This window comes from Devosia sp. P1_H9 (assembly GCF_056405135.1).
The window spans coordinates 55,450-169,072 of sequence record NZ_JBFUCQ010000004.1 but is presented as its reverse complement, the minus strand read 5'-3'; the positions used below and the strand labels follow the sequence as shown (position 1 = coordinate 169,072).

Here is a 113,623-nt window from a genome sequence, read left to right as displayed (position 1 = left end):
AACGTGAAGGAAGGCAAGGCCATCCTCAATTCGTCCGGCCTCAACGTGATCTCGGCCGACGATCTCGACGATGCCGCGCAGAAGATCGTCGCGGCAGTCAAGGGCTGAGCATCGCCATGAGCGCTTCCACGGCTTCCCTTGCCACCGGCAACGAGCGTCTCCAGGCGCTGGTTGGTGCATGGCAGGGCGAGGAGGAGATGTCTGCAACGCAGTGGGCACCGGCCGGCCTCGCGACCGCCGAGTTGGTGACCGAGCCGGATTGCGGCGGCCTCTACGTCGTGCAGCGCTATCGCCAGGCGCGCGACGGCAAGCCGTCGTTCGCGTCCCACAACGTCTTCGCCTTCGACCGGACGGACGGGTCCTACAAGCTCTACCAGTTCGACTCGATGGGCTTCATGCCGGTGCCGGCCTCCGGTGCGTGGACGGGTGACGAACTCGTCATGGTGCGCACTTCCGAGCGCGGCTCGGCGCGCGTCAGCTACTTCTTTGACAGCCAGGACAGCTACCGCACGCGGCTGGAGTTCCGACCCGCTGGCGCCGCGGACTGGCAAGACATGGCGAAAGGCACGTTCCGGCGTGTTTCGCCTTCCTCTCTAACCATCTCGTAAAGGGCCGCAATGTCCATTCTCGTCAACAAAGACACCCGCGTTCTGGTGCAGGGGCTGACCGGCAAGACCGGGACGTTCCATACCGAGCAGGCGCTGGCCTATTACGGCACCAAGATGGTGGGGGGCGTGAACCCCAAGAAGGCCGGTGAGGTGTGGACCAGCGGGCTCGACGGCTCGGCGACACTGCCGGTGTTCGCGACCGTTGCCGAAGGCAAGGAGCGCACCGGGGCTACCGCATCGGTAGTTTATGTGCCGCCTCCGGGGGCAGCCGACGCCATCATCGAGGCGATCGACGCCGAGATCCCGCTGATCGTCTGCATTACCGAGGGCATCCCGGTGCTCGACATGGTGCGGGTGAAAGCGCGGCTCGACAAGTCGAAGTCGCGGCTGCTCGGGCCGAACTGCCCCGGCGTTCTGACGCCGGAAGAATGCAAGATCGGCATCATGCCGGGCTCGATCTTTTCGAAGGGCTCGGTGGGCATTGTTTCGCGCTCGGGTACGCTTACCTATGAGGCGGTGTTCCAGACCACCAATGCCGGGCTCGGCCAGACCACCGCGGTCGGCATCGGCGGTGATCCGGTCAAGGGCACCGAATTCATCGATATGCTCGAGATGTTCCTCGCCGACGAAGAGACCAAGTCCATCATCATGATCGGCGAAATCGGCGGTTCGGCCGAGGAAGACGCCGCGCAGTTCCTGATCGACGAAGCCAAGCGCGGCCGCAAGAAGCCGATGGCCGGGTTCATCGCCGGTCGTACTGCTCCGGCGGGCCGGACCATGGGCCATGCCGGCGCCGTGATCTCCGGCGGCAAGGGCGGCGCCGAGGACAAGATCTCGGCAATGGAACGTGCGGGCATAAAGGTGTCGCAGTCGCCTGCGAGGATTGGCCAAACCCTCGCGGAAGTTCTAAAAGGCTAACCCGAGGGCGACAAACCGATGATTGGGCGCGGGCAAAACCCCGCGCCTTAACGTCAAACAAAGGACTACACGGGCATCTAGGCCCGTGCTCGCGAGCCCGGTCGAGACCTCCCGGGCATTTGAGAAGGATGGCGGGGTCAAACGCCCCGCGACGCTGGACATGACCCGACAAGAAAAGAACGAACAGTTCTTGCTCTCTTCTTTCCTTTATGGCGGTAACGCCGACTACATCGAAGGGCTGTACGCCCGCTATAAGGCCGATCCGGCCTCGATCGATCCGACCTGGGCGTCGTATTTCGATCGGCTCGAGGATGCTCCCGCCGACATCGACAAGAATGCCGAAGGCCCGAGCTGGCAGCGCCGCGACTGGCCGCAGGCAGCGAACGGCGAGCTGGTCTCGGCACTCGACGGCAACTGGGGTGAGATCCAGGTCAAGGTGCAGAAGGCATTGGTCGAGAAGGCCAAGGTCGAAGCGGCGCCGGCACCGACTCCGGTCGATGTGCTGCAGGCGACGCGCGACTCGATCCGCGCCATCATGATGATCCGCGCCTACCGCATGCGTGGGCACCTGCACGCCGATCTCGACCCGCTGAAGCTGAAGACCGACGATCCGGCGCCGGAACTGGAGCCCGCCGCATACGGGTTCAACCCGCACGACTATGCCCGCAAGATCTTCATCGACAACTATCTGGGGCTCGAATACGCGACCGTGCCGCAGATGCTGGAGATCCTCCGGCGGACCTATTGCTCGACCGTCGGCGTCGAGTTCATGCACATCTCCGATCCCGAAGCCAAGCAGTGGATCCAGGAGCGCATGGAAGGGCCGGACAAGGAGATCAAGTTCACGCCCGAGGGCAAGAAGGCGATCCTCAACAAGCTGGTCGAAGCCGAGGGTTTCGAGAAGTTCCTCGACGTCAAGTTCACCGGCACCAAGCGGTTCGGCCTCGATGGCTCGGAGGCGCTGATCCCGGCGCTCGAGCAGATCATCAAGCGCGGCGGCTCGCTCGGCGTGAAGGACATCGTGCTCGGCATGGCGCATCGCGGCCGGCTGAACGTCCTGACCCAGGTGCTGGCAAAGCCCCACCGGGCGCTGTTCCACGAGTTCAAGGGCGGGGCGTTCTACCCCGAGGAAGTCGAAGGCTCGGGTGACGTGAAGTACCACCTCGGTGCTTCGGCCGACCGTGAGTTCGACGGCAACAATGTGCACCTGTCGCTGACCGCCAATCCGTCGCACCTCGAGATCGTCGATCCGGTGGTGCTGGGCAAGGCGCGCGCCAAGCAGGACCAGCGTTCGGCGGTCGACGGGCGGTTCATCGCCGATACGCGCCAGACCGATCGCTCGGTGGTGCTGCCGCTGCTGCTGCATGGTGACGCCGCGTTTGCCGGCCAGGGCGTGATCGCCGAGTGCCTGGGGCTTTCCGGCCTCAAGGGGCACCGGACCGGCGGTTCGATCCACGTAGTGATCAACAACCAGATCGGCTTCACTACGGCGCCGATGTACTCGCGTTCTTCGCCGTATCCCACCGACGTCGCCAAGATGATCGAGGCGCCGGTGTTCCATGTGAATGGCGACGACCCGGAAGCAGTGGTCTATGTCGCCAAGGTCGCGACCGAGTTCCGGCAGCGCTTCGGCCGCCCGGTGGTCATCGACATCTTCTGCTATCGCCGCTTCGGCCATAACGAGGGCGACGAGCCGAGCTTCACACAGCCGCTGATGTACTCGAAGATCCGCAGCCACGAGACGACGCTCGACATCTATTCCAAGCGTCTCGTCGGCGAGGGCGTGCTCTCGGGCGACGAAGTCGACAAGATGAAGGCGGACTGGCGCGCGCATCTCGAGCACGAGTTCGAGGCCGGGCAGGATTTCCGTCCGAACAAGACCGACTGGCTCGACGGCGTGTGGAAGGACCTGAAGCGCGCCGACGTAGAAGGCCCGCGCCGCGGCGACACCGGGGTGGATGTCCCCGACCTGGTCAAGCTGGGCCAGAAGCTGTCGACAGTTCCGGCCGGCTTCAACGCCCACAAGACGGTGAAGCGGTTCATGGACAACCGGCTCGCTTCGATCGAGTCGGGCGAAGGCATCGACTGGGCGACCGGCGAAGCGCTGGCGTTCGCGAGCCTGCTCGAGGAGGGCCACCCGGTCCGCCTGTCGGGCCAGGACGTCGAGCGCGGCACCTTCAGCCAGCGGCACTCGGTGTTGTACGACCAGGAGAAGGAAGAGACCTACACTCCGCTCAACAACATCGCGGAACTGCAGGCGCGCTACGAGGTCATCAACTCGATGCTCTCGGAAGAAGCGGTGCTGGGCTTCGAGTACGGCTACTCGCTGGCCGAGCCGAAGACGCTGACGTTGTGGGAAGCGCAGTTCGGCGATTTCGCCAACGGCGCACAGGTGGTGGTCGACCAGTTCATCTCGTCGGGCGAGCGCAAGTGGTTCCGCATGAGCGGTCTCGTGATGCTGCTGCCGCACGGCTATGAGGGCCAGGGGCCGGAGCACTCGTCGGCCCGCCTCGAGCGCTATCTGCAGAGCTGCGCCGAAGACAATATGCAGGTCGCTAACTGCACGACGCCGGCGAACTACTTCCACATCCTGCGCCGGCAGATGAAGCGCGATTTCCGCAAGCCCTTAGTGCTGATGACGCCGAAGTCGCTGCTGCGCCACAAGAAGGCGGTGTCGGGGCTGGTCGAGTTCGGGCCGGAATCGACGTTCCATCGCCTGCTGTGGGACGACGCGGAAGCGCCGGGCGTGCCGAAGACCACGATCAAGCTGAAGCCGGATGCGGAAATCCGCCGTGTCGTCCTCTGCACGGGCAAGGTCTACTACGACCTGCTCGAGGACCGCGAGAAGCGCGGCATCGACGATGTGTACCTGCTGCGGCTGGAGCAGCTTTATCCGTTCCCGGCCAAGGCGCTGCTCGACGAGCTCAACCGCTTCCCGAACGCCGAGATTTTCTGGTGCCAGGAAGAGCCCAAGAACATGGGTGCGTGGGCATTCGTGCAGCCGTATATCGACTGGGTGATGGACCAGATGGGGCGTCCGGGCGACCGGCCGCACTATGTCGGCCGCGCCGCTTCGGCGGCAACGGCGACCGGGCTGATGCGCACGCATCTGCAGCAGCTGCAAGCCTTCCTCGAAGAAGCATTCGCCAAGTAGACTCGGCAAGCAAACTCGCCAGACAAGCGGCAAAGAAAACTGAAGGACCAAACTGATGGCGACTGACATCCGGGTGCCCACGCTGGGCGAGAGCGTCACCGAGGCGACGATCGGCCAGTGGTTCAAGAAGGTCGGCGACACCGTCGCGGCCGATGAACCGGTGGTGGAGCTCGAGACCGATAAGGTTACAATCGAAGTGCCGGCCCCGGCGGCCGGCGTGCTCGAGGCGATTACCGCCAACCCGGGCGACACGGTCAATGTCGGGGCGCTGATTGGCGCCATCGGCGCGGCTGGTGCGGCCGCCGCTGCGGCTCCGGCCGCTGCTGCCAAGCCCGCCGAAGTGCCGCAGCCGGCGGCGGTTGCCGCCGAGCCGGCACTGAAGGCCGGCAACGGCAGTGGTTCGATGGCCCCGGCCCCGAGCGCGCAGAAGCTGATGGCCGAAAGCGGCCTGTCGGAAGCCGATGTCAGCGGCTCGGGCAAGCGCGGCCAGATCCTCAAGGAAGACGTGCTGGCGGCGATCGCCAAGCCCGCTGCTGCGGGTGCGACGGCGAGCGTCATCGCGATGCCGACGGCGGTCAGCGGTTCGGCGGCAGCGCCGATCCCGGCAGCGAAGCCCGCGCCGGCCCCGGTGGCTGCTCCGGCACCTGCCCCGGTTGCCAAGGCGGCTGAGCCGGCTCCGGCCCAGGTCCGTGGCCCGGTCAACGCCAATGACGACGTGCGCGAGGAGCGGGTGAAGATGACCCGCCTGCGCCAGACGATCGCCCGGCGCCTGAAGGAAGCGCAGAACACTGCCGCCATGCTCACCACCTTCAACGAGGTGGACATGAAGCCGGTGATGGACCTGCGCAATTCCTACAAGGAGCTGTTCGAGAAGAAGCACGGCGTGAAGCTCGGCTTCATGGGCTTTTTCACCAAGGCGGTGACGCACGCGCTGAAGGAAATCCCGGCGGTCAATGCCGAGATCGACGGCGAGGAGCTGATCTACAAGAACTACGCCCATATCGGCGTGGCCGTGGGGACCGAGAAGGGCCTCGTGGTGCCGGTGGTGCGCGATGCGGACCAGATGTCGATCGCCGAGATCGAGAAGGACATCGCCCGGCTGGGCAAGCTTGCCCGTGACGGGCAGCTGTCGATGGCCGACATGCAGGGCGGCACCTTCACGATCTCGAATGGCGGCGTCTATGGCTCGCTGATGTCGACGCCGATCCTCAATGCGCCGCAGTCGGGTATTCTGGGCATGCACAAGATCCAGGAGCGGCCGGTGGTGATCGGCGGCGAGATCGTCATCCGCCCGATGATGTACCTGGCGCTGAGCTACGACCACCGCATCGTCGACGGCAAAGAAGCCGTGACATTCCTGGTGCGGGTGAAGGAAAGCCTCGAGGCGCCGGAGCGGCTGGTGCTCGATCTCTGATCCGGCGGCACTGCGTGAAAGTTCAAGGGCTCGCTTCGGCGGGCCCTTTGCTTTTGCGGGGTGGGGCCAGGGCGCTGAGGAGCGGGGTGCGGCGCAGGGCGAAGTAGGTGATGAGGTAGGCGCGGATAATGCTGAGAAGCCCACCGGCGCAGAACATCCACCAAAGGCCGGCATAACTCCGTCCGAGCGCATCTTCGGAGGTGCTAGCGCGAGCAAACATTACGGCGCAGATGGCGAAGGTGATGGCGGCGATCAGGATGGTGCCATCGAGTATTGGTCGGTTGCGGCCGCGCCAGGCGGCAAGAACAAGCAACAGACAGGTGGGGGCGGTGACGACCGAGATGCTCTGGGCGTGCCACACCGAATACGTTGGCAGCGCGTGCCAGCCGTCACGCCATACGAGGCCGAAAAATAGGCCGGTGTAGATCACCGTCGCGAGCAGCGTCACGGTGACGAACAGCACCAGTCCGGAGCGCAGCAGGGCCATCACTTCCTCCATCAATGATGGTTCGACCTATACACTGTTCAATTTATTATGAACAGTGTTTTTTATCTGCGCTGGTTTCACGTTCCCACCACGTGGCATAGGGTTTGGCAAACGGGAGAAGAACTATGGCCGACAAAGTACTTGTGGTGACTGGCGGCAGCCGGGGGATTGGGGCTGCGGTTTGCCGGTTGGCGGCGGCACGGGGCTATGGCGTGGTGGTGAACTATGTCGGCAATGTCGCGGCGGCCGAGGCGGTGTGCGCCGATATCCATGCGATGGGCGGCGAGGCCGTGGCGGTCCGCGGCGATGTCAGTAGCGCGGAGGATGTGGAGCACATCTTTCTGGCTGCGGACCGGATGGGGCGGCTTGCGGGGCTGGTCAACAATGCCGGGACGATTGCGACGTCTGCCCGTGTCGACGCGATGGATGCGGAGCGGATCAACCGGATCTTTGCGATCAACGTGACGGGCTCGATGCTCTGCGCCGGGGCGGCGGTGCGGCGGATGTCGACGAAGCATGGTGGCGCCGGCGGCGGCATCGTCAATGTGAGCTCGGCGGCGGCGAAGCTTGGGGCGCCGGGGGTGTATGTCGACTATGCGGCGAGCAAGGGGGCGATCGATACGTTCACCGTCGGGCTGGCGCTGGAAGTGGCGGCCGAGGGCATCCGGGTCAACGGGGTGCGGCCGGGGGTGATCGACACCGAGTTCCATGCGACCGGTGGGGTGCCGGACCGGGCGCACCAGCTGGCGCCGAGCGTGCCGCTGGCGAGGGTGGGCACGGCCGAGGAGGTGGCGAGCGCCATCATGTGGCTGCTGTCGGACGATGCGGGGTATGTGACGGGGACGACGCTGGCGGTGACGGGGGGACGGGCGGCCTTTGCCTGAGGCGAGAGTGCAGTTTCGCCCGCATCGATTCATGCGCATTTCGCATAGGTCGGTCGTGTCGGGGGTTCCCTCCCCAACGCGGGTAGTTTAACCCGTTTGTCAGTCCTATATCGGCAGCGCGGGCGCCACTCCCTCAGGCGCCGCTTGAGCCTCTCGGAGACATCATGGCGGACACTTTCGACCTCACCGTAATCGGTTCCGGCCCGGGCGGGTACGTGGCGGCAATTCGGGCGGCGCAGCTCGGGATGAAGGTCGCGGTGGTGGAGAAGTGGCCGACCTTCGGCGGCACCTGCCTCAATATCGGCTGCATCCCCTCCAAGGCGCTGCTCCATGCGTCGGAGCTGTTCGAGGAAGCGGGACACCAGTTCCGCCAGTTCGGCATCGATGTGACGCCGCAGCTGAATTTGAAGCAGATGCTGGTGCACAAGGACGATACCGTCACTGCCAACGTCTCGGGCATCGAGTTCCTGTTCAAGAAGAACAAGATCACCACCTTCCGCGGCACCGGCTCGATCCCCGCCGAGGGCAAGGTGCTGGTGACGCCGGAAAGCGGTGCGCCGCAGACCATTGAAACCAAGAACATCCTGATCGCCACCGGCTCGGTGCCGATCAGCCTACCGGGCATCACCATCGACGAGAACAAGGTGGTGTCGTCGACCGGTGCGCTGACCCTTCAGGAAGTGCCCAAGCGTCTGCTGGTGATCGGTGGCGGCATTATCGGGCTGGAACTGGGTTCGGTGTGGGGCCGGTTGGGTTCCAAGGTGCAGGTGGTCGAGTTCCTCGACCGGATACTGCCTGGGCTCGACAGCGAGGCGGCGCGGCAGACGCAGCGGAACCTGCAGAAGCAGGGCATGGAGTTCAAGCTTTCGACCAAGGTGACGGCGATCGAAAAGCAGGGCGACGGCTCGCTCCGCGCCCGGCTGGAGCCGGCGGCCGGTGGCGAGGCGACCTTCGCCGAGGCCGACGCGGTGCTGGTGGCAGTGGGGCGGAAGCCGTTCACCGAAGGGCTGGGGCTCGAGGGCGCCGGCGTGGCGCTCGACGAGCGCGGCCGGGTGCGCACCGACGCGCAGTTCAAGACCAATGTGCCGGGCATTTATGCGATCGGCGACGTGGTGGCCGGCGCCATGCTGGCGCACAAGGCGATGGACGAGGGCCATGCGGTGGCAGAGATCATCGCCGGGCAGCACCCGCATGTGAACTACGGCACCATCCCCTCGGTAATGTACACCAGCCCGGAAGTTGCGTGGGTCGGCAAGTCCGAGGACGAACTGAAGGCGGCTGGCATCGAGTACAAGGCGGGGAAGTTCCCCTTCACCGCCAATGGTCGCGCCAAGGCGATGCTGGCGACGCAGGGCTATGTGAAGATCCTCGCCGACGTGAACACCGACCGGGTGCTCGGCGCGCAGATCATTGCCAAGAACGCCGGCGAGATGATCCACGAAATCGTGGTGCTGATGGAGTTCTCGGGCAGCGCCGAGGACCTGGGGCGCACGACGCACGCGCACCCGACGCTATCGGAGGCGGTGAAGGAAGCGGCGCTGATGTGCGGGGACGGCGCCATCCATATTTAGGCCTCACGCGCCATGCCGCTACGGGCTGGCCCGGTGGGCCAGTCCTCGCTGGCGCTCCGGCGGGGCGGCCGACGGCCGGGGTCCTCGCTTCGCTCGTCCATTGATCTCGCGCGCCGTGCCGCTACGGGGTGGCCTGTAGGCCACTCCTCGCTGGCGCTCCGATGGGGCGCGCGACGCGCGGCGTCCTCGCAACGCTCGTCCGGTGCCAGTGTGTCGGTGAGTGCCTTCTCCCCTTGGGGGAGAAGGCAGGCCGGAGAGATTGGGGCCTAGCCTCAGGCCGTATTCTCCTCCAGCACCTTTACCCTCGGCTTTTCCTTCCTCGTAAACAGGAACACGCCGCCCAGTACCAGGGCGGTGCCGATGGCGTGGTAGAGGGTGAAGGCTTCGCCGAGGACCGAGATGGCGAGGCCGACCGTCACCACGGGCGACACGTTGCCGATGATGGCAGTGCGTTCAGGGCCGATGAGGCCGATGGCGCCCGAGATGCAGTAAGCCGGCAGCACTGTGGAGACGGTGCCGATGGCGAGCATCAGGAGGAAGCCGTTTCCGGTCACCGCCAGGTCGCCCACCGGGTGGGTGAAGAGGAAGTGCAGGATCACCGCCGGACCGGCGCCGCTCATGGCGATCGAGGTGAAGAGCTGAGGGCCGAGCTTGTCGATCAAGGGCTTGGCCATGATCTGGTAGGCCGCGTAGGCGATGGCCGAGCCAAAGACCAGCGCCGCGCCGAGCAGCACGTTGTCGCCTTCGATCCTGAGGTCATGCCAGAAGATGACGCCGATGCCGAGGTAGGAAACGAGCAGCGCGACGACCATCGGCAGGGTGATTTTGCGCTTGAAGAAGATGGCGCCGAACAGCACGACGAAGAACGGATAGGTGAGGAGGATCAGCCGGTCGAACTGGGCGGTGATGTACTCGAGCGCCGAGAAATCGAGGAAGCTCGCGACATAATAGCCGATGACGCCGACGCCGAGGGTCTGCGCCAGCACCGGCCAGGTCAGCACCGGCGGTGCGCCGGCCGGAGTGGCCGCGAGTGTCTTGCGATAGGTGATGATACCGACGGTCAAAAAGATCGGCACGGCGACGATCATGCGCCAGGTAAGCGTGGTGACCGAGTCGATGCCTTCGAGCAGCGCCAGCTTGATGACGATGCCCTTGGTGGCGAAAAAGGCGGCGCCGGCCAGCGCCAGCACGATGCCGGCCCAGGCCATCTGCTTGAAGGCAGGGCGCGGGGCAATGGATGGGTTAGGCGCAGTGTCGGAAGACATTTGGCGGGTCCAGTTCTGGCCCTGCCATCAGATCACCGGAGAACCCGCGCCTGATGGCGGGGCCGGTGAGCATCGAGGGTCAAACAGCCGTCGCGTCCCGGTCCCCGGAGGGGATGAGGCAGGTTTTGCCAATAATTAGGATGCAAGCGGTCATGGGCGGATAGGTACGCGCTGGGCGTGGGGCTGTAAAGTGGGCGGTTGGGTGAACGGTGCGTTCGACGTGCTCTGCTGCTCCGCCGGTGGCTGTGGACCCCCACCCCTGTCCCCTCCCCGCAAGGGGAGGAAGACCCTCTCACTGGGAGCGAGGCTATCGTCTCCCTCCCCCTGCTGAGGGGGGCAGGGGTGGGGGTCGGCTAGCGCCGGGTAAGGAATCAAGCCCGCGGATGGGCCGCTCGGTAGCTCTCCAGCAGGCGCTCCGTATCCACCGCCGTGTAGATCTGCGTGGTCGAGAGCGAGGCGTGGCCCAATAGTTCCTGGATGGCGCGGAGGTCGCCGCCGCGGCCGAGGAGGTGGGTGGCGAAGCTGTGGCGGAGGGCGTGGGGGGTGGCCGAGGGCGGGAGGCCGAGCGCGCCGCGCAGTTGCTGCATGCGCAGCTGGATGAGGCGGGGGGAGAGCGGGCCGCCTTTCTTGCCGCGGAAGACCGGTTCGTTCGGGCCGGGGTGAAACGGGGTGAGGCGGAGATAGGTGTCGATGACCTGGCGCACGGGGGCGATGAGCGGGACGAGGCGGGTCTTGCCGCCCTTGCCGGTGACGCGCAGCGCGCTCGATTCGAGATCGGCGCGGGTGAGGCCGAGGGCTTCGGAAATGCGGAGGCCGGCGCCGTAGCAGAGCGAGATCACGGCCATGTCGCGGGCCGCGACCCACGGGGTGTCCTCGAGCTCGTCGGTGGTGGTGATGGTGGCTTTCGCTTCGAGCACAGTAAGTGCCTTGGGCAGCGATCGCGGTTGCTTGGGGGTGCGGATGGTGTTGAGGGCTTCGGTCGCGAGGACGCCTTCGCGCTCGAGGAAGCCGAAGAAGCTCTTGATGGCAGACAGGGCGCGGGCGAGGGAGCGCGAGCCGAGGCTGTCGTTGCGGCGGGCGGCGAGGAAGGCGCGGATGTCGGGGGCGCGGAGATCGCGGAGCGTGGCGAGGGTCACCTCACCGCCGGTGTGGGCGGCGAGGAAGGTGACGAACTGGCCGAGGTCGCGGAGATAGGCTTCGAGGGTGAGCGGGGCGAGGCGGCGGACGGCGCCGAGGTCGCGTTGCCAGTTGGTGATGTGGGTAGCGAGGGCGGCATCGGTGAGGAGGGCGTGGGACATTGCCGAACTCTGTGCCGAAGCGGTTAGGATTCAGCAAACGTCTTCGGCGTTAGTACTGCATTAAGTATAATTTGTCAGGTTGGCGCGGGTTCGACAGTAGATCGAATCTCGGGGCAATTAACGCATTTCACCTCCGACTTCGTGGGTCGGGTTTTTGGATTTTCAGGGGGCATTTCAAATGAATACTCGCAATGGATTGCGGGGGCTGGCGCTTGCGCTATCGCTGGGCGTGGCGCTGCCCGTCTTGGCGGCGGATCTCGGTGCCGAGGAGACGCTGATCGTCGACGAGCAGGGCATCGTGACGCTGTCGGGCGGTATTGGCATCGTATCGCTCGAAGCGAACGAATATGTCTACGCCGGACCTACTACCGACGTCCGGCTGAGTCACCTGATCTGGCAGAGTACCGCTCCGATGCTAACGGCGGGACTCGACGTGGCGTTACCGGAGGGCTGGACCTTCTCTGCGCAGGCGCAGGTTGCCATGGGCGGTGACAGCTACATGGAAGACTACGATTGGATCTTCCCCTGGGCGACCGGTACTGGCGACGACGACTGGTCGGATCGCTCGCAGCATGATGCGACTGACCTCGAGTGGTACTTCAATGGCTCGGTCCTGCTTGGCCACGACTTCGCCGTCAGCGACAATGTCATCGTCAATGTCAATGGCGGCCTTAAGTATACCGATGTCCAATGGTCCGCCTATGGCGGCGACTTTGTCTACAGCAGCGGTGGCTTCCGAAATGACATCTTCAGCGAAGCCGACAGCACGAAGATGATTACATATCGCCAGACTTTCCCGGCGTTGGTGGCCGGCATCGACGCTGAGGTGGTGGAGGGGGCCTGGACGTTGGGAGCGTCAGCCCACGCCGGACTCACGTTCTACAGCAAGGCTGACGACCAGCACTACCAGACCCTCGTTCCCACGCAGTTCATTGACCATCTTGGGTCGGCACCCTTGGTGTCGGTCGGTGCTTCGGCCACATATCAAATCGCCGATGGTCTCAACGTCTTCGTCTCCGGAACAGCTGAGAAGATCTTCACCGGGCGCGGCAATGAGTATGTCTACGATATGACTGACGGCAGCCTGGATCTGATCGCCCCAGACATGGGCGGTGGCGATCTGTTCGCCGCCACCCTGTCGGCAGGCCTCAAGGGCACGTTCTGATCTGACCAACCCCATGGTGCAGGTCGACTGTTGCCGATCTGCACCACCACATCCTCGAACCCGCCCGTGCCCAACACACGGGCGTGAGGTGCCCTTTGCGTGCCGTATTTGCGGGGCTATCCGGACGGCATGCATCGGTTCACGGCCTTTTTGACGCTCTGCGTCGCGCTGCTCGCGCTGTTGAGCCCCAGCTTTGCCGCCGGGGACTGCATCGCCAATGGCGGGCTGCCGTCGGTGAGCACCAGCCATGATGGCGGGCCGACGCAGTTGCCGAACCCGTGCGAGATGCAGGGCGGCAAGCGGGTGATGCCGGTGCAGCCGGATTTCGGCAGTCACGCGCAGGTCGAAGTGCCGCGCGCGACGTCGGCGCAATGGGCCCTGGGTCTCGCCGACCAGCCGATGCGGCAGGGGCGGGCGACGCTGGCGGAACTGCCGCCGCCGCGACTGGGCTAAGCCCCTCCGACACCGTCACCTCCCTTTATGCCAACGCGGCCCCTCTCCGGCCGCCAACGAGATTTTGCCATGACTGAACTGATTATCGGCCGCCGGGCGCTGCTCGCCGGGGCGGCGAGCTTTGCGGCTCTTGCTCTGGCTGGCTATGCCACCTCCGGCAGCCCGCGGCTCGAAGCCGAAACCACGCAGGTTCCAGCCGACGTGCTGGCAACCTATGCGGCGCTGCCGAACGAGCGCTTCCCCATCCCGGCGGCGCGGATCGACCTGGTCGATCCGCAATACTGGCGGCAGGTGGTGGACGATCCGACCGGCGAACGGCCGGGCACCATCGTCGTCGATACCTCGACGCGCTTCCTCTACCTGGTGCTTGAGGGGGGCAAGGCGATGCGCTATGGCGTCGGTATCGGTCGCGACGGCTTTGCGTGGTCGGGGCGCGCCTATGTCGGCTACAAGCGCGAATGGCCGACCTGGACGCCGCCATCCGAGATGATCGCGCGGCAGCCGGAGCTCGAGCAGTATCGGCACGGCATGGCGCCGGGGTTCGAGAACCCGCTCGGGGCGCGGGCGCTGTATATCTTCCAAGGCGGCAAGGACACGATCTATCGGCTGCACGGCAACCCGGATGCGACCTCGATCGGCAAGGCGGTGTCGTCGGGATGTGTGCGGCTGCTCAACCAGGACGTGATTGACCTCTATGAGCGGGCGCCGTCGGGATCGCCGATTTTGGTGATCTGAGGCGGGGTGACGCCGGTGGGCTGGGCGAGAAGGTGCGGGACCGGTAGGTCCCGCACACCTCAATGCTTCAGCGCTTCGACCAACGAGTGCTGGACGTAGTTCATCGGCTCGGACCAGCGCGGGTCGCTCCAGCGCTCCTGCATCTCTGTCTCCGAGACCTCTTCGACGCGCTGCTGCAGCCACCAGATGTTGCCGAGGGGGTCGCGGACGCGGGCGACGCGGTCGCCGAAGGCCAGAAGCGTCGGCTTCGTGACCTCGGTGGCGCCGGCTTCGAGGGCCTTGGCAAAGCCCTTCCGCGCATCGTCGACGAAGAGGCGGATGAAAGCGGGCATCGGGTCGATGCCGGCGGGGGCGTCGAAGGCCATCACCACCGCGTCGCCGATGCGAATCTCGGCGTGGCCGATGCTGCCATCCTCGTTCGGCACTCGCGCCAGTTCGGTGCCATCGAAGGCGGCGACAAGGAAATCGATCAGTTGCGGGGTGTCGGCAGAAATGATCCACGGCGTGACGGTGGTGTAGCCTTCGGGAATCGTGCTGGGCATGGGACGCTCCTCATGTGGTTGGGCACGTATCGTATGAACCGAGACTGCTGACAGAACGCGGCAGGAGCCAAAGAGTTGGGGAATGGTCTTGCAATTCCCATCTCAGCCGTGAACAAAGCAGGCACAGATGGAAAAGTCCCCCGACATCGTGGCGGTGATGGTGAGCGTGTCGGTCGACGGACCGTACAGCTATCGCGTGCCGTATGGGATGGAGGTGCAGCGCGGCTCGATCGTGGCGGTGCCGCTGGTCGGGCGGTTGACGCTGGGGGTGGTCTGGGGGGCGCCCAAGGACAATTATGCGCACAACCGGCTGAAGGACATCGCGCAGGTCTACGACACGCCGCCGCTTTCGGAAGAGCTGCTGAAGACGGTCGACTGGGTGTCGAAATATACGCTGGCGGCACCGGGGCTGGTGCTACGGAGCGTGCTGCGCTCGACCGAGGCGCTGGAGCCGGAGCGGCAGATCACGGCGTTCCGGCTGACCGGGGTGGAGCCGGACATGCTGACCAAATCGCGCGAGAAGGTGCTCGACCTGCTGATGGACGGGCAGGCCTGGGCCAAGGTGGCGATTACCGGGGCGGCGGGCGTTTCGGCTTCGGTGGTCGAGGGGCTGGAGAAGGCCGGGGCGCTGGAGCGGATCGAGATGCCGCCTCCGCCGATCGCACTGCCGCCCGATCCGGATGCCGATCCGCCGGTGCTCAGCGAGGAGCAGGCGGCGGCGCTCAAGCAGATCCGTGAGATCGATGCCGGCGAGTTCGGGGTGGCGCTGCTCGATGGGGTGACCGGCGGCGGCAAGACCGAAGTGTTCTTCGAGGCGGTGGCCGATACACTTAGGGCGGGGCGGCAGGCGCTGGTGCTGTTGCCCGAGATTGCGCTGACCAACACGTTCGTCGAGCGCTTCACCAAGCGGTTCGGCACGCGGCCGGCCGAGTGGCACTCGGACATGACGCCGGCGCAGCGGGCGCGGACATGGCGCAGCGTGCTCAGCGGCGACGTGCGGGTGGTGCTGGGGGCGCGCTCGGCGCTGTTTCTGCCGTTCCGCGAACTCGGGCTGGTGGTGCTCGACGAGGAGCATGACGGGGCGTTCAAGCAATATGACGGGGTGAACTACCACGCCCGCGACATGGCGGTGGTGCGGGCGCGGCTGGCCGATGCGCGGGTGATCCTCAGTTCGGCAACGCCGTCGGTGGAGAGCCGGAACAATGCCAATCTGGGGCGCTACAAGCATGTGCTGCTGACCTCGCGTTTCGCCGAGGCGGTGCTGCCGGACATCGTACCGATCGATATGCGCGAGGACCCGCCGGAGAAGGGGCAGTGGATCGCGCCGCAGCTGGCACGCGAAGTGTTCGCGACGCTCGACCGGGGCGAGCAGGCGCTGCTGTTCCTCAATCGGCGGGGCTACGCGCCGCTGACGCTGTGCAAGGCGTGCGGGCATCAGTACCAGTGCCCGGATTGCTCGGCCTGGCTGGTCGAGCATCGGTTCCGCGGCGTCTTGATGTGCCATCATTGCGGACACGAGCAGCGGGTGCCGAAGAGCTGCGGTGCCTGCGGGGCGGTCGATTCGCTAACGCCGATCGGGCCGGGGATCGAGCGGGTGGCCGAGGAAGCGGCGGAACGCTTTCCGGGCGCGCGGATGGTGATCCTCTCGTCCGACATGGGCTCGAACGCGCAGCTCAAGGAGCGGTTCGCCGAGATCGAGCGCGGCGAGTACGACCTGGTGGTGGGCACGCAGCTGGTGGCCAAGGGGCACCATTTCGAGAAGCTGACACTGGTGGGCGTGCTCGACGCCGATCTTGGGCTCGATCGCGGTGATCCGCGGGCGGCGGAGCGGACGTTCCAGATTTTGACGCAGGTGACGGGGCGGGCGGGGCGGGCCAACCGGGCGGGGAAGGCGTTCCTCCAGACCTATCATCCGGATCATCCTGTGATGAAGGCGATGGTCAGGGGTGACCGCGAAGCGTTCTACAAGCACGAGCTGCTGGCGCGCGAGGCGGGCGGGTTGCCGCCGTTCGGGCGGCTGGCGGCATTGATCGTTTCGGCCAACGAGCACGACCCGGCTTTCGCCTATGCCAAGCAACTGCTCAGCGTGGCGCCGCTGGCCGAGGGGCTGAAGCTGTTCGGGCCGGCCGATGCGCCGATCTCGATGATCCGCGGCCGGCATCGGGTGCGGCTGCTGGTGCAATCGGGCAAGGATTTCGACCTCTCGGGCTACGTGCGGTTCTGGCTGGAGCAGGGGCCCAAGACGACGGGGAACCTCAGGGTGCAGGTGGATATCGATCCGCAGAGCTTTCTCTAGGCCATCCCGTTGCGGCTTCTACTGATCAGGTGAAGCCCTGATTGTGTTGCCGTTCCGACCGGCTTCCTAGTCATCGTCCCGGATCGGGCGATCCGGAAGTGATTGGGGGATATCGGCATGGACTGGCTGAGCGGAAGCGCGCCTTTCGTGATGTGGGGCGCAATCATCGTATTCAACATCGCAATCATCCAACTGCTGCGGACGTGCCTGGTCGGCATCGATATCCAGGCGGCACTGAGCGAAAAGGGGCCGGTGGCGGTCGTCCAGACCAGCATGACGAAGCAGACCGTGCCAACCGATGCCGGTGGCCAGCTGCAGACTGAGGAAAAGAAGGAGAAGCAATCGACGCCCGGGCCGAGTGGCGAGACGAGCTACAGCCGCGTTTCGGGCATGGTTGGGGCTGTGGTTCTGGCCTGCTTCATCTGGGCGTTGGGGAACGTCGTGCTGTTCAAGGCCTTCACCGCGCCCGCCGAGGTCGGCACGATGCTGCAGGGATTGAGTGGTTTCTTCCTCGCCGGAGCGTCGCTGTTCGCACCCTATGCGTTCAACCAGTTGAGCGCCGCTTTCAAGCCTAACTAGCCCAAAGCGACGAGCCCTCGGACAAGGCGCACGCCGACCGCAATCGCAGCGGCCGGCGCTCGTGCTTTTCCCCTGCGACAAAACTCCCCGAAAGACTCGTGTCCCGGTGCCTTGCGATGCCCAAGATCGCATGTTAGAGGGGGCGCGAAATCCGGGGGGCTATCCGCTTTTCCCTGGCGAACAATCATAAGCGACAGCAGCCTCCGGCGCCTCTACTGGCCGGGTCCGGGTTGCGCAGCACGAGGGTGTCGGGGCATTGGCAGCGCAGAATTCAGTGCTTACCCAGATCGCGCGGCCGTATGCGTCGGCGCTCTACGATCTCGCCGCAGCCGACGGTTCCGTCGCAGCGGTTGAGCAAGGGCTGGTGAACCTGCTGGCACTGGCCGAGGAAAGCCCTGATTTTTCCAGGTTCCTCCGCTCGCCGGTGATCAATACCGAGGAAAAGGCGCAGGCGATCCACGCTGTGCTGGAGCGCGCCAAGGCGCACAGCACGGTGGGCAATTTCGTCAAGGTCGTGGCCCGCAACGGCCGGCTGTTTGCGCTGCCCGAGATCATCAAGGCTTTCCGCGAGCGCGCTGCTGATGCGCGCGGCGAAGTGACTGCAGATGTGACTTCGGCGACGGCGCTCAGCGCTGCGCAGATCAAGACGCTGGCCGATACGCTCAAGGCGAAGATCGGCAAGTCCGTCACGCTCAACCAACATGTCGATCCCAGCCTGATCGGTGGCCTCGTGGTCAAGGTCGGTAGCCAGATGATCGACAGCTCACTCAAAACCAAGCTCACGGCGATGAAGATCGCGATGAAAGAGGTCGGATAATGGATATCAAAGCCGCGGAAATCTCTGCGATCCTCAAGGAGCAGATTCAGAATTTCGGCCAGGAAGCGGAAGTTTCCGAAGTTGGTCAGGTTCTGTCGGTTGGCGACGGTATCGCCCGTGTCTATGGCCTCGACAACGTGCAGGCCGGTGAGCTCGTCGAGTTCCCGGGCGGCATCAAGGGCATGGCGCTGAACCTCGAAACCGACAATGTCGGCGTCGTGCTGTTCGGCAATGACCGCGGCATCAAGGAAGGCGACGTCGCAAAGCGTACCGGCGCCATCGTTGACACCCCGGTGGGCAAGGAGCTGCTCGGCCGCGTGGTCGACGCGCTCGGCAACCCGATCGACGGCAAGGGGCCGCTGAAGGCCAAGGAACGCCGCCGCGTTGACGTGAAGGCCCCGGGCATCCTGCCGCGGAAGTCCGTGCATGAGCCGATGTCGACCGGCCTCAAGGCCATCGACGCGCTGATCCCGATCGGCCGTGGCCAGCGCGAGCTGATCATTGGCGACCGCCAGACCGGCAAGACCGCCGTTATTCTCGACACCTTCCTGAACCAGAAGCCGGCGCACGCTTCCAACGCTCCCGAGAGCGAGAAGCTGTACTGCATCTACGTCGCCGTCGGTCAGAAGCGCTCGACCGTGGCGCAGTTCGTCAAGGTGCTGGAAGATGCCGGCGCGCTGGAATACTCGATCGTCATCGCGGCGACCGCTTCCGATCCGGCCCCGATGCAGTTCCTCGCGCCGATGACCGGCGCCGCCATCGGCGAATATTTCCGCGACAACGGCATGCACGCTGTGATCGCCTATGACGATCTGACCAAGCAGGCCGTCGCCTACCGCCAGATGTCACTGCTGCTGCGCCGTCCGCCGGGCCGCGAAGCCTATCCGGGCGACGTGTTCTACCTGCACTCGCGCCTGCTCGAGCGCGCCGCCAAGCTCAACGAAGAGCATGGCTCGGGTTCGCTCACCGCGCTGCCGGTTATCGAAACCCAGGCGAACGACGTGTCGGCCTACATTCCGACCAACGTGATTTCGATCACCGACGGCCAGATCTTCCTCGAGACGAACCTGTTCTTCCAGGGCATCCGCCCGGCGGTGAACGTCGGTATCTCGGTGTCGCGTGTGGGTGGTAACGCCCAGATCAAGGCGATGAAGCAGGTTGCCGGCTCGCTCAAGGGTGAGCTCAGCCAGTATCGCGAAATGGCCGCGTTCGCGCAGTTCGGTTCCGATCTCGACGCTGCCACGCAGCGCCTGCTGAACCGCGGTGCCCGCCTGACGGAACTGCTGAAGCAGCCGCAGTTCTCGCCGCTGAAGCCGGAAGAAGAAGTCGCGGTGATCTTTGCCGGTGGCCAGGGCTACCTGGACGACCTGCCGGTCTCGGCGGTCGGTGCGTTCGAAGCGGGCCTCCTCGGTGCGCTCCGTTCGAAGCATGCCGACGTGCTGACGGCGATCGCCAAGGAGAAGGCGCTGTCGGATGACCTCCGCGCCAAGCTCAAGTCGGCGATCGACGGCTTCAAGAAGACGTTCCAGGCCTAAGGCCAATACTGGCGCGCGACCGTTCCGGTCGCGCATGGGGAGTAAAGTGGCCCGATGGCTTCGCTAAAGGACCTCAAGAACCGGATCGCCTCGGTCAAGTCGACCCAGAAGATCACCAAGGCCATGCAGATGGTGGCAGCGGCGAAGCTTCGGCGCGCACAGGAAGCCGCCGAGGCGGCGCGTCCCTATGCCGAGCGCATGGGGAACGTGCTGGCGGCGCTCGGCGCAGCCTATGCCGGCCGCGAGGACGCTCCGGCGCTGCTCGCCGGGACCGGCAAGGACCAGGTGCACCTGCTGGTCGTGGCGACGGGCGAGCGTGGTCTGGCCGGTGGTTTCAACTCGTCGATTGCGCGCCTGGCGCGTGAAACGGCGCAGAAGCTGCTCGGTGAAGGCAAGGCGGTGAAGATCCTCACCGTCGGCCGCAAGGGCAACGACATCCTGAAGCGGACGCTCGGCGACAAGATCGTCGAGGCGGTCTCGTTCCGCGAAGTGCGGACGCTCGGCTATGCCAACGCTGCGACGGTCGGCGAGAAGGTCCTCGCCATGTATGCGGCGGGCGAGTTCGACGTGGCGACGCTGTTCTACGCGCGCTTCAAGTCGGTGATCGCGCAGATCCCGACTGCGCACCAGCTGATCCCGGCGAAGTTCGAGGCTCCGGCCGAGGGTGCCGCCGAGACGCTGAGCTACGAGTACGAGCCGGACGAGGAAGCGATCCTCGAGGACCTGCTGCCGCGCAACATCTCGGTGCAGATCTTCCGGGCGCTGCTCGAAAACAACGCATCGTTCTTTGGGGCGCAGATGAGCGCCATGGACAACGCGACGCGCAATGCCGGCGACATGATCAAGCGGCTGACACTGGTCTACAACCGGCAGCGCCAGGCCCAGATCACCAAAGAACTCATCGAAATCATTTCGGGCGCGGAAGCGCTCTAGCAGGAACGAGGTAAATCATGGCCCGCGCAGCGACTGCAGCAAAAGCCCCGGCGACCGACAAGGCTCCCGCCGCCAAGAAAGCCCCGGCCCGCAAGGCCGCTTCGACCACCGTGGTCTCGACCTCCGGCAAGCCGGTGGGCAAAGTCTCGCAGGTGATCGGCGCCGTGGTGGACGTGACCTTCGAGGGTCACCTGCCGGCGATCCTGAACGCGCTGGAAGTCGACAATAACGGCAGCCGGCTGGTGCTCGAAGTTGCGCAGCACCTCGGCGAAAACGCCGTGCGCACCATCGCGATGGATACGACCGAAGGTCTGGTTCGCGGCGCGCCCGTGGCCGATACCGGCGAGCCGATCTCGGTGCCGGTGGGCGACGAGACGCTGGGCCGCATCATGAACGTCATCGGCGAACCGGTGGACGAAGCCGGCCCGGTGGTCACCAAGGCCCGTCGCGCCATCCACCAGGAAGCGCCGAGCTTCGTCGAGCAGGCTTCGGAAGCGCAGATCCTCGTCACCGGCATCAAGGTGGTGGACCTCCTGGCCCCGTACGCACGCGGCGGCAAGATCGGCCTGTTCGGCGGCGCCGGCGTGGGCAAGACTGTGCTGATCCAGGAACTGATCAACAACGTCGCCAAGGCGCACGGTGGTTATTCGGTGTTCGCCGGCGTGGGTGAGCGTACCCGCGAGGGCAACGACCTCTACCACGAAATGATCGAGTCCGGCGTGAACAAGGACCCGCACGAGAACAACGGCTCGACCGCCGGTTCGAAGTGCGCCCTGGTGTTCGGCCAGATGAACGAGCCGCCGGGCGCCCGTGCCCGCGTCGCGCTTTCGGGCCTGACCGTCGCCGAGCACTTCCGCGACCAGGGCCAGGACGTGCTGTTCTTCATCGACAACATCTTCCGCTTCACCCAGGCAGGCTCGGAAATGTCGGCTCTGCTCGGCCGTATTCCTTCCGCCGTGGGTTATCAGCCGACGCTCGCCACCGACATGGGCGCGCTGCAGGAACGCATCACCACGACCAACAAGGGCTCGATCACTTCGGTGCAGGCGATTTACGTGCCGGCCGACGACTTGACCGACCCGGCGCCGGCGACCTCGTTCGCGCACCTTGACGCGCAGACCGTGCTGAACCGCGCGATCTCCGAAAAGGGCATCTACCCGGCCGTGGATCCGCTCGACTCCAACTCGCGCATGCTCTCGGCCAACATCGTCGGCGAGGAGCACTACAACGTCGCCCGCCGCGTGCAGGAAATCCTCCAGCGCTACAAGTCGCTGCAGGACATCATCGCGATCCTGGGCATGGACGAGCTTTCCGAAGAGGACAAGCTGACCGTGGCGCGCGCCCGCAAGATCGAGCGCTTCATGAGCCAGCCGTTCTTCGTGGCCGAGGCGTTCACCGGTACGCCGGGCATCTTCGTGGCGCTCGAAGACACCATCAAGGGCTTCAAGGGCCTCGTCGATGGCCAGTACGACCACCTCCCGGAAGCCGCCTTCTACATGGTCGGCACCATCGAGGACGCGGTCAAGAAGGCCCAGAAGCTGGCTGCCGCAGCCTAAGCTTCACTGACGTACTCGGGTTCGCCTTCGGGCGGACCCTGATCATCGCAAAGGCAGGACCATGGCCGAAGGCACCAAACTCGAAATCGTCTCGCCCGAGCGGCTGCTGCTCTCGGAGACCGTGAAGTCGGTGACCGTGCCGGGCGCCGACGGCTATTTCACCGTGCTGGGCGACCACGCGCCGCTGATGACGACGCTGAAGCCGGGCTTCGTGACGGTGGTCCGCAATGACGGGATCAGCCACGTCTACTACGTGCGCGGCGGCTTCGCGGACGTCTCGCCGGAAGGGCTGACCATTCTCGCCGAAGAGGCGCAGGACATTGCCGAATTCGACCGCGCCAAGATCGAAGGGCTGATCGCCGCCGGGCTAACCGCCCAGCAGGCCGCGACCACCGCCGAAGACGAGATGCGGCTGCAGGCGGAAATCGATGGCTGGCGGAACCTCCTGCTCGACGCCTCGGTCGGGACCAGCACCGCGCACTGAGCGGACGGCAGATACCGAATTCAAACGGGCGTCCCCAGGGGCGCCCGTTTTGCTTTGCGGGCGGCCGCGACGACACCTCCGAGGAGGGGGCGCCCTCCAAATATGACTTCCCCTGTCCTAAATGCGCGTTCGGAATCTATTCACCAACCCTTAAGGCAAACTGCGTAATTGTCGGCATCGGGAATGCAGCAAGACTAACCGCGCCGGGGCCAGGACAGCCACGGCTAATAGTGGAGCCGCGCCCAATTGATCACCAGTCCTAAGCCGTTCAGCGGAAGCGATTCCGAACGCGCTCAGTCGTGCCCCGTCGTCGTCCACTCCAGAATCAGAGCGAGCGCAGCAGAATGAAGATCCGGACCCGCCTTTTCCTTATCGTCGCCGTCATGGGCCTGGTTGTTTCAGTCATCGGCGGGCTCGCCCTGTTCGTGACGACGTCGTTCACCGAGCGCACGCAGCAGCTCGAGGCGGCGTCGCAGCGGGCGTTCAACGGCGAGCATCTCAATCGGCTGGTGACGGCCGTGGTGATGGACGCGCGCGGCATCTATGCATCGCCCAACGTCGAGAAGGCGGCGCCGTTCGCCGAGGGGCTGCTGAAGTCGCTCGACAAGATCGACGCGCACCTCGCCGAGTGGCAGCCGCTGGTGCCGGCGGCCGACCGGGCGGCGTTCGACCAGGTGGTGGCCCGCACGGCGGAGTTCCGCCAGTTCCGTGCCGAAACCGCGCGCCTTGCGACGATCGATCCGGCGCAGGCCAACGCGCAGGGCAACAACGACGCCAACCGCGCCAACCGCAAGGCCTACCAGGGCGAGATTGACGCCGTGGTGGAGAATGACCAGGCGCAGTTCGACGCGATCAAAGCCGATATCGGCAGCTTCGAGGCGCTGATCCTGCCGGTGGTGGCTGGCGCAACGATCCTCGGGCTACTCGCCGGTGTGGGCGCAGCGATCTATGTCGGCACGCGCTATGTGTCGCGGCCGCTGACGCGGGTTACCGAGACGATGGCACGGCTGGCCGGCGGTGACCTCAGCGTAGACGTGCCCTATGCCGGCGAGAAGAACGAGATCGGCCAGATGGCGGCCGCGGTGCAGGTGTTCAAGGAGAACGGCATCCGCGTTGCCGAATTGAACGAGGACGAGCGGACGCGGCATGAGAAGGCGGCCGAGCGCGCCGCGATGATGATGAGCTTCCAGAACGCGTTCGACGGGGTGGTGGCGGCGACGCTGAAGGGCGACCTGAAGCACCGCATCGACGCGCACTTCGCCGATGCCGACATCGAACGCATCGCCAAGAACTTCAATGGGCTGATGGACACCGTGGCGAGCGGTCTCAACGAGGCGGGTGACGTGCTCGAAGCGCTGGCCGACGCCGACCTGACCCGGCGCATGGACGGCAATTACGAAGGCGAGTTCGCGCGGCTGAAGCACAACACCAACACGGTGGCGGAGAAGCTGACCGATATCGTGACGCAGCTGAAAAAGACCTCGTTCGACCTGAAGACCGCGACCGGCGAGATCCTGTCAGGCGCCAACGACCTCAGCGAGCGCACCACCAAGCAGGCGGCGACGATCGAGGAGACCTCGGCGGCTATGGAGCAGTTGGCGACGACGGTGCTGGCCAATGCGCAGCGGGCGGCCGGAGCGTCGGAGAATGCCGGGCAGGTGACGACGACGGCGGAAGCCGGCGGGGCGGTGATGCTCAGCGCCAATGCGGCGATGGGGCGGATCACCGAGAGCTCGGCGAAGATTTCGAACATCATCGGGCTGATCGACGACATCGCGTTCCAGACCAACCTCCTGGCGCTCAACGCTTCGGTGGAAGCGGCGCGGGCCGGTGATGCGGGCAAGGGCTTCGCGGTCGTGGCGGTGGAAGTGCGCCGGCTGGCGCAATCGGCGGCCAGTGCCTCGAGCGAGGTGAAGGCGCTGATCGAGCAATCGGCCAATGAAGTGCAGGGCGGCTCGCGGCTCGTGGCCGAGGCAGCGGCCAAGCTCGAGCAGATGCTGGTGGCGGTGCGCGGCAATCGCGAACTGCTCGAGGGCATCGCACAGGACAGCCGCGAGCAGGCTTCGGCGATCGAGGAGGTCAATACCGCGGTCCGCCAGATGGACGAGATGACCCAGCACAACGCGGCGCTTGTCGAAGAAACGAACGCCGCGATCGAGCAGACCGAGGCGCAGGCCAGCGAGCTCGACCGGATCGTTGCGGTGTTCACCGTGGACGCCCAGGCCGAGGCGGTGGCACCAGTGGTGGAACTGCAGCCGGCCCGCGGCGTCAAGGCGCTGGAGCAGCGCGTGAAGGCGGCGGCGAAGACCTATCTCAGCCGCGGCAACACCGCGATCAAGACCGACGACTGGGCAGAATTTTAGCCCCCGCCGGGGATTTCAACTACGCATTAACCGCTAGAGCGCACCTTTCGTTAACGACGGGACGCGCGCCGGCCGCGTGCGTTTTCCGGGCCGCCAGAAGGCGGGGGCGTCGGCCGACGGAACTTCAGAATGAAGAACAAGGATACTGCCGGCGCGGAGACGACGGCGCCGGAATACGGCGCGCCGACAAAGCCGGCAAACGGGGTCCGGCTCAGGACCCTGGTGTTCGGCCTGTCGGCTACGCTGATGCTGATCGGTGTCGTGGTGGCCGGAGCGAGCTTCTACGTCTCCTCCGAATTCAAGCAATCGGGGAAGACCTCCGAGACGATGATGACGTCGATGCGGGCGCACATGACCGCGGACATGCTGCATGACAGCATGCGCGGCATCGTGTTCCGCGGGCTCTATGCCGGCGTTAGCGGCGACGTTGAAATGGCCAGGGACGCTTACAGCGAGGTGATGAGCTATGGCGCTTCGTTCCGACAGGCGATCGACTCGCAGAACGCACTGGATCTGCCCGAGAGCATCAAGAACGCGCTCGATGAGGTGAAGGCGCCGCTCGATGCGTACATCAACGCGGCCACCGCACTGGTCGGCAAGGTCAACAAGCTCGACGTAGCCGGCGCCACGGCCGATCTCGCGGCGTTCGATGGGAGCTTCGAGACCTTGGAAGGCCAGATGTCGGCAATCTCGGATGCGATCGAGGCGGCCAATATCGCGCAGTTGCGCGCCGCGGAGCGCAATGCGCTGTTCTCGGACGTCGCCACCTGGGGCGGCCTGGTGCTGATCCTCGGGCTGGCACTTGCCACGATGCTGCTGGCGCAGCGCTTCGTCGCCAAGCCGCTGGCGAACATGACCGACGGCTTCCGCCGCCTTTCCGAGGGCGACCTCGAGGTGACGGTGGACGCGAGCCATAGGGTTGCCGAGGTGAACGGGCTCGGCAAGGTGCTCGGAATCTTCCGCGAAGCTCTGCGCAATCGCGACCTGCTGGCAGGCGAGGCGGCTGCGACGGCCAAGGTGACGGTGGCGCGGGCCGATGCGGCGGCGGCACTGAACCGGGAGATCGGCGATGCTGTCGGCGCAGCCCTCGACGGCGACTTCAGCCGCCGGGTGAGTGACGAGTTTGCCGATGAGGACCTGCGGACGCTGGCGTACAGCGTGAACCAGCTGATCGAAACGGTAGATGCTTCGATCGGCGAGACCGGGCAGGTGCTTGGAGCGCTGGCGCAGGCGGACCTGACGCGGCGCATGGAAGGCAGTTATTCGGGATCGCTGAAGAAGCTGATGGACGACACCAATGCGGTGGGCGACCGGCTGACCGAGGTGGTGACGAACCTGCGCTCGACCTCGCGCTCCCTGAAAGTGGCGACGGGCGAAATCCTGTCGGGCGCCAACGACCTCAGTGAACGCACCACCAAGCAGGCGGCGACCATCGAGGAGACCTCGGCGGCGATGGAGCAGCTGGCGGTGACGGTGCTGGAGAATGCCAAGCGCGCGGAATCGGCGAGCAGCAACGCCGCCGATGTGTCGCGTACCGCAGAGCAGGGCGGCGAGGTAATGCGCGAGGCGACTGCGGCGATGGAGCGGATCACGCAATCGTCGGCGAAGATCTCCAACATTATCGGGCTGATCGACGACATCGCGTTCCAGACGAACCTGTTGGCTCTCAATGCCTCAGTGGAAGCGGCGCGGGCGGGTGATGCGGGCAAGGGCTTTGCCGTCGTCGCAGTGGAAGTGCGGCGGCTGGCGCAATCTGCCGCCAGTGCCTCGAGCGAGGTAAAGGTGCTGATCGAACAATCGGGGACGGAAGTCGCCCGCGGTTCGAAGCTGGTGGCGGAGGCGGCGGCCAAGCTTGGGGTGATGCTGGAGGGCGCGCGCACCAACTACGAGCTGCTGCAGGGCATTGCCGGCGAAAGCCGGGCCCAGGCCTCCTCGATCGAGGAGGTGAACGTTGCCGTGCGGACGCTGGATGAGATGACGCAGCACAACGCCGCGCTGGTCGAGCAGACCAATGCGGCTATCGAGCAGACAGAATCGCAGGCGGGCGAACTCGACCGCATCGTCGACGTCTTCACGGTGAGCGAAGCGAGCGTGGCGGCGCCGGTACCCCGGGCGACAGCGCGGCGCGCCTACCTCACCCAGGGCAACGCAGCGATCAAGGCGGACTGGGACGAGTTCTAGTGGCCAATGAGCCTCGATAGCTGGTGAAAGAGCGCCTTCCGGCGCTCTTTTTCGTTTGAGCGGCGGAATATCATCCAACGGGTCGCCAAAGTACGCACTGGCCCGTATCTGAGCAATAGCTGCTCTCCCTCCCCCGATAGGTAAACCTCATGGTGTACCGCGGGTTAATGCGCACCACCGGCTTGGAGGTTCTTCAAGCGGATTACGGTTGAAATCGCATCGATCGCAGAAGCGGTTTTTGGGGGCAGAAAGTCATGGGTCAATCAATTTTTGCCGGATTTTCCGGCGGTTCGCATTCGGACGACCGCAGCAAGGTCGATGCGATCATGCGAAGCCAGGCGGTGATCGAGTTCATGCTCGATGGCACCATCGTTACGGCGAACAGCAACTTCCTCGGCGCGGTGGGCTATTCGCTGGAAGAAGTGCGGGGCAAGCATCACCGGATGTTCGTCGATCCGGCGTTCTCCCAGACGGCGGAGTATGCCGAGTTCTGGCGGGCGCTGGGCGCCGGGCAGTTCCAGTCGGGCGAGTATCGCCGCTTCGGCAAGGGCGGCAGGGAGATCTGGCTGCAGGCCACTTACAACCCCATCCTCGACAAGGCAGGCAAGCCGGTCCGGGTGATCAAGTTCGCCGCCGACATCACCGAGCAGAAGAACCGCGCGGCCGACATGGCCGGGCAGGTGGCGGCGATCGGCCGGGCGCAGGCGGTAATCGAATTCAAGCTCGATGGCACCGTCATCACCGCCAACGAGAATTTCCTTGGTGCGCTGGGCTACCGGCTCGAGGAAATCCAGGGGCGGCACCACCGGATGTTCGTCGATCCGGGCTACGGCGCGAGCGCCGAGTACGATCAGTTCTGGGCGCGGCTGCGCGGCGGCGAGTTCATCTCGTCGGAGTTCAAGCGGCTGGGCAAGGACGGCAGGGAGGTCTGGATCATGGCCTCGTACAACCCGGTATTCGATGCGGCGGGCAAGCCGATGAAGGTGGTGAAGTTCGCCTCCGACATCACCGAGCGAAAGCGGTCCGAGGCGATCATCGAGTTGCTCAAGACCTCGTTGGCGCGGATGGCCGAGGGCGATCTGGGCGGATGGGTGGATACCCAGTTCACCGGGCAATATGAGGGGCTGCGGCAGGCGTTCAACGCCTCGCTGGAGCGGATCACGGAGATCATTACCTCGCTGCAGACGACGTCGCGAGCGCTGAAGACGGCGACCGGGGAGATCCTCTCGGGGGCGAACGATCTCAGCGAGCGCACCACCAAGCAGGCGGCGACGATCGAGGAGACGTCGGCCTCGATGGAGCAACTGGCCTCCACCGTCACCGAGAATGCCAAGCGCGCGGCCGATGCCTCGAACAAGGCGCAGGATGTCAGCAGGACGGCGACCGAGGGCGGCGCGGTGATGGAGAAGGCGACGGCGGCGATGGAGCGAATCACCACCTCGTCGGGCAAGATCTCCAACATCATCGGCATGATCGACGACATCGCATTCCAGACCAACCTGTTGGCGCTGAACGCATCGGTGGAAGCGGCGCGGGCCGGTGACGCCGGCAAGGGGTTCGCCGTGGTGGCGGTGGAAGTACGGCGGCTGGCGCAATCGGCGGCGAGTGCCTCAAGCGAAGTGAAGGCGCTGATCGAGCAGTCGGGCGCCGAAGTCGCCGGTGGCTCGAAGCTGGTGGCGGAGGCGGCGCAGAAGCTGGTTGCGATGCTGGAGACGGCACGCGAAAGCTCGGCCCTGATCGAGGGCATCGCCACGGCGAGCCGCGAGCAGGCTGGCGCCATCGACGAGGTGAGCTCGGCGGTGCGGGCGCTCGACGAGATGACGCAGCAGAACGCGGCGCTGGTGGAACAGACCAATGCGGCGATCGAGCAGACCGAGGGCCAGGCCAACGAGCTCGACAGGATCGTCGACGTGTTCTCGATCGACGATGTCGGCGGCGCCATGGCGCCGGTGGAGATGCCGCGCGGTCGCTCGGTCAAGGCCCTGCAGCACAAGGTGAAGGCGGCGGCCAAGAGCTATCTCAGCAATGGTAACGCCGCGATCGCCAAGGACTGGGCCGAATTCTGATCGGTACAATGCCGGTCGCGGAGCGGCGCCCTCGTTGATCCATGATGACCCCGACCACGCAGGTGGCCGGGGTCGTGCTTTGTGGGCCGAGTTCTTCTGCCTATTTTTGCAGCAGATGCCATCGTGCTTGACCGTTCCTTAACGGCGCACCGCGTTCAATGCAGTAGAAGCATTACTCGGCAGGAGCCGTTCCGCATGCGCATTCGTTCCTTGTCCCTCAAAGTGGCTCTGATGGGGGGCGCCGCGCTTGCGGCGGTCTTCGCCATCGGCATGACCGTGCTGGTGCTGCAAGTCGGCGGCACGATCGAAACGCAGACCCGCCAGCTGCAGGCCCAGACGACTACCGGCATTGCCGGCGAGGTGAAGGCCGAGCTGATGCGCGGCGAACGGGCGGCCGAGGGGATCATCACGGCGCTCGAAGGGATGCATGCGGCCGGGGTCGTGGACCGCGCGGTCTACGATGCGACCATCCGCCAGTTCCTCGAGAACAACACGAACCTGCTCGGTGCGTGGTCGGGCTGGGAGCCCAATGCGCTCGACGGCAACGATGCGGCGGCGGTCGGCAAGCCGGGGCACGACGCGACCGGGCGCTACATCCCTTACTGGAACCGCGGGTCGGGGCAGATCGTCCTCGAGGCGCTGACCGGCTACGACCAGCCGGGCGCCGGCGACTACTACCTGAAGCCCAAGGAGCTGAACCGCGTCGTCGCCATCGAGCCCTACAGCTACACGGTCGCCGGCAAGGACATGCTGATCATGTCGTTCGGCGGGCCGATCACGTCGGGCGGCAAGTATGTGGGCACTGGCGGCGTCGACCTGGCGCTGGGCGACATCAACACGCGCATGACCGATATCAAGCCGTTCGGCACCGGTCACATCATCATCGTCTCGGCGACGGGCATCGTTGTTGCGCATCCGGACGCGACGATGATCGGCAAGACTCTCGATCCGGCGGACCCGGTCAGCGTGATCTTTGCCAGCGCACTGGCAGACAATGCGGTCAAGGATGCGGACAGCACTGGCGCCGATGGCGTAGCGCTGCGCCAGACGGCGGTGCCGTTCAGTGTCGGTGGCACGGATGACCGCTGGGTGGTGATCGCCAGCGTGCCGATTGCGACGCTGGAAGCGGCGGCGACCGAAGGGCGCAACACCATTCTCGTGCTGTCGGCGCTCTGCGTCATCGTCGCCTGCACGATCCTGTTCCTGCTGCTCCGCATGCTGGTCGGCGGGCCGCTCGGCGCAATGGGCCGGACGGTCAAGACCATGGCGGAGGGCAACTACTCGGTCACGGTGCCGGAGGCGGCGCGTGTCGACGAAGTGGGTACGCTCGCTCGCGCTGTTGAGGTGTTCCGCCAGAATGGCATGAAGGTCGCCGAGATGACTGAGGCCGAGGCGGTGCGCATCGTCCGCGACCAGGAGGCGCGGGTGCAGATGATGGCGGAGCTCCAGGGTGCGTTCGGCGACGTGGTGGATGCTGCGATCGACGGCGATTTCTCGAGGCGGGTCGCCGCGGAGTTCCCCGATGCCGAGCTCAACGCATTGGCCGCGAGCGTCAATCAGCTGGTGGAGACGGTCGATCGTGGGTTGAGCGAGACCGGCGAAGTGCTGTCGGCGCTGGCACAGACCGACCTGACACATCGGGTCAACGGGCAGTACGGCGGCGCCTTCGCTCGTCTGAAGAACGACACCAACGCGGTGGCCGAACGGCTGACCGAGATCGTCGGGCAGCTGAAGGGAACGTCGCGCGGGCTGAAGACGGCGACAGGCGAGATTCTCTCGGGCGCCAACGACCTCAGCGAGCGCACCACCAAGCAGGCGGCGACGATCGAGGAGACGTCGGCGGCGATGGAGCAGCTGGCGTCGACTGTCACTGCCAATGCGCAGAACGCCCAGCAGGCGAGCGAGGCGGCGGGGCGGGTGACGCTGGCGGCCGAGCAGGGCGGCGGCGTGATGCAGCAGGCGAACGCGGCGATGGAGCGGATCACCTCGTCGTCGGGCAAGATTTCCAACATTATCGGGATGATCGACGACATCGCGTTCCAGACGAACCTCTTGGCCCTGAACGCTTCCGTCGAAGCGGCGCGGGCCGGCGACGCCGGCAAGGGCTTTGCCGTAGTGGCGGTGGAGGTGCGGCGGCTGGCCCAGTCGGCCGCCGGCGCCTCGTCCGAAGTGAAGGCGCTGATCGAGCAATCGGGGACCGAGGTCAGCACCGGGTCGCGGCTGGTGGCCGAGGCAGCGGACAAGCTCGAGGCCATCCTCGGGGCGGCGCGCTCGTCGAACCAACTGATGGAAAAGATCGCGCGCGACAGCCACGAACAGGCCTCGGCGATCGAAGAGGTGAACACCGCCGTCAGGACGATGGATGAGATGACCCAGCACAACGCGGCGCTGGTCGAGCAGACGAATGCGGCGATCGAACAGACCGAAGCGCAGGCGTCGGAGCTCGATCGGATCGTCGAGGTGTTCAACGTGGCGGACGCGAGTGCAGGGATGCGGCGGGCGGCCTGAAGCCGGCCGTTGCATGTTTAACGCGCCCTTAAATTCGGATCCCTAAGGTATGGCTCGCGCAGCAGAAGGCGCGGGCCGCCTGGCGGTCAGGACAGAAGACCTCGGGGAAAAGATGAAGGCATTCACGATCTCGCGGAAGCTGCCGCTGGTGCTGCTGGCCTCGGCTTTGTTGGTGGGCGCCGGGGTTGGCTCGGCGAGCTATCTGATCGGCTCGAGCGCGCTGGGCACGCAGGCGCGACAGAACCTCTCGACGCTGGCTTTCGAGCGCGCCAACCAGCTTGGCGCCTACATGAAGTCGGTCGAGGCCGACCTGGTCGCCACGGCGAGCGCCGATGCGACGATCCAGGCGTTGAGGGATTTCGCCGGCGCGTGGCTGCAGATCAAGGATCCTGATCCGGCGGGTGCGCTGAAGAAGGTCTATGTGGCCGACAATCCGAACACGGCCGACAAGCGGCTGCTGCTCGACACGCCCCAGACGACGCTGACCTACGCAACCCCGCACACCAAGGTGCAGCCGCATTTCCGCGAGCAGATCCTCGCGGCCGGCTATGGTGACCTTTATCTGTTCGATACCAAGGGGCTGCTGGTCTATTCGACCGCCAAGCAGGACGATTTCGCGACGAGTTTCGTCGACGGGCCCTATGCCAAGACGGGCCTCGGCGATGCCGCCCGCAAGGCGCTGGAAATCGAGTCGCCGACGGAGACGGCATTCGCAGATTTCGCCAGCTATCCCGGCGCGGCCGAGGCGATGGCGTTCTTCGCCAAGCCGGTGTTCAACGCGCAGGGCCGCAAGATCGGCGCGGTGGCCTTTCAGCTGCCGGCCAGCCGGCTTGCCCCAGTCATTGACAACCGCACCGGGCTCGGGACCAGCGGAGAGACGCTGATCGTCGGGGCGGACGGGTTCGTGCGGTCCGATTCTGCCTTCACGGCGGAGAGCGACGTTTTGACGGCGACAATCGACAGTCCAGCCATTACTGCGGCCCTCAGCGGCACCGCGTCGTCGGGCGAGCTCAAGGGTTATCGCGGCGGCACGTTCCTCGTCGCGGCGGCGCCGGTCGAGGCGCCGGGGCTCGACTGGGCACTGGCGGCGGCGATGGACGAGAACGAGGTGTTCGCGCCGATCGCCGAGATGCGGAACATGATGCTGGAGGTGGCGGCGGGGCTGCTACTGCTGGTCGCGGCGGCGGGCTTCGTGTTCGCGCGGACAATCACCCGGCCGATCACCCGGCTGACCCAGACCATGGAGCGGCTGGCCGAAGGCAAGCTCGACACTGAGGTCGCGGGCGTGGGGCGTGGCGACGAGCTGGGCGCCATGGCCAAGGCGGTGGAGATCTTCAAGGAGAATGCGCTGAAGGTCAGCCAGATGACCGAAGCCGAGGCGGTGCGCATCGTCCGCGACCAGGAGGCGCGGGTGAAGATGATGGCCGAGCTGCAGCAGGCGTTCGGCGATGTGGTCGATGCGGCGATCGACGGCGATTTCACCAGGCGCGTGGCGGCCGAGTTCCCGGATGCGGAGCTCAACACGCTGGCTGGCAGCGTCAACCAGCTGGTCGAGACGGTGGATCGCGGGTTGGGCGAGACCGGCGAGGTGCTGTCGGCACTGGCTCAGACCGACCTGACGCAGCGGGTGAACGGCGAGTATGGCGGGGCTTTCGCGCGGCTGAAGGACGATACCAATGCGGTGGCCGAGCGGCTCACCGAGATCGTCGGGCAGTTGAAGGGCACGTCGCGGTCGCTGAAGACGGCGACGGGCGAGATCCTGTCGGGGGCCAATGATCTGAGCGAGCGCACGACCCGGCAGGCGGCGACCATCGAGGAGACGTCGGCGGCGATGGAGCAGCTGGCGGCGACGGTGGGCGCCAATTCCCAGAACGCGCAAGAGGCGAGCCAGGCGGCGGGGCGGGTGACGCTGGCGGCAGAGCAGGGCGGCGTGGTGATGCAGGATGCCAACGCGGCGATGGAGCGGATCACCACCTCGTCGGGCAAGATCAGCAACATCATCGGCATGATCGACGATATCGCGTTCCAGACCAACCTGTTGGCGTTGAACGCGTCGGTGGAAGCGGCACGGGCGGGGGATGCCGGCAAGGGCTTTGCCGTGGTTGCGGTGGAAGTGCGGCGGCTGGCGCAATCGGCGGCGGGAGCCTCGAGCGAGGTGAAGGCGCTGATCGAGCAATCGGGCAGCGAAGTGAAGGCCGGCTCGCGCCTGGTGGCCGAGGCGGCGGAAAAGCTCGGGGCGATCCTCGTAGCGGCGCGCTCGTCCAATCAGCTGATGGAGAAGATCGCGCGCGACAGCCACGAGCAGGCCTCGGCGATCGAAGAGGTGAACACCGCAGTGCGGACGATGGATGAGATGACCCAGCACAACGCAGCGCTGGTCGAGGAGACCAACGCGGCGATCGAACAGACCGAGGCGCAGGCCAGCGAGCTGGATCGGATCGTCGAGGTGTTCCAGGTGGTGGAGCAGACCGGCGGGATGCGGCGGGCGGCTTGATCCGAGTCCGGGTCGGTGTGACCTATCCCGCCCACCGGCCGTCATCCCGGCGAAAGCCGGGACCCGCCGCTCAGTTGGTGGGTCTGACGGAGATCGTGCCGGTCTTTCGCTGAAGGATCGGCACTGCTAGCGTGCGCTGATCGGCCCGCGCATTGGGGTCCCGGCTTTCGCCGGGATGACGATCGAGGTTGTGGCGCTGTGGTGCCCGGTCTCAGCCCAAAGCCGCAGCCACCAAAGCCTTGGCGTGCAAATCCGTCGTGTCATAGGTCGGGAGCGGGCTGACGCTGTCGTCGATCAGCATGCAGATCTCGGTGCAGCCGAGGATCACCGCTTCGGCGCCGCGGCCCTGCAGGCGGGTGATGGCGTCGACATAGGTGCGGCGCGACTCGTCGCGGACGATGCCGAGGCAGAGCTCCTCGTAGATGATGCCGTTGAGATTGGTGATGCCGACATCGGGCGCCAGCACCTCGAGCCCGCGTGCCTCCAGTCCTTCGATGTAGAAGCGCTTTTCCATGGTGAAGCGGGTGCCGAGCAGCCCGACTTTGCCTATGCCATCGGCAATCAGCGCGTCGGCGGTGGGCGCCGAGATGTGGACGAAGGGCACGCCGAGCGCCGCAACGATCTGCGGGGCGCAGATGTGCATGGTGTTGGTGGCGAGGCCGATGACGCCGGCGCCCTGCGCTTCAAGCGATTTCCCGATGCCGGCGAGGATCTCACCGGCACCGTCCCAGTTGCCGGCCCGCTGCATTGCCTCGATGGGGGCGAAATCGACCGAGTGGACGATGACGGGGGCAGAGTGGAGGCCGCCGAGCCGGGCGGCCGTCTCGCGGTTGAGGATGGCGTAGTAGTGAGCCGTGGATTCCCAGCTCATGCCGCCGATGAGGCCGATGGTTTTCATGATCCACAGATGGCGCGGATTGGCGGGGGAGGCAAGGGTGGCCGTCTGCCTCAGCTAGCCCCTGATCCCCGCTGGCACGTCCTTGAACGCTTCGACGATCTTGAGATACGCCTCGCGCTTGAACGGGACGATCAGGTCGGGGAGCGTTTCGAGCTTTTCCCAGCGCCACTTGTCGAACTCGGCGGGATGCGCGCCGCCACCGGGGTTGAGGACGTCGATGTCGCTGTCCTTGCCGGTGAAGCGGAAGGCGAACCAGCGCTGGCGCTGGCCGCGGTACTTACCCTTGAGCGCGATGCCGAGCGCCTCGTCGGGGAGATCGTAATAGATCCACTCGGGGGCTTCGGCGATCAGCTCGACCGAACGGATCGAGGTTTCCTCGAACAGTTCGCGATAGGCGGTGTCGACAGGCTTTTCGCCCTTGTCGATGCCGCCCTGCGGCATCTGCCAGGGAGAATCGGCCTCGGACGTGACCTCCGGGTTGTCGGCGGGCATGCGGCGGCCGACGAAAACCAAGCCTTCGGCGTTGAACACGGCAGTGCCGACGCAATCGCGATAGGGTAGCTCTTCGCGCTTGGGCATTACTTGTCTCCCATCAGGGCGCTGGCCGGCACGATCTCGAAACCGCGCTCGGCGAGGCCGGCGGCCCACTCGGTAACGGCTTCGACGGAGACCGGCAAGGCCGAGACGATGCCGATGGCGGAGCCGTTGTCGCGCGCCTGCTTTTCTAGCGCGGTGAGGGCGGCGAGAATGGGGCCGCGGGCGGGATTGGCGTCGATCATGGCGTCGACGCGGTTGAACGGCACGCGGTTGGCGCGCGCCAGTTGCGGGGCAAGTGAGCGGTTGGAGGAGCCGTCGTCGAGATAACCGAGGCCGCGGGCGCCGAGCTCTTCCATCATCGGGCCGAAATCGGCGCCGGAGGCGGTAAAGCGGGCGCCCATGTTGTTGATCAGCCCGACATAGCCGGAGAAGCTGCTCATTACCTTGAACAGCTTGGTGAGGTTGTCGCGCGGCGCCCGCCCGGTGAGCAGGGTATCCGGGCCCGGATCGTTCTCGGGGTAATCGAAAGGCTCGAGCGGCACTTCGAGGAAGATCTCGTGACCGTCGGCACGGGCTTCGCCGACCGTGCGTTCGAGGGTCTTGCCATAGGGGGCGAAGGCCAGCGTCACGTCTTCGGGCAGCTTGGCGATGGCGTCGAGCGTACCGTCGAGGTTGAGACCGAGGCCGGAGACGACGATGGCGATCTGCGGCTTGCCGCCTGAGGTGGCCGGTGTGTCGGATGGACGCGAGTAGGCGTCGAACGGCCGAATACCCGTGCCGGAGACACGGGGGATGGGGCCGAACTCGGTGTCCTCGAGCAGCTCCGGATCGGTCGTGGCGGGATCGGCGATCGCCATCTCGACGGGATCGGCCGGCGCGGTGACGGTTTCGGCCGGGAACATCTCGGGGTCGGCGGTGATGGTCACTTCGCTCGGGCTGGCGACGGCGCCGGCGACACTGTTGGAAGGGGTGGCGCCGGCGATATCGACGGTGGCGCTCGGGCGGCCGCCATCGGGATCGTCGACCAGCATGATGCGGGCGGTGACGCCAAGGCCGATCAGCGCGACGAGGCCGATGGCGATGCGGGTGACGGGGATGTGGCGCCGGAGCGGCGCACCGCCGGTGGCGGCCTGGGCGGCCTTGGCCTGCCGGGCCTTGCGGCGAACGAGGGGCGCGCTGAGGTCGCTCATATGGTCGGGGCCTTCATCCCAGATCACGGGAATCGAACGGGGCGGCGAATCGGGCCGCCCCGGGTCAGGCTCATTGTGTGTCGGGCAAAGGGTAAGGAAGCGTTAACCCTGTTGCGGAGTTTGCTCTCAGCCGGCGGACTTGGGCGGGAAGGCGGCGTTGGTCTCGAGGCCGTCGATGAGCTTGATGGCGTATTGCAGCTGGTTGTCCTTGTCCTTTTCGGCAGGGACATAGACGGAGGAGCCGACGGTTGCCTTCTCCTCGGTGCCACCGCCGATTTCGCCAGGCAGCGCCGCTTCGCCGATGATCTCGTCGCGGCCCTTGAACTCCTCGGGGACGTCCTGGGTGATCAGGATGTCGGGCTGGATGCCGGAGGCCTGGATCGAGCGATTGTTCGGGGTGTAGTAGCGGGCCGTGGTCAGGCGCATGGCACCATCGGCGCCAAGCGGGATGATCGACTGCACCGAACCCTTGCCGAACGAGCGGGTGCCCACCAGGGTCGCCCGCTTGTGGTCCTGCAGCGCGCCGGCAACGATCTCGGCCGCCGAGGCCGAGCCGCCATTGATCAGCACCACCATCGGCACATCGGCGAGCTTCTTGTCGAGCGCGTCGGGCTTGGCGTCGTAGCGCGAGCTTTCGCTGTCGATGCGGCCGCGGGTCAGCACCACGGCGCCCTGCGGCAGGAAGGCATCGGAGACGAACACGGCCTGGTCGACGAGGCCGCCCGGATTGTTGCGCAAATCGAGGATGATGCCCTTGGGGGGCTTGCCGTCACGCGCCTTGTAGATGTCGTCGACGGCCTTCTGGATGCCGACGAAGGCCTGCTCGGAGAAGCGGGCGAGGCGGATGACGCCGACATCGCCTTCCATGGTCATGCGGGCGGCGCGGGTGGCGATGATGTCGCGGGTGAGCTCGAATTTCAGCGGCTCGGTGACGCCTTCGCGGACCACCGTGACGGTGATCTTCGAACCAACCTGGCCGCGCATCTTTTCGACCGCCTGGTCGAGCGTCAGGCCCTGGACCTGGGTGCCGTCGAGCTCGACGATGAAGTCGTTGGCGAGGATGCCGGCCTTGGCCGCGGGAGTGTCATCGATGGGCGAGACCACCTTGATGACCCCGTCTTCCATCTGCACTTCGATGCCGAGACCGCCGAACTGGCCGGTAGTGTCTTCCTGCACGTCGGAATACTCGACCGGCTCCATGTAGCCCGAATGCGGGTCGAGCGAGGTGAGCATGCCCTGGAGCGCCGCGTGGATGAGCTTTCGCTCATCGGGCGCTTCGACATATTCGGCGCGGATGCGGTCGAACACTTCGCCGAACAGGTCGAGATCGGAGTAAACCTCGTCGGAGGTGCGCGGCGCACTGGCGGGAACGGCTGCGTCGGCTGCCGGCGGCGTCTGGTCCTGCGCAATCAGTGGAGCACAGGCGAGCCCGAGCGTGAACACGGCAGCCATCGAAGCGACTATGCGGAGGGGCGTCAAACGCATCAAATTCTATCCACTCTGGGTTGGAACCGAAGCCACCGACCACCATCCCGTGGGGTCGACGGGTTCATTGTTCTTTCGCATTTCAATATAGAGGGTCGGGCGGGAGACACCAGCACTGGTCGCGACGGTACGGCCAATTGTCTGTGATCCCATAGAGCCGACGGGTTCTCCCATCATCACGAACTGGCCGATCTGCACATCGACCTTGTCCAGTCCGGCCAAAAGGATGGTGTAGTCCTGTCCTGCATTGAGGATGACGATTTGGCCATAATTGAGGTAGTCGCCCTGGAACAGCACCCAGCCATCGGCGGGTGAGACCACCTGGGCGTCGGCGCGAGTGACCACGGAGAGGCCGCGCGAAATGCCGCCGAAGCCGTCGCCGGCGCCATAATCGATCACCGTGACGCCGCTCGAGGGCATGGTGAGGAAGCCCTTGGCCTGGGCGAACGGCACCGCCGGCTCGGTCCGGTTGGTGTTGGCGAGAGCGAGGCGGACCGTGTCCTGGTCGAGCATCGGCGTGCTGCCGCCGGCATTGGCGGTGGCGGTGGCCTCGGCAGCGGTAGCGACGGCAGCGGCGCGCTTCTGCAGGTCGTCGATCAGCTGCTTGAGCGAGGTTGCCTTGTCAGCCAGGGCCTGGGCCTCGGCCTCTTCGGCGGCGAGCGCCGTGGTGGCGCGGTTTTCGTTTTCCTTGCGGGCGGCAATCAGCGTGCCGATCCGCAGCTGCTCTTCCTCGAGGATTTCGAGGTTGGCTTCGAGCTTGCCCTGCTGTTCGAGGGCATCGGCCTTGATCTGGCCGAGCTTGGTCAGGTCGGCCATCACGGTGTCGGCCTTCTTCTGCAGCTCGGGCAGGATGGCAGAGATGAGGATCGCCGAGCGGGCGGAACCCAGCGCGTCGGACGGGTTGACGATCAGCGCCGGAGGCGGGTTGCGGGAGATGCGCTCGAGCGCCGCGAGGACGTTGGAGATGTTGTTGTCGGCGCCATCGAGCCGGCCGCGGACTTCGAGTTCCTGGACGATCAGGTCGCCGAGCTTGTCCTCGAGCGCCGCGATGTCGGTTTCGGCGCGCTTCACCCGTTCGGCGGCGGCGATCAGGGCGGCATTCTGCTTGTTGCGATCGCCCTGCATGTCGGCGATCTCTTTTTTCAGCGCGTCGGCCCGCTCTTTGGTGACGGAGATCGAGGCCTCGATCTCGGTGAGCGCCTTCTGCTGCTCGGCCATTGCCGGATCGACTGGCGGGGCCAGCGGCTCGACACTATCGACGGAAGGGCGGAGGTTGAGGTCGGTGGTGGATGGCGTGGCCCCGGCCGGCGTAGCGTCGGGGGCGGCCGGTGTTGCGGCGGGAGCTGCATCGGGTGCGGTAGCGGGCGCTTCCGGCGTCGCCTGTTGGGCGAGCGCGGCGGTGGCAAGCGCCAGCGCCAGAATGGCGCCTCCGGCGATTGCACGTCTCGACCAGCCCTTTGCCGGCATCAAACTTCCACGTCCACCCGAATCATGATCACGCGACCATAGCGCAGAGGCCGATAGTCCGGGGGTTTGTCTTTTGAATGGCGACGAATGTCGTGGGCCACAGCCTCGATGTGGGGCTCATTCCCGGTGGTACGGGTGGCCCGACAATATCGTGGTGGTCCGATAGAGCTGCTCGGCCAGCATGATGCGGACCAGCTGGTGCGGCCAGGTGAGGGGGGAGAAGCTCAGCGTCAGGTCGGTTTCGCGCACGAAGGCGGGATCGAGACCGTCAGCGCCGCCGATGATGAAGCTGACGGCTGCGCGGCCGTCGTCGCGCCAGCGGGCAAGCTGCTGCGCGAAGGCCGGCGATGGCATGGTCCTGCCGTGCTCGTCGAGCGCGATGCGGATCCCTTCAGGAAGGGCGGCGCGGAGAGTTGCGGCCTCGTCGGCTTTGCGGCCGTCGCTGGTGGTGGCGCGGGATTCAGCGAATTCGAGCACGTCGAAACCGGTCAGCGCAAGAGGCTTTCCCGATGCCTTGGCGCGATCGAGATAGCGCGCGACGAGTTCACGCTCGGGGCCCTGCTTCATACGGCCGATGGCGGCAATCGCGATGCGCAAGGCGAGGACGCCGACGGACTAGCGACCGTCGGCGGCGAAATCGACCGCCCACATCTTCTCGATGTTGTAGAACTCGCGCACTTCGGGCCGGAAGATATGGACAATGACGTCACCGGCATCGACCAGCACCCAGTCGGCGTGCGGCAGTCCCTCGATCCGCGGCTTGCCAAAACCACCTTCGCGGAGCGCTTTCACCAGCTGATCAGCAACGGCGCCGACATGGCGGTTCGAGCGGCCCGACGTCACCACCATATGGTCGGTGAGCGACGACTTGCCGGTGATGTCGATGGCAACGGTCTGCTCGGCCTTGGCGTCGTCAAGGCTATGCAGCACCAGATCGATCATGCGGGGTTCAACGGCGACCTCGGTCACCGGGGCGGGTTCGGTCTTCTTCTTGGGCGATGCCATCAAATGGCCTCAGCCCATGCAAGACAAGCACGGGTCATGCGTGTTTCAGCTGTCCTTGGTTGTGGGGTCGAAAGGCTCGCAAAAGCGCAGCTATCGTTGTTGTCCCATACTGAGTGGCGAATAACCACTACTCCCTCAATATGACGCTTCGTTTGGAGTTCTGCAAGGCAGCGGGGTGCAATCAATTTGCCGGATCGCTCTGCCGAGCTTGCCGCCGCGCCCGGATGGCGCTCGAAGACTGCGGCGAAGTGATGCCGTGGAGATAGACCCAAGCGGGTGGCTGGCTGCTTGCAAGGGTCTCGGCGGCCTCTTCGGGCAGGCGTTGTTTCTTCAGCGCGATAGCGGCTTTCGACACGGTGGCGCGGAAGGTGGAGCCAGGTCGCGCGTAAACGGCGATCGGCATCAGCGCGGCGATATCCTGCCAGCGCTCCCAGCGGTCGAACTGGGAGAGGTTGTCGGCCCCCATGATCCAGACGAAGCGGGTATCGGGGCAGGCGTCGGCCAGCCATTCCAGCGTGTCGACGGTGTAGTGGAAGCGGTGCAGGGCTTCGACGCCGGTGACGTGGATGCGCGGATTGGCGGTGAGGTCGCGGGCGGCGCGGACGCGGGCCTCGAGCGGCGCGAGTTCGGAATGGTCTTTCAACGGGTTACCCGGCGAGACCAGTAGCCACACGGCATCGAGGTCGAGGCGCTTGAGGCACTGCTCCGCCACGAGGCGGTGTCCGTCGTGGATCGGGTTGAAGCTACCGCCGAACAGCCCGATGCGCAGGCCGGAGCCGGACGGGGGGAGGGCGGTGATGTCGGGCGCGAGGCTCGTTTGGATCAAGGCCGCGTCTGCCCGTTGCCTTCGACGAGATATTTGAAGCTCGTCAACTGCTCGACGCCGACCGGGCCGCGGGCGTGGAATTTTCCGGTGGCGATGCCGATTTCGCCGCCGAAACCGAACTCGCCGCCGTCGGCGAACTGGGTCGAGGCGTTATGGAGAAGGATGGCGCTGTCGATCTCGTTGAAGAAGCGGGCGACCGAGCCGGCGTCCTCGGTGATGATCGCCTCCGTGTGGTGCGACGAGTATTTGCCGATATGGGCGATGGCCTCGCCGACATCGGCCACGATTTTCACCGAGATGATCGCGTCCTCGTATTCGGTGTGCCAGTCCGCTTCGGTCGCGGCGACGGCCTCGGGGATCAGCGACATGACGGTCGCATCGCCGCGGATCTCGCAGCCCTTGGCGACGAGCGCGGCGATCACCGGCTTCAGGTGCGTAGCGACGACATCGCGGTGCACCAGCAGCGTCTCGGTGGCGCCGCAGACGCCGGTGCGGCGCATCTTGGCGTTGAGGGTAACATCGATGGCCATCTGCAGCTGGGCCGAGGCGTCGATGAAGGTGTGGCAGATGCCCTCGAGGTGGGCGAAGACCGGTACCCGCGCTTCGGACTGGACGCGGGCGACCAGGGTCTTGCCGCCGCGCGGCACGATGACGTCGATGGTGCCGCCGAGTCCGCCCAGCATCTCGCCGACGGCGGCGCGATCGGTGGTGGGGACGATCTGGATGGCGTCGGCGGGGAGGCCAGCGGCCTTCAGGCCCTCGACCAGGCAGGTGTGAATGGCGCGGGTAGAGTTCACGCTGTCTGAGCCGCCGCGAAGGATCACCGCATTGCCGGCCTTCAGCGTCAGCGCTCCGGCGTCGGCGGTGACGTTGGGGCGGCTTTCGAAGATGACGCCGATGACGCCGAGCGGGGTCGAAACACGGCGGATGGTCATGCCGTTGGGGCGGGTCCATTCGGCCAGCTCGCGGCCGACCGGATCGGGCAGGTCGGCGATGGTGCGAAGGCCCTCGATCATGCCGTCGATGCGCTTGTCGGTAAGCTGCAGGCGATCGAGGAAGGCCCTGGAGATACCCTTGCCCTCGGCGGCGCGCATGTCGAGCGCATTTGCCGAAAGGATATCGTCGCGGCGGGTGTCGATGGCGTCGGCGGCGGCGTGCAGCGCCGTGACCTTGCTCTCGGGCGTCGCAAACGCGAGCACGCCGGCGGCGGCGCGGGCGCGGCGGCCGATCTCGAGCATCACAGTGGAGAGGTCGTTGGCGACTGCCTCAGCTGCGCTCATCAGACTTTGGCCTCCAGGCCCATCAGCACCACCATGTTATCACGGTGGATGAGTTCCGATCGCGTGCCGATGCCGAGCAGATCGGAGACGACGCGGGAGTTCTTGCCCTTCACCAGATCGGCTTCCTCGCGACCCATGCCGGCAAGGCCGCGGGCGATCTCGCGTCCCTCGGGGTTGAGGATGGCAACCGCGTCGCCGCGGCCGAACTCGCCGGTGACGCGGGTGACGCCGATCGGGAGCAAGCTCTTGCCGTCGAGCAGGGCGCGGGCGGCGCCGGCGTCGACATAGATGGCGCCGAGCAGTTCCAGATGGCCCATGATCCAGCGCTTGCGGGCCTGGGCGCGGGATTCGGCGGGGGCGAACAGGGTGTGGCGCGCGCCTTCGGTCAGGGCGCGGAGCGGATGGCTCTCGGTGCCCTTGGCGATGATCATGGCGGTGCCGGCCTGCGTCGCGATCTTGCCGGCCTCGACCTTGGTGGTCATGCCGCCGCGGCTCAGGTGGCTCGCGGCGCCGCCGGCCATGGCGTCGATCTCGGGGGTGATGGCGGCGACGAAGGGCAGGTGCTCGGCGCTCGGGTCCTTGGCGGGCGGCGCGGTATAGAGGCCGTCGACATCGGAGAGAAGGATCAGGCAGTCGGCCTCGATCATGGTCGCGACGCGGGCCGACAGGCGATCGTTATCGCCGTAGCGGATCTCGGCGGTGGCGACGGAATCGTTCTCGTTGATGATCGGGATCGCACCCAGCCCGAGCAGCGTCGAGATGGTGGTGCGGGCGTTGAGGAAGTAGCGGCGTTCCTCGGTGATGTTCGGCGTGAGCAGGATCTGGCCGGTGACGATCCCGTGCCCGGCGAGCGCTGCGGCCCAGGCCTGCGACAGGGCAATCTGCCCGGCGCTGGCGGCGGCCTGGCTCTGCTCGAGCGGCAGTGCCTTGGCGTCGAGGTTCAGCAGCCGGCGGCCGAGTGCGATGGCGCCGGACGAGACGATGACCAGCGACACGCCTGCTGCCTTCAGCGAAGCGAGATCGGCGGCGAGCGAGGCCAGCCATTCGGCGCGGAGCTTGCCCGTCTTGCCGTCGACGAGGAGGGCGGAGCCGATCTTGATGGTCAGGCGCCGATAGGGCGCGAGGGCGTTGGCCATCAGGGCACCCAGGTGGGCTCAGCCTTGCGGCGTTCGAGTTCCTCGCGCTCGGCCTTGTCGGCGTCCATCTGCGCGACGATGCGGTAGAGCACCTTGTCGACGCCTTCGCCGGTGACGCCCGAGCAGGTGAAGACCTCGGCCTTGCTGGCGCGCTTCAGCACCTTCACCTTTTCCTTCACCTCGTCGGGATCGATCGCGTCGATCTTGTTGAGGACGACGATCTCCGGCTTTTCGGCCAGCTCTTCGGCATAGGCAGCGAGTTCGCCGCGGATGGTCTTGTAGGCGGTCTTCACATCCTCCTGCGTGCCGTCGATCAGGTGCACGAGGATGGCGCAGCGCTCGACATGGCCGAGGAAACGGTCGCCCAGCCCCTGGCCTTCATGCGCGCCCTCGATCAGCCCTGGAATATCGGCCAGCACCAGGTCGCGCTCGCCGATGCTGACGACGCCGAGATTGGGGTGGAGCGTAGTGAAGGGGTAGTCGGCGATCTTCGGTTTCGCCGCCGAGACTGCGGCGAGAAAGGTCGACTTGCCGGCATTGGGCAGGCCGACGAGGCCGGCATCGGCGATCAGCTTGAGGCGCAGCCAGATCCATTTCTCGGTGCCGAGGAGACCGGGATTGGCGCGGCGAGGTGCCTGGTTGGCGCTGGTCTTGAAATGGGCGTTGCCGAAGCCGCCATTGCCGCCCGAAAGCAAGGTGATTTCCTGGCCGACCTCGGTGAAGTCGACGATCAGCGTTTCGCCGTCCTCCTCGAACACCTGGGTGCCGACCGGGACCTTGAGGATGGTGTCCTCGCCCTTGGCGCCATGGCGGTCCTTGCCCATGCCGTGGGTGCCGGTGGCGGCCTTGAAGTGCTGCTGGAAGCGGTAGTCGATCAGCGTGTTGAGGCCATCGACGCAGCGGATGATCACATCACCGCCCCGGCCGCCATTGCCGCCGTTCGGACCGCCGAACTCGACGAATTTCTCGCGCAGGAACGACACCGCGCCGGCACCGCCATTGCCGGAGCGTACGAAGACCTTCGCTTGGTCGAGGAATTTCATCTGGTACTTTCTCTGGTGGCCTGCCGGTGGGCCATCCAGGCGGTGCGTGTCAATTCCGTGTCGATATGGCGCACCTCCTCTCCGCGCGCAAGGCAAAGGCGCGTGGAGGTGCCGATCTCGACGAATCCGACCTTCTTCTGGATGGCGAGCGAGGCCTTGTTGAAGTGGAACACGCCCGAGGCGAGGGTGGAAGCGCTGGTGGTCTCGAAATACCAGTCGAGGCTGGCGCGTACCGCCTCGCTCATCAGCCCGCGGTTCCAGAACGGCTGGGCCAGCCAATAGCCGATGACGGTCCCCTCGATATCGCGGTGAAAGCCGACATTGCCGATCACCCCCTCGCCATCGAGGTCGATCATGAAGCCGGTTTCGCCGGCCGGGGTGTCGGGCCGCCAGGTGCGGAGCCACGCCTTGGCGTCGGCAAGACGATAGGGATAGGGCACGCGACTGAGGTTTCCGGCGACAGCGAAGTTGTCGAGGAAGCGGGCGATGCGCGAGGCATCGTCCAGCACCGGCTGACGCAGCGTGAGGCGGGGCGTGCGGAGCGTTACGTCCATGTCAGATGCCGTTCCCGGTTCGAGCTTCACGAAGGCCGCCAATTCCTAGCTCCATTTCGGCTGCTCCAGTTCGAAGAACACGATCGGCTTGTCCTTCAGCGTGCCGGCGGGGTCGGTGCCTTCGCCAATGCGGACGAACCCGGCCTTGGTGAGAACGTTGAGCGAGCCGGCGTTGCTGGCCAGTGCCCTCGATTTGATGCGCGGGAACAGATGCGTGGCGAAGGCCGCCTCGATGAGGCCCTTCACGGCCTCGCTCATGATGCCCTTGCCCCAGTGAGGCTCACCCAGCCAGTAGCCGAGTTCGGGCAGCTCGCCAGGGTGGAAGGTGAACCCTACCACGCCGATGAACTGGTCGTTGAGCGTGATGGCATAGGGCCGTTCATCGGGCCGCTGCGCGATGATCTCGATGAAACCGATGGCGTCGGCCCTCGTATAGGGATGCGGCAGGCGCGACAGCTTTTCGGCGATCGCCTTGTTGTCGGCGAGCTTCACCAGGTCTGGTACGTCGCCGCGGATCGGGGCGCGCAGGACCAGCCGGGGCGTCTCGATGCGGTGCGGCAGGGCATCGCGCTGGCGGCGGGCCGCCAGCTTCGCCGTCGCCTCGGCGAGCGCTTTCGCCTGGGCGGCGGGGCCCATCAGCTGGGGCCGCCGCTTGGGGACAAAGTCCTCGTCGTCCTCGAACTTCTTCATCACGCAATCCTCCGCGTCGGATCGATCGACGCCGTCCGATCCTCGGTCCACACGATCACCTCGCCGTCGCGCAGGGCGCGATAGCGGAGCCCTCGGCCGCACAGATGCCGCACCGCGCGTTCTGCCGACGTGGTCTCGGGGTGTGGCGAGCGGTAATGCGGGACGATCGCGTGGTCGATCAGCCCGAGGCCGTCCCAGACGATCTCGCGGTCGTAGCCAGGCGGCGCCTCGTCGGGATCATCCATCAGATGGATGCCTTCGAGGCTCGGCGCCGCCACCACGGCACCGGCCGAAAAGCCGCCATAGACGATCTCGTCATTGTCGAGCATGTCGACAATCACGTCATCGAATCCCGACTGCTTCATGGCGCGGCGCAGCACAAACGCGTTGCCGCCGGTGACCCAGACCAGGTCGAACTGGCTGAGCCGGGTTCGCAGCCCTTCGGGGTCGCCGAAATGGTCGCGCAGGTCGAGCGGGGTGGCGGCGATGCCGAGCGAGCCCAGCTCCGAGACCGGGTCATAGGCCTCGTTGCGATAGAGCTCGCGCGCTGCGGGCGAGATGTTGTCGAGTGCGTTCTCGATGATGGCGGCGCGCCGGCCATTGCCGAGGAGTGCGAGTAGCGAACCGGCGCGATCGCCGATCCGGTAGGAGCTCAGGTACAGTCTCATTTTCAGCCGCCCTCACGACGAAAAAGACAAAAGGGGAACCGGATTCCGGCTCCCCTTGGATCTTGTCGCGCGGCGGACTGCCTAGTCGCCTTGCCGGGGAGCTGGTCTCCGGCAGGGGTTGTTAGGCCTCACCGGGTTATTCTGCTGCTTCTGCTGCCGGGAGTACCGACACGTAGACTTTGGCGTTGGCGCGGGTTTTGAACGCCACGTGGCCGGGGATAAGGGCGTAAATGGTATGGTCGATGCCCATACCGACGCCGGTGCCCGGATGCCATTTCGTGCCGCGTTGGCGGATGATGATGTTGCCACCGATCACAGCTTCGCCGCCGAACTTCTTGACGCCAAGACGTCGGCCAGCCGTATCGCGACCGTTGCGGGAGGAACCGCCTGCCTTCTTATGTGCCATCGGTTACTCTCCTTATTCCTTGGTCGCCTTGGGAGCGGCCTTCTTGGCCGCCGGCTTCTTCTCAGTCGCGGGCTTCTCAGCCTTGGGCGCAGCTTCCTTGGTCTCAGCCTTCTTGGGAGCGGCAGCCTTCTTGGCGGGAGCCTTGGTCTCGGTCGCGTCAGCAGCCGGAGCCGCCTTCTTGGCCGGGGCCTTCTTCACGGCGGCCGGCTTGGCGGCAGCCTTCGGGGCCTCGGTCACGGTCGCCGAAGCAGCGGCGGCGGCAGCGCGCTTTTCGGCACGGGCCTTGGCGATCTCGTCGACCTTGGTGGTCGGCTTGGCGCCGCCGGTCAGGATCTCGGTGATGCGCACGGTCGACAGGCGCTGACGATGGCCGTTACGGCGATCGTAGTGCTGGCGGCGCTCCTTCTTCAGGATGATGACGGTGCGCTCTTTCTCGGTGGCGATGAACTGGCCAGCAACGAGGGCACCCGCAACCAGCGGCGCGCCAACGGTGACCGCGTCACCCTCGCCAACCATCAGGACCTGGTCGAAGGTGACCACGTCGCCGGGCTGGGCGTCGAGCTTCTCGATCTTCACCACGTCATTGGCGGCAACCTTGTATTGCTTGCCGCCGGTCTTGATTACTGCAAACGTCATAGCTTTGCCGGGATATCCCGGACCTCTTCGTTATCGCGCCCTGTGGCGCCGCAGGCGATGCCTGTTCCTGCGGGCTTCGAGATAGGCTGCCAATCGAATTGGCGGCGGCCTCGGACAGCGGTTGAACAAAATCAAAAATGCGCGCAGCAGATGCCGCACGCAATTCGAGCGGCCTTATCGGGGCAAATTCAAGCGGAGTCAAGGTCGGCGACGCAGCAAATCCGGCTAGTTCGGGCGCACCGCAATCAGCTTGGCACGAATGTCGGCCGCACTCGCCGCCTCGGCGCCGAGAACCCGCGGCTTATGTTCGGCCTGCCAGCGGCCGAGCGACCAGTCGAGGCCCTCGTTCGGAACAGCAATCGCCGGCAAATACGCGTCGGCCTCGAACAGGTCCTCCTCGACCATCGCGGCCACCGGCGTGCGCCGATATTCCTCGCCCTCGAAGGCGTCCAGCAGGTCGCGCTCGAACGGGCTGAGATCGATCAGCAGCAGTCCTTCCGCGGCGGCACCCGGCACTCGGATCAATGCGGGGTAGATGCGCCCGGGATAGTGCACGGCGCGAAAGCCAGGCGCGCGAGCAACGTGCTGACCGCCCGGCCGCAGCGCGCGCCCCAGCACGGCGGCCAGGAGATCAGGGTCGCGCAGCGTGCCATAAACAAAGAGCGGAAGGGTCATGCGCGTGGGCGAGCCAAAGAGTGTTGCAGCGTCCATCATGCTATGCCATAAGCCCGCCCGTCTCGACCAGCCGCGGCAACGCGTCATCGACCTCGCGGAGAGGTGGCAGAGTGGTCGATTGCACCGCACTCGAAATGCGGCATGGGGGCAACTCCATCGGGGGTTCAAATCCCTCCCTCTCCGCCATTAACTCCCTAATATTATTTCTGTTTTTGCCACCCCGAAGGGCGCCGTGGCTTAACCGCCAAGGCGCTGGGCGGCCATCAGGATGGATTGTGCGCCAGCATAGAGACCGGCGCTGTCTGTCGCCGGTTCGATCTCGATGCCGACATAGCCTGCGTAGCCGGCCCGGAGTAGCCACGCCAACTCCCCGGTCCAGTCCTGGTTTCCAGAGCCGAACTCATGGCGACCAGGCACGTCCGCGGCCTGGATGTGACCAACCAGGTCCATTTGCGTGTCAATCGCCCAGCCGCGCGGTTCCCCGTTGAGGATGGCGTGGTAGCGGTCATACAGGAACTTGACGTTCGGGCGGTCCGTTCGCCGAACCACGTCCAGGGCAGCGGCGGAATCCCGGAGCAGGGCGTTCGGTCCTTCGAACTGCCGGTTGACGACCTCGACCACCAGCTCGAGATTCGAGGCCGAAACGGCGTCCGAAGCCCTTGCGAGGACATCGGCCACGGCTTGCCGTTGGGAGGCGATGTCGCGGTCCGCAATGACATCTCCGGCCAGAACGACCAGCTTGGGCGTACCAAGATCGACTGCAACGGCAGCCGAGCGTTCGACGCGGGCGATGAACTCGTCGTGCGACTGTGGATCGGCGAGTTGGCACTTGTCGCGCCATGTTTCGACGCACAGCGTATGGAGCTCGGTGTTCGAGGCCGTCAACGCCCGCCGCAGTTCGGGCAGCGGCTTGTCCCGCCAGTCCCAGATCTCGACAGCGGGAAACCCGGCGTCCGCCGCGGCCCACACCCGGTCGGGCACGTTACGCCCGCCCTCGGTGAACGCCGTTTCGATGCAGACGCTGAAGTCGATCACCCCCCGATCCCCTCGACGAACGTCCGGCCGGCTCGCAGCGCGGTGACGGGGTCAGTCGCGGCATCGAGCTCGATGAGGACGATCTCGCTGCCGGGGGTCTCGAGCATGGCGTCGGACCACCCTTTCCAGTCGACAACTCCGTCGCCGAGCCCGCACATGAAGCGCTGCTGCTGGGCGTAGATCGTGTGGTCGATGACCATCTTCTCGCTGATTGGCCCCACCGCGTCTTTCCAGTGCGCCAGCGCAATGCGCTGCGCGTGGCGCCGGGCAACCGCAACCGGGTCACCGCCGCCAAGCGCGATGTGGCAGGAATCCGGGCACAGCCAGACATAGTTGGGATCGGTGAACGACATGAACAGGTCGATGTCGCGCTCGAGCCACAGCGAGCTGTTGGATTCGGTGTGGATGGCGAGCTTCACACCCAGCCGGCTGACGGCCTCGCCAATCGTGTGGGCGATTTCGGCCATCCGGGTCATGTAGGGCGCGTCGACGAAGAACGCCGGCCGCTCGCCGTAGGTCCGCCGCATCGGCAGGCCGGTGACCAGCATGTCGGCGCCGACCTCGACGAGGAACGCAGCCCGCCGCTCGGCATCGGCCACGATTACCCCAAGATCATCCGCTATGCGCCAGTTCGGGAGGCTGGGGTCGGCGATGAAGGAACTCACGACGGACAGCCCGCGGGTGTCGAGTTCCCGCTTGAACGCCGCACCGCTTCCGAAGCTCCGGATGACGTTCTCGATGCTGCCGGGCGCGAAGGTCAGCTCGACGCCCGGGACACCCGTTTCCGCGAGGACTCCCAGCACGGTTTCCCAGAACTTGTCCGGGTTGCCCGCTACCCACTCCTGCAGCTCCGCGTCGGTGTTCAGGCCCCAGAACTGCGGATGGTAGAACGTGATGATGTCGGTGGCATAGCGACGGGACATGAAGGTCTCCAGGTAAGGGCAATTTGGGATAATGGGGTCGATCGGGCTATTTCAGCCCGGTCACGGCAATGCCGCGGACAAAGTACTTCTGCAGAAAAATGAACAGCAGCAGGACGGGCAGGAGGACGACGACTGCGCCCGCCAGCAGCAAGCCGTAGTCCGTCGATTTGGCCGCCTGCGAGGCGATCGAGAGGCCGACCGGAAGCGTGTAGGTCTCCTCGCTCTGGGCGACGATCAGCGGCCAGAGGAAGTAGTTCCACGAGTTGAGGAAGGTGATGATCGCGACGGTCGCGACTGCCGGTCCGAGCAGTGGCAGGAAGATCCCGAAGAAGATGCGGAACTCTCCGGCGCCATCGAGCCGCGCGGCTTCGAGGAGGTCGTCGGGGATCGAGTCGGCGAACTGCCGCATGATGAACACCGCGATCGGCATGACGGCGATCGGCAGCACCACCGCGGTTAGCGTATTCACGAGCCCCATCTGCACGATGACGAAGAACTGCGGCACGAACAGCGCGACATACGGGATCATCATCGCCATGAGGACACAGGCGAAGACGAGACGACGGCCTTTGAACGGCAGCTTCGCCAGCGCGTATCCCGCCATCGAGCTGAACAGCACGTTCGCAACCACCGTGAAGCCCGAGACGATCAGCGAGTTGCGCATGAACGTGCCGAACTGCCGATGCTCGAACAGTTCGATGAAGTTGTCGAAATTGCCAAAGCTCTTCGGCAACCAGGCACCGGGGGCCGCCATGATCTCGGCCTGCGACTTGAAGGCGCCGAACATCACCCAGACAAAGGGAATGAGCGTCACTGCCGCGAGCACGGTCAGCAGCACGTAGAGCAGCGGCGTAGCGAGAGTGTTCTTCGGGGTCATGACCGGGCCCTCAGCATGCGAAGCTGGATAATTCCGAGCACGATGATGATGGCGAGCATCACGTAGGCGCCGGCCATGGCGTTGGCGATGTTGCCGAAGCCGAACTGCTCGTAGACCCAGAGGGCGACTGACTTGGTCGCGCCGACCGGGCCGCCCTTCGTCACCAGATACGGCTCGTCGAAGATGTTCATGTAGGAGACGGTCATGAGCACGCTGACCAGCAGCGTCGTTGGTTGCAGCAGCGGCAGCGTCATCGAGATGAGCCGCCTCCAGGCACCGGCGCCGTCAAGCGCGGCGGCCTCGTAGACCTCGGCCGAAATGGATTGGAGCCCCGCGAGGAACAGCACCATGCAGGTGCCGATGTTTCGCCAGATGGCCAGCATCACCACGGTCGTGAACGCCATGTTGGGGCTGCCGAGCCAGTTGGGGCCGGCGATGCCGATCGAGGCGAGGAACGAGTTGGCCGGTCCCTGCAGCGTGAACGCGTACTGCCAGATGACCGCCGCGGCGACGATGTTGGTGATCACCGGCAGGTAGAAGGCAGCCCGGTAAGCGGCCCTCAGTTTTTTGATTCCGCTATTGAGGGCGAGCGCGAGTGCCAGCCCGATCAGCATCGTCAGCGGCACCCCGATGACGACAAAGAGCCCCGTCGTCGCCAAGGACTGCAGGAAGCCGGCATTGGTCAGCACACGGGCAAAGGTGCCGAGGAAGACGAAGTCGACATCGAACGGATGCCGCATATCTGCGACGCCGATATTGGTGAAGCTGTAGACGAGGGCAATCAGCGCGGGGACCGCGGTGAAGACCGCAAACGTCGCCATGAACGGCGCGATGAAGGTCCACGCGGTTGTTGTCTGCCATGGAGTCGGCCGGGGTGCTTTCCCCAACGTGCTGCTCAACTGAATTCCCCTTGAAGACGATGGCATCCCGTAGCGGGCGTCCGTGGAGCGCGATGGTCAGCGCTCCACGGCATGTTGCTAGTCCGAGGGAAGGGCCTAGTTGCCCACCCCGACCGACTCGGCGAAGGCCTGCGCGTCGTCCAGCACCTGCTGGGCAGTCGCCTGGCCGCGAGCGACCCGCTCCGTCTGCTGGCCGATATAGGTGCCGACCTGGCTCCAGGTGGGGACCTGCGGAATGTCGACGGCCGTCTCGAGTGCCTTGCGCTCGGCATCGAGCAGCTTGTTGCCGGCGATTGCCGGATCATCCCAGGCGGCCTTCACCGAGGGCAGGCTGCCGAACAGCTTGTACCAGGCGATCTGCGTGGCCGGCTGCGTCAGGTAGCGGGCGAGCTTCCAGGCTGCGACCTGGTTCTTGCCGTCCTTGAGCACGGCGATGCTGCCCGAGCCGAGCGCCGAGGCGGTCCCCACCGGTCCGGCCGGCATTTCGGCTGTCGCGAGGTTCGCATCGACCCACTCACGGCCGTTGGCGTCGACCGCCCACTGCTCGAACCAGGGGCCGATGTCCTTGCTGGCGATCTCGCCCGAGGTGAACCACGGCACGGTGTCGAGGAACTTCGGGCCATCGGGAGACGCGAGGCCCTCGGAGAACAGCGAACCCCAGAACTCCAGCGCCTTGACGTTCTCGGCGGAGTTGATGGTCCACTTGGCCCCATCGGCACTGATGAAGCTGCCGCCGTTCTGGTGGATGAATTCGTTGAGGCCCTGGGCGTTGTAGATGTCGTAGCCGACATCCATGCCGATGCCCCACTTGGAGCCCTGCGCCTGCATGGCCTTGGCGAAGGCCTTCAGTTCGTCCCAGGTCTTGGGAGCGCCAAGGCCCGCCTTTTCGGCCAGGTCTTTGCGGTACTGGAACATCGTGGCGTAGACGTCGAGCGGGATGCCGTAGGCGACGCCGGCCTTGACGTTGGTGTTGTAGGCGTTGGTGAAGAAGTCGTCCGGGTTGGCGACGCCGGCGGGCACCGGTGCGAAGGCACCCGTCGCCATGAGGCTCGCCTGGCTCTGCGAGTAGAGGCGAACGAGGTCGGGGACCGTGCCGGCGGCGATGGCGGTGAGGAGCTTGGCGTCGAACTGGTCCGACGGGATCTGCGTCACTTCAACTTTGACGCCGGGGTTCTGCGCCTCGAACTCGGCGAGGAAGCCGGGCATCTTCTCGCCTTCGGCGCCGCCGATCCAGACCTGGATCGTGCCCTCAGCAGGCGAATTGTCGATCACGTCCTCCCCTCGGCCGTAGCCGGTGAGAGCCAGCGCAGCCGCCGCCGATGTGGCGGTGAGGATGAGCGCGCGGCGGGTAAACCACTTCATAGGCATCATGCTTCCCTTTCTCGAACTGAGAGGAAATCGGCGCTTCGGAGGGGCCTTTCCCTGGCACTGGAAAAGTCTGCGAGTTGATCTTGCTGGGAAAGACAACCTACTTGGCAATCGATTGCCAACGCGATATTGATTGCATATGCTGTTTTGGTGCGCAAGCGCCTATTTTGCCCACTGAATAGGCAGCGGTAAGTGTTTGACGCCCTGAGAAAATTCCGGCGAAAAGAGGGACGAGGATGATTCAGCGATGACGAGAACATCGGATGATCGTGCGGCCGGTCCTTCGATCGCGGACGTGGCCCGAGAGGCCGGTGTCGCGACATCGACGGTCAGCCGCGCCTTGACCATGCCCGGCCGCATCGCCGAGCCCACCCGTCTCAAGGTCGAGGCGGCGGCCCGCAAGCTCGGCTACACCGCCAACCAGACGGCGCGCAGCCTGCGCGTCGGGCGGACCCGCACCATCATGATCGTGCTCCCCGAGGAGCTCTATATCGGTGCCTCGCAGACGGTCATCGAAGTGCTGCGGTCCGCCGGCAAGGCCCTGAAGGAGCGCGGTTTTTCTCTGCTCATCGCCAACGTCTCGCGCGAAGCCGAAACCGACGAGCACATCCTCACCGTCGCCCTGGGCGGGACGGTATCCGGCGTGCTGCTGATGGCGAGCGCCATGCCCGGCGCCAATGGGCGAAGCCTCACCGATACGGGACTGCCGATCGTCTCACTGCATTTCGACATGAGCGCCGAGGGCATCCCAAGCGTCGTCAGTAACGACCACGATGCCATCAGCGCCGCCGTGTCCGAGCTCATCGGGCTGGGGCACCGGGGCTTCCTCTATGTGCGCGGTCGCGAGGGCAACTACCACGATATCGAGCGCTTGCGCGGCGTGCGCACCGCACTCGCCACCCACGGGCTGCCGGAAGCGGCGCTGCAACTCTACCAGGGCGACTTCAACTTCGGCGGCGGCGTCAGGGCCGGGGCGCACTTCCTCGAACAGCCATCGAGCGAGCGGCCCAGTGCGATCGTCTGCGCCAACGACGACACGGCGATCGGCTTCATCAAGACCGTTGTCGATGGCGGCCTGCGGGTGCCGGACGACGTGTCGGTCATCGGCTTCGACGGCGCCGAGGTCGGAGCGTTCATGCTGCCGGCCCTCTCGACCATCCAGCAGGCCACCTCCGAGCTGGGCCAGCGTGCGGCCGACCTGGTGATGGACCTGGTCCTTGGCGAAACCGACCTCGAGCGCCGCGTCGAGGTGCCTTGCTCGATCGTTCTCCGCGAGAGCGTCAAGGCCGTCACGGCGTAGCGACCCGCACTGGTCGTCGCCTTTGTCCCCGCCCCAGCCCGATATCGGGCGGAGCCCCCACACCCTGGTCTTTCTGCAAGGCCCGTATCACTAGGAGCAAATCATGCCTGACGTCGTTTTCGACGCCCTGATCGTTGGAGCTGGCGCGGCAGGGATGTTCGCCGCCAGGGAGCTCACCGCCCAGGGCCTGAAGGTCGTGCAGCTCGAGGCCGGACCGGAAATCGGCCCCGACGACTTCGATGCCAACCACAAGCCGCGCCAGTCGGACATCAACATCGTGCAACGCGCCATCGCCACCCTCAATGGCCAGTGGGTACAAGCGCGGGCGGCCTTCTTCGACAGTCGCATGCGAAAACTCTTCACGAGCGACCGCAAGAACCCGTACTCGACGCCGCCAGACGCCCCCTTCGTCTGGATCCGCAGCCGCCAGGCTGGCGGCCGGACGCATGTCTTCGGCCGTGTGCTGCTGCGCTGGACGGATGACGATTTCAAGAGCAACTCCCGCACCGGTCGCGGCGTCGATTGGCCCATCGCCTACGACGATATCGTCCCCTATTACGAGGAAGTCGAACGCTCGCTGGAGCTCTACGGCCAGCCCGACGGCGTCCCGACGCTTCCCGATAGCATCTACACGCACGAAGCCCGGATGACCGAGGCGGAGACCCTGTTCAAGACGGAGGTCGAGAGCCGCTGGCCGGAACGCAAGGTCGTGACCTGGCGCTATATCGGGCCCGAGCCCACACGCGTCCTCAGGCCGATGCGCGAGGCCATCGCTAGCAGCAATCTCGATATCCGCTACAACACCATCGCCCGCCGCATCCTCACCGACGACGAGACCGGCCGGGCGATCGGCGCCGAGGTGATCGACAGCCGCACCGGCCGGGTAACTGTGATCAAAGCGAAATCCGTGGTGCTTTGCGCGTCGCCGATCGAAAGCGTCCGGCTCATGCTGAACTCCAGCTCACCGCGCCACCCCAACGGCCTCGGCAACAGCTCGGGAACGCTCGGGCGCTACTTCATGGACCAGTTGCCCTGCATTGCCGCGGGCACCTTTCCCAAGGCAAAGGGCTGGGCCAGCGCCGACACCGCTCCACCGGATCCCTTCTACGGGCCATCCGGTGGCATCTTCCTGCCGCGCTTCATCGGCAAGGATGGCAGCTCGGCAGCGAACGACTTCGACTTTCAGGGCAGCGTCGGCCGCTCCCGCACCGGCGCGACCAGCGACGCAAGGCTGAGCTTTTTCGGCTATGGCGTGATGCTGCCGAACGCCGACAACCGGATCACCATCGACCCCCGACGCAAGGACGCGTGGGGCATCCCGGTTCCCCACATCCGCTGCCAGATCGGGCCCGATGACAAAGCCACCCTGACCCGTCAGCTCGATACATTGACCGAGACGATCGAGGGGGCAGGGGGCGAGCTGGAGTTCATCGGCTCGCCGCTCGGCCTCGAGGAAAAAGGTCGTGGCGCCTACCCGGATTCCGACCCGCTCAGCCGCTTCCTGTTCCGCCGGATGTTCAGCCGAACCATGGTGATGGGGGCCGCTATTCACGAGGCCGGCGGCGCCAGGATGGGCGAGCGTGCCGAGGACTCGGTGCTCAACAACTGGAGCCAGAGCTGGGACGTCCCCAACCTCCTCGTCACCGACGCCAGCGCCTTTGCCACCAGCGGCGTCACGGGTACGACACTCACGATCATGGCCTTGACGATACGCGCCTGCCGACACCTTGCGCAGGAGTTCAGGGCGGGGCGGATCTAGCTGGAGAGCCCATTAGAGAGGCTCAGCCGAGTTCCAGCGTGGTGATACCGAAGATTTCGTCGAGCGGCAGATCGGGTGCGGTGCCAAGATACATGCGGGCGGTTTCGAAAACGGGCGTGAGCCCGAGGCGGCGGGCCATTTCGACGGCGGCGTGATTGGGCTCGGGGACATCGATGAAGATCATGTCGGTGCCCGCGGGGGTCACCAGCGTCGCGAGCAAGGTCTCGGCGATCGCTGGGGTGTCGGCGAAGAGCGGGCCGATCTTCCAGCCGTCGACGCAGCGGCGGATGGTGCCGTAGCCGCGGAGCGTGCCGTCTTCGAAATAGCCCTCGGTCTGGCGCGACGGCGACGGGGCGAGCCAGGCTTTGAGGAAGTCCGAGCGATCGGCGGCGACGTGCTGGCGGTCGTAGGCGAGGACGGCGCTCAGGTCGTCACCAGCGATCGGCCGGACGAAGGAGCGGGTGGTGACCAGGCCGCGAAGCGATCCGCCCCATCGGGCGCTTTTGTGGGCGAAGGCGAAGCCGGATTTCCGGTAGTTGTCCTGCTGGGCCACGACGCCATCGAGGCCGATGGTGCGGCCGGCTGCGCTCTCCATGCCGGCGTCCCAGATGGCCTTGCCATAGCCTTTGCCGCGATGGGCGGGGTGGACGATATAGAGGCCGAGGAAGGCGAAGTCCGACCCGTATTTGACGACCGAAATGCAACCGACGCGCACGGTGCCTAGCCAGCCCATCAGGAAGCCGCTGGGGTCGTGAGCATAGAAGGCGCCGGCATCGTCCAGGCCGGGGTTCCAGCCCTCGTCGCGGGCCCAGCCGAGCGCCGCGTCGAGATCGGCGCGGCTCATCGGTTTGATGCTGAGGTTCATGCGGCCAGCGTACGCGCGAACGGCCCCGATTGCGACGTGCTCAGCCGCAGCGCCACCAGCCCCTCGGCGAGTTTTACCGCGGCCGCGACGCCATCGATCACCGGCACGCTGTGGCGGGCGGCGAGGTCCGCAGCGAGATCGGCCATGCCGGCACAGCCCAGCACGATCGCGTCGGAGCCGTCATGCAGCAGCGCGCTGGCGATCTCGTCGGAAATGGTCTCGCGCGCGGTGGAACCGGGGCGCTCGAGTTCGAGCACCGGGACGTTCGACGCGCGCACCTTGCCGCAGCGGGCGCTGAGCCCGTAGCGCGTGATGTTCTCCTCGATGACCGGGATCGAGACCGAGAGCGTGGTGATGACGGAGAAGCGGTCGGCGATCAACATGGCGGTGTGATAGGCGGCCTCGCCGATGCCGATCACCGGCACGCCGGTCCGCCGCCGGGCCTCGTAAAGTCCCGTGTCGTCGAAGCAGGCGATGACGATCGCGTCGAACCCCTGCGCCTTGTCGATCTCGGCGAAGAGACCGGGGAGCGCGGCCTCGCCATCCTCGACGCCCTGAATCGAGGCAGGACCGGTGGCCGGGTTGCGCGCCACGATCTCGGTGCCTTCGGCCGCGACGTCGCGCGCCGCAGCGCCGATCTTTTCCGTCATCGAGGCGGTGGTGTTGGGGTTGATCAGCAATAGTCGCATCTAGGCCCGAGCCCGCTTTCGGCCGATGAGAAGGATGATGCCGAGGGTGACGAGGATCACGGCGAACGAGAAGAGCGTCGTTACGGTACCCAGCGCGTAAAGCACCGGTGTCGTGACGTTGGTGGTCATGCCGTAGATTTCGAGCGGCAGCGTGTTGAAGCTGCCGGCGGTCATCAGCGTGCGCGCGAACTCGTCGTAGGAGAGGCTGAAGCCGAACAGGCCGACGCCGATCAGGCTGGGCGCGATCATCGGCAGCAGCACGTGGCGGAACGTCTGCCACGGTGAGGCGCCGAGGTCGCGCGCCGCCTCCTCGTAGGACGGCGAGAAGCGGTTGAAGACGGCGAACATGATCAGCACGCCGAAGGGCAGCGTCCAGGTCAGATGCGCCCCGAAGCCCGATGTCCACCACGACGGGCGGAAGCCGATCTGCTGGAACAATACGCCGATGCCGAGGCTGACGATGATCGACGGCACCACGAGACTGGCGATGGTCAGGTAGAACAGTGGCGTGCCGCCGATGAACTTGCGGCGGAAGGCGAGGCCGGCGAGCAACGCGACGAGGACGGTCGAGACCATCACCATGAGGCCGAGCAGCAGCGAACGCGTGAAGCTGGCGCCGAAATCGCCGACGGCCTGTTTCTCGAAGAGATTGCCGAACCAGTGGAACGAGACGCCGTTGAGCGGGAAGGTAAGGCCTCCATTGGGACCCTGGAACGACAGGATGAAGATCGCCGACATCGGGCCATAAAGGAACAGCACGAAGAGCCCGAAGAAGGCAGCGAGGACGTAGAAGCTGAGCGGACGCTTCTCGCGATGCTTTGCCATCTCAGAGCTCCTTCCGGATATCGACGATGCGCAGGATGCCACCGACAAGCAGCAGCACGAGGATCAGCAGCACGACGGCGTTGGCCGCGGCAGCCGGGTACTGCAGCAGCGACATCTGGTTCTTCATCATCAGCGCCACCGAAGCGCTTTGCCCGCCGCTCATCACCTGCACGGTGGAGAAATCGGCCATCACCAGGGTGACGACGAAGATGGTGCCGATCGCCATGCCGGGTTTGGCTAACGGCAGGATGACGTTCCACATGATCTGCCAGGCGCTGGCGCCGGCATCGCGCGCCGCTTCGATCAGCGAGCGATCGATGCGCATCAGCGTGTTGAAGATCGGGGTGACCATGAACAGCGTGAAGAGGTGCACCATGGCGAGCACCACGGCGAAATCGGAGTAGAGCAGCCACTCGATCGGCTGGGAGATGACGCCCATCTCGACCAGCGTGGAATTAACGAGGCCGTTGCGGCCCAGCACCGGAATCCACGAGATCATGCGGATGATGTTGGAGGTGAGGAACGGCACGGTGCAGACGAGGAACAGCACCATCTGCGTCGTCGCCGACTTGATGTGGAAGGCGAGGAAATAGGCGACCCAGAAGCCAATGAAGAGCGTCAGCACCCAGACGATCGCGGCGAACTTGAGCGTGTTCAGATAGGTCTTCCAGGTGACCCACGAGCCGAGCGTATCGACATAGTTGGTGAGCACGAAGCCGGGATACATCCGCGCAAAATCGTAGTCCCAGAAGCTGACGAAGACGAGCAGCAGGATCGGCAGGAGGAGGAAGAAGCCGAGGATCAGCCAGAGCGGGATCGACTGGACGTAGGACGCGAGCCGGCCGAGGGAGAGCGGCATTTTCCGCGTCTTGGGCTTCACCGCCGGTACGGCGGGAGTCTCTTCGGCCACGGCCAAGCCAGCCTCCATCGTCGGGTGGGAGATGCCCGGCCGGAGTCCGGCCGGGCGATAGTGCGAGGGCGGCTTAGGCCGCGATGAACTCGTTCCAGCGGGTGACCATGTAGCGGTCTTCGTCCATCACCGAGTTCCAGCAGGCGACGTGGCCCATGCGCTCGAGGAAGGAGCCGCCGTCGCGCACGGCGCCGGCCTTTTCCATCACCACGCCATCGGGCGAGAGGATATCGCCCTGAGCCGGCTTGCCCTCGATCCAGAAGCCCCATTCGTCTTCCGACATGTACTCCTTGGCGGTGTCCATGGCCGCCGAGTAGTAGCCCTGGCGGTTGAGATAGCCGCCGACCCAGCCGGAGGTGTACCAGTTAATGTACTCGTAGGCCGCGTCGAGCTGGGCGCCCGAGAGATGCGCGGCAAGGCCGAGACCACCGCCCCACGAGCGGTAGCCTTCCTTGAGCGGCTGGTACTTGCAGGCGATGCCCTTGGAGCGCACGGCGGCGACGGCCGGCGACCACATGGACTGGATCACCACTTCGCCCGAGGCCATCAGGTTGACGCTTTCGTCGAAGCTCTTCCAGAAGGCGCGGAACTGGCCGTCCTGCTTGGCCTTGATCAGGAAATCGATGGTCGCATCGATCTCCGCCTTGGTCATGTTGCCCTTGTCGGCATATTTGATGTTGCCCATCGCTTCCATGATCATGGCCGCGTCCATGATGCCGATCGACGGGATGTTGAGGATCGAGGTCTTGCCCTTGAAGGCCGGGTCCATGATGTCGGCCCAGGTGGTGATCTCGCGGCCGACGAGGTCGGGGCGGATGCCCAGCGTGTCGGCGTTGTAGATAGTCGGGACCATGGTGAAATAGCCGGTTTCGCCCTTGGCGAATTCCTTGGAATCCGGCGCATCGACATAGCCGACGGTATGCGGCGCGGTGCCCTGGGCGATGACGCTGTCGGGGGTCAGCTTGCCGGTTTTGAACAGCGGCACGATCTTGTCGTAGTACTTGAGCTTGGTCACATCCATCGGCTGGATCACGCCGGTCGGATAGACCTTCTTCAAAATCCAGTACTCGATGTCGGCGATGTCGTAGCTGTCAGGCTGGGTGACGGCGCGCTGCGCGGCGGCGTCGGAATCGGTCGCCGTCATTTCGAGCGTGATGCCGAGATCGGCTTTGCACTTTTCGGCGATGGCGTTGAGGTTCGACACACCGGTGCCGAACTGGCGCAGCGTGATCGGGTTTTGCGCCCAGACGGTGGGGAAACCACCGAGGGCGCCCGCGCCCGCGGCAGCGCCGGCCAGCGCGGCAGCCCCCTTGAGCATGCTGCGGCGGGAAATCATGGCCGCTTTGGCCGTCTTGTTGGATTCACTCATAGCCTAACCCCTGTTGTTGATGGCTTACGAATTGGGGCGGCCGAGGATGATCGCATCCTCGGCATCCCAATGCAGTGGCACCGCGTCGCCGACGGCGACCGGCTTCGAAAAGAAGCTCTTGTCGTCGACGATGGCGGTGAAATCCTCGATCCCGGCCCCATCGACCGAGAGCTTCACCGAAGCGCCGCGATACTCGATGTTCGAGACGATGCCGGTGAACCCCAGCCCCGCGGCCTTCGGCGGCCCCAGCCGCACATGGTCGGTACGGATACCGGCATCGACCGGCGCGCCGGCCTCGAGCGGCGCGCCCGAGGCGGCAAAACTGCTGCCGCCGGGGACCTGGAAGGTGACGACGCCGTCGGCCGCCGATTTGGCGCTGCCGGTGACGACGTTGTGGTCGCCCATGAAGCGGGCGACGAAGGCGGTGGCGGGCCGTTCGAATACCTGGCGGGGCGTCGCCGCCTGCTCGATACGGCCGTTGTTCATCACCACGATCAGGTCGGCGAGCGCCATCGCCTCCTCCTGGCTGTGGGTGACGTGGACGAAGGTGATACCGAGCCGCGTCTGCAGCTTCTTGAGCTCGGCGCGCATGCGGATCTTCAGGAACGGGTCGAGCGCCGAGAGCGGCTCGTCGAGCAGCAGCGCTTCGGGATCGGTGATGAGCGCGCGGGCCAGGGCGACACGCTGCTGCTGGCCGCCTGACAGCTGGGCAGGCCGCCGCGTGGCGTAGCCCTCCATCTGCATCAGCTTGAGCATCTCGAGCGCCTTGGCCTGGCGCGGAGCTTTCTCGATGCCCTTCATCTTCAGGCTGAAGGCGACGTTGTCGATGAGGTCCAGATGCGGGAACAGTGCGTAGGACTGGAACATCATCGCCGTGCCGCGCTTGGCCGGCGGCAGATCAGTGACATTGGTGGACGAGAGGATGATGTCGCCGTCGCTCGCGTCATCATGCCCCGCGACCATGCGCAGGGTCGAGGTCTTGCCGCAGCCCGATGGCCCGAGCAGGCAGCAATAGGTGCCGGCGGGCACTTTGAGATCGATCTGATCTACCGCAAGCGCATCGCCGTAGCGCTTCGTCAGCTTCACAACTTCCAGGTCGCCCTGCGCCATGCACCGCCCCGTTGGCCACCTCTTGGCCGTCGGTTAGTGAACTGCAAGACCCGTGCCAGCGGCCGGCGCGACGTCGTTTTCGTCGTATCTCTTTGAATCCGCGAATAAGTTCCAACGTCGAACGATCGCACACTCGTGCTGCATGAATCACACGCAATGCCTAATGCTTGGGCATGTGAACGCAATGTGGGCAGATTTTGTATACGAAACACCCGTAGCGATGTGTTCAGTTCTGGGCTAGATTCGGATTGGGTTTTGGGAGTTCGGGTATGTCAGCAGGCGACGAGATCGATGAGCCGGAGGGGCGCCCCGCAGTGCGACGCTCAGGCGTCTATCTCGGGCTGCGCAACGCCATCCTCGGTCATGGCATCGACCCAGGCACCAAGCTGCCTGAAGACGAACTAGGCGCGATCTACTCAGTAAGCCGGACGGTGGTGCGGGCGGCTCTGCAGGCGCTGGCGCATGACCGGCTGGTGCGGCTCGAGCCCAATCGCGGTGCCTTCGTCGCCAAGCCGACGCGGATGGAAGCCCGCGAAGTGTTCGAGGCGCGGGCGCTGGTCGAGCCCAAGGTCGCGGCCTTGGCGGCGGGCATCGCGACGCATGCCGACGTCGAGCGGCTGCACCGGCACCTCGACGAAGAACACAAGGCGGTGCATGCCGGCAAGGACGGCGAGGCGGTGATGCTGTCGGCGCAGTTCCACGTCGCCATCGCCGAGATCGCCGGCCAGTCGATCTTCACCGAAATGGTGCGCGACCTCTGCTCACGCTCGTCGCTGATCATCTCGCTCTACTGGCGGCGACGCGACACGACCTGCGAAAGCCACGCCCACCATGCTCTGGTCGATGCCATCGCCAAGCGCAGCGCGCTCGACGCGTCGGAACTGATGACCAGCCACCTGGTAGACCTGCTCTCCGGCCTAGACCTTTCCGAGCGCGAGAGCTCGGGCAAGAAGCTGATGGAGATTCTAGCAGGGCGCCCGCCGACAAGAGAATCCTGACCTCTCTCTGACGGCAGCCTCTCTAGTCCGGGCAATTGCTACAGTGACCGGCTGCTTCGCCCCGGCTAGCGTCTTGCGAGATGCAGTCGTCGAGCGTCGAAAGGCGGCGGAGGCCCATGACTGCGCTTCGAGATTGAGAGCTTCGGGTCCCTGCGCTTCGCCCTGCCTCCGCACACCTAACCCGCCACCCCTTGCGCACTTCCATATGGGGACGCGCAGTAGCAAGCCGAGTTTGGCGGCTGCGGTGGCGAAAGCCAGCACCAGAAATTGGGGGTGAAGCATACGCTTCCCGGATAGTGAGGGGGCACCTGGGCACGTGCCGACGCCGAGGCGCCGATGATTGCCAATGCGACCAGGGCACCAAGGCCAAATCCTAGGAGCTTCCTCATAGCTCGCCTCCAGAATGGGTTTCGGCGACGGGGCACGCGTCCGTGATCGCCGTCTTCAAGTTGGCTATCTGCACGTTAGGGTCGGGCACTCGGTGGAGTTGCGCACCCATCGGCTTTGCCGCGTGGCCCTTCTCTACATAGTCGAGCAGGAGCTGCGCCATGTCGCACCGGCGATTGTCGAGCATGACCACGGTCAGCATGCGATCCTTCTCCAGCCAGAAGTCGGTTTCGTTGCGGAGAATGTTGTCGAAGAAGCGTTTGTCGAGGTTTGCCTTATTCTCCCTGGCGAAGGCGGTCCTGATGCGATTGGACATCTCTCCATCGAGGCGAAGTGGTGCGTGCTCTTCGACGGTCTGAGCATTCAGGCTGTTGAATACGATGTCGAACAGATCGCCCACCGTTCGCTTGGCGCGGTCGCCTGTGGGGCGGGTCTTTAGCCAGAACGCGGAAATCTGGCCAAGCAGGAGGACTTGCGACAGCCGTTGACGTGGTCCCATCGCCTCGATGTCCCGCAACTCTCGCTCGCCCGTACCAGGGATCAACAGCACCGGTACTTCATACTCCCGCGGGTCGTACATGGCGCGCACCCTGAAACTGAGGGTGCTCTCGGATGCGGGAATGTCGACAGTGAGGGCCCCTTCCTTCACACGCATAGGGACCTTGACGAGGAAGGTGGGTTCGGCGACCCACTCGGTCATCGGGAACGGCATGGTGGCCTTCCAGCCCCACCGCCCGGCGCTCAGTTCCTCCCTGGGCAGGTCGTGCCCAACGCTTCCCGGCTCCATGAAAAGCGTAACAACTACGGGCTTTTGCGCGTTCAGCCCGGTCTCGTCGATAAGCGTAATGGTGATCGCCCGATCCGGGTCTTCCTGCGCGAACGCAACATCGGCAAGGAGGAGGAATGATGCGACCAGCAACATGAATCTCAACATGATGCTATCCATTCGGAGCGTTGGGGGCAGGGGCAGCGTTGTCGTTCGCGTCGTCAGCCGGCGGCGGATCCTCTTTCTGCTGCTGGGCCGCTACATCGGCGGCCGGCGGGGTCGGAGCCTTGTCACCCCGGCGGCGCAGCATCAGATTGGCGTTGGTCTGCGCATCGTTGAACTTGATGCCGATGAGTGCGGCAAAGACAAAGGCGGCGAAGTTCCGCACGCTGCTGGAGAACGACTCGAGGACCTTGATTGCGTTGTCTACGTCGACGATGCCCTGGGCGTTCAGCTCTTCCCGAAGGCCTTCCGTATTCGGAACCTCGCCGTTCATCCCAAGGAACACGCTCATGTTCAAGTACAGGAAGTAGACGACACAGGATGCGGCCAGAACAATCAGCAGCTGGGTGTTGCTCGCCTTGGCAGGCGCGGTGGCCGCGATGATACCGCCAAGCACAGCCGGCACGAGTTCGCCGATCAGCGGAATCTCGGGCAACACAAACGGCGCAGTAAGAACGATTTGCCGCATGAAGTAGCCGGCGATCGACTCGCGTCCCATCTCGAACGCCACGACGATCGCGACATAAAGCACAGCCAGCACCACAAAGACGCCGTAGAACATGTAGCGCCGAACTGTCTCCTGGATCGGGGTGAAGACATTTGTCGGCGCAGCAGGCGCGACCGCCGCCGCCTGTGGCGCAGGAGCAGGTGCTGCGGCGTTCGCCGGGGCGGGTTCTTGTGCCATCGCCTAAGCCGCCTTCAACCAGTCGCCGTGAACCCATCCCGTGAAGTCGGCCTGCCCGGCAGCATTGGGAACAGAGATGAAGCGCCACTTTCCCTCTGCCTCGTGCACCGTGACTTTGGTTCCGTCGGGAAGCGGTTTTTCCCGAACGAGAGGGTGTTCAGAGCCTGGTCCGCTGCGGATATTCAGTCCTGTTGGCGACCTGATCACCAAAGTTCCATCACCGGTGCCGTCCCGTCCAAGTACTCTCGATCGGAACGAGGCCATATTCCACGCCGGGCCGGGATCTGACTTGCGGCCAGGTGAGATATCATCGTGACCAACGATCTCATCGATCTTGTAAGCGTTGCAGATTGCTCTTGCTGCGCCGATCGTTGTTTCGATCTGGGCTTCGGTGAATATCTCCCAACCGCAGTCAGGCGTGCCGAACTTATGCCTTGCAGCAATTCCCTTGCTTTGATCAACAGGTGAGCCAGTCCAGGAAATCCAGCCCGCGCTGCCCTGCTGCAAGGGCCCCCAGTTCTCGATCTCAATGCCGATCGCGTGTTTATTCAGGCCGGTATAGAGCTGGCCGTCACTTGCATGCCAGCGACTGTCGCCTGCGTGCCATGCAACGACGTTGAAGGGAACGCACTGGTTGATCGTCCCGTCTCTTCGGACGACCAGATGTGCTGACACTTTGTGAGAAGCGTCGGCGAAGTACTTGGCAACGTTAGAGTTTGGCCCGCTGGCGGTATAGTGGATGACTAGGAATTTCGGTATGAACTTACCGCCAACGTTTGGTGATTGCACAAACTCGACCGGGTCAGGGCCAATCACAAGTCTATGACCAGTAACAACTAATTCCATCTGGCGCCCCAAAGGCCTCACGCCGACTGTGTATTCGTGCTTGTGGAATAGAGTGGCATGGATTGTTACCGCTGTCGGTAATTGGAGTCAAATACTTAGATTGTGACTCGTTCGTTGGCTCAACAACTGCGCAATTGGAGAAGTTTTCCTCAGGTGTGGTGATTTGCCGAGGGGTCGTGTCTGTGTCGTGCTGACGATTACTGGTGTCGCTGCAGCATGTTAGGATGCGGGCGGCGGCGACAACTACGTCGTGCCGGTCCATCGTTCGACATCAACGGCGCGCCGCCAGGAAGGCGGCAGCGGCCATGCGGCTCAATCAAGCTGGCGGTGGGGTTTCAGGCTGAACTCAGTCCAACTGCCGGACACGCAGCGCCAGATATGGCCGGCTCGGCAATTCGATGCCGAATGCCGCGTCCGGCTTGCCGCCGCGCACCACGTCGCCGTGTCGCGTCGGATGCGGGATCAGGGCTGGGATGCGCGTCGCCGGCTCCACCGTCATGTTCCACGTGTCGATCACGTCGACCTCGTAGTTCCCGTCCTCCTTGGGCAGCCCCGTCGTCCACTGGTTGGGCTGGTGCTCGCCGAAATAGATGTAGCTGACCTTGCCGTCGCGAGCGCCGGAGATGCGGCTCCATGGCCATGACGCGTTGTGCCCCATCGGCGTCAGCCCGCCCCTCACGTCCTCCTCGATGATGGCGCGTAGGAACCCGATGCGCTTCCAGGCCTCGCCGTGGAGCTTGCCGCCCTTGGCCCACCAGATCAGGTCTTCGGGGTCGGCATAGGTTTCGCCATGCCCGGCATAGCCGCCGCGCATCACCGTGGTCCAGAACCGGTGCGTCAGCTCCTGGGCCGTGATGTTGCCCCAGCTCGGCCAGATATTGCCCTCGTATTCCGGCTCGTCGTTGACCACCGGCTTGCCATAGGCCTCGCGCCACTCGGGCGTGCGCTTCACGTCCCAGTGCTGGATGCAGACATGGCTGATCCAGGCCTTGCGATGATCAAAGTTCATCGACTGGTCGCCGTTGTGGATCGACTTCAGGTGCCCGTACGGGTCGTTCTCCTCGAGGATGTGGAAGTAGCGGTCCCACTGCGCGACGGGTTTGGAGTCGAGCAGGAAATCGTACTCGTTGGCCAGCGACCACCAGACGTTGGAATAAGCCGCAAGCCGCGCCGCGAGATAGGCGACGTAACGGAAATCCTGCTCCGCCGACATGTTCGAATAGTTCCACCGGTCATAGGGGTGGAAGATGATGATATCCGCCTCGATGCCGAGCTCGCGCAGCTGGCCGATCTGCTGCTCGAAATGCTGGAACGCCTTGGGGTTGGGCCGGTCGAAATCCAGCTTGCCGTCGGCATTGGGCAGGTAGACGTCCATCAGCGGCTCGTTGGTGTTGAACGGATAGTCCTTGGGGAACACCCCCATCCGCAGCTTGTTGAACCGCGCCGCCTTGAGCGTCTCGAGCGTTTCCGCCTGCATGGCGAGCGGCTGGTGCGTCCAGGCGTAACAGGTCGTCCCGAACGGGAAATACGGCGTGCCGTCGGCATGGGCGAAGTGGAACCTGTTTGCTACCGCCACCGGCCCGTGCATGCCCGGCCGCGCTGCCGTCGCCGTGAACGAGCCGGTCCTGCCGTCGAGCGCCGCCGTCTTGCTGCGCGTGCGAAACGTCCACTCGCCCTCGGTGTTCGGCATGAAGCGGACGCGATAGGTGCCGTCCCCATCGTAGAACCCGGGAACCCGGACCTCGCGCGAGTGCTGCGAGAACACGGCGTCGAAGCTCACCTCGACATAGGGGTTGCCCGAGGACGGGCCGGTGAAGCTCGCTTCGAAGATGTCGTACTTGGCGGTCATGGTATTGTCCTCAGTCGATCCGCTTGAACAGCAGCGCCAGATAGGGTCTTGGGGCGAAATGCAGCACGTCGCCGCGCACGACGCTCTCTGCCAGCGGCGTCTCGGTCATTTCCCAGGTGTCGATCAGCGTGGCGCTGTAGCGCTCGTTCGGCGGCACCGCGACGATCGCCTCGCTCGGCTGGTTCTCGCCCATGTAGCTCAGGTAGTAGCGGTGCGGCTGCCCGGCCATCGGCCACCAGGCCATCGCCGGCGCCCAGCCCTCCTCGCCTGCCGGCGGCACGAACAGCTGCTGCAGCACGACATTGTCGAGGCCGCCCTGCATCGCGATGCGATAGGCGCCGGTCGACTTGATCGGGTCCAGCCCTTCCTCTGGCCCCGCCTCCATGATGCGGCGGAGGAAGGCGATGCGCGGGATGCTCTCGCCGATCAGCTTGCCGCCCTTGGCCCACCAGATCGTGTCGGTCGCGTTGCCGAAGGTCTCGCCATGGGTGACGTAGCCGCCATTGACGACGCCGTCCCAGAACCGGCGCACCGTCTTCTGGCCCGAGATGTTGCCCCAGAGCTCGGCGATCGTCCCCTCATAGCAGCACTCGTCGATCGACACGGGCTTTCCGTACTTCTCGCGCCACACCGCCGACATGTTGGCGGTCGAGCGCTGGATCGACGCGTGCGTGATCCGGGGATGGTTGTGGTCGTAGAACCTGAAGCAGTTGTGGACGCTCAACAGGTGCCCATGCGGATCGTTGTCCGACACCACATGGATGAAGCGATCCCAGTCCTGCGGGGTCTTCTGCGGCATCAGGTCGTATTCGTTGGCCATCGACCACCAGACGTTGGGGAACGCCGCGAGACGGGCGGTGAGATAGCGCAGGTAGGCGTCATCCTGCGCCGGGCTCATGCGCGAAAAGCCCCAGCGGTCATACGGGTGGAAGATGATCAGGTCTGCCTCGACGCCGATCTCGGCCAGCTGGCTGATGCGCTGTTCGAGGTGCCGGAAGTACTCGGGCTCGAACTGCTCGAAGTCGAACTTCCAGCCGTACTTGTCGGCTCCGGCAAAACTGCCGTCCCACTTGCTCTTGCCCGCCGTCAGCAGCTTGAACGGATACCGCCCCGGCTCGTTCTCGTTGTAGCGGTAGTGCTTGGGAAACACGCACATGCGGATCTTGGTGAAGGGCGCCTCGGCGAGCGTTCTAAGCGTCTCTTCCTCGAGCGCGTCGCCCTGCAGGTTCCACACATAGGCAGTGGTGCCGATATTGATGTAGCGGGTGCCGTCGGCGTAGGCGAAATGGTGGCGGTTGGCGACGCGGACCGGACCGTGATGGTTCGGCTTCGCTGCGCCGACTTCGAACACGCCGCTGACGTCATCGAGCGCCGGAGCATTGCTCCGCGTCTCGTAGGACCAAGTGCCTGTCGTGTCGGACAGGAAGCGCAGCTTGTAGACCCCGTCACCATCGTAGAAGCCGTTGACCCGCACCTCGCGCTCGCCCTGCCGAAACACCGCTCGCAACTCGACATCGAGGAACGGATTGCCGGCGGAGGGGCCGACGAGACTCAGCTCGTACGTGGCCCACAGCGACGCGGCGCCGCTGGCTTTGGCGGTATTGGTCATCTGCAAAATCCTGTCAGTAGCAATGGAAGGTGCAGCCGCCTATCGGCGACCGCCGGAAATGTCAGGCTGCCGCCCGGCGTGGGCGCCAGCGGCTCTTGGTCGTCGGGATCGAGCTCAGCAGCAGCTTGGTATAGTCGTGCTGCGGGTCGCTCATCACCTGCCGCGCCTCGCCGAACTCCACCACCACGCCCTTGTTCATCACCGCCACGTAGTCCGAGATGTAATAGGCGGTGGCGAGGTCGTGCGTGATGTAGAGGAAGCTCCGGCCGGCCTCGTCGCGCAGCTTCTTGAACAGGTTGATGATGATCATCCGCCGCGACGCGTCGATCATCGACACCGGCTCATCGGCGACGATCAGCCTGGGCTGCGGAATGAGCGCCCGTGCCACCGAGATGCGCTGCAGCTCGCCGCCCGAGAACTGGTTGGTGTATTTGCCGCGCACCTCCGCGTATTTGAGGCCTACGCTCAAAAGAGCATCGGCCACCGCCGCCTCCGCCTGGTCGCCATCCATTCCGGCAACGCGCCGCGCTGTTTCGTGAAGGTAGGCGTCGACCGGCCGGTAGCGGCTGAAAGCCTCGAACGGGTTCTGGAAGATCGGCTGCACCAGCCCGAGGAACTCGTGCTTGGAGAGCGCTGCGCCTTTGCCGGTCACGACGGTGTCGTAGACGATCGCCCGGCCCGAGCTCGGTGTCTCCAGCCGCAGCAGGGTCTTTGCCAGGGTGGTCTTGCCGCTGCCCGACTCGCCGACGACGGCGATCACCACCGGCTTGTCGCCTTCAACGGTGATGTTGACGTCGTTCAAGGCCTTCACCTGCCGTGACCGGACGAGTCCGCCCTGCCGGTAGACCTTGTTCAGTCCCTCGGTCTTCAAGATGATCGTCATGCCGCGACCTCCACACCCTGGCTCGGTCGCGCGACGAAGTGGCCGGGCTTGACCTCGATCAGCTCCGGCTCCACCCGATAGGCCCGGTCGCCGCCGGCCCCGGCCGCACTCGCCAGCACACCGCGCATGCTGTCGTCGCCAATGGCCGGCAGCGAGTCGATCAGCATCCTGGTGTAGGCATGCTGGGGGTCAGCGAAGACGCTCTCGGTGTCGCCGTATTCCACCACGCGACCGGCATACATAATCAGCATCTTGTGGGTGACCTGGTAGTGCACCCCCATGTCGTGCGAGACGACGAGGATGGTGTTGCCCATCTGCTCCTGCACATCCATCAGCAGCGTCAGGATTTCCTTCTGCACTACCACGTCGAGCGCCGTTGTCGGCTCGTCGGCAATGATCAGCTCGGGCTGGAAGAACGTTGCGAGCGCGATCGTCACGCGCTGCCGCATGCCGCCCGAAAGCTGGTGCGGATAGGAGTCCATCGCCTCCGCCGGCAGCCCGAGCTTGCCGATATAGGCGCGCGCCCGTTCGAGGACGCGCTTCTTGTTGCTATCGGTGCCGGGGAAATCGATGAACTGGTCGCGGATGCGGATGACCGGGTTCAGCGAGTTCATCGAGCTCTGCGGAATGTAGGAGATGGATTTGAACCACTCCTTGCGGATGTTCTCGGTCGTCACCGGCCGCCCATCGCTGCCCTTCAACCCATACTCGATACTGCCGCCCGAAAGGGACATGGGCGACTGGATGTCACCATAGATCGCCTTCATCAGGGTGGACTTGCCGCACCCCGATTCCCCCGCAATCCCGACGATACAGCCGTCGGGAATGGTCAGGGTCACGCCGTTGACGGCCTCGATGACCCGGTTGCCGATGCGATAGCTGATCTTGAGATCGGAAAGCCGGATCATGCGACACCCCGCTTGCTGGCGAATGCGGCATTGAAGCCGGTGGAGGCGAGGAACAGCCCCAAAAAGAGCAGGATCGACGCGATGATCGGCGCCACCAGCCATGGGTAGTTGCCGGTGAACAGCGCGTTGTAGTTGAGCGCCCAGAAGATGATCGAACCGAGTGTCGGCACCTCGACCTTCGAAAGCCCGATTACCGCCAGCGTCGCCTCGGTGTTCACGGCAAACAGGATCGTGTTGATGAACCCCACCACCATGTAGGCCGAGACGTACGGGAAGATCTCACGCACGATGATGTTGACGGTGTTGGCGCCTGAAAACCGCGCCATGTTGATGAACTCGCGCTCGCGCAGCGACAGCGCCATCGAGCGGATCGTCCGCGCGCCCCAGGCCCAGCCGAAGACGACGATGATCAGGCCCACGGTCAGGAACGAGCTGTTGCCGCGGATCACCGCGCCGAGGATGATCAGGATCGGCAGCAGCGGAATAGTGATGAAGCTGTCGACAACCAGCATCACTACGCGCTCGTAGTTGCCGCCGATATAGCCGGCGCTGAGGCCGACGGCGGTCGAGATGATGGTCACGCCGATACCGACCAGCACGCCGAGGATTAGCGAGTTGCGGATGGCAAAGACCAGGAACCAGAAGATGTCCTGGCCCAGCGCGTTGGTGCCGAGCAGGTGCTCTGCCGACATCGGCATGTTCTTCAGATACGTCGCCTGGAGCGAGGGATCGACCGGGCAGAAGAACGGCAGGATGAAGCTGCCGAGGACGAAGATCGTGATCAGGCTGAGCCCGATCGCGAGACGCGCATTCAGCAGCCAGAGCCAGCTTTCGCTACGCCGGGCGCCGGCGCGCGCCGGGGTCCGTTCGACGACGGCAGCGGGATCGATGAGGTTATCGGTGCTGCTCATTTGTGGCGGATCCGCGGGTCGAGGAGGGGATAGATGAGGTCGATGATCAGCCCCGCCGTGGCGACGGCGATGATCGAGATGGCGATGGCGCCGTAGAGCACGTTGTAGTCGCCGCCGCTCGCCGCTGTGCGCATGATCAGCCCGACGCCGGGGTAGGAGAACAGCATCTCCGTCAGCAGCGCGCCGTTGAACACGGTGCCGAGCGACAGCGCGAGCGCCGTCACCTGCGGCAGCATGGCGTTGCGGAATACGTAGCGCACCATGCGCGTCCAGTTCGAAGCGCCCTTCAGCCGCGCATAGGTGACGTAGGGCTCTTCGGTGGTGGCCACCGCCAGCGCCTTCATCGACAGGATGTTCCAGCCGAACCCGGCCAGCACCAGCGTCAGCGCCGGCAGCAGGGAGTTGTAGATGACCATCCCAACCTTGACCGGCGTCATCTGCCCGACCGGAAAGGTCGGCGAGAGCGGGAAAATCGGGAAGATGTAGGCGAGCAGCAGGATCACGCTGACCGCGAGGATGTAGTACGGGATCGGGTAGAGCAGGATGCCGACCACCTCGAGGATGGTCGCCGCCTTCTTGGTGTGGAAGTAGCCGGCGACCAGCCCCACCATGTTGCCGAGCAGCCAGGCGATGAAGGTCGAGATCAGCAGCAGCCCCAGCGTCCAGGGCAGCGCGTTGAAGATCATCTGCGAGACGGGCTGCGGGTAGTAGGTGAAGCTCGGCCCGAAATCGAAGTGCAGCACCACACGCTCGAGGTAGCTGAGGTACTGGCTGAACAGGTCGCCCTTCAGCCCGTAGAGCTGCTCGAGATTGGTGCGCAGCATGATGATATCGTCGGCGGTGAGCGCGCCGCTGGCCCGCGCCTGGATCTGGCCGATATAGCCATCGATCGGGTTGGCCGGCATCAATCGCGGCAAAAGGAAAGTAATCGTCAGTCCGATGAACAGGACCGCGATGTAGAGGCCGACGCGCTTGGCCACATACTGGATAACGCCCATTCGGCCACCCAACTTTCCACTGCTTGACCTGGAAGAGTGCTGGACTCGTACCGGTCTTTGCATCGATTTTCAGCGCAGCAAGCGCAAACAAACGAAAGGGGATGGGGCGGCCGGGAGGTTGCCGCCCCACCATCGACCGGCGACTACTTGCCGGTCGGTTCGATGTTGACGATCGTCTTCTTGAACGAGGACCACCAGGTATAGGGCGCGGCGTAGAAGTTCGCCTGCTTGGGGTAGTTCTTCCAGTAGGTCGAGTTGGTCGGGATCGTCGTCGGGATGTTCATCAGGTTGATGAACTGCATCCCGCTGGTCAGCTTCTCGGCAATCGAGCGGCCGTTCGCGACGAACGGCTCCGAGCCGATCTCCAGCACCTTGCTGTCCTGCACGAGCTTGAAAATCTCCGGGTCGGTGACGCGGACGTAGTTGCCCTGCAGTGGCTCATTGGAGTCGGCCGGCTTGACGAAGGTGTCGCTGAACGAGTTCCAGCTGTTGAACCAGTTGGAGTTGTAGGTGCAGGTCATGTTCCAGTTGACCATCAGGTCGAGCTTGGCATTGGTGTTCTGCACCGTGGTGAACTCGCCATTGTCGGCCTGGCGTGCCGTGACGTTGAACCCGGCCTTCTTCCAGCTGTCGGCGATCGAGAAGCCGGTGCGCTGCATCACCTTGTTCCAGTCCGCCGGGATGACGAAGTCGAGCGTCCACGGCGAACCGTCCGGCTTGGTGTAGAAGCCGTCGGCACCCTTCTTGATCCCGACCGAACCCAGCAGCTTCTCGGCTTCCGCCGGGTCGTATTTCCACCAGCCCTGGCCGAAGCCCTGCTTGACCGCATCGCCGGTCGGCAGCTCGGCCTCGGGCGTGCCCTGCGCCTTGAGCGCCGCCACCATGCCGTCGCCGAAGCCCGCGTCGAACGGCTTGTAGCCATCCGAAAGCGTCAGCCCGTTGAGGAAGTCCAGCATCGGCTGGTAGTAGACGGGGTCGGTGATCGGCGTGTCGGCGAACGGCAGGGCCGCGGCCTTGAACTGCCCGCTCACCGCGCTGATGCCCACCTGCTGCAGGTTGACCGTCAGCGCCAGTGCCCAGCGCACTTCCGGCAGGTCGTACGGCGACTTCTGCTGGTTGAAGTAGACGCCGTAGGCACAGGCGTCGTTCATGTCGTGGTAGGGCAGCGTCGGCGAGAACGTCTCGATGGCCGGGTTGCGCGCCTTGGCGGCAGCAATCGAGTCCGGGCTCATGAACGTGTCGACGTCGTACTGGTTCTGGACGAATGCCAGCGTGCGCGTCTCTTCGGCGCCGAAGTCCTTGTAGAGCACGTATTTCGGCTTCGGCGTGCCCAGGTTCCCCCAGCCCGAACGCTGCCAGTCGTCACGCAACTCCCACAGCTGCCAGAAGCCGTTGGGGTCGAACTCCTTGATCTTGTAGGGCCCAAGCGTCACGGCGTTGGTGTTCTTGAAGGTGACGACATTGTCGCCCTGCGCTTCGAAGATGTGCTTGGGAACGGGCACGAACAGGGAGCCCCAGGTGTAGACGCCCAGCACCGTCTGGAAATCGTAGGCGGGGCTCACCGTCTCGATGTCCATCGTGTAGTTGTCGACCTTGGTCCAGCTCGCCGGCTTTACGTAGTTCACCGTGCGGGCGACGAAGGTCAGTTTGTCCTTGTATTTGAAGGACGTATCGAGCGTGTAGATCAGGTCATCGACGGTGAACTCGACGCCGTCGCTCCAGAACACGCCGGGGCGGATCTTGATGCGGAACTTGGTGTGCTCGGGGTTGAGCACCTCCACCGGGCCCGCTGCGAGTTCTGGGTAGGACTCGCCCTTGGCGGTGTCCATTTCCCACAGGAAGCTCCAGCCCAGCTCGCGGAAGCCGCGCCAAATCGCATACTGGTTCAGCGGGTTCTGTGCATCCGGGTTGGCGGATTTGCCATCGAAGGTCTGTACGATCAGCGTCTCGTTGCGGGGCGTGCCCACATCGGTCATTTCCTGCGCGTAGCTGGCGCCTGCCAGCAGCAGGCCCGCAAGCGGGGCCAGCACGTATCGGCCAAGCCGTACCATTGTCCGTGTCCTCCTCATTGTCCCGGAGCACCGCCGGCTTCGGCTCGCACGCCCGGATTGAACCTCTTGATGGTCGCCACCGCACAGCCGCAGCCGATCGGCCAGCTGTCGCCGGCCGGCGGACGCCGCCGAAATCGGAGGGCTCTCCACCCACTCCCCATGCGCAAGAGCGCACATCGCAACCAGACGAGTTTTGTCTGTTTCGCTTTGCTTGCGATTTCTGAGGATTACGAACGTATGAGGCGTGAGTCAATGCCGATTGATCGCAAGCAGCGCGAAATGTAGCGGTTTCGGCCGCGGCAAGTGCACACGCAGCCGATATCCGGCGACACGACCGAGTAGGCCGGTTGTCTTCAGGTTATTGTAGTTGCTGTGTGATTTAGCGCGCGACGATCAGTTCGATGCCGCGGCGCTCGAACTCACGGGCGTCTTCGTCGCGGATGCCGTCATCGGTAATAAACGAGTGAATCACGTCCAAAGTGCCAAGACGCGTGAACGAAGTGCGGTTGATCTTGGTCGAATCCGCAACCAGGTAGACGTGCTGAGCTGCCTTGATCATCGCCTGCTTGAGCTGCAGGTCGGCAAAGCTGGGGTAGGTGAGCCCCGCCTCGAGTGACACCCCGGCGGTGGCAAGGAACAGCTTTCCGGCCAGGATATCGCGGAAGTACTCGACCGACTTGTCGCCGCTCAGCGACAGGGTCGGCGCCTTGAACTGGCCACCCGGCATATGCACCGCAAATCCGGGCACCGCGCCCAGGATCAGCGCGATGTTCAGCGCGTTGGTAATGACGGTCAGCTCCTGCCGGTTCAGCAGCCCATGTGCGACCTCGGTCGTCGTCGAGCCGGCGTCGAGGATGATCGTCTCGCCATGGCCGACCAGGGCCGCAGCGCGCACCCCGATCTTGCGCTTTTTGTCCATGTTCTCAAGGTGTTGCAGCGACAGCGTCTCGACCTGCCGAGGCAGGGTCTTGAGATACGCGCCGCCGTGCTCGCGCGAGATGTAGCCATCGGCCTCGAGCCGCTCGAGATCCTGCCGGATCGTCGCCTCGCTGACCTCGAAGGCGCCCGACAGGTCGCGCACGCGGGCGCTGCCCTCTTCCTGCAGCCACTCGAGAATCTTGCGCCGCCGCGGCTCGGCCAGCAGCCCGCTGAGCGTACCGCTCGCCTCCGGGGCGCTGCCGCCTTTGCGGTCCGCCCGCCGGATGGATTTCTGCTCGTTCATGCTCAGCGCCTGCAAAATGCAAATGTGTCTGCTGGGGTGGAAACTACCGTGGCGCCGGACTTTCCCGCAACCGGAACCTCCAGCTTTCCACCTCGAATGGCATCGAGTATATGCCAAACGAAACCATTCGCAAATTTTCGATAGTGACGAGTGGCAAACAATCGGTTAGTTGTCGCTCCAAGAGGCAGGAGGAAGCGGCAACTTCACATTCTGCCGCGTTGAGGAGATAAACGTGACATCCGCCGTGTCTGCCGGTCTGGCAAACGACCCCGTCGCACGCATTGCCGACAAAGCGCTGTGGATTCGCCGGCGCAGTTTCCAGATGGTCTACGAAGCCCAAATGGGGCACCCCGGGGGCGATTTCAGCGCTGCCGACATCCTCGCGACGCTCTACTTCGGCGTCCTGCGCCACGATCCGCGCAACCCGCGCGACCCAGGCCGCGACCGTTTCGTCATGAGCAAAGGCCACTGCACCGGCGCCTTCTACTCGGTGCTCGCCGCGGCGGGCTTTTTCCCCGAGGCCGACCTCTCGACCTACATGGAGCCGCTGTCGAAGCTCAACGGCCACCCCAACCGCAACTACCTGCCCGGGGTCGAAACCAATACCGGCCCACTCGGGCACGGCCTGCCGGTGGCGGCCGGCATCGCCATTGCGGGGCAGATCGACGGCGCCGACTTCCGCACCTTCGTCCTCACCGGCGACGGCGAGCTGCAGGAAGGTAGCAACTGGGAGGCCGGCCTGACGGCGGGGCACCGGAAGCTCGAGAACCTCACGCTGATCATCGATCGCAACCGCCTGCAGCAGGGCGCGCGCACCGAGGACACCGCCACCCTTGACCCGCTCGACGACAAGTGGCGCGCCTTCGGCTGGCACGTGGAGGTGGTCGACGGCCACGACCACCGTGCCCTCTACGATACGCTGAGCGCCTCACCCAAGGGGCGCGGCAAGCCGCTCTGCGTCATCGCCAACACTTTCAAGGGCAAGGGCGTCAGCTTCATGCACGACAACGTCGCCTGGCACCACGGCGTGCCCAACAAGGAACAGTACGAACAAGCCATGCGGGAACTCGCCTGATGAGTGCTGCTGCCCCCATCCCGAGCGGCTGGCACGACTGCCGCGACACCTTTTCGAAGACCGTTGAGGCGTTGGCTGAAGCCGACCCCCGCATCGTCACCGTGGTCAGCGATAGCGTCGGGTCGAGCAAGCTGGTCAATTTCGGCAAGCGCTGGCCCACCCGCATGGTCAATGTCGGCATTGCCGAGCAGACCGTGGTCGCGGTCGGCGCCGGCCTCGCCAATGGCGGCAAGATCCCGTTCGTCTCCGCGGCCTCGTGCTTTCTCACGGCCCGCGCCATGGAGCAGATCAAGGCCGACATCGCCTATTCGAACGTCAACGTTAAGCTGATCGGTCAGTCGAGCGGCGTCGCCTATGGCGAGCTCGGCCCGACCCACCATTCCATCGAGGACATGGCCTGGCTGCGGCTGCTCAACAACCTGACGCTCATCGTCCCCTCCGATCCATGGGAGACCGAGCAGGCGATCCGCGCCGCGGCCTCGCTGGATGGTCCGGTGTTCATCCGCGTCAGCCGCATGCCCGTGCCGGCGCTGCCGCGCCAGAAACCGCATTTCGAGATCGGCAAGGCCGAAGTGCTGCGGGCCGGCGGCGATGTGGCGATCATCGCCAACGGCGTCATGGTGCACCGGGCCCTTGCGGCCGCCGAGGCGCTGGCGGCCGAGGGCATCGCAGCCCGGGTGATCAACATGTCGACGGTCAATCCGCTCGACGAGGCAACCATCCTCGAGGCGGCGAAGACCGGCGCCATCGTCACCGTCGAGGAACACTCGGTCCGCGGCGGGCTGGGCGGCGCGGTCGCCGAGGTCGTCGCCACTAACCAGCCGGTGCCGATGCGCATCCTCGGCTTTCCCGGTTTCGTGCCGACCGGCTCGGCCGACTGGCTGCTCGAGCATTTCAACCTCAATGCCGCCGGCATCGCCGATGCCGCGCGCCAAGTCCTCTCGCGCAACGTGTTGCAGCGCAAATGAGCAACGGCCTGATCCTCGCGATCGATCAGGGCACGACCAACACCAAGGCCCTGGCCTTCGATGCCGAAGGCCGGGTCGTCGCCAGCGCGTCAGTGCCGATGGCGGTGGCTTATCCGCAACCCGGCTGGGCTGAGCAATCTGCCATCGACATCTGGAACAGCGTTCGCGCGGTGATCGCCGAGGTCGTTGCAACGACCGGACCGGATATGGATGCGCTGGCGCTTTCCAACCAGCGCGAGACCATCGTCGTCTGGGACGCGAGGACGGGCGCGCCGATCGCCCCCGCCATCCTCTGGCAATGCCGGCGTTCGGCGCCGTACTGCGCCACGATACGTGAAGCGGGCCATGCCCGCCTGATCGAGGACCGGACCGGCCTCGGTCTCGATCCGCTGTTCCCGGCCGCCAAGATCGCCTGGATCCTCGACCATGTCCCCGGCGCCCGCGACGCCGCCGAAGCCGGCCAGCTGCGGGCCGGCACCGTCGATTCCTGGCTGCTGTGGAACCTCACCGGCGGCGAGCACGCCACCGACCATTCCAACGCCTCGCGCACGCAGCTGTTCAACACCGAAGCGCTGGCCTGGGACCCAGAACTCGGCTGCATCTTCAACGTCCCGCTGGCGCTGCTGCCAAAGGTCCGCCCATCCGACAGCGCCTTCGGCACTGTGGCGGCCGGCGTCTCGGCCCTCACAGCCGGCACGCCTGTTCATGCCATGGTTGGCGATTCCCATGCCGCGCTTTACGGCCACGGCGTGCGCGAACCAGGTACGGTGAAAGCCACATACGGCACCGGCTCATCGCTGATGACCCTCACCACCGGCCGCATCGCCAGCCGCAGCGGTCTCTCCTCGACCATCGCCTGGAGCACCTCGGCCGGCGTTGCCTATGCGCTTGAGGGCAACATCTCGGTATCGGGGCAGGCGGTAGCCTTCATGGGCAGCCTGCTCGGCATTGTCGATCCGGCAGCGGTCGCCGAACTCGCGGCCACGGTGCCCAACAGCAACGGCGTCGTCTTCGTGCCAGCGCTGGTCGGGCTCGGCGCGCCGTACTGGGAGCCGGAGGCGCGCGGCATCGTTTCGGGCCTCGCACTCGGCACCACGCCCGCACACCTCGCCCGCGCCGCGGTGGAATCGATCGCCTTCCAGGTCGCCGATGTCTTTTCTGCCATGGAGACCGATCTCGGCCAGCGTCTGACGCGCCTCTCGGCTGACGGCGGCGCGGCGCGCAACGACATGCTGATGCAGTTCCAGGCCGATCTCATCGATCGCCCGGTTCTGCGCGGCAACCTGCCGGAAGTCAGCGCCGCCGGTGCCGCCATGCTTGCCGCGGCCGGCCTCGGCCGCAACTCGGCGCGCCCCACGACACAGCAGCGCGAGTTCAAGCCGGCCATGTCCGACGCAGATCGGGCCGCGCTGACGGGCGCCTGGCTCGCCGGTGTCGGCCGGGTCCTGCAATCGGACCGTGCCACCGGAAACTGAAATCAAGCGTCGGCTCACATAGGCCGGCCAAAGCAAAAGGGAGAAGACCTCATGAGCAAGCTGCGCTTCGGAGCCGGCATCTGGCACTTCGCGACCTATGTCGATCGCTACGCCACCGATGGCTATGGCGTGCCGCGCAGCGTCATCGACGCGATCGATCTCGCCGGCAAGGTGCGCGACCTCAGCGTCGTCGACATCAACTACCCGTTCTTCGGCGGCGAGTTCAGCAACGACCAGGTCAAGGCGGCGCTCGAGCGCAACAAGCTCAGCGTCATCGGCATCACCCCGGAGATCTACACCCGCGAGTTCGCCAAGGGCGCCTTCACCAACCCGGATCCCGGCGTTCGCCAGCGGGCACATGAACTCATCACCGAAGCAGCCCAGGTGGTCCGGGACTTCAAGGCGGACTACGTCAAGCTATGGCCGGGCCAGGACGGCTGGGACTATCCGTTCCAGGTCGATCACGGCACGCTTTGGAAGAACTCGCTCGACGGCGTCGGCCGGCTGGCCAGCGAGAACCCGGACCTGAAATTCGTCATCGAGTACAAGCCGCGCGAACCGCGTGTGCACATGAGCTTCGACTCGCTTGCGCGCACCCTGCTCGGCATCGAGAAGATCGGCCTGCCGAATGTCGGCATCCTGCTCGATTTCGGCCACGCCATCTTCGGCGGCGAGTCGGCCGCCGACTCCGCGCAAATGGCCATCGACTACGGCCGGCTGTTCGGCATGGACGTGAACGACAATTACCGCTCCTGGGACGATGACCTCGTCGCCGGCAGCCTCCATCCGATCGAGCTGTTCGAGTTCTTCCACGTGCTGCGCAAGAACAAGTGGGACGGCGTCTGGCAGCTCGACCAGTTCCCCTTCCGCGAGGACAGCGTAGCGACCGCCGACCACGCGATCGACTTCCTCAAGGCCGTCGACCGGGGCCTCGATGCCCTCGACCTGACGGCCTTGCGCAAGGCCCAGGACAACCACGACGCGATCACCGCGTTGCGCCTGGCGCAGAAGGCCCTGTTCGGATCGTTCTGATGCGTCCTTGACGACCCAGTTAGTGGCGCCCCCTGTCGTGGGCGCCATTGACATCAATCAGTGCGGGCCAGCCGGGAGGTCCTGCGTTGTGCCACACGGGCCGCCGTCCATATTGACCGCAATCTCCTGCCTCTCGCCGTCAAAGCTCAGCGCCTCGTAATAGTGGCTCATCTCCACCGTGCTGGCCGGGATGTAGTGAAAGATGAGCGAGCGGCGGAAGCGATCGGCGCTGGTGTTTGGCGTCGATCCGTGGATGACACTGCCGTTGAAGAACAGCACATCTCCGGCCTTGAGCCGCATCATCCGAGGTTCGAGCCCCGGCGGCGGCTCGACATGCTCGGCCGTGAAGAAAAGCGCGGGATCGGCTCTCTCGGGGCAGGCGATGTCGAGTGTCGCGGTTTGCGGCACGCACATCATGCCGCCATTGCCTTCGTCCGCGTCGTCGACGGCGACCCAGGCGGCCATGCAGGTTCCCGGCTTCACGCGGAGATAGAAGTTGTCCTGGTGCAGATCCTGCCCGCGCGCTCCCGGTGGCTTGAAGTAGAACATCGACTGGCAGGCGAACGGCTCCTCGCCGAACAGCTCCGCGAGTATTGGTCGCAACCGCGCGTCACGCATGTAGCGCGTCGCCAGCGGCCCGACCGGCTTATCCAGATGCTTATGCGGATGCATCATCCGCGGATAGAACGCGAGTGGATCGCTCGACAGAGGCGGCGCCCCGTCGCGCGCCTTCGGCGTATCGGAGAGACCGGCCACCGGCCCATCCTTGGCGGTCTGCATGAACGTCTCGCGGATTTCGTCGATCTCGCCCGCGCTGAACAGGCCGCGCATCGCGAGGAAACCGTCGCGTTCAAACTGGGCGCGTTGAGCGTTCGAAAGCTGCATCGTGTTCATGCTGACCTCTCCCTGATGTGCCAGCAAGGATAGCGCCATCAGGCCGCTTGCCCATGGAACATCGTGTCCAAGGCATATAATATCCTGCTATGACAAGGATCGAAGCATCACGTCCGTCATCCGTTCTCGAACTCCTGACCGGACACTTCCATGAAGGATCGGGCTATCGCATCGTCCGCCGTGATGGTGTCGGCGACTGGCTGCTCATCGCTACAGTCGGCGGCAAGGGCCGCTTCGGCCATGCCGAGGGCGAGCTTGTCGTCGAAGCGGGGGATTGGGTGCTCATCCGCCCCGGCACACCGCATGACTATGGCGTCGAAGCTTCGTTGAAGCAGTGGGAGCTGCTCTGGGCCCATTTCCAGCCGCGTGCGCACTGGCTGCCATGGCTCAACTGGCCGGCGGTCGCGCCGGGTCTCATGAAGCTCGCTATTCGCGACGGCAGCACGATGGACCGCTTCAGCGAGGTCCACCGCCTTTTCACCGGCGATCTCCGGCGACGCGAGGCCTTCGCCATGAATGCACTCGAGGCCTTGCTCCTCGAGTGCGACCGCCAGAACCCGCTGGCCGCCACCACCGGCTATGACGATCGCATCCGCCGGGCGATGGACTTCCTTGAACGCAACCTGGGCCGGAAGACCACGCTCGCCGATATCGCCCGCGCGGTCGGCCTCTCTGCTTCACGGCTTGCGCACCTGTTTCGCGAGCAAACCGGCCAGACACCGCAGCAGTACCTCGAAGCTCTCCGGATGCAGCGCGCGATCGAACTGCTGCAGAGGACCGGATTCAGCGTCAAGCAGATCGCCGACACCGTCGGTTTCGATAGCCAGTTCTATTTTTCCCAGCGCTTCAAGGCGCGGACGAAGCAGAGTCCAAGCAGCTTCCGTGCCGCTGCGTCGCCTTCCGGACAGGGTCCCGCCCGCTGACCTTCTTGTTCTTTGCCGCTTGCCTAGGCCCGCTCTTCTTGCCTAAGCAAGACTCTGTGTTGGTGCGGAGCAGTCGTGGTCACGCTCAAGGAAATCGCGAAGGCCGTGGGCGTCTCGTCGGCGACGGTGTCGCGCGTGCTCAATTTCGACCAGACGCTTTCGGTGACTGCCAAGACGAGGCAGGCGATCATCGAAACCGCCGAGGCGATGAAATATGAGACGCCCCGGGCGCGCAATCGCGCCTATCAGCAGGGGCTAAGCAAAGTCGCTCTGGTGCACTACCTCAGGCCCGAGCAGGAGCTTGTCGATCCCTACTATGTCGGGCTGCGCCTGGGGATCGAGAGCCGCTGCCACGCCCTCAAGATCGAGACCATCAAGGTCTATCACACCGACAGGCTGCCGGAGGCCTCGCTGCTGCGGGGTGCCTCCGGGATCATTGCCATCGGCCGGCACGACGAGAGCGAGATTGCCTGGCTTAGACAGCACAACCGCAATCTGGTCTTTGCCGATTTCAGCCCACCGACCGACGAATTCGATTCCGTCGAATCGGACCTGATGCTCGCGACCAGGAAGCTCCTGCAATCGTTGTCGCGGGCAGGATACCGCAGAATCGCGTTCGCCGGGTGGGTCGATGTCTACGACGGCCTTGCGCCCACTCAGCCGGAGCGGCGGTGTCGCGCCTACATGCAGTGGGCAAAGGAAGCCGGCGTCTTCGACGAGCGCATCTGTATGACCGGGAGCAAGACGGAAGAGAGCGGCTACGAGCTGACGCGCAAGATTCTGTCGGAGAGGGACCGGCCGGACGCGCTCATCACCGCCAACGACAACATGGCGGTTGGCGCCTACCGTGCCATCCACGAGATGGGCCTCAGCATTCCCGACGACATTGCAGTCGCCAGCTTCAACGACATCTCGGTCGCCCAGTTCATGAGCCCGCCGCTCACCACCGTGCACCTCCCCGCCGAGGAGATTGGCGAGAGCGCGGTCGAGCTCCTGCTCGAGCGGATAGGTGGGCGCGAGCTGCCCAAGCGCGTCACGCTCGCCACCAGTTTGCGCTGGCGCGGCAGCACCCGGGCCCTGCCTTCCTGACACCGAACTAAATATTTACTGAAAACTTGCGCACCGCACCTGCCGCCGCTAACAATGTCTCAGCGGCGAGGGAAGAGGCCGCTCGGTGTGGAGGACATCATGATGCATTTTTCGACCCCGCATGGGCCGAGGCGCTTGGCGTTGCTGGCTCTTCGCTGAGCCCATCCTGGCGTTTCGATAACGTCGTCGACTTCGCCGGCTGGCTTCGGGCGCACCGAAGCGCTGCTGGCATCGACGGTCAGTCCTAGCCCCAGTGGCAGTGCGTCCTGAAGGACGCCGCACTGGCGGCAGAGAGGGGGAAGATGTCGGGAACGGATACGCCCTTGCGGCGAAAGTCCCTGCTAAGGCAACTCGCAGACAGCAAGATCCTCTTGCTCATGTGCGTTCCAGCGGTCGTATTCTTCGTCATCTTCAACTACTGCCCGCTCCCCGGAGCGTGGATCGCATTCACGAACTTCAACTACCGCGACGGGATCTTCGGCAGCCCGTTCGTCGGGTTCAAGAACTTCGAATTCCTCATCAAATCCGGGCAGCTCTGGATGCTGACGCGGAACACGATCCTCTACAACCTCGCCTTCATCGTGTTCGGCAACATCCTGCAGATCGCCATCGCGATCATGCTCAACGAGATCCGGTCGACCTTCTTCAAGAAGATCAGCCAGGCGGCGATGTTCCTGCCGTTCTTCATCTCGGCCGTGCTCGTCGGCGTCATTGCCTTCAACCTCCTCAACTACGACACCGGCGCGCTGAACGCCCTGATCAAGCAGACGGGCGGCGACCCGATCAAGATCTACAGCGTCGCTGGCGCGTGGCCGCTCATCATCATCATGGTGCACCTGTGGCAGTCGACCGGCTACGGCTCGATCGTCTACTTCGCAGCGATCATGGGCATCGACCGAAGCCTCTACGAGGCGGCCACGGTCGACGGCGCCTCCGCCTGGCAGCGCATCCGCTACGTGACGCTGCCGAGCCTCAAGCCGACCTTCATCATCCTGGTGCTGTTCTCGCTGGGCAGCATCATGCACGGCAATTTCGGGCTGTTCTGGAACCTGATCGGCAACAACGCCTCGCTGTTCAAGATGACCGACATCATCGAGACCTCGGTCTACCGGATGGTGCTGTCGCAGAACAACTTCACCACGTCCACGGCCGTCGGCCTCTACCAGTCGCTGTTCGGTTTCGCTCTCGTCATGACCGCGAACTGGATCGTGCGCAGGATCAACAAGGACTACGCGCTGTTCTGATGACCGATCAAGCCAGCAACGACAGCATCATCGTGGGGTCAGAGGGCGTCGGTATCGGGCCGGCGAAACCTCGGGCGATCAAGCTCGACAGTAGCGACTACGTGCTCCAGACGATCTCCTACGTCACGATCACACTGTTCGCGCTGTTCTGCCTCGTGCCATTCGTCCTGATCGTTTCGGCCTCGTTCTCGACCGAGTCGACGATCATGAAGACCGGCTTCGGCCTGTTGCCGAAGGACTTCACCTTCGCGGCCTACGAGTGGATCTTCAAGGCGCCCCGGCAGATCATCGGCTCGTATGTCGTCACCATCACGATGACCGTGTTCGGCACGGCGATCGGCCTCTTCGTCATCGCGATGACGGGATACGCGCTCAACCGGAAGGACTTCCCCTTCCGCAACCACATCTCGTTCTTCATCTACTTCACGACGCTGTTCTCGGCCGGCCTTGCGCCGACCTTCCTGTGGATCGCGCGCGATCTCGGCCTCCGTGGCAACTACCTCGCGGTCTTCCTGCAGCTGCTGATGAGCCCCTGGCTCATCATCCTGATGAAGAGCTTCATGCGAACCGTGCCCTACGAGATCATCGAATCCGGCAAGGTCGACGGCGCCGGCGATTTCCGGATTTTCGCGCAGTTGTGCCTGCCGATGATGAAGCCGGCGCTGGCGACGATCGGCCTCTTCCTCGCGCTCAGCTACTGGAACGAGTGGTACCTGTCGTCGCTCTATCTGGGCAGCACGGTCGAGTTCAAACCGCTGCAGTACCACCTCTACAACGTCATCAACACGGCCAACGCACTGAAGAACTCGGTGGCCGGCTCCAATGTCAGTGTCACCGACCTGCCCAGCAACACCCTGAAGATGGCGAGCGCCGTCGTGGCCATCGGCCCGATCCTGCTGCTCTACCCCTTCATCCAGAAATACTTCGTCAGCGGCATCACCATCGGCGCAGTGAAGGGATGACCGCCTGACCAAGTTACGCGGCCGAGGGAACTGACCGCGAAAGACGCAAAGCAACGAATTCAGAGGAGGAGCCTGAAATGAAAAGAAGGAATGTCGTACGGGTCGGGGCGGCGCTGCTGGCCCTCGGCATCTGCGCGCCGGCGCTGACGGCGAGCGTGCTTGCCCAGGATGCGCCCACCGAAATCACCATGCTGACCATGGGTAACAAGCCCACCAACGGCCGCATGGAGGCGATGCTCGAAAAGCTCAACGAGCTGCTGGTGAAGAAGGCCAACGCCAAGCTCGACATGTTCTTCGTCGAATGGGCCGACTGGCAGACGCAGTACAACGTGCAGCTGCTCTCGGGCGACGACAATGTCGACCTCATCGGCACCGCGACCGACTGGCTCTATGCGTGGGAGAATTCGGAGAAGGGCGCGTTCCTGCCACTTTCACCCGAGATGCTCCAGGCCAATGCCCCCAAGACCTGGGCACAGGTCGACGCCGATGGCCACTGGGACCTCACCAAGCTCGCCGACGGCAACATCTACTTCATGCCCGAGGACAACTATACCCAGTACACCAACCACGGTTTCTTCTACCGCGGCGACTGGGCCAAGGAAGCCGGCTTCGAGAACGGCGAGATCACCAAGTTCGAGGACTTCACCAAGTATTTCGAGTGGGTGAAGGCCAACAAGCCCGACGCCTATCCGTGGGACGTCGCGCGCGCCAACGAGGCGGCCCTGACCGGCTACATCCAGGGCCACACCGACTTCCAGACCCTCCAGGGAATCAGCGCCGGCAATTACGCCCCGTTCCACACCAAGGCGTCGGACCCCTACACTGTCACCTCATGGTACATGGAGGGCGACGCCCTGATCGAAGCGGCCAACATCGCCAAGAAGTGGAACGAGATCGGCGTCTGGCGCGAGGACGCGTTGAACTTCGATGGCGAGCCGCGTGAGCTCTTTTATGCCGGCCTCTCGGGCGCCGACCAGCACCACACGCAGACGTTCGTCAACGACATCGTCTACAACATGAACACCAAGCAGCCTGGCTCCGACCCGAAATTCTTCTACTGGGGCAAGGAGAACGGCAACTTCTTCAAGGACATCTTCACGCACGGCGCCATGGCGGTCAGTGCGTACTCCAAGAACCCGGAGAAGGCTCTTCAGGTCTATGACCTGATCCGCAACGACAAAGAGATCTACATGCTGTTCAACTACGGCATCGAGGGGGTCGACTACACCATCAACGCCGACGGTGTGCTGGAACGCCCGGCGGACTGGGACTCCTCGACGATGGCTCTCGGCACCGACTATTGGTGGGGCCGCACGGACGAATTCGAGCCGAAGCTGGCCACGCAGGCGCCTAACAAGGACGCTATCATTGCTGAACTTGCCGCCACAGCGAAGGACTACCCGTATTCGACGCTGCTCATCAACAAGCAGAACATCGATCCGACGCTCGCGGCGATGGCCGGTGTGCTCTCCGAGTACATCCCGCAGCTGCAATACGGCAAGTTCGACGATCCCGCCGCGGCTGTCGCCGAGATGCGCCAGAAGCTGATGGACGCCGGCTACGAAGACGCGCGCGCCTCCATCCAAGCCGACATGGACGCCTGGAAGGCGGCCCGCGGCCTCTAGGCGCCTGACCAGAGGCCGGACGGTATGCGCTAGCGCGCAGGCCCGCCCGGCCTTCTCGGAGGATAGACGAGTGGACAGCTTGTTTTCGGCGGACTCCGCACTCATGCGCGGCCTGACCAGGCTCGCCGACGTGATCATCCTCAACCTGCTGTTCATCGCCACCTCGATCCCGGTCGTGACGCTGGGCGCCTCGCTGACCGCCCTGAACTTCACCGCCATGCGGATCGGTACCGGCGAGTGCAACTCCGTCACGGGCGACTATTTCCGCTCGTTCCGGCGCAACTTCCGTCAGGCAACCGTAATCGGGCTGGTGCTCGCGCTCCTCATAGGCGTGCTCGCCGCTTGGTACGTCGTCGTCACCAACCTCGCCTTCGGTGCCATGACTGAGCTGGTGCTGCTGGCAATCTGGTACGTGCTCGCCTTCACCCTCGCGGCGGCGGCGCTCTTCGTGTTCCCGTATCTCGCGAACTTCGAAGGCCGCACGCGCGACGTGCTCCGCAACGCAAGGCTGCTGTCGTGGAAGCATCCGCTGACGGCACTGGCCGCGCTGGCGCTCATCGCGCTCTGCGCCACGATCACGGTCTTCTACCCGCAGGTGACCGGGTACGGCCTCTTCTGGCTCCTGGTCGGCTTCGCCGGCATCGCCGTGGTCAACGGCTTCCTCTTCACCCGCATCTTCAGCAAGTACATCGCCGCGCAGCGGGCCGATCAGACATAAGGGCCGACGCCTCATGCATAAATTCGAGATCCGCCAGTGGCAGTTCACCCTCGCGGACCAGCCCGACGCGTGGGCCAAGGGGTTCGACGACTCCACCTGGCGTAAACTCACCGTGCCGCACGACTGGAGCGTCGAGCACGAGTTCTCGCCATCCCATTCGAGCGGTACTGGCTACCTGCCGGGTGGTATCGGCTGGTACCGGGCGCATGTCTCGCTGCGCGAGGTCGGCGATTTCGCCGGCAAACACGTCCGGCTGGTGTTCCACGGCGTCTACAAGAACGCCCGGGTCTGGGTGAACGGCTACAATGTCGGCGGCCGGCCCTCGGGCTATGCCCGGTTCTCGTTCGATTTGACCGAGATCCTCTCCTACGCCAACAGCGACGACCTCGTCGTGAGCGTCCGGGTCGAGCACACCGACATCTCGGATTCCCGCTGGTACAACGGCACCGGCATCAACCGCCGGGTCGAGCTTGAAGTGCATGAGGCCGTGCGGGTTGCCGAATACGGCACCGCCTTTACCACCGTCGCCGCGGATACCTCCAAGGCCACCGTCCGGGTCGCCCAGTCGCTCTGCAACGACACTTCCGCGGCCGTGACGGTAGGCGTGCGGCACGAGCTACGGTCGCTGACCACCGATCGGGTGCACGCATTCACCGCGCAGGCCAGGGTGCCTGCCGAAGGATCGTCCGACGTCGACGTCACGGGTGAGGTTCCACAGCCGGAGCTTTGGAGCGACACAAGTCCGGGCCTCTATCGTCTCACCACCACGCTGACCTGGCCGAATGGGAGCGCCACCTACGAGGAAACGGTCGGCATCCGCACCTTCCGCTTCGACGCCGACCACGGTTTCTTCATCAACGGCGAACCACGGAAGCTCAAGGGCGTGTGTCTGCACGAGGATGCCGGTCCGTTTGGCACGGCGGTGCCCACCGAGGTCTGGCTGCGCCGGCTGCTGACGCTCAAGCACATGGGCTGCAACGGCGTGCGCATGGCCCACAATTCCCACGCGCCGGAACTCTACGGGCTCTGCGACGCGCTCGGCTTCTTCGTCATCGATGAAGCGTTCGACGAGTGGGAAAACCCCAAGAACAAGTGGTGGCAGGGTCACAACGTCTATCCGCCGCGCCACCAGGGCTACGCCAACGACTTCCACGAATGGCACGAGCGCGACCTGGTCAACATGGTCGACGTCCATCGCAACCATCCCTCGATCATCGCCTGGAGCATCGGCAACGAGATCGACTACCCTAACGATCCCTACGCCAGTGCCAGGTTCGAGGCGATGACGGGTAACAACGACGCCAACAAGTCGGCCAAGCAACGCGCCTACGACCCAAATCGGCCCGACGCCCGGCGCCTCGCGACGATCGCGCGCCGGCTCACCGACATCGTCAAGCGGAAGGATCCGACGCGCCCAGTGACGGTCGGCTCGGCCTTCCCGGAACTCTCCCGCCATACCGGCTTCCTCGAGCCGCTGGACCTCGTGGGCTACAACTACAAGGAACACCTGTACGAGGCGGATCACCGCCAGTTCCCCAACCAGCCGATGCTCGGCAGCGAGAACTGGCACCGTTACTCCGACTGGCTGGCGGTCGTCCGTAACGACTACATCGCTGGCCAGTTCCTGTGGACCGGCATCGACTACCTGGGGGAGACGGGCGGGTGGCCCTGGCATGGCTCCACTGCGGGCCTGCTGACGGTCGCAGGCTTCGGCAAGCACACTTTCCACCTCCGCCGCAGTTGGTGGTCCGACGAGCCCATGGCCTACATCGTGACCCGTCCGCATGAAGGGCAGGCAGAGCAGCAGAACCTCTGGTCGCACCCAGCCCTGTCGCGCCTCTGGGACGGCACTGCCGGGCCAGCCGTCGAGGTCCTCTGCTTCAGCAACGGAGAACCCAGACTGACCTGCGGGGGCGTGGAGCTTCCGCTCACCCGCAACGAGGAGAACGGCTACTGGGTCGCCGTAACCGAGCCGCGCCCCTTCCCCCTGCTGCTCGAGACACGCCGCGACGGCGAGGTTGTCGCCACGGACGAGCTCGGGCCGCGGGGCGATGCGGTCAGGCTCGAGGCCATCGCATGGCAGGCACCTGCCGACGCCGAGCGCCGCTGCACTGATGCCGGCCTCACGCCCGAGGGCATCATTCAGATCGAGTGCACGCTCCGCGACGAGCGCGGCGAAGTGGCGCGCGGCGAGAAGGTCGTGACGGCCGAAATGGACGGCGGTGCGCTGCTGGGGCTCGAGAACGGCGATCTCAGCGACAGCACCCCGTACGCCGCGCAGCATCGGCAAACGCTGGACGGCCGGATCATCGTGTTCGTCCGGCCCAGCGGCCGAGCAACTCTGCGACTGAGCGCTCCGGGCATCCCGGACGTTCGGGTGGAGTGCGGGACCTAAGCAGGCCGGGCGTCGCGTCGCTGATCAGGCCCGCAACGCCTCCATTACCACCGAGAATGCCGGCGAGTTCTGGCGCCGGCTCGGGTAGTACAGGTAGTAGCCGGCGAACATCGGGGACCAATCGTCGAGGACCTGAACCAGTTGTCCCTCCGCGATTTGCCGTTCCACGAGGTTTTCCGGCACGTACGCGATGCCATACCCCTGCAGCGCCGCGTCGATCATTGGGTATGAGGTGTTGAAGGTCAGCTGGCCATCCACTCGCACCCGCAACGCACGGCCGTCCTTCTCGAACTCCCAGGCATAGAGGCTCCCGGATGTGTCGTAGCGCATGCCTATGCAGGTATGAGCGACAAGGTCCTGGGGCGCCTGGGGGATGGGGTGCGTCTCGAAATAGGCGGGAGACGCCACTGCCACCTGACGCCAATCGGGACCGATGCGCACTGCGATCATGTCCTTGTCGAGGCTTTCACCCAGTCGCACGCCGGCATCGAAGCGCTCTTCGACGATGTTTCGAAAGCCATTGTCGCGGCGGAGTTCGAGCTTGATGTCCGGATAATCCTTGAGCACCGGCCCCAGCTTCGGCCAGACGACGCTCTCGAAGGCATGGTCGGACACAGTGATCCTCACGGTGCCGGACGGCTTGTCGCGGAACGACATCAGGCCGTCGATCTCGCCCTCTATCTCCCGGATGCGTGGTGACAGTGAGCGCAGAAGGCGTTCTCCTGCTTCAGTGGGAGAAACGCTTCGGGTGGTCCGGGTCAGAAGCCGCAGTCCCAGGCGCGCCTCGAGCTTGCGGATCGTGTGGCTGACCGTCGACTGCGAGGTCCCCAGTTTCGCCGCGGCCTTCGTGAAGCTCCGCTCCTCGGCGACGGTCATGAACCAGAGCATGTCGGCCAGCTCTTGTCTGCGCATCGGTCGATCTCCCCGCTCGATTTATATCACAGATCGATAGGTCCATGCGAATTCCTATGGCTAATCCGCTGAGCGGCGTCGACCTATGTTGGTGTCCGGAGATCGAAGCTCATGGACGCCACTTACGAGAACAAGCTCGCACGCTCCCCCGCCGCCTGGGGTGCAGTGGTCTCGATGGCATTGTGCGTCGCGGTTCTCATCGCGTCGGAATTCATGCCGGTAAGCCTGCTTTCGCCGATTGCGGGCGATCTCGGTATCACCGAAGGCCAGACGGGCCAGGCGATCTCCATCTCGGGACTATTCGCTGTCGTCACGAGCCTGTTCGTCGCTCACATGACCCGCAAAATCGATCGGCGCATCGTCGTGCTGTCGTTCTCGGCCCTGCTGATCGTGTCCGGGGCCATGGTCGCGTTCGCCCCCAACTATGCGTGGCTGATGGGGGGCAGGGCCCTGCTTGGCCTTGCCATCGGCGGCTTCTGGTCGATGTCGACCGCCATCATCATGCGCCTCGTTCCTGACGGTGACGTGCCGAAGGGACTCGCGATGCTCAACGCCGGCAATGCGATCGCAGCGACGATCTCGGCGCCGTTGGGTAGCCTGCTGGGCGATGCGATCGGTTGGCGCGGCGCCTTCTTCTTCGTTGTTCCCTTAGCCGCGCTTGCCCTCGTCTGGCAGTGGATGGTGCTCCCTTCGCTGCCGCCCCGCGGTGCGGAGGGCGAGGGCAACGTATTCCGGCTGCTGAAGCGACCGCCCGTCGCCCTGGGGATGGCTGCAATCATGCTGCTGTTCATGGGCCAGTTCGCCCTTTTCACCTACCTGCGGCCCTATCTCGAAACGGTGACCGGTGTTTCGGTGGCGACCCTCTCCACCATCCTGCTGGTCATGGGATTGGCGGGGGTGGCCGGGACCTGGGTGATCAGCCGCCTCCTCGAGCGGCGCCTGTTCAGCATCGTCGTCGCCATCCCCACGGTGATGGCCGTCCTCGCGGTTGCACTCATCCTCTGCAGCGGGATGCCGATCGTCGTCGCGGGCCTGCTGCTGGCCTGGGGCTTTTTCGGAACCGCAGCGCCGGTAGGCTGGGGCGCCTGGCTGGCGAAGACGCTGCCGGACGACGCCGAAGCCGGCGGTGGATTGCAGGTCGCGATCATCCAGTTCGCCATCACCATGGGCGCCGGAGCGGGAGGGCTGCTGTTCGACTCGGCCGGCTGGTGGAGCCCCTTCGCCCTGGGCGCCGCACTTCTCTGCGGATCTTCGCTGCTGGCCTTCGTGGCGTGGCGCTCGACCCAGCGGATGAACCTATGACTGAGACCAAGGTCCGCCTCGTATTCAACGGCCAGATCACGAGCGCCGCGCTCCACGACAATCCTTCGGCGCGCGACTTCCATTCCATGCTGCCGCTCGACCTCACCATCGACAACTATGCCGACAACGAGAAGATCGCCTACCTCCCGCGAAAGCTCACCGAGGTGGGCAGCGGGCCCTTCGGCAACGAGCAGCCGGGAGACCTCTGTTACTACGCGCCCTGGGGCAACCTCGCGCTGTTTTACGCCGGATATCGCTGGTCGCGCGGCCTTATCCGCCTCGGTCGCCTCGAGAGCGGGTTCGAGCCGCTGCTCGTTCGCGGCCGATTTTCGCTGCGGATCGAGCGTGTGGACGCCGGTTCCACCACCTAGAATTCAAGGAGAATACCCATGCTCGCAACAGTCCTCCATGCGCCCGGTGACGTTCGCTACGAAGATGTCGCCGAACCGAAAATCCTCAAATCCACCGACGCCATTATCCGGCTGTCCTACAGCTGCATTTGCGGCTCGGATCTCTGGCCCTATCGGGGTCTCGCAGCCATCACCAGCCCGCAGCACATGGGGCACGAGTATTGCGGCGTGGTGGTCGAGGTCGGCAGCGACGTGAAGACCGTCAGGCCGGGCCAGTTCGTCGTCGGCTCATTCGCCACGTCGGACAATACATGTCCGCATTGCAAGTACGGCTTCCAGTCGTCCTGCGAACAGCGCGAATTCATGAGTGGCGCGCAGGCGCCGCTGGCTCGCGTGCCTCTGGCTGACGGTACCCTCCTGGCGACGGCCGATATCCCCTCGGATGATCTCATTCCGAGTTTGCTGGCGGTGTCCGATGTTCTGGGCACCGGCTGGTACGCGGCCGATGCCGCACGGGTGCAGCCGGGCTCGAGGGTTGCCGTCGTCGGGGACGGCGCGGTCGGTCTCATGGGCGTGCTTGCCGCAAAGCAAATGGGCGCCGAGCAGATCATCGCGATGAGCGGCCACAAGTCCCGGCAGGATCTCGCGCTCGAATATGGGGCGACCCACATCGTCACGGAGCGCGGCGATGAGGGCGTCGGTCGCATCAGGGAGTTGACCGGTGGCGTCGGCGCCGACTCGGTGCTCGAATGTGTCGGCACCAACGAGTCGATGCTGCAGGCGATCAACGCGGCACGGCCGGGTGGCTCGATCGGCTTCGTGGGCGTGCCGCATGGCGTCGAACTCGATGGCCAGTTCCTGTTCTTCTCCCAGAAGAACCTGCTGGGCGGGCCGGCGCCGGTGCGCCGCTTTCTGCCCCACCTGATGGATCTCGTGCTCACGCGCAAGATCAACCCGGGCAAGGTGTTCGATCTCGAACTGCCGATCGCGGACGTGGCCGAAGGCTACCGTGCCATGGACGAGCGACGCGCCATCAAGACCCTGTTGCACGTCTAGCTTTCGGCAAAGGGACGTCAGATGGAAATTCCGGCGAACGCAGTCGGAATGGCGTGGCGCGCCCTCGACCTAGTACAGTCCCATGTGCCGCTGCAGCGCTGCCGTGAAATGGGCTGAGAGCGCAGCGACCGCCTTCTCCGGGTCGCGCTGGCGGCAGGCGAGGATGATTTCCATGTGCTCCTTCAGCGACCGCAGGGCGAGCGGGGCGGTTAGCTTGCGATCGAGGCGCACGAGGCGCAGGTAGTTGTGCATGCGCTTGTAGCTGGTGTCGATCAGCGGGTTGTTGAGGCTGCCGATGATGGCGTTGTGGAGGATGCGTTCGAGGCTCTCCAGTTCCTCCTTGTTCGCTTCGGTTAAGCCGGCCGCCTCGATCGCCGCGATTGCCGCACGGTGACGTTGCTCCATCTCAGCGAGTTCGCCGTCATCCGCGGTCTCGGCATAAACGGCCACCGCTGCCCGCTCGAGAATGCCGCGATACTGGTACGTGGAGCGGGTAAGCTCGAGCCCCGGCTTTACGAACTGGATGCCCGATCGTGGATGCACGGTGAGCACCCCTTCGGTTTCGAGCACCTTGAGCGCGTCGCGCAGCGGTCCGACAGGAATGCCGAGCAGCTTGACCAGATCGTTCTGCGACAGGAACGCGCCGGCAGGAATCTTCCGGTCGAACAGCGTTTCGAGGATGCGGCTGTAAGCCAGGTCGCTCAGTCGGCCCGCGCCGCCGGTTTCCGCCGTTGCCATTGTCTGTTCGTATCGGGCCACTTGCCTCGCCCCCTGATCTGGTCTATTAGCGTCGCCGTCTGATAAATCAGATGGCTCAATTAGTCTATTAGAGACCGATCGCATGCGCATTGTCGAGTTCCGCATCACCCGCTTCCAGTTTGCCCGCGATCGCGTCATCGGCGACAGCCAAGTCCGCGCCGACGACGTGAACATAGCGGCGCTCGAACTGATTGCCGATACCGGCGCGGTCGGGCTGGGGTTTATCCAGACCTTGTTTCATCCGCTACCCGATCAGGCGGAGATCGAGCGTGTATTCCGCTCGGAAGCCTGGCCAAGTCTCGAAGGCCAGCCGCCGGCGGCGCTCGTCCATCGCGTCAGCCGCCCGCGCGGCGGCAACCAGCGTGCATACACGCTGCCCTTTCATGAAGCGCTGCAGGTTGCGCTGTGGGATCTGGCGGCCAAGGAAGTCGGCTTGCCGCTGCACAAGCTGCTCGGCAGCCGCCGCGAACGCGTCGAAGCCTATGCCAGCGGGCTTGATTTCCACCTGAGCGACGAAGAGTTCGCCCGCTTCTTTGCCCACGCCGACGCGATCGGCTACCGTGCCTTCAAGATCAAGGTCGGCAGTCCGGATTTCGACTGGGACCTCAACCGGCTGAAGATCCTCAAGGATGTCGTCCGCAAGGATGCTCTCGTCATGGTCGATGCCAACGAAGCATGGGGCGCTAAGGAAGCGCTGGTGAAGCTCACCGCCATCCGCGACGCCGGCCACGAGCTGCTCTGGGTCGAGGATCCGATCCTTCGCGACGATTTCGTCGGCCTCAAGATGCTCAAGGACGCGGCCAGCTGGACGCTGATCAATTCGGGCGAATACCTCGATGCCCGCGGCAAGCGGCTGTTGATGGAGGCCGGTGGCACCGACATCCTGAACGTCCACGGCCAGGTTACCGACGTCATGCGCATCGGCTGGCTTGCCGCCGATCGCGGCGTTCCTGTGAGCCTCGGCAATACCTTCCTCGAAGTCGGCATCCACGCGGCCTGCGCGCTGCCGGAGGTGCAGTGGCTCGAATACTCGTTCCAGAACTTCGACCACCTGGTCGACCAGCCCGTCGAAATCCGTGACGGCTGGGCCTACGCGCCGGACCGGCCGGGCCACGGCCTCGTGCTCAACGAGACCGCCCGCCGCGACTGGGCACGCCCAACGCTTTTGCCGCGCACCGAACTCGGCGAGGCCCCACATAACCCGCGTGTCAGCAACAGCCAGCGCGCGGCCGAATAACCACAACGCTCTAAGTGGAGGAGACCACCATGAAGCTTCTGCGCATTACTGTTGCGCTTTCGGCGATGTTCGCCGCGAGCGCAGCACTCGCCCAGGAAATCACCGTCTGGGCCGACGCAACCCGCCAGCCGGCCGTCGAGGCGTTCATCGCCGCGCATCCGGAAGTGAAGGTGAACCTCGTCGTCGACGATGGTTCGTCGGGCGCCTCGGGCACCTTCCAGACCAAGATCGGCCTTGCCGATCAGGCCGGCGAAGGCTGGCCGGACGTGGTGTTCTCGACCCAGAACAACGACGCCGCCTGGGTCTCGCGTGAGACCAATGGCGTGCAGCCCTTCGCGCAGGTGCTAAACGAGGGCTTCCTCGACCAGGCCTTCCTCGATGGCTTTACGCCGGGCGCGCTCGACCCCGTCACCATCGACGGCAAGGTCTACGGCCTCCGCAATGACCTCGCGCCGGTGCTGTTCTGGTACAATCAGGCCCTGCTCAAGGAATTCGGCTACGACGCCCCCAAGACCTGGGAAGACTATCAGGCGCTGGGCGACAAGCTCGCCGCCGATCACCCGGGCTATTTCCTCGGCGGCATCGGTGATGCGTTCGAAGGCCCCTACATCTACTACTGGTCCGGCCAGGCGCCGATCTTCCAGGTCGAAGGCGAGACCTTCAAGTCGGACACCTCCGCGCCGAACTCGGTCAAGGTGAGTGCGCTCATCGACCACATGGTCGCCAACAAGACCCTGACGCTCGACAGCGTCTTTGGTGCCAATTTCGTCGCCACCGCCGACAAGCTCGTCGCCATCCCGGGCCCGGCCTGGTACGCGGGCGCGCTCTTCCAGAACCCGGGCGGCGTCAATGCCAAGGCCGGCGACTGGGTGGCTGCCGAGCCGCTCTCCTGGACGGACGGCGACAAGGTGACCGGCAACGTGGGCGGCGGCGTCTGGTATGCCTCCAGCCACACGACCCAGCCCGACGCGGTCAAGACCTTCCTGCAGTTCATCGTCTCCGACGAGAAGACGGCTGGCACCGGCGGTCTGCCGGCCTACAAGTCGGCCGCTGAGAAGTGGCTCGATGCGCAGGCGGCCAGCGGCTTCTACTCCGGCGACTTCAAGGCGGCGATTTCGGCTGCGGCGTCCAGCGTCTGGAACGGCTGGGGCTACCCGAACTTCTCGCCTGAAACCGCATGGGCCAAGGTCATCACGCCCGGCCTCGCCGCCGGCAAGACGATGACGGACCTCTCTGCCGACTGGCAGCAGGAAATGAAGAACGAAGCTCAGGTCGTCGGTTACACCGTCGAATAATCCGAGCAAGGGTCCTGGAGTCTGCCAACTTGACTAGTCTCGACCAATCCGCTGTCCGCCCGCTAGAGGGCGGGCAGCGGCCCAGAGCGCGAAACGGCAGTGTTGAACGGGCGCAGCGCCGTATCGGCGTTGCGTTCGCCGGGCCCTACACGCTCTTCCTGCTGTTCTTCGGCATCATGCCGGCGCTCTATGCCGTCTATCTGGCCTTCACCAAGAAGGGCGCCTTTGTCGGCTTCGCCAACTTCGCCAAGGTCTTCAAGGACTACCGCTTCCTGCCCGCGGTCGAGCATGTCGGCATCTTCCTCGTCGTCTGGCTGATCCTGCTGGTGGTCCTCGTCGTGGTGCTGGCGCTGCTGGTCCATTCGATCGGCATCCGCTGGCTCTCGGGCAGCATGCGCTTCGTCTACTACATTCCCGGCGCCCTCGCGGGCGCCTCGAGCGTCATGCTGTGGCTCTTCGTGCTCGACCCGACGGTCAGCCCCGTCTCGTTCCTGCTGGAGGGGTTGGGCATCACTTCGCTGGTGGGCGCCGTCGAGGCCACCCGGCTGCCCTTCGTCCTCGCGGTCATCGCGTTCTGGACCGGTGCCGGCGGCTGGATCGTCGTGATGTACGGCGCGCTCAACAACATCAGCAAGGATGTCATCGAGGCCGCCCGCGTCGATGGTGCCGGCGCCATCCGCATCGCCTGGTCGATCCAGATCCCACTGATGCGCAAGTGGATCGCCTATATGGTGATCCTGTCGTTCGCCGGCGGCACCCAGCTCTTCGTCGAGCCGCGCGTCCTTTCCCAGGCGAGCCGGGGCGTGGTTCCCCTGGACTATTCGCTCAACCAGCTCGCGTTCCTCTACGCGTTCAAACAAAACGACTTCAACGGCTCGGCGGCGATCTCGCTGGTGCTGCTGGCTGTCGCGCTGGTGCTTTCCATCGTCTTCGTCTTCAAGGGTGGTCTCTTTGAGCGCGCCTAGTTCGGATTTCGTCGGCGGGCGCGCCCAGGATCTGTCGCCGGGAGCGTGGCTCGGCCGCGTCTTCGGCATCCTGCTGCTCATCGTCTTCGCCCTGTTCTTCATCGTGCCGCTCCTGTGGCTGCTGGTCGCCCCAACCAAGACCGACCGGCAACTGCTGCTCGAGGCGCCGTTCGCCATCGGCGATCTCGGCACGCTCTTCGCCAACTGGCAGAGCCTCGTCTCCTTCCAGGGCGGCCTGATCTGGACCTGGATCGGCAACTCGGCCTTCTACTGCATCGCGGCGCTGGTGATCACGCTGCTCATTTCGATCCCGGCCGGCTACGCCATGGCGCTCACCGAATTCCGCGGCCGCAGGGCCTTGCTGGCGACGACGCTCGTCGTCATGCTGGTGCCGAGCACGGCGCTGGTGCTGCCGATCTTTCTCGAGCTGAGCGCCGTTCGGCTGATCGGCAATCCGCTCGCCGCCATCCTGCCGTTCTCGTTCTTCCCGTTCGGCGTCTACCTCACCTACATCTACTTCTCGACGGCCGTGTCGCGCGATCTTCTCGACGCGGCACGCATCGACGGCGCCAACGAGTTCCAGGTGTTCATGAAGATCGCCATGCCGCTGGCGACGCCGGTCATCGCGCTGGTTGGCTTCTTCAACTTCACCGGCAACTGGAACAACTATTTCCTGCCGTATGTGACGCTACCGGGCCGCAAGGCGCCGATCCAGGTTGGCCTCGCCGAACTGCTGTCGAACGTGCCGTCGTTCAACCCGACCAATGCCGCGTCCACGACGATCTCGCTCTCGGCGCTGGCGCTTGCCACCTTGATCGCCATCGCCCCGGTGATGATCGTGTTCCTCTTTGCCCAGCGCTACCTGGTCTCGGGCATGACCGCCGGCGGCACCAAGGAGTAGGCAATGGTTGAACGCATGGGCATGGTGATCGGCGTCAAGCCGGAGAAGCTTGCCGAGTACAAAAAGCTGCACGCCGAGCCGTGGCCGGAGATGAATGCGGCGCTTTCTGCCGCCAACATCCGGAACTATTCGATCTACCTGCGCGAGCCGGAGAACCTGCTCTTCGGCTACTGGGAATATGCCGGCACCGATTATGCGGCCGACATGAAGATCCTCGGCGAGCTCGCGGTGACCAAGCGCTGGCTGGCGCTCACCGACCCCTGCCAGGCCCGCCTCGCCACCGCGTCCGACTCAGAGTGGTGGAGCATGATGCCGCAAGTCTATCACCTCGATTAGGAGGCCCTGTTGGTCGAGCTCTATCAGGAGACGCTGACGCGCCGCGCCGTCGCTGAACGTTCGGGCATGCTCTCGCAGTTCGCAGGCGTCCGCCTGATGACGCTCGAGGATGGCGTCGAGCGCGGCATCCGCCTGCTCGAGTTCCGCACCGGCTCGGGCCTGCGCTTCACCGTGCTGGTCGATCGCGCCATGGACATCGCCGATTGCGAGCACAATGGCCGGGCGATCGGCTGGCACTCCCCCGCGGGGTTCCGCCATCCGGGCCTCCACGAGTACGAAGGGGAGGGCGGGCTCGCCTGGGCGCGCTCGTTTTCGGGGCTGCTGGTCACCTGCGGCCTCGACCACATCCTGTTCATGAACGAGGTGTCGGCCGAGACCTACGTCTATTCGCCGAAGCAGACGGTGAAGCACTCGCTGCATGGCCGCGTCGGCACCATCCCGGCGCGGCTCACTGGCTATGGCGAGCGCTGGGAGGGTGACCGCTGCATCCTCTGGGCCGAGGGCGTGGTGCAGCAATCCGCCGTGTTCGGCGAGGACCTGCACCTGATCCGCCGCATCGAGGCCGATGTCGGCGGCAACGAGATCCGCCTCAGCGATCGCGTCGTCAATCACGGCTTCTACAAGACGCCGCACATGTACTGCTACCACATCAACGTCGCCCACCCGGTGCTCGACGAGGGCTCGCGCTACCTCGCGCCGATCAAGGATGCGGTCTGGGCCGCCCATGCCGGCGACAGCTACCGCAAGCAGGGCGTCGGCTATCGCACCCTGCCGGCACCGCAGCACGATTTCCACGAACAGGTGTGGCAGCACGAGCTCGGCGCCGATGCCAATGGCGAGCAGCACGTGGCGCTGGTCAACGACCGGATAGGCCTCGGCTTCGAAGTGACCACCCGCAAGGACCAGTTCCCCTGCCTCTATGAGTGGCAGAACCTGCAAGCCGGCCAGTATGCGCTCGGCATTGAGCCCTCGACCCACCACGTGCTCGGCAACCAGGCGGCCCGAGATCGCGGCGAGATGATCTGGCTGCAGCATGGCGACGAGCGTCGCTACGACACCACCTTCCGCGTCCTGCCCGATGCTGCCGCCATCGCCACCTCGGAAGCCCGCATCCGTGCTATCTCCGGCCAGCCGGACGACGACTACCCGACGCCGTCCAACAACCACCTGCCGATAGCGGGGCGGTCATGAGTGGCGATCACTTCGGCTCCATTGCCGGCAAGACCATTCTCTACACTGGCGCCGCCGGCGGCCTCGGGCTGCAGACCACGGTCAATTTCCTGAAGACCGGTGCCCGGGTCGTCGCCATCGACAACAATGCCGAGAAGGTGGCAGCGCTGCGGGAAGCAGCGGCCGGCCTCGATGGCCTCACCGTCGCCACACTCGATCTCTCCGATCTCGCTGGCCTTCGCGCTGGCCTCGAGAAGCTCTCCGCCGAAGTCGGCGGCTTCGACATCGTCATCAACAATGCCGCGATCTATCCGTCAAAACCGTTCGAGCAGTACACGATCGAAGAGATGCAGCTGGTCCAGCGCATCAATGTCGATGCCGGCATTGTCTGCGTGCAGGTGGCGCTGCCGCACATGAAGGTGGCCGGCCGCGGCCGCATCATCAACATCGCCTCGGTGACCCTCTCCGGCGGCTGGTCCGACCTCACGCCTTATGTGCAGTCGAAGGCGGCGCTGGTCGGGCTCGCTCGCTCCTGGGCTCGCGAGTTCGGCAAGTACGGCATCACCGCAAATGCGGTCTCGCCCGGCGCCTTCCCGACCGATGCCGAAAAGATCCACCCCGATCTCGCCGCCTACGAGAAGCGCATCTACGACCACCAGGCGATCCAGCGCCGCGGCGCGCCCGAGGATATATCGAACATCCTGATGTTCCTCGCCTCCGACGCCTCCTCGTTCATCACCGGCCAGACCATCAATGTCGATGGCGGCTGGGTCATGCACTAACCACCGGAAGTTCTCCCAATGGGTATCCTCAGCGGCTATCGCGTCCTCGATTGTTCCATCGCCATGGCCGGTCCCTTCGCGGCGCAGCGCCTGGGCGATCTCGGCGCCGATGTGGTGAAGGTCGAGCCGGTGACCGGTGAGTGGCAACGCCACACCGCCGCCGGCGGGGCGCGCGGCAACAAGGTCAACGTTTCGTTCCTCTCGCTCAATCGCAACAAGCGCTCGCTCGCCGTCGACCTCAAGGACCCCGACGGCAAGGCCGTGTTGCTCGAACTGGTGAAGACTGCCGACGTCTTCCTCCAGAACTATCGCCCCGGTGTCGCCAAGCGCCTCGGCGTCGACTACGAGACGCTGTCGAAGATCAACCCGCGTCTTGTCTACGTCTCAATCTCGGGCTACGGCGAGGATGGTCCCTACCTCAACCGCCCTGGGCAGGACCTGGTGCTGCAGGGCATGTCCGGTGCCATGCTGTCGGCCGGCCGCGAGGGCGAACCGCCCAACGCGGCGGGACAGTACCTGGTCGACGGCATCACCGCCTACACCGCCTTCGAGGGCGCGCTTGCTGCACTGCTGCATCGCGAGCGGACCGGCGAGGGCCAGTTGGTGCAGGTCAACATGCTTGACGCCATCACCACCATCCAGATGCAGGAACTCTCGGTGTTCACTGTCGGCAACAAGCCGCAAGTTCGTTCCGCCGAGCCGCACGCCCACGTCTACATCCGCGCGCCCTATGGCGCCTTTGCCACCTCCGACGGCTTCATCATCGTCGCCTTCCCTAAGCTCGCCAATCTCGGCCAGACCATCGGCGAGCCGAGCTTCCTCGATATGGACGACGAGGTGGACACCTGGACCCGTCGCGACGAGATCTTTGCCAAGACCCGCGACCGGCTGAAGACCAAGACCAGCGCCGAGTGGCTCGAACTGCTGCGCGCCGCCGACATCTGGTGCGGCCCGGTCTACGGCTATGCCGACCTGGTCGAAGACGAGCAGATCAAGCACAACGGCACCTTCGTCGAGTACGACCACCCGACCGAGGGTCACGTGAAGACCCCGGGCTTCCCAATCCGGTTCTCCAAGACCCCGAGCAAGGTGGAGCGTGGCGCGCCGGTCACCGGCCAGCACAGCCGCGACGTGCTGCTCGAGGCCGGTTACGACGACGCCACCATCGAGCGGCTACTCGCCAAAGGCGCGGTGGCAGAGAACGGAGCATGAGCGCATGAGTGACAACATCCTCGTCGAGCGCGACGGTCATGTCGGCATCATCACCATCAGCCGGCCCGAAAAGCTCAACTCCATGACGCCGGAGATGGCCAATGCGCTGGTCGCCGCCGTCAATGCGTTCAATACCGACGACCAGGTCCGTTGTGTCATCCTGACCGGGGCAGGCGAAAAAGCCTTCTGCGCCGGCTCCGACATCCGCGCCCTCGATGACTACGAGACGCCGTGGGCGTTCCGCAATCGCCCAGACTATTGCGATGCCATTCGCGCCCTGCTGAAGCCCTCGATCGCCGCGGTCAACGGCTACGCCTTCGGCGGTGGCCTCGAAACCGCCATGACCTGCGATATCCGCATCGCCTCGGAGAACGCCAGCTTCGCCGCCCCCGAGATCAAGCTCGGCTGGATCGGCGGCGGCGGCATGGCGGTCAACCTCGCCCACGCAGTGGGTCCCTCCAATGCCGCGCTGATGATAATGACCGGCGACCCGATCGATGCCGCAACTGCCGAGCGCTGGGGCCTCGTCAGCCGCGTCGTTTCCCAGGCCGATCTCCTTGCCGAGGCCAAGAAGATCGCCACCGCCATCGCTGCCCGGGCGCCCATTGCCGCAGAGACCGCCAAGCTCAACCTGCGCGCCGCCTGGGAAATGTCGATTGCCGACGCCATCACCTATGAACGCGACCTGCAGACCATCTGCTTTGCCACCGAAGATGCGCGCGAAGGCCGCGCCGCCTTCAAGGAAAGACGCACCCCGGTATTCAACCGGCGGTAATGGCCATCGGCCCGACCGATATGTATGTTCCGCGCACGTCCGCCTTGGCGGCGGCCAAGTGGAAGCGGGATGAGCCAGAGCGTTTTCGACGTACTTACCATCCCCTTTCAGGATGGCCTGATTGAGCCGAAGAACGCCTTCGTGCTTCGGGGCGATTTCAGTGCATCGCTGAAGCAGACGTTCGGCCAGGAGCTGGTCGGGGAACAAACCTACAAGCCGGCCTACGAGCGCATGCGGAGTGGCGGCCTCAGGGTGACGACCCGGCTAGAGGGCACCTATGAGGTCGGGCTTTGCGTGCTGACGCCGCACCGGCTGGAAAACTACGCTAACATCGCTCGCGGCTACGCCCATCTCGCTCCGGGCGGCACCCTCGTCTGCGCCGGGCAGAATACCATCGGAGCCGCCACCTACGAAAAGGCGGTCGCCAGGCTTACCGAGATACGGGGGCGCGTTTCCAAGGCCAAGTGCCGGGTCTTCTGGGGGACGCGAAGCGTCGCTGGCGCCAGCGACCAGACCTGGACCGAATGGTTGTCACTCGGCGAGCCGAAGCCGATCGCCAACGGTGCGTTCAAATCCGTCCCCGGCATCTTCAGCTGGGATCGTATCGATCCCGGATCGGACTTTCTTCTCGCCAACCTGCCGCGAGGCATCGAGGGGGTGGTTGCCGATCTGGGGGCAGGGTGGGGATACCTCAGCGCGTCGCTGCTGAGCCGCTACGATCGCATCCGGCAGCTCGATCTGTTCGAGGCGGAAAAGCTGGCGCTGGACCTTGCCGAAGACAACCTGGCGGCGGCGGCGGCCGGACGCTCGGTCGGCTATCACTGGTCCGATGTCCGCGATGGCGTCGGCCGCGGCAAGTATGATTGGGTGGTCACCAATCCGCCGTTCCATCGGGAAGGCGCGCAGGATGTCGATCTGGGGGTCAGGTTCCTGAGCGTCGCCGCCGAGGCACTTCGCACTGGCGGCCATCTCGTCTGCGTGGCGAACCGGCACCTGCCCTACGAGCGGGAGTTGCGATCGTCCTTCTCGACGACGTCCGTCCTGGCCGAGAACGGCAGCTTTAAGGTTCTTCTCGCCAGGAAGTAGCGGCTGGCATGCGGCTGGCCGCAACACCACCTGTTGGCTAGTCTGCAACTGCTTCGCACAGGGAACCCATGCACAAGACGCCCTCCACCGTTTATGCCGGCGCGCTCGCCGTTGCAGCGCTGCTCGGCGGGTTCGGCCTGCTTGCCGACGAGGTGGTGGAAGGCGATACGCTCGACCTCGACAACGCGGTGCTGATGGCGTTGCGTACGCCCGGCGATCCGGCCGATCCGATCGGGCCAGCATGGTTCGAGGAAGCGGTGCGCGATGTGACCTCGCTCGGCAGCTTCTCGGTACTGGGCATTCTCGTCCTCGTCGTGTTTGCCTATCTGCTGCTGGTGGGCAAGCACCGCACCGGCTGGTTCATGGTGTTCGCCGTGGTCGGCGGCACCGTCATCAGCACCGTGCTGAAGATGCTGTTCGACCGGCCGCGGCCAGACCTCACCGGCGTCGCCGAAGTGTTCACGGCGAGCTTTCCGAGCGGCCACGCGACGGTGTCGGCGGTGGTGTTCCTGACCATCGGCGCCATGCTAGCGGCAGCGACGCCCGAGCGGCGGCTGAAGCTGTTCTACATCGCCACCGCGATCCTCCTCACCGTGCTGGTAGGAGTGAGCCGCATCTATCTCGGCGTGCACTACCCCACCGACGTGCTGGCCGGCTGGTCGCTGGGCGCGGCCTGGGCGCTGCTCTGCACCACCGCCGCACACTTCGCCAGGGAACGGGCCAAGGAGCGCGGCTAGTTCAGTCCAATCCCAGCGGGTCCGCGTCCAGCGGCCAGATCGGGCGGGTGAGGCGCTTGAACGGCAGCTCATGCCAGTTCGGGTTGCTCGTCCCCGGCGTCGCGACGAACAGTTGGCCCCGCGTGTTGGTCACGAACAAGTCCTTGTGCTTGTAGAGGTTCTTGATCGAGACGACCTGCTTGTCGTCGAACGTAATGCCGTGCAGCGAGAACAAGCTCAGCGAATAGAGGTTCGTGCGCAGCGTCGTCAGCAGCACCTCGATGCCCTCGACCCGCACCACCGCGACGTCGCCGATCTCGATGCGCTCGCCGGGCAGGTGGTCCTGGTGGGCGTGGCGCTTGAGGAACAGCACCTCAGCCTCGGCATCGAGCGGCGGGCCCGACTGCGGCTCGAACTTGCCGCCGATGCGGAGCTTCAGTTTCGCCCCGACGCCGACCTGGAAGCAGATCTTCACCGCAGAGGGATCCCACAACGGCGCCACCACGGCGTTGCGAATACCGGCATCGATGAAGGCCCTCAGCATATAGGTCGTGTCGCCCGGCGCACCGCTGCCGATCTGGTCGGAGGTGTCGGCGATCAAGAGCGGCTTGTCACCCTTGATCTTGGCCTGCTCGATCGCCTCCGTGAACGGCGTGAACGGCAGAGTTGCCTCGGCGCGGATGCGGTAGAACGCCTCGCCATATTCCTTTGCGGCGCGATCGGCGATGGCCTGGTCGCCGTCGGCCACGGCCAGCATCTTGGCGCCGGCCAGCGGCACATCGGCCCAGGGGAAGCCGTGGTTCAGCGATAGCGACAGCACGCCGTCCTTGCCCTCGCCGTCATAGAGCGACTGGGTGAAGGCAATCATCGGCCCGTCCATGGTGGTGGGGAAGAGGCCCATGGTCTTGCAGTCGAACAGCGCCATCTTCGGCTCGATCTCACCGGCGAGGGTGCGCTGCATCAGCGCGAACAGGTCCTCGGCGCGCTCGGCGTGGTCGATATGCGGGTAGGTCTTGTAGATGACGATGATGTCGGCGTTGTCGACGAGGGTGTTGTCGATATGGCCATGCAGGTCGAGCTCGATGCCGATGCGGGTGTCCTTGCCCACCAGCTCGCGGGTGCGCTTCACCAGGTCGCCCTCGCAGTCGTCGTAGCCGTCGGCGATCATCGCGCCGTGCAGGTAATAGAGCACCGCATCCACCGGGCCGGCGGCGCGGAGGTCATCGAGGATGCGGTCGCGCATCGCCTCGTAGTCGGCCTTGATGGTCGGCCCGGCCGGGTTTGCGAAGGCGAAGAGGCTCTGGATCACCTCCCAGCCGCGCTCGAGGCCGCGACGGCGCCAGATCTGTCCTGGCGCGGACCAGGGTGAGGTCGGCACGGTCTCGATATTGCCATCGGCCCAGAAGCACTCCTTGAAGTCGTCGATGCCGGTCGGGAATGAGGCGAAGGTGCTGGTCTCGGTGCCGAGGGTGGCGATGAACAGGCGCATGGGAATGGCGGCTCCTGCGGAACGGGTCGCCCTAACCTTGGAAGCCCGCTGCCACAGGGTCAATCGCCGCCGGTTCCGCCGCGCGGAACATCGCTACTTGCGGACGAACAACCCGCCAGCTCCCACCGACATATTGGTCAGTTCCCGCTCGCCCGAACTCAGCCGCCAGTCGAGCATGCGGCGGGCATAGTAGAGCGCCACATCGGTGTAGGCCGGATCATCGGCGAGGTTCACCTGCTCATGCGGATCCTTGGCGATGTCGAACAGCAGTGGCGGCAGCGCCGCGAAGTGCACGTACTTGAACTTCTCGTCGCGGATCGCCGCGTAGGCGCACTGGTCGGACACAATGCCCAGCGCGGTCTCGGGCTTCTGCGTGCGGACGTCGCGGAAATCGTGCTCGAAGTACACCGCGTCGCGCCAGTCCCGTGGGGTCTCGCCACGGAGGAATGGCGCTAGCGAGGCGCCATCGCAACTGCGCGGAATGTCGAGGCCGAGCCAGTCTAGCACCGTGGGCATCACGTCGATCGCCTGGGTGAACTCGGTGACGCGCCGGCCGCGAGCCGCATCGGCCGCGGGCCGCGGATCGCGGATCACCAGCGGCAGGTGGAAGGCCGGATCGAAGTAGATCTCCTTGCCCCACACATAGTGCTCGCCCAGCACTTCGCCGTGGTCCGAGGTGACGACGATCAGCGTGCGGTCGTACTGGCCGGTGTCCCTCAGATGCTGGACGATGCGCCCCAGCTGCGCGTCCACTTCGGCGATCAGCCCGTAGTAGGTCGCCCGCATCTGGCGGATCTCGAGCTCGTCGGCGGCGACGAGATCCTGCGGGTTGTGCTCGTCATAGGTGCTGGGCTGGCGGAGCGTCTCGATGGCGTAATCGAGCAGCGGGTGCTGCCGGCCTTCCTCGGTCGGCGAGGCGGCGCGCACCGGGAACTCCACGTCGGCGGGGTGAACCATCGCGTTGTACGGCTCGGGCGCGATCAGCGGCGGGTGCGGGCGGTAGAACACGAAATGCGCGAACCACGGCTTGTCGCGCCGCACCAGCAGCCACTTGAGGAACTCGTCGGTCAGGAAAGCGGTCTCGCTTTCCTCGGCCTTGAACACGGTGGGGATGAAGCGGAAGCCGCGGTCGGCGGGCTTGTCGAAGCCTTTTCGCGGGCGGAACACGTCATGGCGGCCGCCAGGCAGGTCGTACCCTTTGGCGATGAGGTCCGAGACCCACTGGTCCATGTCCTCGGGCAGGTGCAGCGGGGTCGAGAACCCCGGCATCACCCCCTCGTCGTACGCCGTGAGCGCCGGGTCGTTCGGGTGCAGGCCGCGCGGATCGGGGGTGGTGTCGGTGTAGCCGAACAGGGCGGGATCGTAGCCGGCCTTGCGCGCCTCGAGCGCGATATTGGTGTGGCGCCGGTCGAGCGGCGTGCCGTTTCGCCCCGAGCGGTGGTTCATCAGGTACTGCCCGGTGAGAAGGCTGGTGCGCGACGGGCCGCACGGCGTGCACTGGCCGAAATGCCGGGTGAAGGTCACCGCGTCGGCCATCAGCGCATCGAGGTTCGGGGTTTTCGCATTCGGGTGCCCGAGCGCCGAGATGCAGTCGCCGCGCCACTGGTCGGCGCAGATCAGGAGGATGTTGGGGCGGTCGGTCATTCGGGCTCTCGCGAAACTCGCGGGCATTGATGCCCTAAAGTCGGTGTTTCGGGGAGTAGGGGCTATCGGGATTGACGTCGAAATCGACCTCCTCGACGCAGGACTGCGACGCCGAATGGCTGCCGTCACCGGTGAGCCATGGCCCATCGCGCAATTCGACCTCGCTGACCATGCCCAGCGTCAGGCAGCGCCACTCGCCGCCCGGCGGCAAACTGGAATTGCTCTCACCGGCAAACTGGTAGGAGAGCGCCTTTTCTTCCCCTTCTGTGTGGCCGAGGATCACCGGGCAGACCTCTCGTCGACGTCCGCGATACACGCAGACGACCTGCTTCTTGCCGGCCATCGCCTCGCGAAACAGCTCGTAGGTTGGGCTCGGCATCAGCAGGCCGGCACGTTGACGGCGAGGCCGCCCTGGCTGGTTTCCTTGTAGCGCTCGGACATGTCCCGGCCGGTCTGGCGCATGGTCTCGACGCAGACATCGAGCGACACCTTGTGGGTGCCGTCGCCCTTCATCGCCAGCGAGGCGGCGGTCACCGCCTTCACCGCGCCGAAGGCGTTGCGCTCGATGCAGGGGATCTGCACCAGCCCGGCGACCGGGTCGCAGGTCATGCCGAGATGGTGCTCGAGCGCGATCTCGGCGGCATTCTCCACCTGCGCGGGGGTGCCGCCCATCGCGGCGCAGAGCGCTGCCGCGGCCATCGCCGAGGCCGACCCCACCTCGCCCTGGCACCCGACCTCGGCGCCCGAGATGGAGGCATTGTGCTTGATGATGCCGCCAACTGCGGCGGCGGTCAGGAGCATGTCGTGGATGCTGGCGCGCGAGGCGCCGGCCTCGAACTGCTGGTGGTACTTCAGCACCGAGGGAATGACCCCGGCCGCGCCATTGGTGGGCGCCGTCACCACGCGGCTGCCGGCGGCGTTCTCCTCGTTCACCGCCATGGCGAAGACGCTGAGCCAGTCATTGCCGGCGAGCGGCCCGAGTTCGTTGCGCTGCCAGGCGTCCTGCAATTGCTGGTGGATCGCCTTGGCGCGCCGGCTGACGTTGAGCCCGCCCGGCATGATGCCGTCGGTGCGCAAGCCGCGCTCGATGCAGCCATCCATCGCCGACCACAGCCGGTCGAGCCCCTGCTCGAGGGCGCGGCGGCCAATCCGCGCCTCCTCGTTGGCGCGCTTCATCTGGGCGATCGAGAGGCCGGAGTCGCGGGCCATGGCCAGCATCTCCTCGGCATCGCCGAACGGGTAGGGCACCGCGACCGCATCGGCCTTCACCTCGCCGCGCGCCAGCTCGGCCTCGCTGACGACGAAGCCACCGCCGATAGAGTAGTAGACCCGCCGCAGCAGCAGCGTGCCGTCGGCCTCGTAGGCATAGAACTGCAGCCCGTTGGTGTGCCCGGGCAGCCGCTCCTTCTTGTCGTAGATCAGGTCCTGCGCCGGGCGGAAGCGATAGGCCGGGTGCCCCTCGGGGTGCACCATGCCCTCGGCCTCGACCTCAGCGACGATCGCATCGATCCTGTCGGGATCGACGGTGTCGGGTGCGAGGCCGCAAAGCCCCAGCACCACGGCGCGGCCGGTACCATGGCCGACGCCGGTGAAGGCCAGTGAGCCATGGAGACTCGCCTTCAGCGAAGTCACCACGGCGGTGCGCGGGCGCGGCCAGTCGCCGGTCCGGAGTTCGTCGAGGAACCGGTTGGCGGCCGTCATCGGCCCCATGGTGTGCGAGCTCGATGGCCCGATGCCGATCTTGAAGACGTCGAAAACCGAGAGGAACATCAGGCCTCACATATGGTGCGGGCGCACCATAGCGACAACTGCGTGGTGCGTCTCCTGTTGGTGTTGGCCAGAAAGCGCGGCATGGTGTGCGCGTATCGAGGGAGCACAAATGAGCGGCGCATTTTCCGGCAAGACCATCGCCATCACCGGCGCGGCGGGCGGCATTGGCCAGTGGCTTTGCCGCTTCTTCGGCGAGGAAGGCGCGACCATCGCGGCGCTCGATCGCAACGACAAGGTGCATGCGCTGGCCGAGACGCTGGGCAAGGACGGCATCACGGTGAGGCCGGCGGTGGCCGACATCGCCGATGCCGCGTCGGTGGCCGCCGCGTTCAGGGAGTTCGGCGAGGTGCACATCCTCGTCAACAATGCCGGCATTTCGCGCCACGCCACCTTCGCCAAGACCGACCCGGCGGGCTGGGACGAGGATATGGCCGCCAATGTCGGCGGCGCCTACGCCTGCGCCCATGCGGTGCTGCCACAGATGGTCGAGCGGCGCTCGGGCAACATCGTCAATGTCGGCTCGGTCAACGGTGTCGCGGCGCTGGGCGATCCGGCCTACAGCGCGGCGAAGGCGGCAATGATCTCGCTCACCCGCTCGCTGGCGCAGGAATATGGCCGTTACGGCATCCGCGCCAACATTGTGCTCCCGGGCACGGTGCGCACCCCGATCTGGGACGAGCGCAAGGCCAAGGATCCGAATGTGCTGAAGACGCTGGAGCGCTGGTATCCGCTCGGCCGCATCGTCGAGCCCTACGAGGTGGCGCGGGTGATCGCCTTCCTCGCCTCGGACGCCGCGAGCGCCGTCACCGGCGCGGCGATCCCGGTCGATTGTGGGCTGACCTCAGGCAACATCGTGATGTCGCGCGAGCTGACGCTCGAGGATTTCTGAGGCAGCCCTAGGCCTAGTGCTGATTAGTGCTCATGCCCATGATGCCCGCCGATCAGAAAGCTCTCCTCGAACGGTCGGCGGCTCACTTCCATCGACTTCCCACCCAGGTACACCGACACCGGCTGCAGCAGGCTCGAGCCCTGGCGGCGTTTGCCGACGACGTCCTCGAACACATAGTTACTGTCGTATTGCTTGAGCACCGTGATGTCCGCCACTGTGCCGACGCCCAGGTGCCCCAGCTCGGGCTTCCGGATCGCCAGCGCCGGGCGGTTAGCAGACATGCCGACAACTTCGGGCAGCGACAGCCCACAGTTGAGCAGCTTGCTCATCGTGTGCAGCAGGTCATACCCCGGCCCCTCGACGGCGATGACGTGGACGTCCGACGAGATCAGGTCCGGCGAAAAACCGTCCTTCAGCGCCGCCTCGGCACTTTCATAGCCGAAGGCACCCATGCCGTGGGCGATGTCGAACAGCACGCCGCGCTCGCGCGCCTTCAGCACCGCGTCGATCACCTTGCCGTCGGGGCCGATGGCCGAATTCGGGTCGGGGCGGTAGCAGTGCGTGAGGATGTCGCCGGGGCGCAGCATGTCGACCACGTCGGCATAGCTCGGCGGGGCGGTGCCGATATGAGTCATCAGCGGCAGGTTCAGCGCATTGGCGGCTTCCAGCGCCAGTTCCAGCGCACCGAGGCCGAGCTCGCCGGTCACCGGGCCGCCGATGCGGACCTTCACGCCGATGATGCGGTCACGATTGGCCTCGACCTTGGCGACGCATTTGTCGACCGGCAGCATCGAGCGCAGGGTCGCCTCGCCGATCGAGACACCCTTGTCGAAGCCGAAAATGCCGGGGAACGAGATGTTGAGGAAGGCGAAGATCCGGTACGGCGAGTGGATCATCACGTAGTCGCGGAAGCCGTCGTAGTTGCCCGCCCCCGCGCTGCCGGCATCGACCAGCGTGGTGCAGGCGGAGCGGCGGGCGATGAAGCCGGGGTCGACGCTGAGCGAGGTCGCCTTGTGGTAGACATGGGTGTGGACGTCGATCAGCCCCGGCGCGACGATGCTGCCGGTCACGTCCTCGACCCGGACCCCCGCCGTCGCTAGGTCCTTGCCCACCGCCGCGATCCTGCCGCCCTTGATCGCCACATCGAACAGCCCGTCGACGCCGTTGCGCTCATCGAGGACGCGACCGCCCTTGAGCACGATATCGAAGGCTTGGCCGGCGGCCGGTGAAGTCATCGATAGTCTCCGGTTCGTGTATGGCGCGGCGGGGTGGGCAAACTAGGCTAGTCCTTGTAACTATCCTACTTTCGTAGTCAAGCGGCTGTCACGCAAGTCCTCCACTTCGCACAGAACGCTGCTTTTGCTAATGTCTTGACGCTTGCGTCATGTGTAAGTTTCCTACATTCTGCCGATGAAATGAGCAGCGGGCGCCCACGCGCAAGGCGCGGTAGGGCATTGGCTGGCCAGAAATGATAGAAGTCGGGTCGGACCCCACAGGCAGAAGGCCGGACA

General features: G+C 65.1%; 103 protein-coding genes and 1 tRNA gene (2 of these 104 running past the window's edge). 53 read left to right on the top strand and 51 right to left on the bottom strand.

The window, feature by feature from the left end:
- The 5 genes from sucC to odhB form a co-directional block, all read left to right on the top strand.
- A protein-coding gene (sucC, locus tag AC1DYL_RS09240) for an ADP-forming succinate--CoA ligase subunit beta (RefSeq protein ID WP_477172912.1) crosses the window boundary here: on the top strand, positions 1–108 show its end. 1,086 nt of this gene lie to the left of the window's left edge; only the last 108 of its 1,194 coding nucleotides appear in the window; its start codon lies beyond the left edge, outside the window; the stop codon is at positions 106–108.
- 8 nt (positions 109–116) lie between these two features.
- The gene (locus AC1DYL_RS09235) at positions 117–608 is read left to right on the top strand and encodes a DUF1579 family protein (protein ID WP_477172911.1); all 492 of its coding nucleotides are present in this window, start codon (positions 117–119) and stop codon (positions 606–608) included.
- A gap of 9 nt (positions 609–617) precedes the next feature.
- Complete coding sequence (sucD, locus tag AC1DYL_RS09230; protein ID WP_477148214.1) at positions 618–1,526, top strand: succinate--CoA ligase subunit alpha; 909 nt, start codon at positions 618–620, stop codon at positions 1,524–1,526.
- 160 nt (positions 1,527–1,686) lie between these two features.
- On the top strand, positions 1,687–4,680 hold the full coding sequence (locus tag AC1DYL_RS09225; protein WP_477148213.1) for a 2-oxoglutarate dehydrogenase E1 component: 2,994 nt from the start codon (positions 1,687–1,689) through the stop codon (positions 4,678–4,680).
- Positions 4,681–4,735: 55 nt separating this feature from the next.
- Complete coding sequence (gene odhB / locus AC1DYL_RS09220) at positions 4,736–6,094, top strand: 2-oxoglutarate dehydrogenase complex dihydrolipoyllysine-residue succinyltransferase (RefSeq protein ID WP_477172910.1); 1,359 nt, start codon at positions 4,736–4,738, stop codon at positions 6,092–6,094.
- A gap of 22 nt (positions 6,095–6,116) precedes the next feature.
- On the opposite strand, the gene AC1DYL_RS09215 is transcribed toward odhB, so the two are convergent.
- A complete protein-coding gene (locus tag AC1DYL_RS09215) occupies positions 6,117–6,581 on the bottom strand; it encodes a hypothetical protein (RefSeq protein WP_477172909.1) in 465 nt (154 codons plus the stop codon).
- Positions 6,582–6,706: 125 nt separating this feature from the next.
- Here AC1DYL_RS09215 and AC1DYL_RS09210 point away from each other — a divergent pair, with 125 nt between their 5' ends.
- Positions 6,707–7,465 carry an SDR family oxidoreductase gene (locus AC1DYL_RS09210; RefSeq protein ID WP_477172908.1) on the top strand — a complete coding sequence of 253 codons (759 nt, stop codon included), beginning with the start codon at positions 6,707–6,709 and terminating at the stop codon, positions 7,463–7,465.
- Positions 7,466–7,629: 164 nt separating this feature from the next.
- Complete coding sequence (lpdA, locus tag AC1DYL_RS09205; RefSeq protein ID WP_477172907.1) at positions 7,630–9,036, top strand: dihydrolipoyl dehydrogenase; 1,407 nt, start codon at positions 7,630–7,632, stop codon at positions 9,034–9,036.
- A gap of 272 nt (positions 9,037–9,308) precedes the next feature.
- Here lpdA and AC1DYL_RS09200 read toward each other — a convergent pair whose 3' ends face one another.
- Positions 9,309–10,301 carry a DMT family transporter gene (locus tag AC1DYL_RS09200; protein ID WP_477172906.1) on the bottom strand — a complete coding sequence of 331 codons (993 nt, stop codon included), beginning with the start codon at positions 10,299–10,301 and terminating at the stop codon, positions 9,309–9,311.
- Positions 10,302–10,672: 371 nt separating this feature from the next.
- A complete protein-coding gene (locus AC1DYL_RS09195; protein ID WP_477172905.1) occupies positions 10,673–11,599 on the bottom strand; it encodes a tyrosine recombinase XerC in 927 nt (308 codons plus the stop codon).
- 178 nt (positions 11,600–11,777) lie between these two features.
- Between AC1DYL_RS09195 and AC1DYL_RS09190 the strand changes: the two genes are divergently transcribed.
- The 3 genes from AC1DYL_RS09190 to AC1DYL_RS09180 all read left to right on the top strand — a co-directional run bounded on the left by AC1DYL_RS09190 (position 11,778) and on the right by AC1DYL_RS09180 (position 13,952).
- Complete coding sequence (locus AC1DYL_RS09190; protein WP_477148205.1) at positions 11,778–12,764, top strand: omptin family outer membrane protease; 987 nt, start codon at positions 11,778–11,780, stop codon at positions 12,762–12,764.
- A gap of 99 nt (positions 12,765–12,863) precedes the next feature.
- Positions 12,864–13,217 carry a hypothetical protein gene (locus AC1DYL_RS09185; RefSeq protein WP_477172904.1) on the top strand — a complete coding sequence of 118 codons (354 nt, stop codon included), beginning with the start codon at positions 12,864–12,866 and terminating at the stop codon, positions 13,215–13,217.
- 69 nt (positions 13,218–13,286) lie between these two features.
- Complete coding sequence (locus tag AC1DYL_RS09180) at positions 13,287–13,952, top strand: L,D-transpeptidase (protein WP_477172903.1); 666 nt, start codon at positions 13,287–13,289, stop codon at positions 13,950–13,952.
- A 59-nt stretch (positions 13,953–14,011) separates the two neighbouring features.
- Here the strand turns inward: AC1DYL_RS09180 and AC1DYL_RS09175 are convergent, their stop codons facing one another.
- Entirely contained in the window at positions 14,012–14,494 is a 483-nt protein-coding gene (locus AC1DYL_RS09175; RefSeq protein ID WP_477148202.1) for a VOC family protein, read from the bottom strand.
- A 127-nt stretch (positions 14,495–14,621) separates the two neighbouring features.
- Here AC1DYL_RS09175 and AC1DYL_RS09170 point away from each other — a divergent pair, with 127 nt between their 5' ends.
- The 12 genes from AC1DYL_RS09170 (at position 14,622) to AC1DYL_RS09115 (ending at position 34,306) form a co-directional block, all read left to right on the top strand.
- Positions 14,622–16,790: a primosomal protein N' gene (locus AC1DYL_RS09170; protein WP_477172902.1), complete on the top strand. Its 2,169-nt coding sequence runs from the start codon at positions 14,622–14,624 to the stop codon at positions 16,788–16,790.
- Between the two features lie 117 nt (positions 16,791–16,907).
- Positions 16,908–17,369 (top strand): hypothetical protein, encoded by a 462-nt coding sequence (locus AC1DYL_RS09165; RefSeq protein WP_477148200.1) that lies wholly within the window; start codon positions 16,908–16,910, stop codon positions 17,367–17,369.
- 256 nt (positions 17,370–17,625) lie between these two features.
- Positions 17,626–18,186 carry a F0F1 ATP synthase subunit delta gene (locus AC1DYL_RS09160; RefSeq protein ID WP_477148199.1) on the top strand — a complete coding sequence of 187 codons (561 nt, stop codon included), beginning with the start codon at positions 17,626–17,628 and terminating at the stop codon, positions 18,184–18,186.
- Positions 18,186–19,721, top strand: coding sequence for a F0F1 ATP synthase subunit alpha (atpA, locus tag AC1DYL_RS09155; RefSeq protein ID WP_477148198.1), 1,536 nt, complete (start codon positions 18,186–18,188; stop codon positions 19,719–19,721). The genes AC1DYL_RS09160 and atpA overlap by 1 nt, the downstream gene beginning before the upstream one ends.
- A gap of 54 nt (positions 19,722–19,775) precedes the next feature.
- Complete coding sequence (locus AC1DYL_RS09150; protein WP_477172901.1) at positions 19,776–20,654, top strand: F0F1 ATP synthase subunit gamma; 879 nt, start codon at positions 19,776–19,778, stop codon at positions 20,652–20,654.
- 17 nt (positions 20,655–20,671) lie between these two features.
- Positions 20,672–22,210 carry a F0F1 ATP synthase subunit beta gene (gene atpD, locus AC1DYL_RS09145; RefSeq protein WP_477148196.1) on the top strand — a complete coding sequence of 513 codons (1,539 nt, stop codon included), beginning with the start codon at positions 20,672–20,674 and terminating at the stop codon, positions 22,208–22,210.
- A 61-nt stretch (positions 22,211–22,271) separates the two neighbouring features.
- Complete coding sequence (locus AC1DYL_RS09140; RefSeq protein WP_477148195.1) at positions 22,272–22,694, top strand: F0F1 ATP synthase subunit epsilon; 423 nt, start codon at positions 22,272–22,274, stop codon at positions 22,692–22,694.
- Positions 22,695–23,038: 344 nt separating this feature from the next.
- Positions 23,039–25,057, top strand: coding sequence for a methyl-accepting chemotaxis protein (locus AC1DYL_RS09135; protein WP_477148194.1), 2,019 nt, complete (start codon positions 23,039–23,041; stop codon positions 25,055–25,057).
- 129 nt (positions 25,058–25,186) lie between these two features.
- Complete coding sequence (locus AC1DYL_RS09130) at positions 25,187–27,238, top strand: methyl-accepting chemotaxis protein (protein ID WP_477172900.1); 2,052 nt, start codon at positions 25,187–25,189, stop codon at positions 27,236–27,238.
- Positions 27,239–27,492: 254 nt separating this feature from the next.
- Positions 27,493–29,304 carry a methyl-accepting chemotaxis protein gene (locus tag AC1DYL_RS09125; protein WP_477172899.1) on the top strand — a complete coding sequence of 604 codons (1,812 nt, stop codon included), beginning with the start codon at positions 27,493–27,495 and terminating at the stop codon, positions 29,302–29,304.
- A 195-nt stretch (positions 29,305–29,499) separates the two neighbouring features.
- Positions 29,500–31,812 carry a methyl-accepting chemotaxis protein gene (locus AC1DYL_RS09120; RefSeq protein WP_477172898.1) on the top strand — a complete coding sequence of 771 codons (2,313 nt, stop codon included), beginning with the start codon at positions 29,500–29,502 and terminating at the stop codon, positions 31,810–31,812.
- 112 nt (positions 31,813–31,924) lie between these two features.
- A complete protein-coding gene (locus AC1DYL_RS09115; RefSeq protein WP_477172897.1) occupies positions 31,925–34,306 on the top strand; it encodes a methyl-accepting chemotaxis protein in 2,382 nt (793 codons plus the stop codon).
- Between the two features lie 211 nt (positions 34,307–34,517).
- Here AC1DYL_RS09115 and AC1DYL_RS09110 read toward each other — a convergent pair whose 3' ends face one another.
- The 17 genes from AC1DYL_RS09110 to AC1DYL_RS09030 all read right to left on the bottom strand — a co-directional run bounded on the left by AC1DYL_RS09110 (position 34,518) and on the right by AC1DYL_RS09030 (position 48,802).
- Positions 34,518–35,204, bottom strand: a complete 687-nt coding sequence (locus tag AC1DYL_RS09110; protein WP_477172896.1) for an aspartate/glutamate racemase family protein — start codon at positions 35,202–35,204, stop codon at positions 34,518–34,520.
- A gap of 54 nt (positions 35,205–35,258) precedes the next feature.
- Entirely contained in the window at positions 35,259–35,783 is a 525-nt protein-coding gene (locus tag AC1DYL_RS09105; RefSeq protein WP_477172895.1) for an RNA pyrophosphohydrolase, read from the bottom strand.
- The gene (locus tag AC1DYL_RS09100; RefSeq protein WP_477172894.1) at positions 35,783–36,931 is read right to left on the bottom strand and encodes a divergent polysaccharide deacetylase family protein; all 1,149 of its coding nucleotides are present in this window, start codon (positions 36,929–36,931) and stop codon (positions 35,783–35,785) included. Before AC1DYL_RS09100 ends, AC1DYL_RS09105 begins: the two co-directional genes overlap by 1 nt.
- 126 nt (positions 36,932–37,057) lie before the next feature.
- Positions 37,058–38,416, bottom strand: coding sequence for a S41 family peptidase (locus AC1DYL_RS09095; protein WP_477148186.1), 1,359 nt, complete (start codon positions 38,414–38,416; stop codon positions 37,058–37,060).
- 6 nt (positions 38,417–38,422) lie between these two features.
- Positions 38,423–39,883, bottom strand: coding sequence for a murein hydrolase activator EnvC family protein (locus AC1DYL_RS09090; protein ID WP_477172893.1), 1,461 nt, complete (start codon positions 39,881–39,883; stop codon positions 38,423–38,425).
- A 117-nt stretch (positions 39,884–40,000) separates the two neighbouring features.
- The gene (gene rlmH / locus AC1DYL_RS09085) at positions 40,001–40,480 is read right to left on the bottom strand and encodes a 23S rRNA (pseudouridine(1915)-N(3))-methyltransferase RlmH (protein ID WP_477172892.1); all 480 of its coding nucleotides are present in this window, start codon (positions 40,478–40,480) and stop codon (positions 40,001–40,003) included.
- Between the two features lie 18 nt (positions 40,481–40,498).
- Positions 40,499–40,825, bottom strand: a complete 327-nt coding sequence (gene rsfS, locus AC1DYL_RS09080) for a ribosome silencing factor (protein WP_477148502.1) — start codon at positions 40,823–40,825, stop codon at positions 40,499–40,501.
- A 244-nt stretch (positions 40,826–41,069) separates the two neighbouring features.
- Positions 41,070–41,714, bottom strand: coding sequence for a nicotinate-nucleotide adenylyltransferase (locus AC1DYL_RS09075; protein ID WP_477172891.1), 645 nt, complete (start codon positions 41,712–41,714; stop codon positions 41,070–41,072).
- Positions 41,711–42,994: a glutamate-5-semialdehyde dehydrogenase gene (locus AC1DYL_RS09070; protein WP_477172890.1), complete on the bottom strand. Its 1,284-nt coding sequence runs from the start codon at positions 42,992–42,994 to the stop codon at positions 41,711–41,713. Before AC1DYL_RS09070 ends, AC1DYL_RS09075 begins: the two co-directional genes overlap by 4 nt.
- Complete coding sequence (gene proB, locus AC1DYL_RS09065) at positions 42,994–44,130, bottom strand: glutamate 5-kinase (protein WP_477172889.1); 1,137 nt, start codon at positions 44,128–44,130, stop codon at positions 42,994–42,996. The genes AC1DYL_RS09070 and proB overlap by 1 nt, the downstream gene beginning before the upstream one ends.
- On the bottom strand, positions 44,130–45,173 hold the full coding sequence (gene obgE, locus AC1DYL_RS09060) for a GTPase ObgE (RefSeq protein ID WP_477148180.1): 1,044 nt from the start codon (positions 45,171–45,173) through the stop codon (positions 44,130–44,132). Before obgE ends, proB begins: the two co-directional genes overlap by 1 nt.
- The gene (locus AC1DYL_RS09055; protein WP_477172888.1) at positions 45,170–45,769 is read right to left on the bottom strand and encodes a GNAT family N-acetyltransferase; all 600 of its coding nucleotides are present in this window, start codon (positions 45,767–45,769) and stop codon (positions 45,170–45,172) included. The genes obgE and AC1DYL_RS09055 overlap by 4 nt, the downstream gene beginning before the upstream one ends.
- Positions 45,770–45,772: 3 nt before the next feature.
- Positions 45,773–46,417 (bottom strand): GNAT family N-acetyltransferase, encoded by a 645-nt coding sequence (locus tag AC1DYL_RS09050; protein WP_477172887.1) that lies wholly within the window; start codon positions 46,415–46,417, stop codon positions 45,773–45,775.
- Positions 46,417–47,085, bottom strand: coding sequence for a Type 1 glutamine amidotransferase-like domain-containing protein (locus AC1DYL_RS09045; RefSeq protein ID WP_477172886.1), 669 nt, complete (start codon positions 47,083–47,085; stop codon positions 46,417–46,419). The genes AC1DYL_RS09050 and AC1DYL_RS09045 overlap by 1 nt, the downstream gene beginning before the upstream one ends.
- Positions 47,086–47,221: 136 nt before the next feature.
- Positions 47,222–47,491, bottom strand: coding sequence for a 50S ribosomal protein L27 (gene rpmA, locus AC1DYL_RS09040; RefSeq protein ID WP_477148176.1), 270 nt, complete (start codon positions 47,489–47,491; stop codon positions 47,222–47,224).
- Between the two features lie 12 nt (positions 47,492–47,503).
- Positions 47,504–48,127 carry a 50S ribosomal protein L21 gene (gene rplU, locus AC1DYL_RS09035; RefSeq protein ID WP_477148175.1) on the bottom strand — a complete coding sequence of 208 codons (624 nt, stop codon included), beginning with the start codon at positions 48,125–48,127 and terminating at the stop codon, positions 47,504–47,506.
- A gap of 225 nt (positions 48,128–48,352) precedes the next feature.
- Positions 48,353–48,802, bottom strand: coding sequence for a gamma-glutamylcyclotransferase family protein (locus AC1DYL_RS09030; RefSeq protein ID WP_477172885.1), 450 nt, complete (start codon positions 48,800–48,802; stop codon positions 48,353–48,355).
- A 96-nt stretch (positions 48,803–48,898) separates the two neighbouring features.
- On the opposite strand from AC1DYL_RS09030, the gene AC1DYL_RS09025 reads away from it, so the two are divergent.
- Positions 48,899–48,988, top strand: a tRNA-Ser gene (locus AC1DYL_RS09025).
- Positions 48,989–49,039: 51 nt separating this feature from the next.
- On the opposite strand, the gene AC1DYL_RS09020 is transcribed toward AC1DYL_RS09025, so the two are convergent.
- The 5 genes from AC1DYL_RS09020 to AC1DYL_RS09000 form a co-directional block, all read right to left on the bottom strand.
- Positions 49,040–49,837, bottom strand: a complete 798-nt coding sequence (locus tag AC1DYL_RS09020) for a TIM barrel protein (protein ID WP_477172884.1) — start codon at positions 49,835–49,837, stop codon at positions 49,040–49,042.
- Positions 49,834–50,760 (bottom strand): sugar phosphate isomerase/epimerase family protein, encoded by a 927-nt coding sequence (locus AC1DYL_RS09015; protein ID WP_477172883.1) that lies wholly within the window; start codon positions 50,758–50,760, stop codon positions 49,834–49,836. The genes AC1DYL_RS09020 and AC1DYL_RS09015 overlap by 4 nt, the downstream gene beginning before the upstream one ends.
- Before the next feature lie 46 nt (positions 50,761–50,806).
- The gene (locus AC1DYL_RS09010) at positions 50,807–51,637 is read right to left on the bottom strand and encodes a carbohydrate ABC transporter permease (RefSeq protein ID WP_477172882.1); all 831 of its coding nucleotides are present in this window, start codon (positions 51,635–51,637) and stop codon (positions 50,807–50,809) included.
- Complete coding sequence (locus AC1DYL_RS09005; RefSeq protein WP_477172881.1) at positions 51,634–52,458, bottom strand: carbohydrate ABC transporter permease; 825 nt, start codon at positions 52,456–52,458, stop codon at positions 51,634–51,636. Before AC1DYL_RS09005 ends, AC1DYL_RS09010 begins: the two co-directional genes overlap by 4 nt.
- Positions 52,459–52,632: 174 nt before the next feature.
- Entirely contained in the window at positions 52,633–53,898 is a 1,266-nt protein-coding gene (locus tag AC1DYL_RS09000) for an extracellular solute-binding protein (RefSeq protein WP_477172880.1), read from the bottom strand.
- 253 nt (positions 53,899–54,151) lie between these two features.
- Here AC1DYL_RS09000 and AC1DYL_RS08995 point away from each other — a divergent pair, with 253 nt between their 5' ends.
- Both AC1DYL_RS08995 and AC1DYL_RS08990 read left to right on the top strand, forming a co-directional pair.
- Positions 54,152–55,204 (top strand): LacI family DNA-binding transcriptional regulator, encoded by a 1,053-nt coding sequence (locus tag AC1DYL_RS08995; RefSeq protein WP_477172879.1) that lies wholly within the window; start codon positions 54,152–54,154, stop codon positions 55,202–55,204.
- 103 nt (positions 55,205–55,307) lie between these two features.
- Positions 55,308–56,963: a GMC oxidoreductase gene (locus AC1DYL_RS08990; RefSeq protein WP_477172878.1), complete on the top strand. Its 1,656-nt coding sequence runs from the start codon at positions 55,308–55,310 to the stop codon at positions 56,961–56,963.
- Between the two features lie 22 nt (positions 56,964–56,985).
- On the opposite strand, the gene AC1DYL_RS08985 is transcribed toward AC1DYL_RS08990, so the two are convergent.
- The 6 genes from AC1DYL_RS08985 to AC1DYL_RS08960 form a co-directional block, all read right to left on the bottom strand.
- Positions 56,986–57,828 carry a GNAT family N-acetyltransferase gene (locus AC1DYL_RS08985; RefSeq protein WP_477172877.1) on the bottom strand — a complete coding sequence of 281 codons (843 nt, stop codon included), beginning with the start codon at positions 57,826–57,828 and terminating at the stop codon, positions 56,986–56,988.
- Complete coding sequence (locus AC1DYL_RS08980; protein ID WP_477172876.1) at positions 57,825–58,517, bottom strand: aspartate/glutamate racemase family protein; 693 nt, start codon at positions 58,515–58,517, stop codon at positions 57,825–57,827. Before AC1DYL_RS08980 ends, AC1DYL_RS08985 begins: the two co-directional genes overlap by 4 nt.
- Positions 58,518–59,342, bottom strand: a complete 825-nt coding sequence (locus tag AC1DYL_RS08975) for an ABC transporter permease (RefSeq protein WP_477148143.1) — start codon at positions 59,340–59,342, stop codon at positions 58,518–58,520.
- 1 nt (position 59,343) lies between these two features.
- On the bottom strand, positions 59,344–60,201 hold the full coding sequence (locus AC1DYL_RS08970; protein WP_477173119.1) for an ABC transporter permease: 858 nt from the start codon (positions 60,199–60,201) through the stop codon (positions 59,344–59,346).
- 124 nt (positions 60,202–60,325) lie between these two features.
- Positions 60,326–61,621 carry an ABC transporter substrate-binding protein gene (locus AC1DYL_RS08965; protein WP_477172875.1) on the bottom strand — a complete coding sequence of 432 codons (1,296 nt, stop codon included), beginning with the start codon at positions 61,619–61,621 and terminating at the stop codon, positions 60,326–60,328.
- A 24-nt stretch (positions 61,622–61,645) separates the two neighbouring features.
- Entirely contained in the window at positions 61,646–62,731 is a 1,086-nt protein-coding gene (locus AC1DYL_RS08960; protein ID WP_477172874.1) for an ABC transporter ATP-binding protein, read from the bottom strand.
- Between the two features lie 269 nt (positions 62,732–63,000).
- Here AC1DYL_RS08960 and AC1DYL_RS08955 point away from each other — a divergent pair, with 269 nt between their 5' ends.
- Positions 63,001–63,729, top strand: a complete 729-nt coding sequence (locus AC1DYL_RS08955; protein WP_477172873.1) for a GntR family transcriptional regulator — start codon at positions 63,001–63,003, stop codon at positions 63,727–63,729.
- Positions 63,730–64,114: 385 nt separating this feature from the next.
- On the opposite strand, the gene AC1DYL_RS08950 is transcribed toward AC1DYL_RS08955, so the two are convergent.
- From AC1DYL_RS08950 to AC1DYL_RS08900, 11 genes are all read right to left on the bottom strand, one after another.
- Positions 64,115–65,050: a hypothetical protein gene (locus tag AC1DYL_RS08950; RefSeq protein WP_477172872.1), complete on the bottom strand. Its 936-nt coding sequence runs from the start codon at positions 65,048–65,050 to the stop codon at positions 64,115–64,117.
- Between the two features lie 4 nt (positions 65,051–65,054).
- Positions 65,055–65,789 (bottom strand): hypothetical protein, encoded by a 735-nt coding sequence (locus AC1DYL_RS08945; protein WP_477172871.1) that lies wholly within the window; start codon positions 65,787–65,789, stop codon positions 65,055–65,057.
- Positions 65,790–65,792: 3 nt separating this feature from the next.
- The gene (locus AC1DYL_RS08940; RefSeq protein ID WP_477172870.1) at positions 65,793–66,635 is read right to left on the bottom strand and encodes an N-acetylmuramoyl-L-alanine amidase; all 843 of its coding nucleotides are present in this window, start codon (positions 66,633–66,635) and stop codon (positions 65,793–65,795) included.
- A gap of 346 nt (positions 66,636–66,981) precedes the next feature.
- A complete protein-coding gene (locus tag AC1DYL_RS08935) occupies positions 66,982–68,484 on the bottom strand; it encodes a DUF5060 domain-containing protein (RefSeq protein ID WP_477172869.1) in 1,503 nt (500 codons plus the stop codon).
- A 10-nt stretch (positions 68,485–68,494) separates the two neighbouring features.
- Positions 68,495–70,093 carry a DUF5060 domain-containing protein gene (locus AC1DYL_RS08930; protein ID WP_477172868.1) on the bottom strand — a complete coding sequence of 533 codons (1,599 nt, stop codon included), beginning with the start codon at positions 70,091–70,093 and terminating at the stop codon, positions 68,495–68,497.
- A 61-nt stretch (positions 70,094–70,154) separates the two neighbouring features.
- Positions 70,155–70,976 carry an ABC transporter ATP-binding protein gene (locus tag AC1DYL_RS08925; RefSeq protein ID WP_477148134.1) on the bottom strand — a complete coding sequence of 274 codons (822 nt, stop codon included), beginning with the start codon at positions 70,974–70,976 and terminating at the stop codon, positions 70,155–70,157.
- Complete coding sequence (locus tag AC1DYL_RS08920; protein ID WP_477172867.1) at positions 70,973–71,884, bottom strand: ABC transporter ATP-binding protein; 912 nt, start codon at positions 71,882–71,884, stop codon at positions 70,973–70,975. The genes AC1DYL_RS08925 and AC1DYL_RS08920 overlap by 4 nt, the downstream gene beginning before the upstream one ends.
- Positions 71,881–72,795 carry an ABC transporter permease gene (locus AC1DYL_RS08915; protein WP_477172866.1) on the bottom strand — a complete coding sequence of 305 codons (915 nt, stop codon included), beginning with the start codon at positions 72,793–72,795 and terminating at the stop codon, positions 71,881–71,883. Before AC1DYL_RS08915 ends, AC1DYL_RS08920 begins: the two co-directional genes overlap by 4 nt.
- A complete protein-coding gene (locus AC1DYL_RS08910; protein WP_477148131.1) occupies positions 72,792–73,793 on the bottom strand; it encodes an ABC transporter permease in 1,002 nt (333 codons plus the stop codon). Before AC1DYL_RS08910 ends, AC1DYL_RS08915 begins: the two co-directional genes overlap by 4 nt.
- 143 nt (positions 73,794–73,936) lie before the next feature.
- Positions 73,937–75,844 carry an ABC transporter substrate-binding protein gene (locus tag AC1DYL_RS08905; protein WP_477148130.1) on the bottom strand — a complete coding sequence of 636 codons (1,908 nt, stop codon included), beginning with the start codon at positions 75,842–75,844 and terminating at the stop codon, positions 73,937–73,939.
- A gap of 379 nt (positions 75,845–76,223) precedes the next feature.
- Positions 76,224–77,066 (bottom strand): DeoR/GlpR family DNA-binding transcription regulator, encoded by an 843-nt coding sequence (locus AC1DYL_RS08900; RefSeq protein ID WP_477172865.1) that lies wholly within the window; start codon positions 77,064–77,066, stop codon positions 76,224–76,226.
- A gap of 322 nt (positions 77,067–77,388) precedes the next feature.
- On the opposite strand from AC1DYL_RS08900, the gene AC1DYL_RS08895 reads away from it, so the two are divergent.
- From AC1DYL_RS08895 to AC1DYL_RS08880, 4 genes are read left to right on the top strand one after another with little or no spacing between them, the layout of a single operon-like run.
- The gene (locus AC1DYL_RS08895; RefSeq protein WP_477173118.1) at positions 77,389–78,141 is read left to right on the top strand and encodes a transketolase; all 753 of its coding nucleotides are present in this window, start codon (positions 77,389–77,391) and stop codon (positions 78,139–78,141) included.
- Complete coding sequence (locus AC1DYL_RS08890; protein WP_477172864.1) at positions 78,141–79,109, top strand: transketolase family protein; 969 nt, start codon at positions 78,141–78,143, stop codon at positions 79,107–79,109. The genes AC1DYL_RS08895 and AC1DYL_RS08890 overlap by 1 nt, the downstream gene beginning before the upstream one ends.
- On the top strand, positions 79,106–80,584 hold the full coding sequence (locus tag AC1DYL_RS08885; RefSeq protein ID WP_477172863.1) for an FGGY family carbohydrate kinase: 1,479 nt from the start codon (positions 79,106–79,108) through the stop codon (positions 80,582–80,584). The genes AC1DYL_RS08890 and AC1DYL_RS08885 overlap by 4 nt, the downstream gene beginning before the upstream one ends.
- A 51-nt stretch (positions 80,585–80,635) precedes the next feature.
- Positions 80,636–81,616 carry a TIM barrel protein gene (locus tag AC1DYL_RS08880; RefSeq protein WP_477172862.1) on the top strand — a complete coding sequence of 327 codons (981 nt, stop codon included), beginning with the start codon at positions 80,636–80,638 and terminating at the stop codon, positions 81,614–81,616.
- A gap of 57 nt (positions 81,617–81,673) precedes the next feature.
- Here AC1DYL_RS08880 and AC1DYL_RS08875 read toward each other — a convergent pair whose 3' ends face one another.
- Positions 81,674–82,510, bottom strand: coding sequence for a phytanoyl-CoA dioxygenase family protein (locus AC1DYL_RS08875; RefSeq protein ID WP_477172861.1), 837 nt, complete (start codon positions 82,508–82,510; stop codon positions 81,674–81,676).
- Between the two features lie 89 nt (positions 82,511–82,599).
- Here AC1DYL_RS08875 and AC1DYL_RS08870 point away from each other — a divergent pair, with 89 nt between their 5' ends.
- From AC1DYL_RS08870 to AC1DYL_RS08840, 7 genes are all read left to right on the top strand, one after another.
- Positions 82,600–83,433, top strand: coding sequence for an AraC family transcriptional regulator (locus tag AC1DYL_RS08870; protein ID WP_477172860.1), 834 nt, complete (start codon positions 82,600–82,602; stop codon positions 83,431–83,433).
- A gap of 75 nt (positions 83,434–83,508) precedes the next feature.
- Positions 83,509–84,522 (top strand): LacI family DNA-binding transcriptional regulator, encoded by a 1,014-nt coding sequence (locus tag AC1DYL_RS08865; RefSeq protein ID WP_477148123.1) that lies wholly within the window; start codon positions 83,509–83,511, stop codon positions 84,520–84,522.
- A 377-nt stretch (positions 84,523–84,899) separates the two neighbouring features.
- Positions 84,900–85,766, top strand: coding sequence for an ABC transporter permease (locus AC1DYL_RS08860; protein ID WP_477156317.1), 867 nt, complete (start codon positions 84,900–84,902; stop codon positions 85,764–85,766).
- On the top strand, positions 85,766–86,728 hold the full coding sequence (locus AC1DYL_RS08855) for a carbohydrate ABC transporter permease (protein ID WP_477148121.1): 963 nt from the start codon (positions 85,766–85,768) through the stop codon (positions 86,726–86,728). Before AC1DYL_RS08860 ends, AC1DYL_RS08855 begins: the two co-directional genes overlap by 1 nt.
- Positions 86,729–86,805: 77 nt before the next feature.
- A complete protein-coding gene (locus AC1DYL_RS08850) occupies positions 86,806–88,353 on the top strand; it encodes a DUF3502 domain-containing protein (RefSeq protein WP_477172859.1) in 1,548 nt (515 codons plus the stop codon).
- 70 nt (positions 88,354–88,423) lie between these two features.
- A complete protein-coding gene (locus tag AC1DYL_RS08845; RefSeq protein ID WP_477172858.1) occupies positions 88,424–89,071 on the top strand; it encodes a YesL family protein in 648 nt (215 codons plus the stop codon).
- 13 nt (positions 89,072–89,084) lie between these two features.
- Complete coding sequence (locus AC1DYL_RS08840; RefSeq protein ID WP_477172857.1) at positions 89,085–91,466, top strand: glycoside hydrolase family 2 TIM barrel-domain containing protein; 2,382 nt, start codon at positions 89,085–89,087, stop codon at positions 91,464–91,466.
- Between the two features lie 24 nt (positions 91,467–91,490).
- Here the strand turns inward: AC1DYL_RS08840 and AC1DYL_RS08835 are convergent, their stop codons facing one another.
- The gene (locus tag AC1DYL_RS08835) at positions 91,491–92,378 is read right to left on the bottom strand and encodes a LysR family transcriptional regulator (RefSeq protein ID WP_477156321.1); all 888 of its coding nucleotides are present in this window, start codon (positions 92,376–92,378) and stop codon (positions 91,491–91,493) included.
- A gap of 111 nt (positions 92,379–92,489) precedes the next feature.
- On the opposite strand from AC1DYL_RS08835, the gene AC1DYL_RS08830 reads away from it, so the two are divergent.
- Genes AC1DYL_RS08830 through AC1DYL_RS08820 form a run of 3 tightly spaced genes read left to right on the top strand, consistent with a single transcriptional unit; the run spans position 92,490 to position 95,086 of the window.
- Positions 92,490–93,680, top strand: a complete 1,191-nt coding sequence (locus AC1DYL_RS08830; protein WP_477172856.1) for an MFS transporter — start codon at positions 92,490–92,492, stop codon at positions 93,678–93,680.
- Positions 93,620–94,051, top strand: a complete 432-nt coding sequence (locus AC1DYL_RS08825; RefSeq protein ID WP_477173117.1) for a cyclophilin-like fold protein — start codon at positions 93,620–93,622, stop codon at positions 94,049–94,051. Before AC1DYL_RS08830 ends, AC1DYL_RS08825 begins: the two co-directional genes overlap by 61 nt.
- Before the next feature lie 18 nt (positions 94,052–94,069).
- On the top strand, positions 94,070–95,086 hold the full coding sequence (locus tag AC1DYL_RS08820; protein ID WP_477172855.1) for a zinc-dependent alcohol dehydrogenase family protein: 1,017 nt from the start codon (positions 94,070–94,072) through the stop codon (positions 95,084–95,086).
- Between the two features lie 69 nt (positions 95,087–95,155).
- Here AC1DYL_RS08820 and AC1DYL_RS08815 read toward each other — a convergent pair whose 3' ends face one another.
- A complete protein-coding gene (locus tag AC1DYL_RS08815) occupies positions 95,156–95,824 on the bottom strand; it encodes a GntR family transcriptional regulator (RefSeq protein WP_477172854.1) in 669 nt (222 codons plus the stop codon).
- A gap of 103 nt (positions 95,825–95,927) precedes the next feature.
- Between AC1DYL_RS08815 and AC1DYL_RS08810 the strand changes: the two genes are divergently transcribed.
- The 11 genes from AC1DYL_RS08810 to AC1DYL_RS08760 all read left to right on the top strand — a co-directional run bounded on the left by AC1DYL_RS08810 (position 95,928) and on the right by AC1DYL_RS08760 (position 106,341).
- Positions 95,928–97,082 carry a mandelate racemase/muconate lactonizing enzyme family protein gene (locus AC1DYL_RS08810; RefSeq protein ID WP_477172853.1) on the top strand — a complete coding sequence of 385 codons (1,155 nt, stop codon included), beginning with the start codon at positions 95,928–95,930 and terminating at the stop codon, positions 97,080–97,082.
- Between the two features lie 29 nt (positions 97,083–97,111).
- Entirely contained in the window at positions 97,112–98,377 is a 1,266-nt protein-coding gene (locus AC1DYL_RS08805) for an ABC transporter substrate-binding protein (RefSeq protein ID WP_477172852.1), read from the top strand.
- 29 nt (positions 98,378–98,406) lie between these two features.
- Positions 98,407–99,342 carry a carbohydrate ABC transporter permease gene (locus tag AC1DYL_RS08800; protein ID WP_477148111.1) on the top strand — a complete coding sequence of 312 codons (936 nt, stop codon included), beginning with the start codon at positions 98,407–98,409 and terminating at the stop codon, positions 99,340–99,342.
- A complete protein-coding gene (locus AC1DYL_RS08795; RefSeq protein WP_477148110.1) occupies positions 99,329–100,243 on the top strand; it encodes a carbohydrate ABC transporter permease in 915 nt (304 codons plus the stop codon). Before AC1DYL_RS08800 ends, AC1DYL_RS08795 begins: the two co-directional genes overlap by 14 nt.
- A gap of 3 nt (positions 100,244–100,246) precedes the next feature.
- A complete protein-coding gene (locus AC1DYL_RS08790) occupies positions 100,247–100,579 on the top strand; it encodes an L-rhamnose mutarotase (RefSeq protein ID WP_477172851.1) in 333 nt (110 codons plus the stop codon).
- 9 nt (positions 100,580–100,588) lie between these two features.
- The gene (locus AC1DYL_RS08785; protein WP_477172850.1) at positions 100,589–101,770 is read left to right on the top strand and encodes an aldose 1-epimerase family protein; all 1,182 of its coding nucleotides are present in this window, start codon (positions 100,589–100,591) and stop codon (positions 101,768–101,770) included.
- Positions 101,767–102,531 (top strand): SDR family NAD(P)-dependent oxidoreductase, encoded by a 765-nt coding sequence (locus AC1DYL_RS08780; protein ID WP_477172849.1) that lies wholly within the window; start codon positions 101,767–101,769, stop codon positions 102,529–102,531. The genes AC1DYL_RS08785 and AC1DYL_RS08780 overlap by 4 nt, the downstream gene beginning before the upstream one ends.
- A gap of 18 nt (positions 102,532–102,549) precedes the next feature.
- Positions 102,550–103,743, top strand: coding sequence for a CaiB/BaiF CoA transferase family protein (locus AC1DYL_RS08775; protein WP_477172848.1), 1,194 nt, complete (start codon positions 102,550–102,552; stop codon positions 103,741–103,743).
- A gap of 4 nt (positions 103,744–103,747) precedes the next feature.
- Positions 103,748–104,518: an enoyl-CoA hydratase/isomerase family protein gene (locus AC1DYL_RS08770; RefSeq protein ID WP_477172847.1), complete on the top strand. Its 771-nt coding sequence runs from the start codon at positions 103,748–103,750 to the stop codon at positions 104,516–104,518.
- 69 nt (positions 104,519–104,587) lie between these two features.
- Positions 104,588–105,604 (top strand): class I SAM-dependent methyltransferase, encoded by a 1,017-nt coding sequence (locus AC1DYL_RS08765; RefSeq protein WP_477172846.1) that lies wholly within the window; start codon positions 104,588–104,590, stop codon positions 105,602–105,604.
- 68 nt (positions 105,605–105,672) lie between these two features.
- Positions 105,673–106,341, top strand: coding sequence for a phosphatase PAP2 family protein (locus AC1DYL_RS08760; protein WP_477172845.1), 669 nt, complete (start codon positions 105,673–105,675; stop codon positions 106,339–106,341).
- Between the two features lies 1 nt (position 106,342).
- Here AC1DYL_RS08760 and AC1DYL_RS08755 read toward each other — a convergent pair whose 3' ends face one another.
- From AC1DYL_RS08755 to AC1DYL_RS08740, 4 genes are all read right to left on the bottom strand, one after another.
- On the bottom strand, positions 106,343–107,809 hold the full coding sequence (locus tag AC1DYL_RS08755; RefSeq protein ID WP_477172844.1) for a M81 family metallopeptidase: 1,467 nt from the start codon (positions 107,807–107,809) through the stop codon (positions 106,343–106,345).
- A gap of 93 nt (positions 107,810–107,902) precedes the next feature.
- The gene (locus AC1DYL_RS08750) at positions 107,903–109,453 is read right to left on the bottom strand and encodes an alkaline phosphatase family protein (RefSeq protein ID WP_477172843.1); all 1,551 of its coding nucleotides are present in this window, start codon (positions 109,451–109,453) and stop codon (positions 107,903–107,905) included.
- 34 nt (positions 109,454–109,487) lie between these two features.
- The gene (locus tag AC1DYL_RS08745; RefSeq protein WP_477172842.1) at positions 109,488–109,832 is read right to left on the bottom strand and encodes a hypothetical protein; all 345 of its coding nucleotides are present in this window, start codon (positions 109,830–109,832) and stop codon (positions 109,488–109,490) included.
- Complete coding sequence (locus tag AC1DYL_RS08740; RefSeq protein WP_477172841.1) at positions 109,832–111,223, bottom strand: L-serine ammonia-lyase; 1,392 nt, start codon at positions 111,221–111,223, stop codon at positions 109,832–109,834. Before AC1DYL_RS08740 ends, AC1DYL_RS08745 begins: the two co-directional genes overlap by 1 nt.
- Positions 111,224–111,332: 109 nt before the next feature.
- Here AC1DYL_RS08740 and AC1DYL_RS08735 point away from each other — a divergent pair, with 109 nt between their 5' ends.
- Entirely contained in the window at positions 111,333–112,112 is a 780-nt protein-coding gene (locus AC1DYL_RS08735; RefSeq protein WP_477172840.1) for an SDR family oxidoreductase, read from the top strand.
- Positions 112,113–112,135: 23 nt separating this feature from the next.
- On the opposite strand, the gene AC1DYL_RS08730 is transcribed toward AC1DYL_RS08735, so the two are convergent.
- A complete protein-coding gene (locus AC1DYL_RS08730; RefSeq protein WP_477172839.1) occupies positions 112,136–113,347 on the bottom strand; it encodes an amidohydrolase/deacetylase family metallohydrolase in 1,212 nt (403 codons plus the stop codon).
- 275 nt (positions 113,348–113,622) lie between these two features.
- Between AC1DYL_RS08730 and AC1DYL_RS08725 the strand changes: the two genes are divergently transcribed.
- Position 113,623 carries a 1-nt sliver of a MurR/RpiR family transcriptional regulator gene (locus AC1DYL_RS08725; RefSeq protein WP_477148087.1) on the top strand. Its footprint extends 926 nt past the window's final position, so just 1 of its 927 coding nucleotides falls inside the window; its start codon straddles the right edge of the window (only 1 of its three bases is visible, at position 113,623); its stop codon lies off the right edge, out of view.

Coding starts and splice junctions, on each gene's coding strand:
- AC1DYL_RS09235 (WP_477172911.1), top strand. CDS start 117: ATGAGCGCTTCCACGGCTTCCCTTGCCACCGGCAACGAGCGTCTCCAG.
- sucD (WP_477148214.1), top strand. CDS start 618: ATGTCCATTCTCGTCAACAAAGACACCCGCGTTCTGGTGCAGGGGCTG.
- AC1DYL_RS09225 (WP_477148213.1), top strand. CDS start 1,687: ATGACCCGACAAGAAAAGAACGAACAGTTCTTGCTCTCTTCTTTCCTT.
- odhB (WP_477172910.1), top strand. CDS start 4,736: ATGGCGACTGACATCCGGGTGCCCACGCTGGGCGAGAGCGTCACCGAG.
- AC1DYL_RS09215 (WP_477172909.1), bottom strand. CDS start 6,581: ATGGCCCTGCTGCGCTCCGGACTGGTGCTGTTCGTCACCGTGACGCTG.
- AC1DYL_RS09210 (WP_477172908.1), top strand. CDS start 6,707: ATGGCCGACAAAGTACTTGTGGTGACTGGCGGCAGCCGGGGGATTGGG.
- lpdA (WP_477172907.1), top strand. CDS start 7,630: ATGGCGGACACTTTCGACCTCACCGTAATCGGTTCCGGCCCGGGCGGG.
- AC1DYL_RS09200 (WP_477172906.1), bottom strand. CDS start 10,301: ATGTCTTCCGACACTGCGCCTAACCCATCCATTGCCCCGCGCCCTGCC.
- AC1DYL_RS09195 (WP_477172905.1), bottom strand. CDS start 11,599: ATGTCCCACGCCCTCCTCACCGATGCCGCCCTCGCTACCCACATCACC.
- AC1DYL_RS09190 (WP_477148205.1), top strand. CDS start 11,778: ATGAATACTCGCAATGGATTGCGGGGGCTGGCGCTTGCGCTATCGCTG.
- AC1DYL_RS09180 (WP_477172903.1), top strand. CDS start 13,287: ATGACTGAACTGATTATCGGCCGCCGGGCGCTGCTCGCCGGGGCGGCG.
- AC1DYL_RS09175 (WP_477148202.1), bottom strand. CDS start 14,494: ATGCCCAGCACGATTCCCGAAGGCTACACCACCGTCACGCCGTGGATC.
- AC1DYL_RS09170 (WP_477172902.1), top strand. CDS start 14,622: ATGGAAAAGTCCCCCGACATCGTGGCGGTGATGGTGAGCGTGTCGGTC.
- AC1DYL_RS09165 (WP_477148200.1), top strand. CDS start 16,908: ATGGACTGGCTGAGCGGAAGCGCGCCTTTCGTGATGTGGGGCGCAATC.
- atpA (WP_477148198.1), top strand. CDS start 18,186: ATGGATATCAAAGCCGCGGAAATCTCTGCGATCCTCAAGGAGCAGATT.
- AC1DYL_RS09150 (WP_477172901.1), top strand. CDS start 19,776: ATGGCTTCGCTAAAGGACCTCAAGAACCGGATCGCCTCGGTCAAGTCG.
- atpD (WP_477148196.1), top strand. CDS start 20,672: ATGGCCCGCGCAGCGACTGCAGCAAAAGCCCCGGCGACCGACAAGGCT.
- AC1DYL_RS09140 (WP_477148195.1), top strand. CDS start 22,272: ATGGCCGAAGGCACCAAACTCGAAATCGTCTCGCCCGAGCGGCTGCTG.
- AC1DYL_RS09135 (WP_477148194.1), top strand. CDS start 23,039: ATGAAGATCCGGACCCGCCTTTTCCTTATCGTCGCCGTCATGGGCCTG.
- AC1DYL_RS09130 (WP_477172900.1), top strand. CDS start 25,187: ATGAAGAACAAGGATACTGCCGGCGCGGAGACGACGGCGCCGGAATAC.
- AC1DYL_RS09125 (WP_477172899.1), top strand. CDS start 27,493: ATGGGTCAATCAATTTTTGCCGGATTTTCCGGCGGTTCGCATTCGGAC.
- AC1DYL_RS09120 (WP_477172898.1), top strand. CDS start 29,500: ATGCGCATTCGTTCCTTGTCCCTCAAAGTGGCTCTGATGGGGGGCGCC.
- AC1DYL_RS09115 (WP_477172897.1), top strand. CDS start 31,925: ATGAAGGCATTCACGATCTCGCGGAAGCTGCCGCTGGTGCTGCTGGCC.
- AC1DYL_RS09110 (WP_477172896.1), bottom strand. CDS start 35,204: ATGAAAACCATCGGCCTCATCGGCGGCATGAGCTGGGAATCCACGGCT.
- AC1DYL_RS09105 (WP_477172895.1), bottom strand. CDS start 35,783: ATGCCCAAGCGCGAAGAGCTACCCTATCGCGATTGCGTCGGCACTGCC.
- AC1DYL_RS09100 (WP_477172894.1), bottom strand. CDS start 36,931: ATGAGCGACCTCAGCGCGCCCCTCGTTCGCCGCAAGGCCCGGCAGGCC.
- AC1DYL_RS09095 (WP_477148186.1), bottom strand. CDS start 38,416: ATGCGTTTGACGCCCCTCCGCATAGTCGCTTCGATGGCTGCCGTGTTC.
- AC1DYL_RS09090 (WP_477172893.1), bottom strand. CDS start 39,883: ATGCCGGCAAAGGGCTGGTCGAGACGTGCAATCGCCGGAGGCGCCATT.
- rsfS (WP_477148502.1), bottom strand. CDS start 40,825: ATGATCGATCTGGTGCTGCATAGCCTTGACGACGCCAAGGCCGAGCAG.
- AC1DYL_RS09070 (WP_477172890.1), bottom strand. CDS start 42,994: ATGAGCGCAGCTGAGGCAGTCGCCAACGACCTCTCCACTGTGATGCTC.
- proB (WP_477172889.1), bottom strand. CDS start 44,130: ATGGCCAACGCCCTCGCGCCCTATCGGCGCCTGACCATCAAGATCGGC.
- obgE (WP_477148180.1), bottom strand. CDS start 45,173: ATGAAATTCCTCGACCAAGCGAAGGTCTTCGTACGCTCCGGCAATGGC.
- AC1DYL_RS09050 (WP_477172887.1), bottom strand. CDS start 46,417: ATGAAGAAGTTCGAGGACGACGAGGACTTTGTCCCCAAGCGGCGGCCC.
- AC1DYL_RS09045 (WP_477172886.1), bottom strand. CDS start 47,085: ATGAGACTGTACCTGAGCTCCTACCGGATCGGCGATCGCGCCGGTTCG.
- rpmA (WP_477148176.1), bottom strand. CDS start 47,491: ATGGCACATAAGAAGGCAGGCGGTTCCTCCCGCAACGGTCGCGATACG.
- rplU (WP_477148175.1), bottom strand. CDS start 48,127: ATGACGTTTGCAGTAATCAAGACCGGCGGCAAGCAATACAAGGTTGCC.
- AC1DYL_RS09030 (WP_477172885.1), bottom strand. CDS start 48,802: ATGACCCTTCCGCTCTTTGTTTATGGCACGCTGCGCGACCCTGATCTC.
- AC1DYL_RS09015 (WP_477172883.1), bottom strand. CDS start 50,760: ATGTCCCGTCGCTATGCCACCGACATCATCACGTTCTACCATCCGCAG.
- AC1DYL_RS09010 (WP_477172882.1), bottom strand. CDS start 51,637: ATGACCCCGAAGAACACTCTCGCTACGCCGCTGCTCTACGTGCTGCTG.
- AC1DYL_RS09005 (WP_477172881.1), bottom strand. CDS start 52,458: ATGGCGACGTTTGCGGTCTTCACCGCGGTCCCCGCGCTGATTGCCCTC.
- AC1DYL_RS09000 (WP_477172880.1), bottom strand. CDS start 53,898: ATGAAGTGGTTTACCCGCCGCGCGCTCATCCTCACCGCCACATCGGCG.
- AC1DYL_RS08995 (WP_477172879.1), top strand. CDS start 54,152: ATGACGAGAACATCGGATGATCGTGCGGCCGGTCCTTCGATCGCGGAC.
- AC1DYL_RS08990 (WP_477172878.1), top strand. CDS start 55,308: ATGCCTGACGTCGTTTTCGACGCCCTGATCGTTGGAGCTGGCGCGGCA.
- AC1DYL_RS08985 (WP_477172877.1), bottom strand. CDS start 57,828: ATGAACCTCAGCATCAAACCGATGAGCCGCGCCGATCTCGACGCGGCG.
- AC1DYL_RS08980 (WP_477172876.1), bottom strand. CDS start 58,517: ATGCGACTATTGCTGATCAACCCCAACACCACCGCCTCGATGACGGAA.
- AC1DYL_RS08975 (WP_477148143.1), bottom strand. CDS start 59,342: ATGGCAAAGCATCGCGAGAAGCGTCCGCTCAGCTTCTACGTCCTCGCT.
- AC1DYL_RS08970 (WP_477173119.1), bottom strand. CDS start 60,201: ATGCCGCTCTCCCTCGGCCGGCTCGCGTCCTACGTCCAGTCGATCCCG.
- AC1DYL_RS08965 (WP_477172875.1), bottom strand. CDS start 61,621: ATGAGTGAATCCAACAAGACGGCCAAAGCGGCCATGATTTCCCGCCGC.
- AC1DYL_RS08960 (WP_477172874.1), bottom strand. CDS start 62,731: ATGGCGCAGGGCGACCTGGAAGTTGTGAAGCTGACGAAGCGCTACGGC.
- AC1DYL_RS08955 (WP_477172873.1), top strand. CDS start 63,001: ATGTCAGCAGGCGACGAGATCGATGAGCCGGAGGGGCGCCCCGCAGTG.
- AC1DYL_RS08950 (WP_477172872.1), bottom strand. CDS start 65,050: ATGTTGAGATTCATGTTGCTGGTCGCATCATTCCTCCTCCTTGCCGAT.
- AC1DYL_RS08945 (WP_477172871.1), bottom strand. CDS start 65,789: ATGGCACAAGAACCCGCCCCGGCGAACGCCGCAGCACCTGCTCCTGCG.
- AC1DYL_RS08940 (WP_477172870.1), bottom strand. CDS start 66,635: ATGGAATTAGTTGTTACTGGTCATAGACTTGTGATTGGCCCTGACCCG.
- AC1DYL_RS08935 (WP_477172869.1), bottom strand. CDS start 68,484: ATGACCGCCAAGTACGACATCTTCGAAGCGAGCTTCACCGGCCCGTCC.
- AC1DYL_RS08930 (WP_477172868.1), bottom strand. CDS start 70,093: ATGACCAATACCGCCAAAGCCAGCGGCGCCGCGTCGCTGTGGGCCACG.
- AC1DYL_RS08925 (WP_477148134.1), bottom strand. CDS start 70,976: ATGACGATCATCTTGAAGACCGAGGGACTGAACAAGGTCTACCGGCAG.
- AC1DYL_RS08920 (WP_477172867.1), bottom strand. CDS start 71,884: ATGATCCGGCTTTCCGATCTCAAGATCAGCTATCGCATCGGCAACCGG.
- AC1DYL_RS08915 (WP_477172866.1), bottom strand. CDS start 72,795: ATGAGCAGCACCGATAACCTCATCGATCCCGCTGCCGTCGTCGAACGG.
- AC1DYL_RS08910 (WP_477148131.1), bottom strand. CDS start 73,793: ATGGGCGTTATCCAGTATGTGGCCAAGCGCGTCGGCCTCTACATCGCG.
- AC1DYL_RS08905 (WP_477148130.1), bottom strand. CDS start 75,844: ATGGTACGGCTTGGCCGATACGTGCTGGCCCCGCTTGCGGGCCTGCTG.
- AC1DYL_RS08900 (WP_477172865.1), bottom strand. CDS start 77,066: ATGAACGAGCAGAAATCCATCCGGCGGGCGGACCGCAAAGGCGGCAGC.
- AC1DYL_RS08895 (WP_477173118.1), top strand. CDS start 77,389: ATGGTCTACGAAGCCCAAATGGGGCACCCCGGGGGCGATTTCAGCGCT.
- AC1DYL_RS08890 (WP_477172864.1), top strand. CDS start 78,141: ATGAGTGCTGCTGCCCCCATCCCGAGCGGCTGGCACGACTGCCGCGAC.
- AC1DYL_RS08885 (WP_477172863.1), top strand. CDS start 79,106: ATGAGCAACGGCCTGATCCTCGCGATCGATCAGGGCACGACCAACACC.
- AC1DYL_RS08880 (WP_477172862.1), top strand. CDS start 80,636: ATGAGCAAGCTGCGCTTCGGAGCCGGCATCTGGCACTTCGCGACCTAT.
- AC1DYL_RS08875 (WP_477172861.1), bottom strand. CDS start 82,510: ATGAACACGATGCAGCTTTCGAACGCTCAACGCGCCCAGTTTGAACGC.
- AC1DYL_RS08870 (WP_477172860.1), top strand. CDS start 82,600: ATGACAAGGATCGAAGCATCACGTCCGTCATCCGTTCTCGAACTCCTG.
- AC1DYL_RS08860 (WP_477156317.1), top strand. CDS start 84,900: ATGTGCGTTCCAGCGGTCGTATTCTTCGTCATCTTCAACTACTGCCCG.
- AC1DYL_RS08855 (WP_477148121.1), top strand. CDS start 85,766: ATGACCGATCAAGCCAGCAACGACAGCATCATCGTGGGGTCAGAGGGC.
- AC1DYL_RS08850 (WP_477172859.1), top strand. CDS start 86,806: ATGAAAAGAAGGAATGTCGTACGGGTCGGGGCGGCGCTGCTGGCCCTC.
- AC1DYL_RS08840 (WP_477172857.1), top strand. CDS start 89,085: ATGCATAAATTCGAGATCCGCCAGTGGCAGTTCACCCTCGCGGACCAG.
- AC1DYL_RS08835 (WP_477156321.1), bottom strand. CDS start 92,378: ATGCGCAGACAAGAGCTGGCCGACATGCTCTGGTTCATGACCGTCGCC.
- AC1DYL_RS08830 (WP_477172856.1), top strand. CDS start 92,490: ATGGACGCCACTTACGAGAACAAGCTCGCACGCTCCCCCGCCGCCTGG.
- AC1DYL_RS08820 (WP_477172855.1), top strand. CDS start 94,070: ATGCTCGCAACAGTCCTCCATGCGCCCGGTGACGTTCGCTACGAAGAT.
- AC1DYL_RS08815 (WP_477172854.1), bottom strand. CDS start 95,824: ATGGCAACGGCGGAAACCGGCGGCGCGGGCCGACTGAGCGACCTGGCT.
- AC1DYL_RS08810 (WP_477172853.1), top strand. CDS start 95,928: ATGCGCATTGTCGAGTTCCGCATCACCCGCTTCCAGTTTGCCCGCGAT.
- AC1DYL_RS08805 (WP_477172852.1), top strand. CDS start 97,112: ATGAAGCTTCTGCGCATTACTGTTGCGCTTTCGGCGATGTTCGCCGCG.
- AC1DYL_RS08790 (WP_477172851.1), top strand. CDS start 100,247: ATGGTTGAACGCATGGGCATGGTGATCGGCGTCAAGCCGGAGAAGCTT.
- AC1DYL_RS08780 (WP_477172849.1), top strand. CDS start 101,767: ATGAGTGGCGATCACTTCGGCTCCATTGCCGGCAAGACCATTCTCTAC.
- AC1DYL_RS08775 (WP_477172848.1), top strand. CDS start 102,550: ATGGGTATCCTCAGCGGCTATCGCGTCCTCGATTGTTCCATCGCCATG.
- AC1DYL_RS08770 (WP_477172847.1), top strand. CDS start 103,748: ATGAGTGACAACATCCTCGTCGAGCGCGACGGTCATGTCGGCATCATC.
- AC1DYL_RS08765 (WP_477172846.1), top strand. CDS start 104,588: ATGAGCCAGAGCGTTTTCGACGTACTTACCATCCCCTTTCAGGATGGC.
- AC1DYL_RS08760 (WP_477172845.1), top strand. CDS start 105,673: ATGCACAAGACGCCCTCCACCGTTTATGCCGGCGCGCTCGCCGTTGCA.
- AC1DYL_RS08755 (WP_477172844.1), bottom strand. CDS start 107,809: ATGCGCCTGTTCATCGCCACCCTCGGCACCGAGACCAGCACCTTCGCC.
- AC1DYL_RS08750 (WP_477172843.1), bottom strand. CDS start 109,453: ATGACCGACCGCCCCAACATCCTCCTGATCTGCGCCGACCAGTGGCGC.
- AC1DYL_RS08745 (WP_477172842.1), bottom strand. CDS start 109,832: ATGCCGAGCCCAACCTACGAGCTGTTTCGCGAGGCGATGGCCGGCAAG.
- AC1DYL_RS08740 (WP_477172841.1), bottom strand. CDS start 111,223: ATGTTCCTCTCGGTTTTCGACGTCTTCAAGATCGGCATCGGGCCATCG.
- AC1DYL_RS08735 (WP_477172840.1), top strand. CDS start 111,333: ATGAGCGGCGCATTTTCCGGCAAGACCATCGCCATCACCGGCGCGGCG.
- AC1DYL_RS08730 (WP_477172839.1), bottom strand. CDS start 113,347: ATGACTTCACCGGCCGCCGGCCAAGCCTTCGATATCGTGCTCAAGGGC.